This window comes from Niallia sp. 01092 (assembly GCF_052318935.1).
GTDB lineage: Bacteria > Bacillota > Bacilli > Bacillales > Cytobacillaceae > Niallia.
Genome location: NZ_JBQRKO010000011.1, coordinates 1 through 115343, shown reverse-complemented (window position 1 = coordinate 115343; position 115343 = coordinate 1). Strand labels below are relative to the sequence as shown.

The 115343-nt window shown below is 34.8% G+C and carries 112 protein-coding genes, 4 pseudogenes and 1 riboswitch (1 of these 117 running past the window's edge); of the genes and pseudogenes, 44 read left to right on the top strand and 72 right to left on the bottom strand.

What is annotated here, in order from left to right; genetic code table 11:
* Nucleotides 1-991, bottom strand: the 5' portion of a protein-coding gene (gene asnB, locus ACTXGU_RS12420; RefSeq protein WP_443481836.1) for an asparagine synthase (glutamine-hydrolyzing). It extends 857 nt beyond the left edge of the window; the window shows 991 of its 1848 coding nt (coding positions 1-991); its start codon is at nucleotides 989-991; its stop codon lies beyond the left edge, outside the window.
* Between the two features lie 548 nt (nucleotides 992-1539).
* Here asnB and ACTXGU_RS12415 point away from each other — a divergent pair.
* Together ACTXGU_RS12415 and ACTXGU_RS12410 are read left to right on the top strand one after the other, a co-directional pair.
* Nucleotides 1540-2103 carry a DUF2777 domain-containing protein gene (locus tag ACTXGU_RS12415; protein WP_443481878.1) on the top strand — a complete coding sequence of 188 codons (564 nt, stop codon included), beginning with the start codon at nucleotides 1540-1542 and terminating at the stop codon, nucleotides 2101-2103.
* 162 nt (nucleotides 2104-2265) lie between these two features.
* Nucleotides 2266-2775, top strand: a complete 510-nt coding sequence (locus tag ACTXGU_RS12410; RefSeq protein ID WP_443481835.1) for a hypothetical protein — start codon at nucleotides 2266-2268, stop codon at nucleotides 2773-2775.
* A gap of 116 nt (nucleotides 2776-2891) precedes the next feature.
* Here ACTXGU_RS12410 and ACTXGU_RS12405 read toward each other — a convergent pair whose 3' ends face one another.
* Entirely contained in the window at nucleotides 2892-3863 is a 972-nt protein-coding gene (locus ACTXGU_RS12405; protein WP_443481834.1) for an alpha/beta hydrolase, read from the bottom strand.
* A 473-nt stretch (nucleotides 3864-4336) separates the two neighbouring features.
* Between ACTXGU_RS12405 and treP the strand changes: the two genes are divergently transcribed.
* The 3 genes from treP to treR are packed head-to-tail and all read left to right on the top strand — an operon-like array spanning nucleotide 4337 to nucleotide 8244.
* Nucleotides 4337-5782: a PTS system trehalose-specific EIIBC component gene (gene treP / locus ACTXGU_RS12400; protein WP_443481833.1), complete on the top strand. Its 1446-nt coding sequence runs from the start codon at nucleotides 4337-4339 to the stop codon at nucleotides 5780-5782.
* Nucleotides 5783-5833: 51 nt separating this feature from the next.
* Nucleotides 5834-7504 (top strand): alpha,alpha-phosphotrehalase, encoded by a 1671-nt coding sequence (treC, locus tag ACTXGU_RS12395; RefSeq protein ID WP_443481832.1) that lies wholly within the window; start codon nucleotides 5834-5836, stop codon nucleotides 7502-7504.
* Nucleotides 7505-7524: 20 nt separating this feature from the next.
* Nucleotides 7525-8244, top strand: a complete 720-nt coding sequence (treR, locus tag ACTXGU_RS12390) for a trehalose operon repressor (protein ID WP_443481831.1) — start codon at nucleotides 7525-7527, stop codon at nucleotides 8242-8244.
* A gap of 607 nt (nucleotides 8245-8851) precedes the next feature.
* On the opposite strand, the gene ACTXGU_RS12385 is transcribed toward treR, so the two are convergent.
* A complete protein-coding gene (locus tag ACTXGU_RS12385) occupies nucleotides 8852-9619 on the bottom strand; it encodes a LamB/YcsF family protein (RefSeq protein WP_443481830.1) in 768 nt (255 codons plus the stop codon).
* A gap of 1038 nt (nucleotides 9620-10657) precedes the next feature.
* On the opposite strand from ACTXGU_RS12385, the gene ACTXGU_RS12380 reads away from it, so the two are divergent.
* The 5 genes from ACTXGU_RS12380 to ACTXGU_RS12360 are packed head-to-tail and all read left to right on the top strand — an operon-like array spanning nucleotide 10658 to nucleotide 14509.
* The gene (locus ACTXGU_RS12380; RefSeq protein ID WP_443481829.1) at nucleotides 10658-11218 is read left to right on the top strand and encodes a biotin transporter BioY; all 561 of its coding nucleotides are present in this window, start codon (nucleotides 10658-10660) and stop codon (nucleotides 11216-11218) included.
* Nucleotides 11219-12667 carry an AMP-binding protein gene (locus tag ACTXGU_RS12375; RefSeq protein WP_443481828.1) on the top strand — a complete coding sequence of 483 codons (1449 nt, stop codon included), beginning with the start codon at nucleotides 11219-11221 and terminating at the stop codon, nucleotides 12665-12667.
* Nucleotides 12664-13758: an acetyl-CoA C-acyltransferase gene (locus tag ACTXGU_RS12370; protein ID WP_443481827.1), complete on the top strand. Its 1095-nt coding sequence runs from the start codon at nucleotides 12664-12666 to the stop codon at nucleotides 13756-13758. The genes ACTXGU_RS12375 and ACTXGU_RS12370 overlap by 4 nt, the downstream gene beginning before the upstream one ends.
* Nucleotides 13755-14096 (top strand): hypothetical protein, encoded by a 342-nt coding sequence (locus tag ACTXGU_RS12365; protein ID WP_443481826.1) that lies wholly within the window; start codon nucleotides 13755-13757, stop codon nucleotides 14094-14096. The genes ACTXGU_RS12370 and ACTXGU_RS12365 overlap by 4 nt, the downstream gene beginning before the upstream one ends.
* The gene (locus ACTXGU_RS12360; RefSeq protein WP_443481877.1) at nucleotides 14063-14509 is read left to right on the top strand and encodes a MaoC family dehydratase; all 447 of its coding nucleotides are present in this window, start codon (nucleotides 14063-14065) and stop codon (nucleotides 14507-14509) included. Before ACTXGU_RS12365 ends, ACTXGU_RS12360 begins: the two co-directional genes overlap by 34 nt.
* A gap of 122 nt (nucleotides 14510-14631) precedes the next feature.
* On the opposite strand, the gene ACTXGU_RS12355 is transcribed toward ACTXGU_RS12360, so the two are convergent.
* Complete coding sequence (locus ACTXGU_RS12355) at nucleotides 14632-15513, bottom strand: R2-like ligand-binding oxidase (protein ID WP_443481825.1); 882 nt, start codon at nucleotides 15511-15513, stop codon at nucleotides 14632-14634.
* A 205-nt stretch (nucleotides 15514-15718) separates the two neighbouring features.
* Here ACTXGU_RS12355 and ACTXGU_RS12350 point away from each other — a divergent pair, with 205 nt between their 5' ends.
* Nucleotides 15719-15937: a hypothetical protein gene (locus ACTXGU_RS12350; RefSeq protein ID WP_443481824.1), complete on the top strand. Its 219-nt coding sequence runs from the start codon at nucleotides 15719-15721 to the stop codon at nucleotides 15935-15937.
* Between the two features lie 282 nt (nucleotides 15938-16219).
* On the opposite strand, the gene ACTXGU_RS12345 is transcribed toward ACTXGU_RS12350, so the two are convergent.
* From ACTXGU_RS12345 to ACTXGU_RS12335, 3 genes are all read right to left on the bottom strand, one after another.
* Entirely contained in the window at nucleotides 16220-17221 is a 1002-nt protein-coding gene (locus ACTXGU_RS12345; protein ID WP_443481823.1) for an NAD(P)-dependent oxidoreductase, read from the bottom strand.
* Nucleotides 17222-17359: 138 nt separating this feature from the next.
* Nucleotides 17360-19045, bottom strand: a complete 1686-nt coding sequence (locus tag ACTXGU_RS12340; protein WP_443481822.1) for a hydantoinase B/oxoprolinase family protein — start codon at nucleotides 19043-19045, stop codon at nucleotides 17360-17362.
* On the bottom strand, nucleotides 19017-21143 hold the full coding sequence (locus tag ACTXGU_RS12335; protein WP_443481821.1) for a hydantoinase/oxoprolinase family protein: 2127 nt from the start codon (nucleotides 21141-21143) through the stop codon (nucleotides 19017-19019). Before ACTXGU_RS12335 ends, ACTXGU_RS12340 begins: the two co-directional genes overlap by 29 nt.
* Nucleotides 21144-21405: 262 nt before the next feature.
* Here ACTXGU_RS12335 and ACTXGU_RS12330 point away from each other — a divergent pair, with 262 nt between their 5' ends.
* Nucleotides 21406-22161, top strand: coding sequence for an IclR family transcriptional regulator (locus tag ACTXGU_RS12330; protein ID WP_443481820.1), 756 nt, complete (start codon nucleotides 21406-21408; stop codon nucleotides 22159-22161).
* Nucleotides 22162-22331: 170 nt separating this feature from the next.
* Here the strand turns inward: ACTXGU_RS12330 and ACTXGU_RS12325 are convergent, their stop codons facing one another.
* The 3 genes from ACTXGU_RS12325 to ACTXGU_RS12315 form a co-directional block, all read right to left on the bottom strand.
* Nucleotides 22332-23306, bottom strand: a complete 975-nt coding sequence (locus tag ACTXGU_RS12325; protein ID WP_443481819.1) for a bile acid:sodium symporter family protein — start codon at nucleotides 23304-23306, stop codon at nucleotides 22332-22334.
* Between the two features lie 357 nt (nucleotides 23307-23663).
* The gene (locus ACTXGU_RS12320; RefSeq protein WP_443481818.1) at nucleotides 23664-24689 is read right to left on the bottom strand and encodes a branched-chain amino acid aminotransferase; all 1026 of its coding nucleotides are present in this window, start codon (nucleotides 24687-24689) and stop codon (nucleotides 23664-23666) included.
* Between the two features lie 87 nt (nucleotides 24690-24776).
* Nucleotides 24777-25802 (bottom strand): Mrp/NBP35 family ATP-binding protein, encoded by a 1026-nt coding sequence (locus ACTXGU_RS12315; RefSeq protein WP_443481817.1) that lies wholly within the window; start codon nucleotides 25800-25802, stop codon nucleotides 24777-24779.
* Between the two features lie 197 nt (nucleotides 25803-25999).
* Between ACTXGU_RS12315 and ACTXGU_RS12310 the strand changes: the two are divergent.
* Nucleotides 26000-26778, top strand: a pseudogene (locus tag ACTXGU_RS12310) (ATP-binding protein); the annotation flags it as partial.
* 159 nt (nucleotides 26779-26937) lie between these two features.
* Nucleotides 26938-27116: riboswitch (Lysine riboswitch) on the top strand.
* A gap of 126 nt (nucleotides 27117-27242) precedes the next feature.
* Nucleotides 27243-28130, top strand: a complete 888-nt coding sequence (dapA, locus tag ACTXGU_RS12305; RefSeq protein WP_443481816.1) for a 4-hydroxy-tetrahydrodipicolinate synthase — start codon at nucleotides 27243-27245, stop codon at nucleotides 28128-28130.
* 252 nt (nucleotides 28131-28382) lie between these two features.
* On the opposite strand, the gene ACTXGU_RS12300 is transcribed toward dapA, so the two are convergent.
* From ACTXGU_RS12300 to ACTXGU_RS12290, 3 genes are all read right to left on the bottom strand, one after another.
* Nucleotides 28383-28751 carry an iron chaperone gene (locus ACTXGU_RS12300; RefSeq protein ID WP_443481815.1) on the bottom strand — a complete coding sequence of 123 codons (369 nt, stop codon included), beginning with the start codon at nucleotides 28749-28751 and terminating at the stop codon, nucleotides 28383-28385.
* Nucleotides 28752-29171: 420 nt separating this feature from the next.
* Entirely contained in the window at nucleotides 29172-29405 is a 234-nt protein-coding gene (locus tag ACTXGU_RS12295; RefSeq protein WP_443481814.1) for a cold shock domain-containing protein, read from the bottom strand.
* A 134-nt stretch (nucleotides 29406-29539) separates the two neighbouring features.
* Nucleotides 29540-30025: a GNAT family N-acetyltransferase gene (locus ACTXGU_RS12290; protein ID WP_443481813.1), complete on the bottom strand. Its 486-nt coding sequence runs from the start codon at nucleotides 30023-30025 to the stop codon at nucleotides 29540-29542.
* An 87-nt stretch (nucleotides 30026-30112) separates the two neighbouring features.
* On the opposite strand from ACTXGU_RS12290, the gene ACTXGU_RS12285 reads away from it, so the two are divergent.
* Nucleotides 30113-30319: a hypothetical protein gene (locus ACTXGU_RS12285; protein WP_443481812.1), complete on the top strand. Its 207-nt coding sequence runs from the start codon at nucleotides 30113-30115 to the stop codon at nucleotides 30317-30319.
* A 128-nt stretch (nucleotides 30320-30447) separates the two neighbouring features.
* Here ACTXGU_RS12285 and ACTXGU_RS12280 read toward each other — a convergent pair.
* The 8 genes and pseudogenes from ACTXGU_RS12280 to ACTXGU_RS12245 form a co-directional block, all read right to left on the bottom strand.
* Nucleotides 30448-30704, bottom strand: a pseudogene (locus ACTXGU_RS12280) (hypothetical protein); the annotation flags it as partial.
* A gap of 16 nt (nucleotides 30705-30720) precedes the next feature.
* Nucleotides 30721-31197 (bottom strand): GNAT family N-acetyltransferase, encoded by a 477-nt coding sequence (locus ACTXGU_RS12275; RefSeq protein ID WP_443481811.1) that lies wholly within the window; start codon nucleotides 31195-31197, stop codon nucleotides 30721-30723.
* A gap of 16 nt (nucleotides 31198-31213) precedes the next feature.
* A complete protein-coding gene (gene fosM / locus ACTXGU_RS12270; RefSeq protein ID WP_443481810.1) occupies nucleotides 31214-31636 on the bottom strand; it encodes a FosM family fosfomycin resistance protein in 423 nt (140 codons plus the stop codon).
* Nucleotides 31637-31696: 60 nt separating this feature from the next.
* Nucleotides 31697-32416, bottom strand: a complete 720-nt coding sequence (locus tag ACTXGU_RS12265) for a nucleotidyltransferase domain-containing protein (protein ID WP_443481809.1) — start codon at nucleotides 32414-32416, stop codon at nucleotides 31697-31699.
* Nucleotides 32417-32668: 252 nt separating this feature from the next.
* Nucleotides 32669-33085 carry a GNAT family N-acetyltransferase gene (locus ACTXGU_RS12260; RefSeq protein ID WP_443481876.1) on the bottom strand — a complete coding sequence of 139 codons (417 nt, stop codon included), beginning with the start codon at nucleotides 33083-33085 and terminating at the stop codon, nucleotides 32669-32671.
* A 398-nt stretch (nucleotides 33086-33483) separates the two neighbouring features.
* Nucleotides 33484-33909 carry an SRPBCC family protein gene (locus ACTXGU_RS12255; RefSeq protein WP_443481808.1) on the bottom strand — a complete coding sequence of 142 codons (426 nt, stop codon included), beginning with the start codon at nucleotides 33907-33909 and terminating at the stop codon, nucleotides 33484-33486.
* A 182-nt stretch (nucleotides 33910-34091) separates the two neighbouring features.
* Entirely contained in the window at nucleotides 34092-36146 is a 2055-nt protein-coding gene (locus tag ACTXGU_RS12250; RefSeq protein ID WP_443481807.1) for a (Fe-S)-binding protein, read from the bottom strand.
* A 635-nt stretch (nucleotides 36147-36781) separates the two neighbouring features.
* Nucleotides 36782-38131 (bottom strand): amino acid permease, encoded by a 1350-nt coding sequence (locus ACTXGU_RS12245; RefSeq protein ID WP_443481806.1) that lies wholly within the window; start codon nucleotides 38129-38131, stop codon nucleotides 36782-36784.
* A gap of 510 nt (nucleotides 38132-38641) precedes the next feature.
* On the opposite strand from ACTXGU_RS12245, the gene ACTXGU_RS12240 reads away from it, so the two are divergent.
* Nucleotides 38642-38875, top strand: coding sequence for a transposase (locus ACTXGU_RS12240; RefSeq protein WP_443481805.1), 234 nt, complete (start codon nucleotides 38642-38644; stop codon nucleotides 38873-38875).
* 47 nt (nucleotides 38876-38922) lie between these two features.
* Complete coding sequence (locus tag ACTXGU_RS12235) at nucleotides 38923-39231, top strand: IS3 family transposase (protein WP_443481875.1); 309 nt, start codon at nucleotides 38923-38925, stop codon at nucleotides 39229-39231.
* Nucleotides 39232-39605: 374 nt separating this feature from the next.
* Here ACTXGU_RS12235 and ACTXGU_RS12230 read toward each other — a convergent pair whose 3' ends face one another.
* The 4 genes from ACTXGU_RS12230 to ACTXGU_RS12215 form a co-directional block, all read right to left on the bottom strand.
* The gene (locus tag ACTXGU_RS12230; protein WP_443481804.1) at nucleotides 39606-40799 is read right to left on the bottom strand and encodes a pyridoxal phosphate-dependent aminotransferase; all 1194 of its coding nucleotides are present in this window, start codon (nucleotides 40797-40799) and stop codon (nucleotides 39606-39608) included.
* Between the two features lie 173 nt (nucleotides 40800-40972).
* Entirely contained in the window at nucleotides 40973-42139 is a 1167-nt protein-coding gene (locus ACTXGU_RS12225) for an NAD(P)/FAD-dependent oxidoreductase (RefSeq protein WP_443481803.1), read from the bottom strand.
* Nucleotides 42140-42169: 30 nt separating this feature from the next.
* The gene (locus ACTXGU_RS12220) at nucleotides 42170-43150 is read right to left on the bottom strand and encodes an electron transfer flavoprotein subunit alpha/FixB family protein (RefSeq protein ID WP_443481802.1); all 981 of its coding nucleotides are present in this window, start codon (nucleotides 43148-43150) and stop codon (nucleotides 42170-42172) included.
* A 12-nt stretch (nucleotides 43151-43162) separates the two neighbouring features.
* A complete protein-coding gene (locus ACTXGU_RS12215; protein WP_443481801.1) occupies nucleotides 43163-43924 on the bottom strand; it encodes an electron transfer flavoprotein subunit beta/FixA family protein in 762 nt (253 codons plus the stop codon).
* 433 nt (nucleotides 43925-44357) lie between these two features.
* On the opposite strand from ACTXGU_RS12215, the gene ACTXGU_RS12210 reads away from it, so the two are divergent.
* Nucleotides 44358-45584 carry a sugar diacid recognition domain-containing protein gene (locus ACTXGU_RS12210; protein ID WP_443481800.1) on the top strand — a complete coding sequence of 409 codons (1227 nt, stop codon included), beginning with the start codon at nucleotides 44358-44360 and terminating at the stop codon, nucleotides 45582-45584.
* 136 nt (nucleotides 45585-45720) lie between these two features.
* On the opposite strand, the gene ppnP is transcribed toward ACTXGU_RS12210, so the two are convergent.
* From ppnP to ACTXGU_RS12170, 8 genes are all read right to left on the bottom strand, one after another.
* The gene (ppnP, locus tag ACTXGU_RS12205) at nucleotides 45721-46035 is read right to left on the bottom strand and encodes a pyrimidine/purine nucleoside phosphorylase (protein ID WP_443481799.1); all 315 of its coding nucleotides are present in this window, start codon (nucleotides 46033-46035) and stop codon (nucleotides 45721-45723) included.
* Nucleotides 46036-46276: 241 nt separating this feature from the next.
* Complete coding sequence (locus ACTXGU_RS12200; protein ID WP_443481798.1) at nucleotides 46277-47065, bottom strand: SDR family NAD(P)-dependent oxidoreductase; 789 nt, start codon at nucleotides 47063-47065, stop codon at nucleotides 46277-46279.
* A gap of 310 nt (nucleotides 47066-47375) precedes the next feature.
* Entirely contained in the window at nucleotides 47376-47891 is a 516-nt protein-coding gene (locus ACTXGU_RS12195; protein WP_443481797.1) for a GNAT family N-acetyltransferase, read from the bottom strand.
* A gap of 301 nt (nucleotides 47892-48192) precedes the next feature.
* Nucleotides 48193-48780, bottom strand: coding sequence for a hypothetical protein (locus tag ACTXGU_RS12190; RefSeq protein WP_443481796.1), 588 nt, complete (start codon nucleotides 48778-48780; stop codon nucleotides 48193-48195).
* The gene (locus tag ACTXGU_RS12185; protein WP_443481795.1) at nucleotides 48777-49382 is read right to left on the bottom strand and encodes a hypothetical protein; all 606 of its coding nucleotides are present in this window, start codon (nucleotides 49380-49382) and stop codon (nucleotides 48777-48779) included. Before ACTXGU_RS12185 ends, ACTXGU_RS12190 begins: the two co-directional genes overlap by 4 nt.
* A 255-nt stretch (nucleotides 49383-49637) precedes the next feature.
* Nucleotides 49638-50735 (bottom strand): ABC transporter permease, encoded by a 1098-nt coding sequence (locus tag ACTXGU_RS12180; protein ID WP_443481794.1) that lies wholly within the window; start codon nucleotides 50733-50735, stop codon nucleotides 49638-49640.
* Nucleotides 50732-51991: an ABC transporter permease gene (locus tag ACTXGU_RS12175; protein WP_443481793.1), complete on the bottom strand. Its 1260-nt coding sequence runs from the start codon at nucleotides 51989-51991 to the stop codon at nucleotides 50732-50734. The genes ACTXGU_RS12180 and ACTXGU_RS12175 overlap by 4 nt, the downstream gene beginning before the upstream one ends.
* Before the next feature lie 10 nt (nucleotides 51992-52001).
* Complete coding sequence (locus ACTXGU_RS12170; RefSeq protein ID WP_443481792.1) at nucleotides 52002-52934, bottom strand: ABC transporter ATP-binding protein; 933 nt, start codon at nucleotides 52932-52934, stop codon at nucleotides 52002-52004.
* Nucleotides 52935-53139: 205 nt separating this feature from the next.
* On the opposite strand from ACTXGU_RS12170, the gene ACTXGU_RS12165 reads away from it, so the two are divergent.
* From ACTXGU_RS12165 to ACTXGU_RS12145, 5 genes are all read left to right on the top strand, one after another.
* Nucleotides 53140-53343 carry a helix-turn-helix transcriptional regulator gene (locus ACTXGU_RS12165; protein ID WP_443481791.1) on the top strand — a complete coding sequence of 68 codons (204 nt, stop codon included), beginning with the start codon at nucleotides 53140-53142 and terminating at the stop codon, nucleotides 53341-53343.
* On the top strand, nucleotides 53343-53786 hold the full coding sequence (locus tag ACTXGU_RS12160) for a hypothetical protein (RefSeq protein ID WP_443481790.1): 444 nt from the start codon (nucleotides 53343-53345) through the stop codon (nucleotides 53784-53786). The genes ACTXGU_RS12165 and ACTXGU_RS12160 overlap by 1 nt, the downstream gene beginning before the upstream one ends.
* Before the next feature lie 87 nt (nucleotides 53787-53873).
* Nucleotides 53874-54089 carry a hypothetical protein gene (locus ACTXGU_RS12155; protein WP_443481789.1) on the top strand — a complete coding sequence of 72 codons (216 nt, stop codon included), beginning with the start codon at nucleotides 53874-53876 and terminating at the stop codon, nucleotides 54087-54089.
* A gap of 83 nt (nucleotides 54090-54172) precedes the next feature.
* Entirely contained in the window at nucleotides 54173-54697 is a 525-nt protein-coding gene (locus tag ACTXGU_RS12150) for a GrpB family protein (protein ID WP_443481788.1), read from the top strand.
* A gap of 112 nt (nucleotides 54698-54809) precedes the next feature.
* Complete coding sequence (locus tag ACTXGU_RS12145; RefSeq protein ID WP_443481787.1) at nucleotides 54810-55445, top strand: class I SAM-dependent methyltransferase; 636 nt, start codon at nucleotides 54810-54812, stop codon at nucleotides 55443-55445.
* A 233-nt stretch (nucleotides 55446-55678) separates the two neighbouring features.
* Here the strand turns inward: ACTXGU_RS12145 and ACTXGU_RS12140 are convergent, their stop codons facing one another.
* From ACTXGU_RS12140 to ACTXGU_RS12120, 5 genes are all read right to left on the bottom strand, one after another.
* Entirely contained in the window at nucleotides 55679-55897 is a 219-nt protein-coding gene (locus ACTXGU_RS12140) for a hypothetical protein (RefSeq protein WP_443481786.1), read from the bottom strand.
* Between the two features lie 196 nt (nucleotides 55898-56093).
* Complete coding sequence (locus ACTXGU_RS12135) at nucleotides 56094-56735, bottom strand: response regulator transcription factor (RefSeq protein WP_443481785.1); 642 nt, start codon at nucleotides 56733-56735, stop codon at nucleotides 56094-56096.
* On the bottom strand, nucleotides 56732-57838 hold the full coding sequence (locus ACTXGU_RS12130; protein ID WP_443481784.1) for a sensor histidine kinase: 1107 nt from the start codon (nucleotides 57836-57838) through the stop codon (nucleotides 56732-56734). The genes ACTXGU_RS12135 and ACTXGU_RS12130 overlap by 4 nt, the downstream gene beginning before the upstream one ends.
* A 253-nt stretch (nucleotides 57839-58091) precedes the next feature.
* On the bottom strand, nucleotides 58092-58448 hold the full coding sequence (locus ACTXGU_RS12125; RefSeq protein WP_443481783.1) for a YisL family protein: 357 nt from the start codon (nucleotides 58446-58448) through the stop codon (nucleotides 58092-58094).
* Nucleotides 58449-58666: 218 nt separating this feature from the next.
* Entirely contained in the window at nucleotides 58667-58981 is a 315-nt protein-coding gene (locus ACTXGU_RS12120; RefSeq protein WP_443481782.1) for a hypothetical protein, read from the bottom strand.
* A 341-nt stretch (nucleotides 58982-59322) separates the two neighbouring features.
* Between ACTXGU_RS12120 and ACTXGU_RS12115 the strand changes: the two genes are divergently transcribed.
* Entirely contained in the window at nucleotides 59323-60027 is a 705-nt protein-coding gene (locus tag ACTXGU_RS12115) for a YoaK family protein (RefSeq protein WP_443481781.1), read from the top strand.
* A gap of 14 nt (nucleotides 60028-60041) precedes the next feature.
* Here the strand turns inward: ACTXGU_RS12115 and ACTXGU_RS12110 are convergent, their stop codons facing one another.
* Nucleotides 60042-60914, bottom strand: coding sequence for a LysR family transcriptional regulator (locus tag ACTXGU_RS12110; RefSeq protein WP_443481780.1), 873 nt, complete (start codon nucleotides 60912-60914; stop codon nucleotides 60042-60044).
* 90 nt (nucleotides 60915-61004) lie between these two features.
* Between ACTXGU_RS12110 and ACTXGU_RS12105 the strand changes: the two genes are divergently transcribed.
* A complete protein-coding gene (locus tag ACTXGU_RS12105) occupies nucleotides 61005-61916 on the top strand; it encodes a DMT family transporter (protein ID WP_443481779.1) in 912 nt (303 codons plus the stop codon).
* Between the two features lie 94 nt (nucleotides 61917-62010).
* On the opposite strand, the gene ACTXGU_RS12100 is transcribed toward ACTXGU_RS12105, so the two are convergent.
* Together ACTXGU_RS12100 and ACTXGU_RS12095 are read right to left on the bottom strand one after the other, a co-directional pair.
* Complete coding sequence (locus ACTXGU_RS12100) at nucleotides 62011-63381, bottom strand: DUF4179 domain-containing protein (protein ID WP_443481778.1); 1371 nt, start codon at nucleotides 63379-63381, stop codon at nucleotides 62011-62013.
* A complete protein-coding gene (locus tag ACTXGU_RS12095) occupies nucleotides 63350-63895 on the bottom strand; it encodes a sigma-70 family RNA polymerase sigma factor (RefSeq protein WP_443481777.1) in 546 nt (181 codons plus the stop codon). Before ACTXGU_RS12095 ends, ACTXGU_RS12100 begins: the two co-directional genes overlap by 32 nt.
* Before the next feature lie 270 nt (nucleotides 63896-64165).
* Between ACTXGU_RS12095 and ACTXGU_RS12090 the strand changes: the two genes are divergently transcribed.
* Nucleotides 64166-65038: an AraC family transcriptional regulator gene (locus ACTXGU_RS12090; protein ID WP_443481776.1), complete on the top strand. Its 873-nt coding sequence runs from the start codon at nucleotides 64166-64168 to the stop codon at nucleotides 65036-65038.
* Between the two features lie 491 nt (nucleotides 65039-65529).
* On the opposite strand, the gene ACTXGU_RS12085 is transcribed toward ACTXGU_RS12090, so the two are convergent.
* Genes ACTXGU_RS12085 through ACTXGU_RS12075 form a run of 3 tightly spaced genes read right to left on the bottom strand, consistent with a single transcriptional unit; the run spans nucleotide 65530 to nucleotide 67108 of the window.
* Nucleotides 65530-65781, bottom strand: a complete 252-nt coding sequence (locus ACTXGU_RS12085; protein ID WP_443481775.1) for a hypothetical protein — start codon at nucleotides 65779-65781, stop codon at nucleotides 65530-65532.
* The gene (locus tag ACTXGU_RS12080; RefSeq protein ID WP_443481774.1) at nucleotides 65775-66518 is read right to left on the bottom strand and encodes a TPM domain-containing protein; all 744 of its coding nucleotides are present in this window, start codon (nucleotides 66516-66518) and stop codon (nucleotides 65775-65777) included. The genes ACTXGU_RS12085 and ACTXGU_RS12080 overlap by 7 nt, the downstream gene beginning before the upstream one ends.
* Entirely contained in the window at nucleotides 66518-67108 is a 591-nt protein-coding gene (locus ACTXGU_RS12075) for a LemA family protein (RefSeq protein ID WP_443481773.1), read from the bottom strand. The genes ACTXGU_RS12080 and ACTXGU_RS12075 overlap by 1 nt, the downstream gene beginning before the upstream one ends.
* Before the next feature lie 521 nt (nucleotides 67109-67629).
* Here ACTXGU_RS12075 and ACTXGU_RS12070 point away from each other — a divergent pair.
* From ACTXGU_RS12070 to ACTXGU_RS12045, 6 genes are all read left to right on the top strand, one after another.
* Entirely contained in the window at nucleotides 67630-67851 is a 222-nt protein-coding gene (locus ACTXGU_RS12070; protein ID WP_443481772.1) for a spore germination protein, read from the top strand.
* Nucleotides 67852-67963: 112 nt separating this feature from the next.
* Nucleotides 67964-68191: a spore germination protein GerPB gene (locus ACTXGU_RS12065; RefSeq protein WP_443481771.1), complete on the top strand. Its 228-nt coding sequence runs from the start codon at nucleotides 67964-67966 to the stop codon at nucleotides 68189-68191.
* 17 nt (nucleotides 68192-68208) lie between these two features.
* A complete protein-coding gene (gene gerPC, locus ACTXGU_RS12060; protein ID WP_443481770.1) occupies nucleotides 68209-68814 on the top strand; it encodes a spore germination protein GerPC in 606 nt (201 codons plus the stop codon).
* A 5-nt stretch (nucleotides 68815-68819) separates the two neighbouring features.
* The gene (locus ACTXGU_RS12055) at nucleotides 68820-68999 is read left to right on the top strand and encodes a spore gernimation protein GerPD (RefSeq protein WP_443481769.1); all 180 of its coding nucleotides are present in this window, start codon (nucleotides 68820-68822) and stop codon (nucleotides 68997-68999) included.
* A 2-nt stretch (nucleotides 69000-69001) separates the two neighbouring features.
* A complete protein-coding gene (locus ACTXGU_RS12050) occupies nucleotides 69002-69430 on the top strand; it encodes a spore germination protein GerPE (RefSeq protein ID WP_443481768.1) in 429 nt (142 codons plus the stop codon).
* 23 nt (nucleotides 69431-69453) lie between these two features.
* Complete coding sequence (locus ACTXGU_RS12045) at nucleotides 69454-69672, top strand: spore germination protein (protein WP_443481767.1); 219 nt, start codon at nucleotides 69454-69456, stop codon at nucleotides 69670-69672.
* A gap of 301 nt (nucleotides 69673-69973) precedes the next feature.
* On the opposite strand, the gene ACTXGU_RS12040 is transcribed toward ACTXGU_RS12045, so the two are convergent.
* Nucleotides 69974-70441, bottom strand: a complete 468-nt coding sequence (locus tag ACTXGU_RS12040; protein WP_443481766.1) for a hypothetical protein — start codon at nucleotides 70439-70441, stop codon at nucleotides 69974-69976.
* 116 nt (nucleotides 70442-70557) lie between these two features.
* Between ACTXGU_RS12040 and ACTXGU_RS12035 the strand changes: the two genes are divergently transcribed.
* The gene (locus ACTXGU_RS12035; protein WP_443481765.1) at nucleotides 70558-71187 is read left to right on the top strand and encodes a hypothetical protein; all 630 of its coding nucleotides are present in this window, start codon (nucleotides 70558-70560) and stop codon (nucleotides 71185-71187) included.
* A gap of 383 nt (nucleotides 71188-71570) precedes the next feature.
* Nucleotides 71571-72407, top strand: a complete 837-nt coding sequence (locus tag ACTXGU_RS12030) for a S8 family peptidase (protein ID WP_443481764.1) — start codon at nucleotides 71571-71573, stop codon at nucleotides 72405-72407.
* A 127-nt stretch (nucleotides 72408-72534) separates the two neighbouring features.
* Here ACTXGU_RS12030 and addA read toward each other — a convergent pair whose 3' ends face one another.
* From addA to ACTXGU_RS12000, 6 genes are all read right to left on the bottom strand, one after another.
* Complete coding sequence (gene addA / locus ACTXGU_RS12025; protein ID WP_443481763.1) at nucleotides 72535-76281, bottom strand: helicase-exonuclease AddAB subunit AddA; 3747 nt, start codon at nucleotides 76279-76281, stop codon at nucleotides 72535-72537.
* Nucleotides 76268-79765 (bottom strand): helicase-exonuclease AddAB subunit AddB, encoded by a 3498-nt coding sequence (gene addB / locus ACTXGU_RS12020; protein WP_443481762.1) that lies wholly within the window; start codon nucleotides 79763-79765, stop codon nucleotides 76268-76270. The genes addA and addB overlap by 14 nt, the downstream gene beginning before the upstream one ends.
* A 351-nt stretch (nucleotides 79766-80116) precedes the next feature.
* A complete protein-coding gene (lepB, locus tag ACTXGU_RS12015) occupies nucleotides 80117-80671 on the bottom strand; it encodes a signal peptidase I (protein WP_443481761.1) in 555 nt (184 codons plus the stop codon).
* Nucleotides 80672-80928: 257 nt separating this feature from the next.
* The gene (locus ACTXGU_RS12010) at nucleotides 80929-81555 is read right to left on the bottom strand and encodes a TVP38/TMEM64 family protein (RefSeq protein WP_443481760.1); all 627 of its coding nucleotides are present in this window, start codon (nucleotides 81553-81555) and stop codon (nucleotides 80929-80931) included.
* A gap of 64 nt (nucleotides 81556-81619) precedes the next feature.
* Nucleotides 81620-82564 (bottom strand): LCP family protein, encoded by a 945-nt coding sequence (locus tag ACTXGU_RS12005; protein ID WP_443481759.1) that lies wholly within the window; start codon nucleotides 82562-82564, stop codon nucleotides 81620-81622.
* A gap of 345 nt (nucleotides 82565-82909) precedes the next feature.
* Nucleotides 82910-84895 (bottom strand): S9 family peptidase, encoded by a 1986-nt coding sequence (locus ACTXGU_RS12000; protein WP_443481758.1) that lies wholly within the window; start codon nucleotides 84893-84895, stop codon nucleotides 82910-82912.
* A 527-nt stretch (nucleotides 84896-85422) separates the two neighbouring features.
* Here ACTXGU_RS12000 and ACTXGU_RS11995 point away from each other — a divergent pair.
* The gene (locus ACTXGU_RS11995) at nucleotides 85423-85809 is read left to right on the top strand and encodes a hypothetical protein (protein ID WP_443481757.1); all 387 of its coding nucleotides are present in this window, start codon (nucleotides 85423-85425) and stop codon (nucleotides 85807-85809) included.
* Here ACTXGU_RS11995 and ACTXGU_RS11990 read toward each other — a convergent pair.
* The gene (locus ACTXGU_RS11990) at nucleotides 85806-86360 is read right to left on the bottom strand and encodes a competence protein ComK (protein WP_443481756.1); all 555 of its coding nucleotides are present in this window, start codon (nucleotides 86358-86360) and stop codon (nucleotides 85806-85808) included. The two genes, ACTXGU_RS11995 and ACTXGU_RS11990, sit on opposite strands and share 4 nt — an antisense overlap.
* Before the next feature lie 186 nt (nucleotides 86361-86546).
* Between ACTXGU_RS11990 and ACTXGU_RS11985 the strand changes: the two genes are divergently transcribed.
* Nucleotides 86547-86780: an IDEAL domain-containing protein gene (locus tag ACTXGU_RS11985; RefSeq protein WP_443481755.1), complete on the top strand. Its 234-nt coding sequence runs from the start codon at nucleotides 86547-86549 to the stop codon at nucleotides 86778-86780.
* Between the two features lie 600 nt (nucleotides 86781-87380).
* Here the strand turns inward: ACTXGU_RS11985 and ACTXGU_RS11980 are convergent.
* From ACTXGU_RS11980 to hemE, 6 genes are all read right to left on the bottom strand, one after another.
* Nucleotides 87381-88658 carry a M48 family metallopeptidase gene (locus tag ACTXGU_RS11980; protein ID WP_443481754.1) on the bottom strand — a complete coding sequence of 426 codons (1278 nt, stop codon included), beginning with the start codon at nucleotides 88656-88658 and terminating at the stop codon, nucleotides 87381-87383.
* Nucleotides 88659-88896: 238 nt separating this feature from the next.
* Nucleotides 88897-89886: a lipoate--protein ligase gene (locus ACTXGU_RS11975; RefSeq protein WP_443481753.1), complete on the bottom strand. Its 990-nt coding sequence runs from the start codon at nucleotides 89884-89886 to the stop codon at nucleotides 88897-88899.
* 788 nt (nucleotides 89887-90674) lie between these two features.
* The gene (locus tag ACTXGU_RS11970) at nucleotides 90675-92882 is read right to left on the bottom strand and encodes a YhgE/Pip family protein (RefSeq protein WP_443481752.1); all 2208 of its coding nucleotides are present in this window, start codon (nucleotides 92880-92882) and stop codon (nucleotides 90675-90677) included.
* 70 nt (nucleotides 92883-92952) lie between these two features.
* Nucleotides 92953-93525: a TetR/AcrR family transcriptional regulator gene (locus tag ACTXGU_RS11965; protein ID WP_443481751.1), complete on the bottom strand. Its 573-nt coding sequence runs from the start codon at nucleotides 93523-93525 to the stop codon at nucleotides 92953-92955.
* 293 nt (nucleotides 93526-93818) lie between these two features.
* On the bottom strand, nucleotides 93819-94760 hold the full coding sequence (hemH, locus tag ACTXGU_RS11960) for a ferrochelatase (protein WP_443481750.1): 942 nt from the start codon (nucleotides 94758-94760) through the stop codon (nucleotides 93819-93821).
* A gap of 30 nt (nucleotides 94761-94790) precedes the next feature.
* Nucleotides 94791-95840 carry a uroporphyrinogen decarboxylase gene (gene hemE, locus ACTXGU_RS11955; RefSeq protein WP_443481749.1) on the bottom strand — a complete coding sequence of 350 codons (1050 nt, stop codon included), beginning with the start codon at nucleotides 95838-95840 and terminating at the stop codon, nucleotides 94791-94793.
* A gap of 373 nt (nucleotides 95841-96213) precedes the next feature.
* Here hemE and ACTXGU_RS11950 point away from each other — a divergent pair, with 373 nt between their 5' ends.
* Nucleotides 96214-96732, top strand: a complete 519-nt coding sequence (locus ACTXGU_RS11950) for an antibiotic biosynthesis monooxygenase family protein (RefSeq protein WP_443481748.1) — start codon at nucleotides 96214-96216, stop codon at nucleotides 96730-96732.
* A 305-nt stretch (nucleotides 96733-97037) separates the two neighbouring features.
* Here the strand turns inward: ACTXGU_RS11950 and ACTXGU_RS11945 are convergent, their stop codons facing one another.
* Genes ACTXGU_RS11945 through liaF form a run of 3 tightly spaced genes read right to left on the bottom strand, consistent with a single transcriptional unit; the run spans nucleotide 97038 to nucleotide 99454 of the window.
* Nucleotides 97038-97685: a response regulator gene (locus ACTXGU_RS11945; protein WP_443481747.1), complete on the bottom strand. Its 648-nt coding sequence runs from the start codon at nucleotides 97683-97685 to the stop codon at nucleotides 97038-97040.
* Nucleotides 97686-97690: 5 nt separating this feature from the next.
* Nucleotides 97691-98725, bottom strand: a complete 1035-nt coding sequence (locus tag ACTXGU_RS11940) for a sensor histidine kinase (RefSeq protein WP_443481746.1) — start codon at nucleotides 98723-98725, stop codon at nucleotides 97691-97693.
* Nucleotides 98726-98734: 9 nt separating this feature from the next.
* Nucleotides 98735-99454, bottom strand: a complete 720-nt coding sequence (liaF, locus tag ACTXGU_RS11935) for a cell wall-active antibiotics response protein LiaF (RefSeq protein WP_443481745.1) — start codon at nucleotides 99452-99454, stop codon at nucleotides 98735-98737.
* A 282-nt stretch (nucleotides 99455-99736) separates the two neighbouring features.
* On the opposite strand from liaF, the pseudogene ACTXGU_RS11930 reads away from it, so the two are divergent.
* Nucleotides 99737-100189: pseudogene (locus tag ACTXGU_RS11930) on the top strand (hypothetical protein); the annotation flags it as partial.
* 412 nt (nucleotides 100190-100601) lie between these two features.
* Here the strand turns inward: ACTXGU_RS11930 and ACTXGU_RS11925 are convergent.
* The 6 genes from ACTXGU_RS11925 to ACTXGU_RS11900 all read right to left on the bottom strand — a co-directional run bounded on the left by ACTXGU_RS11925 (nucleotide 100602) and on the right by ACTXGU_RS11900 (nucleotide 104421).
* The gene (locus ACTXGU_RS11925) at nucleotides 100602-100862 is read right to left on the bottom strand and encodes a hypothetical protein (RefSeq protein WP_443481744.1); all 261 of its coding nucleotides are present in this window, start codon (nucleotides 100860-100862) and stop codon (nucleotides 100602-100604) included.
* 23 nt (nucleotides 100863-100885) lie between these two features.
* Nucleotides 100886-101623, bottom strand: coding sequence for a hypothetical protein (locus ACTXGU_RS11920; protein ID WP_443481743.1), 738 nt, complete (start codon nucleotides 101621-101623; stop codon nucleotides 100886-100888).
* 65 nt (nucleotides 101624-101688) lie between these two features.
* Complete coding sequence (locus ACTXGU_RS11915; protein WP_443481742.1) at nucleotides 101689-102420, bottom strand: UvrD-helicase domain-containing protein; 732 nt, start codon at nucleotides 102418-102420, stop codon at nucleotides 101689-101691.
* On the bottom strand, nucleotides 102383-102838 hold the full coding sequence (locus ACTXGU_RS11910; protein ID WP_443481741.1) for a UvrD-helicase domain-containing protein: 456 nt from the start codon (nucleotides 102836-102838) through the stop codon (nucleotides 102383-102385). The genes ACTXGU_RS11915 and ACTXGU_RS11910 overlap by 38 nt, the downstream gene beginning before the upstream one ends.
* Before the next feature lie 132 nt (nucleotides 102839-102970).
* Nucleotides 102971-104074, bottom strand: a complete 1104-nt coding sequence (locus ACTXGU_RS11905) for an ATP-dependent nuclease (RefSeq protein WP_443481740.1) — start codon at nucleotides 104072-104074, stop codon at nucleotides 102971-102973.
* A 29-nt stretch (nucleotides 104075-104103) separates the two neighbouring features.
* Nucleotides 104104-104421, bottom strand: a complete 318-nt coding sequence (locus tag ACTXGU_RS11900) for an AAA family ATPase (protein WP_443481739.1) — start codon at nucleotides 104419-104421, stop codon at nucleotides 104104-104106.
* Between the two features lie 372 nt (nucleotides 104422-104793).
* On the opposite strand from ACTXGU_RS11900, the gene ACTXGU_RS11895 reads away from it, so the two are divergent.
* From ACTXGU_RS11895 to ACTXGU_RS11870, 6 genes are all read left to right on the top strand, one after another.
* Complete coding sequence (locus ACTXGU_RS11895) at nucleotides 104794-105240, top strand: DUF2712 domain-containing protein (RefSeq protein ID WP_443481738.1); 447 nt, start codon at nucleotides 104794-104796, stop codon at nucleotides 105238-105240.
* Nucleotides 105241-105366: 126 nt separating this feature from the next.
* A complete protein-coding gene (locus ACTXGU_RS11890) occupies nucleotides 105367-106131 on the top strand; it encodes a DUF2705 family protein (RefSeq protein WP_443481737.1) in 765 nt (254 codons plus the stop codon).
* Entirely contained in the window at nucleotides 106121-106831 is a 711-nt protein-coding gene (locus ACTXGU_RS11885) for a WxPxxD family membrane protein (protein WP_443481736.1), read from the top strand. The genes ACTXGU_RS11890 and ACTXGU_RS11885 overlap by 11 nt, the downstream gene beginning before the upstream one ends.
* Nucleotides 106821-107552, top strand: coding sequence for a DUF2705 family protein (locus tag ACTXGU_RS11880; RefSeq protein WP_443481735.1), 732 nt, complete (start codon nucleotides 106821-106823; stop codon nucleotides 107550-107552). The genes ACTXGU_RS11885 and ACTXGU_RS11880 overlap by 11 nt, the downstream gene beginning before the upstream one ends.
* A gap of 10 nt (nucleotides 107553-107562) precedes the next feature.
* The gene (locus ACTXGU_RS11875) at nucleotides 107563-108198 is read left to right on the top strand and encodes an ATP-binding cassette domain-containing protein (protein WP_443481734.1); all 636 of its coding nucleotides are present in this window, start codon (nucleotides 107563-107565) and stop codon (nucleotides 108196-108198) included.
* Between the two features lie 469 nt (nucleotides 108199-108667).
* A complete protein-coding gene (locus ACTXGU_RS11870; protein WP_443481733.1) occupies nucleotides 108668-109873 on the top strand; it encodes a M20 family metallopeptidase in 1206 nt (401 codons plus the stop codon).
* 22 nt (nucleotides 109874-109895) lie between these two features.
* Here the strand turns inward: ACTXGU_RS11870 and ACTXGU_RS11865 are convergent, their stop codons facing one another.
* The 5 genes and pseudogenes from ACTXGU_RS11865 to ACTXGU_RS11845 form a co-directional block, all read right to left on the bottom strand.
* On the bottom strand, nucleotides 109896-110627 hold the full coding sequence (locus ACTXGU_RS11865) for an EcsC family protein (protein ID WP_443481732.1): 732 nt from the start codon (nucleotides 110625-110627) through the stop codon (nucleotides 109896-109898).
* Between the two features lie 172 nt (nucleotides 110628-110799).
* On the bottom strand, nucleotides 110800-111906 hold the full coding sequence (locus ACTXGU_RS11860; RefSeq protein WP_443481731.1) for an RNA-guided endonuclease InsQ/TnpB family protein: 1107 nt from the start codon (nucleotides 111904-111906) through the stop codon (nucleotides 110800-110802).
* 17 nt (nucleotides 111907-111923) lie between these two features.
* Nucleotides 111924-112031: pseudogene (locus tag ACTXGU_RS11855) on the bottom strand (IS607 family transposase); the annotation flags it as partial.
* Nucleotides 112032-112271: 240 nt separating this feature from the next.
* Nucleotides 112272-113489: an ABC transporter permease gene (locus tag ACTXGU_RS11850; protein ID WP_443481730.1), complete on the bottom strand. Its 1218-nt coding sequence runs from the start codon at nucleotides 113487-113489 to the stop codon at nucleotides 112272-112274.
* On the bottom strand, nucleotides 113482-114222 hold the full coding sequence (locus ACTXGU_RS11845; RefSeq protein ID WP_443481729.1) for an ABC transporter ATP-binding protein: 741 nt from the start codon (nucleotides 114220-114222) through the stop codon (nucleotides 113482-113484). The genes ACTXGU_RS11850 and ACTXGU_RS11845 overlap by 8 nt, the downstream gene beginning before the upstream one ends.
* Nucleotides 114223-115343: the final 1121 nt, after the last annotated feature.

The following is a 115343-nucleotide window of genomic DNA, read 5'->3' as shown; positions in this document are numbered from 1 at the left end:
AATTATGGTGAATCGTTCCAAATGTATCGGTCATTTTTTTGATATAGACACCATCTGAATTCGGCTGAAATTCATTTGCTTTAAAAAATTTATCGTTGCCCTCATAATCAATGGAATAGGTGTGAAGGGGACCTTTACCTGTTTTTTCATATTCATTTGATGCAATTGCCGTAATCGCACTGGAGTCTACACCACCAGATAAAAAAGTGCTAAGCGGCACATCGGAAACAAGCTGTCTTGTAACGGCATCTTTAAATAAAAACCGTACTTTTTCGACTGTTTCTTCAAATGAATCTTCATGTTTTTCACTTTTTACATTCCAGTAGCGCCAGATTTTTAAGCCATCTTGCGAAAACTTCAGCGCGTGGCCTGGTCTTAATTCTTTTATACCTTTAAAGATGCCAGAACCTGGTGTATGAGAAGGTCCTAAAGCAAATACTTCTGCCAATCCTTCACGATCTAACTCTGCTTTTACATTAGGGTGTGCAAGTAATGCTTTGATTTCTGAACCAAAAATAAATCCTGTTCCTACTTCGGCAATAAATACTGGCTTCACACCTAAACGGTCTCTGCCAATAAATAATCTATTTCTTTTTTCATCCCAAACTGCAAAAGCAAAAATTCCATTTAAGTATTGTAAACAATCTTCTCCCCATTCCATATAGGAAGCTAATAAAACTTCTGTATCAGAATGACCGTTAAATGAATATCCTTTTATTAGTAATTCTTTTCTTAAGTCTTCTGTGTTGTACAACTCACCGTTATAACAAATTGTATAATGAAAACCTTGTTTTTCTTTCGTCATTGGTTGAACGCCACAAAGAGGATCTACTACTACTAAACGTTTATGACCAAACCCTGCATGAAGTGCAGTCCATACATTTGTGTCATCGGGACCTCTTTTTGCCAATGTTTCTGCCATTGCTGATAATGTATCCGTTTCTTTTCTTAAATCTCTTTTATAATCAACCCAACCTGTTATTCCACACATCGTTATCATCCTTTCTTCGTGGAATTTTTGACTAGATGCCAATCAATATGGAGTATTCTATTCCGGAAAGAAGAAAATGGTTATTTGTCCATAGAAACTAATTCATTCTCTTGATTTTTTGAAGGGTATAACATCGTAGCCATCAACTTAAACATTTATCCATTTCGCGGAATTATTGAAATTAACGCGGGATTCACTAGCCTTTTCACGAAAGAATCTATTTTTTGTTAGCTTGATGGATATGGCTTATTACACCGTTTTTCTATACAAAAGCTTTATAAGTTTAGGCTGTTTTCTCAAAATTTGTTGTTTTTTATGTAAAAAAACGGGAGAAGAAGTACTCAGCAGCCTGAATACACGAAGACTCCTGTGGGAATGCGAGAAAGACGAGACCCCACAGGAGCGTATGCGACGAGGAGGCTCGACGCTCGCCCATGGAAAGCGAAGTGTATTCAGGCTGCGAGTTTAAAAGCAACAATCTATACGAAAACAGCCTAAGTTTAAAAACAATAAATTATGTCAAAAAAAGAAATTAACGGAGGAGGTTTATAATGAAACAGCAGCGTGCAAAACTGATTGAGTATCAAACCCGTGCGTTTACTACGGGAACTGTTGAATACATGAACGATCATTGGATTTTTTTTGATGATGAAACAGAGGAAGCCTCTACTTTAGAGGAATATATTCATCAAGAAATTGAAGTTTTATTATTAAATAATTGGCGGAAAGGCATCCTGTTAGAGGATGGAAGAGTCAACACTTCTGGTTCCACCCTTTCCCTTAAAAATCAGGATACAATCCGCATTCGCAAACACCTCGTTTTCGCCTTAGAAAGACTATTAGACGAAATTAGCGATGATAGCTTTTATCATTTTGTGACGACACTTAATACAATGAATTTTTCGATTTATGATTGTATTTACTGTTACAACCAATTAACTTTTCTAAAAGACGAAAAACGTAAAAGCGGCGTCAATATGATGATATTTGATAATCAAGAAGGATTATGCAGCGTCAATCACCATTTTTATTACAACGAAAAAATTTCCGATCGATTTGAATTTACCTTAAATACAGGCAAACGGATGATTATTGAGAAATTATCTTCTTAAGAGCTGAAAATATGTTTCAAAAAGGCTGACTTTTGTTAGTCTTTTTTTGTTGTTTGCATGTTTAGATGAAAATTTTTCCTGTTAATACGAAACTAATTAAGCATTAATACGTAAATAAATAATAACAAGTGCTGAAATTCTTCACTAGAAAGAAGGGATATTATGACACGGGAGACATTATATTTTACTGATAATTTTTTTTCAGCAGGAAAAACGACTATTTTCAATGAATTAAAGAAAGAAGTAGGCGTGCTTGATCTAAAGAGTGCTTTTACCTCTGGAGTAAGTGTTCTTGATACAGATGGTAATGCCGTCATTAGTGGAAAGTTCCCGTTAATGGGGAGTAGATGGAGAATCTATGATAATCAGGGCACAGAAATTGGAAACTTAAGAAATAAATTTTCTCTTTTATCTAAAAAATACGAATATAATGCATATGGTCGCGGGATATTTCTAATAAAATCAGAGGCTTTTTCTAAACAATATCAGCTGGTGAAAGAAGGAACGGAAGAAGTAGTTGCTGAATTTAATCGAATAACCGGTTTCTTTTCATCGCCTGCTTATCAGCTAATAAAATTTGATGACGTCCTCTTCATGGAGGAGTTAATAGTAGTTGTTATGGGCGTAAATGCAATTGAAAAAAGCATTAATAGTGCAGCAAGTTCATCTTGAGTGCCTGTCTAAGAAGTAAGAGGTTAATGCATATTTTATTTAACTATGTATTAACCTCTATGTTTTTGATTTAGGGTTTAAAAACTTCAAAGGGTATCACTTTTTTTAAACAGTCATTACCCTTTGATTTTATTTTGGAGAAAAGAAATGGTATCTGTTGCGATCTTTTTACGATGTAGGACGATTCCAGCATGTCCACAATGATAGATAAACCTTTTTGGTTTTCTCCATGACTCCCACAAGTAATTAGTATCTTCACTATGTACATATTGGTCATATTTTGCAGAGATTAGCAAAATATTATCTTTCTTCATAATAGGCATAGCTTGGCAAGGTTCTGTAATACGCCAATAATTGATTAAATCATGATAATTTACACCATGATGTTCTAAATCTTCCCTAATTAACTTCCCCGGTATGGTATTCCATATGGAATAAGAAAGACGATTAGCATAGAAAACAGAAACTAACGCATCAATTTGTGATTCAATCGTTGCAGCTAAATTTGTAATAAATCCGCCTAAGCTGACACCTATTAAGATGACAGGTCCTTTTTTATTTGCTTTAATCCATTGAATCAATGCTCTTAAATCAACCACTGCTTGTCTAGTAGATTGAACCGTCCGCTGGATATTGGCGCTTATCATATATTCTCCGCTGTAAAGTGAATGTTCTGGCTTCCTCTTAAGATGGTAGGGAAGAGGAAAATAATATAGATTCCACCCCATTTTCATAAAACGATTGTGAAATATTTTCTTCACGCGATCAAAAGAGTTCATACGCCATCCATGAACAAAGATAACATTAGGCGCACCTTCATTTTTATTTAAAAAAACATCTCCCACTAAGTGATCATTAGAGTGATCACCAGATGGAAGCAAGCTTTGGAATTTAAAGGTTCCTGCCTTGTATTTTCCGTCTTCATTATGTATGTCACAATGAATATCTATCGGATGTGTTTGATAAAATTCCATTCTGTCTCTTACTTCACTTATATCCGTGGAAAGTGAGGAATATTGAAACTCTTTGCTTCGATTTTTATGTAGCTGATTTAAGGCATATAAATCTATGATCTTTGAAAATATCAAAGTAAAAGCTCTCCCAACTGTTTAAAAATAATGGCATAATGCCATCTTACAAAAAAACTAATTATTTTGTAAGTTTAATCATACAAATTTTCGAGTTCTTTTGTTTTGTTTATTCTAATCCATCTGAAAATTTTTATTGTTTCTTCTATTTATAATTCTTTAGTCAAAAAACAGCCCTTCATTGTTATACCTTCTATCCTCATTAGGAAAAAGTTTTAACATAAACTTCCCTTTTAATTATCCTGCGACTATTGTAAACGCTATCATTTCATAATTTTCTAAAAATTCATTGACATCCCTGTACGTACAAGATAAAATGAAAGCGTAAACAAACCCTATACGTACAGGAAAGAAATCAACATAGTTTTTACAACTTAATGAAAACGCTTTTTTTGTTGAAAGGTATTATCGTTTTTATTTTTTTATCTTTTGTGAAAGCGTTACCTAAACATTAACTGAAGGGAAGAAAATCGATGAGTAAATTTACTGATCCAGCAAAAGAATTGCTGCAGTATATTGGAGGAAAAGATAATATTTCAACCGTAACCCATTGTGCGACAAGAATGAGATTTGTTTTAAATGAGCCAAGCAAAGCAGATGTCAACAAAATAGAAGCTATTAAACTTGTAAAAGGGACTTTTACTCAAGCTGGTCAATTCCAGGTTATAATTGGAAATGAAGTATCCTCGTTTTATAATGAATTTATAAAAGTTTCTGGTGTAAGTGAAGCTTCTAAGGATCAAGTAAAAGATGCAGCAAAGCAGAATATGAACTGGATACAACGGATGATTGCCCATCTTGCAGAAATATTTTCGCCATTAATTCCAGCTATCGTTGTCGGCGGGCTTATCCTTGGCTTCCGCAATATTATAGGGGATATTAAACTAGCGGCAGATGGTACGAAAACACTTGTTGAAGTTTCACAATTCTGGGGAGGCGTTCACTCTTTCTTATGGTTAATTGGTGAAGCGATATTCCACTTCCTTCCTGTTGGGATTACATGGGCAATTGCCAAGAAAATGGGCACAACCCAAATACTCGGAATTGTCCTTGGACTTACGCTAGTATCGCCGCAATTGCTTAATGCATATGCAGTTGCTACAGCAAAAGACATCCCTGTATGGGATTTTGGATTCGCACAGGTAGAAATGATTGGATATCAGGCACAAGTTATTCCGGCTATTTTAGCAGGACTGCTGTTGACTTTCCTTGAACGCAAGCTTCGTGCTATTACACCAAACTCTATTTCTATGATTGTAGTACCATTTTTGTCCTTATTGCCGACTGTTATTATTGCGCACACTGTCCTTGGTCCTATCGGCTGGAAAATAGGTGCTGTTATTTCTGCTGGTATATATGCTGGCCTTACTTCTTCTTTAGGCTGGTTGTTTGGAGCTGTATTCGGATTTTTCTACGCTCCGCTTGTTATTACTGGACTTCATCATATGTCCAATGCAATTGACCTTCAGTTAATGGGACAATTTGGCGGAACGAACCTTTGGCCGATGATTGCACTGTCCAATATCGCTCAAGGTTCAGCCGTGCTCGCTATGGTTTACTTAAATAGAAAAAATGAAGAAGAAAAACAAGTTTCCATCCCTGCTACTATTTCCTGTTATCTTGGAGTAACAGAACCAGCAATTTTTGGAATTAACTTAAAATATGGCTTCCCTTTCATTGCCGGTATGATCGGTTCTTTAATCGCTGGTGTAGTGTCTGTAGCATCCGGTGTAATGGCAAACTCTATTGGTGTTGGAGGAATTCCTGGAATCCTTTCTATCCAGCCGCAGCACATGATTATGTTTGCTGTCGCTATGCTGATAGCAATCACTGTTCCGTTCCTGCTTACGATTGTGCTTTCTAAAAAACCACAGTTTAATATAAAAACAGGATCTAAGCTTTTAAAAGTAAAAGGTTAAATGATAGATGGGAGAGCAATCTCCCTTTTATTTTAGCAAGGAGGACTATCAATGAAAGACTTTAAAAAAAGCATTGTTTATCAAATTTATCCTAAATCATTTAATGATTCAAACGGAGATGGACTTGGCGATTTAAATGGAATTATCGAAAAGCTTGATTATTTAAAAAAGCTCGGGGTGGATTATCTTTGGATTACCCCTGTTTATATTTCCCCCCAGAAGGACAATGGCTATGATGTAGCAGATTATACGTCTATTGATTCTCGTTTTGGAACAATGGAGGATTTTGAACGTTTAGTGTTCGAAGCAAAAAAACGAAATATCGATATTATGATGGATATGGTATTTAATCATACATCGACAGAGCACGAATGGTTTCAAAAAGCGATAAAAGGAGCTCCAAACTATAAAGATTATTATATTTTTAAAGAGCCAAAAATAGATGGCGGCCCACCTACCAATTGGATTTCTAAATTTGGCGGTTCTGCCTGGGAATACTCCGAAAAATATGGAGAATATTATCTTCATTTATTCGATGTTACACAGGCAGACTTAAACTGGGAAAATCCCATGCTTAAGCGGGAAATTTTTGATATAGTCGAATTTTGGCTGGAAAAAGGGGTAAAGGGATTTCGCCTGGATGTGATAAACCTTATATCTAAACCAGAAGTTTTCGCGGATGATGATTCGAGAGATGGACGGCGTTTTTATACAGATGGTCCAAAAATCCATGAGTATTTGAAAGAACTTAATAAAGAAACCTTTGGGAAATATGAAAATATTATCACCGTCGGAGAAATGTCCTCCACATCGATTGACCATTGTGTAAAATATTCTCGCCCTGAAGAAAAGGAATTATCGATGGTATTCAGCTTCCATCATTTAAAGGTTGATTACGAGAATGGCGAAAAATGGACGACAGCAGACTTTGATTTTCAAAAATTAAAAGAGATTCTCAGTTCCTGGCAGTATGGGATGCAGGAGGGAGATGGATGGAATGCCCTTTTTTGGTGCAATCATGACCAGCCGCGGATTGTGTCCCGTTTTGGTGATGATCAAAAGTATCATAAGGAATCAGCAAAAATGCTTGCTGCTGCCATTCATATGCTAAGAGGAACTCCTTATATTTATCAAGGAGAAGAGCTTGGAATGACAAATCCTTATTTTTCAAGCATTGATCAATATAAGGATGTCGAATCCATTAATTACTATAATATACTGAAATCTTCTGGAAGAATCGAGAAGGAAATAATGTCTATTCTCCAGGCGAAGTCCAGAGATAATTCAAGAACACCAATGCAATGGGACAGTTCACCTCATGCCGGTTTTACATCAGGTGAACCTTGGATTCAAACAGCGGAAAATTACAGAGGCATTAATGCAGAAAATGCCCTTGAAGATCAGGATTCTATTTTTTATCATTATCAAAAATTAATTGCTTTAAGAAAAAAATATGATGTGGTTGCATACGGAGAATATAACGAGATTTTACCAGGGCATGAGAACATCTATGCCTATACACGAAGCTACAAGGATGAGATATTATTAGTTATTAATAACTTCTATGGGCAAGAAAGCAAATTTGAATTGCCTAAGCAAAACCTTGTTGGCTATGAAAGTAAGATATTGTTGTCGAATTATCAAGATTCTAGTGATTCATATGCAAAAATGGTTCTTCGTCCGTATGAATCTGTTATTTACCTTTTAAAAGAATCAAAATAATAATATGTCTGGTGATGGAAATGAGCAGTAAATATGTAGCGCTTTACAGCGATATTGTTTCTAAAATTGAAAATGGCTCCTATACTACCAACTCTAAGCTTCCTTCAGAAAGCAGTTTAATGGAGCAATATGAAATATCCAGAGATACTGTCCGGAAAGCTTTGCATGCATTGGAGCAAAATGGATACATCCATAAAATCAAAGGAAAAGGCTCCTTTGTCATGGATTTCAGTAAATTTGATTTTCCAGTGACGGGATTAGTCAGCTTTAAAGAGCTTGCAGAAAAATTACATTTACAGACGAAGACGATTGTACATACACTGGAGCTTATACCCTCAGATTCTTTTTTGCAAAATCAGCTCGACCTGACAGGCAATGAAAAAGTATGGAAAGTTTTTAGAGCAAGAGAAATAGGCGGGAAAAAGATTATATTAGATAAGGATTATTTTCATCACACCTATATTCCATGTTTAACAAAAGAAATTTGCCAATACTCCATTTACAAGTACATTGAAGAAGAAATTGGACTACAGATAGGATTTGCCAATAAAGAAATTACAGTGGAGCCCTGCACTGAAGAAGATCGAAGTATTCTAGACTTAGAAAATTATCATATGGTCGTCGTCGTAAAAAGCACGGTTCACCTGCAGGATGGCAGCTTATTTCAGTACAGTGAATCAAGGCACAGACCTGATAAATTTAAATTTACCGATTTTGCAAGACGGATACAATTAAACTAATCTGGGTTGATGTTATCCCCTCTTTGTATAGCAATGAACTATTTATACTCTAGAGGGGATCAAGGCGACGAGTGTGAGTTTGTTATAGCGAAATCTAAAACTAAAGATAAAAGTACTTAAAAGGATTTAAAAGAACCATTAAAGTTAAAAAAACACACGTATTGAATTACAGATTAGTAGTTCAACGTGTGTTTTTTTTGACTATAGATTAAGTTATTTTTTTACTTATTCTACTAGGACAATATATTCCTTTATGAAACCTGAAGATACATATTAAAATTTAGAGGTCTTGGAAGAAAACCGCTGTAAAGTATCCCAACAAGAGAAACAATATTTGGATAAGAATCTTTTTAATAAGGCTGTTTTCTAAAAGTTTGTTGTTTTTGAATAAAACAATAGACTTGGTTGAAGCACTGAGCAGCCTGAATACACGTAGACTCCTGCGGGAAAAGCGAGAAAGACGAGACCCCACAGGAGCATAGCGACGAGGAGGCTCGGCACTCGTCCGCGGAAAGCGAAGTGTATTCAGGCTGCGGGGTACATAACAACAATCTATACGAAAAGAGTCATAAAAATAAAGACGAAACTTAATTTGATTTAATTTCTACTAAAACCAATCACCCAATCTACGAATTTCTACTCCTGCTTCTATTAAAGCACTCTTTATTTGTTGTGCAAGCTTTAATGATCCACTTGTGTCTCCATGAAGCAGCAATGATTGGCCGTCAACTTCTATTTCTTTACCAGTTATTGAAGTCACTTTCCCTTCAACAACCATCTTGACACATCGTTTTACAACTGTTTCAGGATCATGAATTACAGCGTTGGGATTATCTCTAGAAACCAATGTTCCATCGTCATTATATGCACGGTCCGCAAATATTACATATGCAACCTTTAGCCCTCTTTGTTCTGCTATGTTAGCCATTTCCCCAGGAGTAGTAACTACCATAAGAGATGGATCAAATCTCACTATGCCTTCAACAATTGCTTCAGCATATTTGCGATTCTCAACAGAGAGATTTCCTAATCGTCCATGAGGAGTTACGTGCTGCAATGTACCTCCATATGCTTTAACAAATGCGTTCAGTGCACCTAATTGATAGAGAATATCTGTTGTAATTTCCCATGATGATAACTCTATATGTCTTCGGCCAAACCCGACCAAATCAGGAAAACCTGGATGCGCACCAATCCCCACATTATTTTTTACTGATTTTTCTACAGCATCTGCCATCGTCCGAGGATCCCCTGCATGAAAACCACAAGCAATATTAGCGGAACTTACCAATTCAAGCAAACTAGAATCATCTGCCATCGTATAAGATCCAAAACCTTCTCCTAGATCTGAGATTATGTCAATTACTTTTCTCATAAAATGCCTCCGTCACCCGTCTTTATTAAACATGTATTATGAATTTCTCATCATTATTATAACGGTATTTACTTCTATATACCTATATTTTTTCTATATTGCTATTCCCCCCAGTATGGCATATCTATTAGATATGCCATATGAGCTTGGTATGCAAGCAACCGTTGTTAACCTTGTTTATTATACTTTCTTCATTTTAGTCCAATGATACTGTAAGTTTTGACGCGATGTTAACAATGTTCGCGTGATTCTCATTCCTATATTCCATCGCCTTTTTCTTGAAGTAATTTGCATCTTGTTTCAACAATTATCCCCTTATTGCTGAAGTAGACCTTGCTTTAACTTATTGGCCTGTTTTTTGCTTGCTGAAACGAGATCAAATAAATTCTTATTGGTTTCTTTGCGACGCGGCTTCAAACGGTTCAACCTGGTCTTGTGTTGTAGAAAATACCTCTTTGCTGATATCTTCAATTGATTGTTGTCTTGTTTCAATGCCTATAACAAGGATAACTAAAGCAACTGTTAGAAGTAATGCTCCTATTGCAATAAAAACAGCAACAGTACCATAATTAGTTAAGATCCAAGCAACTCCATAAGGTGTAAAGATGGATACAGCTCGTCCACAAGCATTACAAAATCCGGAACCTCTTAGGCGAATTTCAGTTGGCCATAATATCGAAGAATTGAATATTTATAATTTACTAAATATTTAAAATTAACAAAAGTCGCACTTAAATAGACCCGCCAATTAAATAATTTATATTAATTAGTAAGAAAATCTTCCATACTCGATTCACATAACCACATTTACCTATTTAAATAGTCTCTTGTTCGACTTAGAAATCAGCGTTTCAAATCCTTCCATTTCAAAGAGGCACTGACACTCTTGCAAGGTTTCAATTAATTCACATTTTCCTTTACATTTACTCCTATTTAGACAGCATCCTTTTCCTGAATTTACAATAAAAATTAACCTTTACAATTAAGCAGGAAGGGTTTTATAATTTTGTTAACTAAAATTGAAAGTAGGTTAACAAAATGAAGTTAAAAAAAATAATGTATGTTTCTATGTTTGCTGCAATTATGGCAGCACTGGGAATTGTTCCGCCAATTTTTTTAGGAATTACTCCTGTTCCAATAACGTTGCAAACATTAGGGGTCATGTTATCAGGAAGTGTGTTGGGAGCGCGTTTAGGTCCTAAATATGCAGCTCTTAGTCAAGCTTTATTTTTATTATTAGTAATGACAGGATTGCCTTTATTATCTGGAGGGCGCGGGGGAATTGGTGTTTTCTTTGGTCCATCAGGAGGCTATTTCATCGGCTGGATCATTGGTGCTTACGTAATTGGATATTTATGTTATCATATGAAAAACGTATCATTTGTGAAGATTTTGCTTACTACTATTCTTGGAGGTATTTTGGTTGTTTATCTATTCGGGATTCCGATTCAGGCAGCTATGATGAATATTTCTATTGCTAAAGCTATTACTCTTAGTCTAGTATATCTTCCAGGTGATTTTATAAAAGTAATTATTTCTTCATTTCTTGCGATTAAATTGCAAAAAGCTATTCCGATTTCAGAAAGGTTGAAGGCCTAAGTGAAAATTACGAGTACATATAGGATATATGCTCAAAAAGATAATAATCGACCTGCCATCGTAACAGATGACGAAAACGTTACATATGGTGAATGGTTCAATTTAGTGCAGCGTACAGCTGCCTCTTTTTTTAATGAAAAGGCAATTTATAAAAGAGTTGCCTTATTCTTGCCAAACGGCCGCTTGTTTTTACAACTATTCGCTGGAGCGAGTGAAGCAGGCTGGGCTAGTGTGGTAGGAGATATAAGGTGGAAAGAGCGAGAGCTAGCGGATCGACTTCAACAAATAACGCCTGATCTTATTATTGCTGATGAAAAGATGAAAGGATATTTTAAACAATATTCAACAAAAACGATTTTTTCAGACGAGATCGAAGAATGGCTATCTTCAAACAGCAATTTTCATAAAAGTGACGAAAATGTCCCTTTCTACATTGGTTTTACCTCTGGTTCAACTGGAAAACCAAAAGTCTTCATACGTTCCCATGCTTCATGGATTGAAAGTTTTCGCTGTAATCAAATAGATATAGGAATGACAGCGAAAGACCATGTGTTAATCCCCGGTTCCTTTATAAATTCTACCTTTTTATATGGTGCTTTAAGCACTTTATATTTAGGAGGCACGATCTACGTGCTGACAAAGTTTTCGCCTGCTCGTTTGATGAATTTTTTACATGACTATCCGATTTCTACTGTATATGTAGTACCTACCATGATTCAAGGACTATTAAAGGAAGGATATTCTTATAAACACCCCGTCTCCTTTCTATCTACAGGAGCGAAGTGGCTGCCAAGCGTAAAGACGAAAATGCGCCGTCAGTTTCCAACCGCTACTTTTTATGAGTTTTACGGGTCTTCCGAGCTTAGTTTTATCTCCGTTTTAAAAAATAACGAACAAATTCAATATGCAGATTCAGTTGGAAGAGCATTTCATAATGTTGAAATTAGTATTCGTAATGAAAAAGGACAGGAATTAGGTGTTGGAGAAGAAGGAATTTTATATGTGAAAAGCAACATGCTTTTTGATGGATATTTAAATAATAAGGAAGAAACAAAAAAAGTATTACACGGAGATTGGGCGACAGTTTATGATATTGCCAAAATTGATGCAGAAGGTTATGTATACATTCTTGGCAGGCAAAATGATATGATTCTTTATGGTGGAATGAATATTTACCCCCAAGAAATAGAACAAGTATTACTTAAATACGATGGAGTCGAGGAAGCAATTGTTTTAGGAGTCAAAGATGAGTATTGGGGGCAAAAAGTGACTGCTTTCATTAAAGGGAATGTATCTTTGCCTTCTTTAAAAAATTATTGTCTTCAGACGCTGTCCTCTTATAAAATTCCACGAATTTGGAGAAAAGTAGAAACTTTCCCCTACACAACGGGAGGGAAGGTTTCACGCCAAGAAGTAAGAAAATCGTTTGAAAAGGGGGAGTTAGGATGACGAGAGCGGTGATCGTCAAAGCAAAGAGAACCGTAATAGGAAAAAAAGGCGGCATCTTAAAACAGTATCCCCCTGAACAATTAGCAGCATTTGTTATTAGAGACCTCATTCAAGACCTGCCTGAACAGGTAGATGAAATTATTTTCGGCAATGCGGTGGGTCCTGGTGGAAATATTGCGAGATTGTCAGGCTTGGAAAGCGGTTTATCTGTTGCTATACCAGGTATGACAATCGACCGGCAGTGCGGCTCTGGATTAGAGGCAATTCGCCTTGCTTGTTTTCTTATCCAAGGCGGTGCAGGGCAAATATATATTGCGGGCGGTGTCGAAAGTACAAGTCAATCTCCTTATGAAAAACGGGCGCGTTTCTCACCTGAACAGATCGGTGACCCTGATATGGGCGTTGCAGCTGAATATGTAGCTGAAAAATATGGGATCACAAGGGAGATGCAAGATGAGTATGCTCTGCTTAGTTATCAACGAGCGATTCACTCATTAAAAAAAGGCTATTATGCTGAGGAACTCGTAAAAATCGCTGATTTTCCCTTGCAAGATGAAGGATTAAATCCGAAACTTAATTATGAAAGAATGCTTCGTCGATTGTCTCCTTGTTTTAAGGAAAATGGTACGGTAACGTTGGGAAACTGTTGTGGAGTCAATGATGGGGCATCAGCGGTCCTTGTCATGTCTGAAGAAAAAGCGAAGGAACTAGGATACGAGTCAATCATGCGTTTTGTGGATAGTGTTGTAACAGGAGTGAACCCAAATTATCCAGCTAGTGGTCCGATTCCTGCCGTTTCGCAATTATTATCTAAGCATTCTTTATCGATTCAGGATATCGACCTATTTGAATTGAATGAAGCCTTTGCTTCAAAAGTAGTCGCATGTGCAAGGGAACTTTCGATTCCTTATGAAAAATTAAACGTAGAAGGTGGCGCCATTGCATTAGGTCATCCTTATGGAGCATCGGGAGCAATTTTGGTAACAAGATTATTTTATGAAGTACAGCGATACAAAACGAACTACAGCATTTCTGCGTTAGGGATTGGCGGCGGAATTGGAATAGCCGTTTTATGGGAGAGTATGTTGTGAAAACAGAGGCGACTTACGTGACAATAACAGAAGAAATGGTCCATAACTATGAAGCTATTTTTGGTAAACAAAAGAAATTGCCGCCAACCTTTCCGATGATCTTTTATCGTTATATCAAGGTTCAATGGAACTACAAGGGAGCTCCCATTCATCGAAAACAGACCTGTGTTTGTTCCAAAGAACTTTCCATCGGAGAAACTTATCAGTGTGTCATTTCACTTGATCAAGAAAAGAAAAAAGGAAACTATACGTTTTACACCCAATCTCTCGTAGGGTATAACTCGGAAGGAAGCGAGTGTTTTCGATGTGTGTCCGAATTAGTCGTACATTTACCATAACGGAAGAAAAAGTGAAGCAATATGCGTTCCTCTCCGGGGACTTCAATCGGATTCATCTGGATCAAAAGGAAGCAGAATGTTTTGGATTTAAAGCGCCGATTGCCCACGGAATGTTGACAATGGCCCTTACATCAAATATCGCTTCTTTTTTTATTGAAAAAGGAATGAGAATCTCCTCGTATGAGATGCAATTCCTAAAACCAATATACATGAATGATACGATTCATATATTAGCAGAAACGAAGCAGGAAAATGATTTAACCATTCTTGTCATTGAAGGCAGGAATGAAAATGAAATTGTAGTAAGAGGGCAATTAACTTTGAAGGAGTCTCTGTTAAACAATGATGTTGTTTCTGGGAAGGAAATCTGCGAGACTCCTGCGGAAAAACGGACTTGCAAGACCCCCGAGTAGAGGTACGAGAAGGCTTGCCAGTTCGTCCGAAGAAAGGGCTGTCCAAAAAGTCAGTGTAACTAACTTTCTGAACAGCCCCTAGATATTTTAGTTTCAATAAGGTAAGAGTTCATTCTGTAATTCTATGGGTTTGAGTTTCCTCCAACAGATCGATAAATTTCTTCAATCGTCTGCCCCTTCGCCCTTGCAAGGATCTCGATTCTTAACATAAGCTGTTTTTCCGAGTATTTCTTAATTTCAGAACTGTATTCCTTTCCTTTTTCACCCTCAATAATACCCTCTGCATTTAAGGAGGTAGCAAGAGGTGCCAATTCCTCAAGCTTCTTAACCACCCTGTCAAAAAGATGAGGATGTTCACAAATTAAGCGCTGTAGAAGAAACGTTCCATATGCAATATGCCTTGATTCATCTTTCTTTAAGTGGCCAATGCCCTCTAGAAGTCCAGGCATCTTACCGAACATTTGCAGTCCATCATAAAACGATTTATATCCAGTTTCTGCTAATACCCCTTCTACAAACATATTGTATACAGTTGCTGCATCAGCTATTACCTCTGGGGTTTGTTCATGCCATAGACGTTCCATTGTTTCGGGGAGAATTTCATAAAATAACTTTCGATAGGATTCAGAATGCAAGTGGGTAAGATCGCCTTTTGCACCAATAGCATTTAACACCAGCCGAAAGAATTCAGTATGTTTAGCTTCATCGCATAAAAATGTAGTGAGGAACATCTCCTCTTCTAACCTACCTTCTTTAGCAATCACCCTAAGCAATGGGAGTAAATCAAGAGTAACCGCTTCTTCCCCACCCTGAAATTGAGCGAGAAGTTTCAGAATCCACTCTTTTTGTTTAACAGATAGTGTATTCCAATCTTCTTGATCCTGTGAAAAATTGATAAGCTGAGGGTTCCATCCTCCAAACTTTTTTGCCTTTTGATACAACTGGTACGGATATGAATCTTCCATTAAACCTTCGGAGCCTGTTGTTAATAGTTTCTTTCTCAAAAATATTCCTCCTTAGAGTTACTATACATGCTATTTTATGCAAGGAGAAAATGATATGTTTGGACATATATTCGGGTCTGTTGAAAAAATAAAACAAGAGAATAAAGCGCATATATTAGTTCTAACTTCATCCCGTATAGTTTTAGTAGTCTACATAATTAACATGCTATGTGGAAACATAAAAGAAAAAAAGGAGGTGCTGATCATGTCAGAAGAAAGAAAAGATAGTAAGGCGTATTCAATGTTCCAAGCTAAACTAGTTGAAAAGAATATTTTTAATATCTACAAAGAAGATGTACTTGTAGCGGAAGTGAGAGGAACGAATCCTGAAACACAACAAGTGATTCCGATGCGTGAGCTAAATAATTACGAAGAAAATAAATTGCACGAATATATCGGTCATTTAGGGGAAAGGAACGATTAATTTACTCTTTCAATTATCCCCTATTATATTGTACTATATATCATTTTAGTGAAAAAATCTCTAGAAAAGTGGCCTCTAGAGATTTTTTCAAATCGTAATACTGGTAGCAAGAATCTGCACTTCTTTACCCGCTTAGGAGGTAAGCGTATATAAAATTGTTGAATCTGGTAAAATATTCTTCTATACCATTGCTCCCATCGAATACAGGTTATTTTTTGATAAGTTTCTTCTATAAATTCATTTCATAACAAAGGACATAATGTTAACATGATTATTCTTAAGTTATGATGGTTGAGATCTCTTTTTTCTTTCAACCTCTGGGTTGGCCAAATATTTTGTTTTTTCCCCTCGAAGAATGGCGATAATATTTTTCGAAATTGTAGTGGATGCTATGTAATTACACTCATCTGTTGTTCCACCGACATGTGGAGTTACTATAACATTAGGCAGCGATAACAGAGGTAATTCCTTCGGCGGAGGTTCTGGATCAAAAACATCTATTCCAGCTCCCGCTATTTTTCTATTTTTTAGGCAGTGATAGAGATCATCCTGGTTCACAACAGCTCCACGTGCCGTATTGATTAAATAAGAAGAAGGTTTCATATATGATAGCAAGCGTTTGTCTACAAAGTTTTTCGTGTGTTCATTCAGTGGTATATGCAAAGACACAAAGTCCGACTGAGAAAAAACTGCTTCAAGGTTCGTTGTGACTGTAACATTTAATTCTCTAGCAACTCCATGCTTTTTTTCATCATATTCCCTAACCCCTGCAGTGACATCCATTTCAAAACCAAACGATAATCTTTTCGCTACTTCTTGTGCAATACTGCCAAATCCAATTAGTCCTACTTTTTTTCCTTTTAATTCATATGTTGGAATTAGTGTTCGAGAATGATAGTTGCCTTTCTTCATTTCATGATGAAAAGAAAGAATATTCTTGCTCAAAGCTGTAAGCAGCGTAACAGCGTGCTCAGCTGTTGAAACTTTATTAACCGAGGGTGCATGGACTACTAGTATTCCTTTTTCAGTTGCATATTTTACATCAATGTTATCCACACCTACGCCAGCTCCGGAAATCACTTTTAAGTTCGGACTTGCATCGATGATTTCTTTTGTAATTTTTGCAGGAGCCCGCAAGACGATAGCCTCAACATCTTCAACTAAACGACATATATTTTTCACCCTATAATCGTCCGTTCGAATGACATCCGCGTTTTCTTGTAAATACACTTCCCCATCTTTATGATACATAGATAGAATTTGCAACACCTTTGGTTTTATCATTTACTCCTGCTCCAATCTTCCTAATCATTAATATTATCATTAGCAGTAAATCTAGCACTAGATTTGTTGTATCTAAGTGAACACCTTCACCTATCACAAGTGACAGACTTGTGATAGGTGAAAGTAAAGTATCGACAATTATTTAGAACTTTCCATTTCCACTACATACCAGCCGTCCTTACCAAACTTAACTTGTATACCATATTCAGTCCATGCTTGTTCTTTCGATACATATCCATTGATAACATCCTGCAGCACCGCTTGGGGTGCTCTATCACTCGGATTTCCATATCCTCCCCCTCCTGGAAGCTTCAACGTAACGATATCGTCTGGGTTTAGTTTGTATACTATTTTTGATTTATTAGATTTTTCTTCATTTATATAGACTTCTGCTTTTGCACCTGATTTTCCGCCATCTAACCCCTTTGCTCCTTGATTAATGCGATCAAACATACTAGGAAATTTCCAAGGCTTATTTGTACGTACACTGAATCGAATAGTTTGACCTAAACCGCCGCGATAACGGCCGCATCCGCCAGAATCTGCTCTCAATTGTTTTTCATGGAAAATAATAGGCGCACTTGTTTCCATAATCTCAACAGGAACCCCTCGTACACCTGACGGAAAAGCAGTTGCAGACAAACCATCTTTATTTGGTCTTGCTCCCATTCCTCCCGCTGTAAAGGCAACATATGAAAAATCTTCCCCGTTAATTGGCAAGCTCCAAATGGAGGAAGCTCCCTCTGCAATGGTACGGTTTGGCACTGCATGATACAAAGCACCGAGTACACATTCCGGAGCAAAGTGGCCAATAACATGTCGCGCTGCCGTAGACATTGGAGGAGCTGCATTTACAACGCTTCCCTCAGGAGCTGTGACTGAAACAGGACGGAAGCTTCCTTCATTATTTGGGATATCTGGTGCAATAGTTGCTTTCAAAATATACGTTGTGTAAGCTGTTATATAATATAGGCAAACATTAATTCCTTTCGTGCTTGCTGGCGATGAACCATCATAATCCACGACAATTTCATCACCTTTGACTAGTACTTTACACTTTAACGTAATTGGTTCGTCAAAACCGTCTGTAATTATTTCATTCTCATATATACCATCCGGAACCTCCGAGATTGCTTTTCGCATTCCTGCTTCTGATCGCACCATAATTTCTTCGCCTAATGTATCAATCTCTTCTAATTGAAATTCTTCAAGCATTTCCACTAAACGTTTAATTCCTACTTCATTTCCCAGCACCTGTGCTTTTAGATCCCCTAATACTTCATATGGAGCGCGAACATTAGCAGAGATAATAGTCTGCAGACTTTCATTTAGTTTTCCTTCCATATAATATTTCATATAAGGAATTTGAAGCCCCTCTTCAAATATGCTTTCGCCTTCCGGAGTATATCCCCTTCCCCCAATATCAGCTACATGGCAAGTGGAGGCAAAATATCCTATTAACTTGTCTTTATAAAAAGCAGGTGTAACGATGGTGACATCAAGAAGGTGACCAGAGATTTCATATGCGTTATTGCCAATAAGGACATCGCCCGGATGAAGCGATTCCGGTGGAAATTTATCTAAAAAGTGCTTCACACCTAATGCCATAGAATTAATGTGTCCCGGTGTCCCGGTATTAGCTTGGGCAATCATATTTCCCCTACTGTCAAATAGGCCTGCTGATAAATCCTCTGAATCTGCTAAAATACTAGTAAATGAAGTGCGTATTAAAGTTTTAGCTTGTTCTTCTAAAATCGTGATTAAACGATTCCACATAATTTCAACTTGAACTGGATTAAATGTGCTGTTTTGCAAATTTGCCATTAACTTCATCTCCCTCTATGTGTTTCTCTTTTTGTAAAATTAAATTTAAAAATGGATCCACTGATATAGAGAATCCTGGTGTTACGACCATTGTAGATTCCCTTTCTTCAATAATGGCAGGACCTTTTATAGAGATTCCAGAATGTAAATTTTTCCGATCATATACAGGTGTTAATCGATAATCCGCATATTCTCCAAAATAAACGTTTCGATAATTCTTAGGCTCCACTTTTTGATCATTTTTCGCTTGCAGGTTTAGGTTTATTTCCGGTATCGGCCCTTGGACAATGACACGCCAATTCAACGTTTCAATCGCCATGTCATTTAAAGCTTCCGCGTATAACTCTTCATATTGGATCTCAAAGTTTCGTTTAATTGTATGAAATGATTGTTCTGTTAATGTTTCATTTGGAATTGGCACTCTGATTTCATAACTTTGGCCAGTGTACCTCATTTCACAACTTCTAAATATTTGAATGTCATTGGATGAAATATTGGACTTAGCAAGAAGACGCTCTCCTTCTTGTTCCATTTCCTTCAGTAATTTCATTACCTCTGACCAGTTCATTTGATCAAGGCGGCCTTGATAGCTTCTTACAAAATCAAAAGCTATTGGCGAGGATAGAAAACCAAATGCTGAGCCGACTCCTGCTCCTACTGGTGAAATAACTGTTGAGATATCCAAGATAGAAGCTACATTGCATACATGCACGGGTCCTGCTCCTCCTGTTGCAAACAATGGATAATCTGTAATATCCTTTCCTTTTTCCACCGTATGAATGCGAGCAGCACTTGCCATATTTTCGTTTACTACTTGATGTATTCCCCAAGCGGCTTCTACAACACTTAAACCAAGCGGCTTTGCAACTTTTTCTTCAATTGCCTTGTAAGATGCATCTGCGTCTAATGCCATCTCTCCCCCTAAAAAGAAATCTGGGTTTAAGTAGCCTAATACTACGTCTGCATCCGTTACCGTAGGATTTAATCCACCTCGTCCATAGCATGCTGGTCCCGGTTCTGAACTAGCACTTTCCGGTCCAACCTTTAACAATCCAAGTCGATCAACATGGGCAATGCTTCCACCACCCGCACCAATCTCAATCATTTCAATTACTGGAACCTTCACTGGTATGCCGCTGCCTTTCATAAATCGATGGGCACGTCCTACTTCAAACTCGTTGGTCACTAACGGAACTCCATCATCTACAACGCTTGCTTTTGCTGTTGTCCCGCCCATATCAAAAACGAGGAGATTGTTTAAATCACAAAGCTTACTATAAAAGGATGCAGCCATAGCTCCTCCAACTGGACCTGATTCTAATATGCGAATCGGAAATTGAATTGCTGTTGGAATCGTACAAGTGCCGCCACCAGATAGCATCATATGAAATTGCCCTACAAAACCTCTGTTGTCCAGTTCTTCCTCTAAGCGATTTAAATATTTTTCTACAATCGGCTGCACATATACATTTGCTATTGTCGTGGTAGTCCTTTGGTATTCCCGAATTTCCGGTGATACTTCTGAAGAAATGGATATACGAATTTGCGGAGCCTCTTCTTTGCCAATTTCCATAATTCTCTTTTCATGTACAGGATTTTTATAGCTATGCAATAAACATACTGCGACAGCTTCTACATTCTGTTTTACTAATTCCTTAAATACTTCTTTTACATTTTCTTCATCCAATGCAACAAAAATTTCACCCGATGCAAGCATTCTTTCCTTTACGGGAAATCTTAGGGATCGTGGGACAAGCATCTCAGGTTTTTCCAAAAACAAATCATATAGATCATATCGGTTCTCTGTCCCAATTTCGATTTGATCACGAAATCCTTCTGTTGTTATTAATGCCGTTTTTACCCCTTTTCTTTCTATTAAGGCATTAACAACTAATGTTGTGCCATGGATGATGGATTGAATGTCTCCATATGAAAACCCATACTTCTCTAAATTTTCATCCAGTCCCTTTAAAAATCCTACAGATGGATCCGGGTATGTAGTAAGCGTTTTTCCATAAAATCGATTCCCTTCTTCATCAAGAAAGACTAAATCTGTAAATGTACCACCAATATCAATACCAATATTTACTTTTGTCATATTCTACCTCCAATATAATTTTTTGTAATGAAGATCAATCTGAATTCATTTTTCGGTTTTCAAAAACCGAATTTCGGTTTAAATGAACTATACTATGTCCCATATCCTCTTTCAACTAACTTGTAAGATTTATTAACATAAAATTTTATGTTATTATCAACACTTTCTTTTATATGGACTAATAAGAAATTATTCGGAAGCTCTTGTAACATAAAAATTTGTATGTCATGATTAGTTTATATGTGGAAAAGGAGAAATATTTATGAATGTAACAATTGTGAAATCAATGGACGTTCTGTATCTTTTTATTAAGCACCCTAAACTAAATCTAAATGAAATCGTTCAACTTTCAGGAAAGCCCAAAACATCTGTTCAGAGAATTGTAAATGCATTTGAAGAGATTGGTTTCCTTGAAAAAGATGAGAATGGAAGGTATTCACTCGGATTATTCTTTCTGCAATTCGGAGACTTAGTCCATAAAAGATTAGATATTAATACAATTGCTTCTCCTATTATGCATAAATTAAAGGAAGAGGTAGAGGAAACGATCATTCTTACATACCTTCAAGAAAGTGAAACCGTCAATATTGCCTCTGTAGAATCTGAACAACCAATACGGCTTTACTCTCAAATAGGTCAAAAATCTCCCTTATATGCAGGAGCAGGCTCGCGAATTATTTTGGCTTTCTTAGAAAAAGAACAGTTAGAAACCTACCTTTCTAATACAAAACTCATCAAACTCGCCTCAAATACAATAACCAATCCTAACGAACTTCGCCGAGTATTAAAGAAATCGAAAGAGGATGGATATGCAGTCAGCTACTCTGAAATAACGGATCTAGGAGCAGGTATTGCAGCACCTATTTTTAATCATCGAGGCGTCCCAATAGCAGGGCTTACCATTTCAGGAATTGATACGATTTTTACAAAAGAAAAAGAGCCCCTATTTATTGAAAAAGTGAAAGAAGCAGCTAAAGAAATTTCTATAAAGCTAGGATATACGGAAACCCTAACATAAATTTAGAAGCATAAACTGAAAAAAAGAAACGCTAGCCACAACGTTTCTTTTTTTGTTTACGATTATAAATTAAGCCGTGAATTCTACTAAGAAGAAGAATTGACAGTGATCGTAAGTATCTATATACGTAAGAGTTATTAAAAAACTCTATTAGCTTTTTAAAGATCTATTTAATATTTCGATTCGTTTACTTCAGCTTTAACCTGAGTTGACTTTGAATAAAAAATTTTAATTAACTGTCCATAAAACGCAGCTAGTATTTGTTGAAATAACATGCCGATTACTACGGGCATTGCAACTGCGGGTGGGAAGAAGCTTACTGCTAAAACAGCACCGGCACTTATATTCCTCATGCCGCCCGTATAAATCATGCCAATGATTTCTTCTTTGCTTCTTTTGGTTAAAACACCAAGAATCCAAGCGAAAAAATACCCAGATAAAGCAATCAAAAAAATCGTCAACGCAATTTGAATAAATTTTTTATCAATATGGCGTAAGTAAGGTGCAACAACAGAGCTATTGATGCTGACAACAGCTGCTAATTCTACTTTAGAAAAAGGAGCTAATGTTTTATTCCATTTTTCTGCAACAGACTTGGAATATTGGTTAATCGCCATGCCAGCTATAGAAGGTAATACAATCATACCCAATAACCCCTTCATCATCCCCCATATTTCCAAGTGAACACTTTCTCCCACAAAAAACGACATGCTGAGTGGAACAAGAAAAGGAGAAAGCAATGTATCTAATAAGATGATAGCCAATGTCAGCGGCACATTTCCTTTATACATCGAAACCCAAATTACGCTTGTAATCCCCGTAGGAATAACAACTGCCAATGTTAATCCGGTAATAGTAAAAGGATCATTTTGAAAAAATAAATGCCCAATCGCAAATGCCCATAATGGGGTAATGATATGTAAAACAGCTAACGTTAAAATTAATGATAATGGATGAGTAATAGTGTGTTTTACTGATTTGAAATTAGATGTGAGGCTGCCAGTAAAGGTCATAGCAGCAAATATCCAAGGAACTAAAAAAGAAAGGTGATGTAGAAAATTGGCTAAAAGTACACCAATAATGACACTAATAGGTGTAAGAAGAGCCATCCATTTTCCGAGAAAAGCATTTAATCTTTGTAACATTTTCTGAACTCCAATCTAATTACTAAAAACATACTAATTACATAGGAGAAAATTTCCAACTATTTTTTTCTATGTAGATTTATAGGTTTTCTTATGCGAATCCCAAAACTTTTATAAGTAAATCAATTCTTGCAACTTAATTTTACTTATAAAAGCCTAAATAAAGCATTAGATAATACATACAATAAGAATGAATTTTCAGATAACAATCTTTAGTTAGTTTTTATAATGAAAATTTTCATATTCTAATTATTTTGTATCAAAATATTTTTTATCTTGTATTTTTGGTAAAAAAAACGAATGACAGACTCCTTTGTCCGTCATCCAATGTTTAAACGCTACTAAAAATAATATTGATTATTCAATCACTTTTATCCAACCTTCAGGAGCTTCTATGCTTCCTAACTGGATTCCAGTAAGTGTATCATATAATTTTTTCAAAATAGGTCCCATTTCTGACATGCCACTTGGGAAGCATATTTCGTTCCCATGATCGTTTATTTTACCGACTGGTGAAATAACCGCTGCTGTTCCACACAAACCACATTCTGCAAAATCTTTCACTTCCTTAAAGTATACTTCTCTTTCCTCTACTTCAAGGCCAAGATATTCCTTAGCAATTACCATCAGTGACCGGCGGGTAATGGATGGTAGAATGGTTTCTGACTTAGGTGTAACCACTTTGTTGTCCTTTGTAACAAATATGAAATTGGCGCCGCCTGTTTCTTCTACTTTTGTTCTAGTTGCAGAATCCAAATACATATTTTCATCAAATCCATTTTCATGTGCCGTTATAAGAGCATGAAGACTCATAGCATAGTTAAGTCCTAACTTGGCATTTCCGGTTCCATGAGGGGCAGCACGGTCATAATCACTGACACATAGGGTAATTGGCTTTGCTCCTCCTTTAAAATAAGGACCAACTGGTGTAGTAAATATTCTAAACTGGAATTCTTCAGCTGGTTTAACACCAATAGTTGGGTTGGTTCCGAACAGATAAGGACGTACATATAAGGAAGCACCAGAGCCATAAGGCGGTACATATGCAGCGTTCGCTTTTACTGTCTGTACAACGGCATCAATAAACCGATTTTTTGGAAATGGAGCCATATGTATTCTCTTCGCAGAATCTTCCAAACGCTGTGCATTTAGCTCCGGTCGAAAAATAACAATTTTTCCGTCTTGCGTGGTATATGCTTTCATCCCTTCAAAACATGTCTGGGCATACTGAAGAACACCGGCACATTCATTGATTACAATATTGCTATCCTCTGTTAAAATGCCTTCATCCCATTTTCCGTCTTTAAAATTAGAAACATATCGCTGATTTGTTTTTCTATAAGCAAATCCAAGGTTTTCCCAATCAACACTTGTCTTTTCCATTTGCCAAAACTCCCTTCTTCCTTTTGGTTAATTTTAACATAATTCACCTGATTAATTATTGCAATTTTAAGATAATTCTTTATTTAATCATTCTAATTTTATTATTTGTTCTGCTATTTCCTTATATTTAATACCTGTTACGTGATCTTCTTGATAAATAGAAGGAGCGAAATTTTCTTCATCCCAATAAGGTTGAACTATAGGCAATTGGCCTAATAGAGGAATATTCATTTCCTCTGCCAGCCTGCTGCCTCCTCCTTGGCCAAATACATATTCTTTTTCTCCAGTTGTTTTGCTTTCTAAATAGGACATATTTTCAATAATACCAATTACTTCATGTTTTGCTTTTAAAGCCATTCCTCCTGCTCTTGCTGCAACAAATGCGGCAGTTGGATGTGGGGTGGTTACAATAATTTCTTTGCTTGAAGGTAGCAAGGAATGCACGTCCAAAGCAACATCTCCTGTACCTGGAGGCAAATCAAGGATAAGATAATCTAAATCTCCCCACTCTACTTCATGAAGAAATCTAGCAATCATTTTTCCTAGCATTGGGCCTCTCCAAAGAATAGGGGAATTATCATCCACGAAAAAACCCATTGACATTACTTTTACACCGAAACGTTTCACAGGAATTATTTTTTCATTTTCAACAGTAGGGCGTGTCGTTATTCCCATCATATCTGGAACGCTAAAGCCATAAATATCCGCATCTATTATTCCAACTTTTTTCCCTAACCTTGCAAGTGATACTGCAATATTAACTGAAACGGTAGATTTCCCTACGCCCCCTTTTCCACTAGCAATTGCAATATAAACAGGGGATCCTTTTGGTTTTTGTGCTTCTTTTATTGCATTCGTCCTCTCTCTTGGCAGTTGGGTAAATCTAAGTCCAACCGTCTCTACTCCATTTTCTTTTAATACAGATACAATATTCCCCTGCAATTTCAACTGTTCTGAAGAATTCAACTTAGCTATAGCCACTTTTATACTTACATGATTTTTGTTTTCATCCCATTTTATTTCTTTAATAGAATCTATTTCTGATAAAGATTTTTGAAAATAAGGATCTATTATATGCTTCACTAAATTTTCTATTCTTTCTTTTGTCGCCATAAGCTATTCCTCCTCTTTCACTATCGATATGAATCTCCTATTATTCAACTTAAGAGCATTGATCCTATAAAGGATTATCCATGTATAGTCTGTGACTATATATTCACTGAAAAATAGGCCTTTGTCTATTGTAAAAAGTAAACTATAAAAATATTTTAAATATTAATATTTTTATATAAATTATCCATATCTCTTTAACAGCGTTTGGCAATTCAGGCGTTTATATTGAAAAATTTATAGAAGATTTTAGGCTGTAGAAATTCAAATTTTAGCCGATAACTTTGGAAATACCATTCATTTAGATGCGCGGGATTGCAGTATGCAGAGACGTTTACAAAAATTAATCGAAGAAACACCATCCCCTGCTATAACAGAAGAAAAAAGAAATGAAATAGGTGAGGCAGCTGTTCGTGCAGCAAAAGCTGTTCATTATTCAGGCGCAGGTACAATAGAGTTTATTTATGATTATAATGAGAATAAATTTTATTTTATGGAAATGAACACACGTATTCAAGTGGAACACCTAGTTACAGAAATGGTTACAGATGTTGATTTAATAAAAGAACAAATCTATATTGCATCAGGGGAACCTTTAAAAATATCACAAGACATGATATCCCTAAATGGCTGGTCCATTGAGTGCAGGATTAACGCTGAGAATCCAAAGAAAAACTTTATGCCATCAGCTGGAAAAATTGAAAAATACCTTCCATCAGGCGGATATGGAGTAAGAGTAGATTCCGCTGCTTATCAGGGGTATACAATTCCTCCCTATTATGACTCAATGATTGCAAAAGTAATCACTTATGGGAAAACAAGAAATGAAGCGATAGACCGTATGAAAAGAGCACTTAGTGAATTTATTATCGAAGGCATTCATACAACCATTCCATTCCATCTTCAAGTTCTTAACGATGAGACATACGTGAGCGGAGATTTTAATACTAAATTTTTAGAGCATTTTAAAATGGTATAAGATCATAATTAAAAGCCTTTGAATGACTTATCATTAAGTTTCTATTAATACAGGATTTAATCAAACTTTTTATAAAAAAAATATATAATCCTTGCATGTGAACCAATTTCCTGCTATATTACAGTCAATTAAATATTTTCTTATTTCAATACTTTTTGAAGTGAGGATAGAGGTGCAAAGATCATGAGTACACAATCTGAGGAGAATGAGATCCAATGACAATTGTGGAAAGGGGTATTTGCCGAAGCAGAAAGAATCTCATGTTCTTGAAGCTGGTTCTGCTGTTGAATAAATACAGAACTGTCATATGGGAAACTATATGGAGGGCTATCTTGCGCACTGGAACGATTTTTATTTATTTTGTTTCTACTGCAGCAGCCATTCCCTCGCTGCTGCTTTTTTCGTTCCTAAAAAATGGCCCTATCACCTCTAATTAAAAAATTTTAAAAAGGGTGTGTAGGTTTATGAATTTTGGCCAAGTATTAACAGCAATGGTTACTCCGTTTGATCATAATGATGAAATTGATTTTCAAGCAACGAAAAAATTGGTTGAATATTTAATTGCAAATGGAACAGATGCTTTAGTTGTCGCTGGAACAACTGGAGAGTCTCCAACATTAACCACCGAAGAGAAGATCGAATTATTTAAATTTGTAGTAAAGGCTGTTGACGGAAGAGTTCCAGTCATCGCTGGAACTGGCTCAAACAACACGAAAGCTTCGATTAGCTTAACGAAAATTGCTGAGGAAACAGGAGTCGATGGCATCTTGCTCGTTGCTCCATACTATAATAAACCGTCTCAAGAAGGATTGTACCAACACTTTAAAACGATTGCTGAATCAACTTCTTTGCCAGTCATGCTTTATAATATCCCAGGACGAAGCGTAGTTAATATTTCTGTCGAAACAATCGTTCGTCTTTCAGAGATTCCTAATATTGTTTCAATTAAGGAAGCAAGCGGCAACTTGGATGCGATGGCAGAGATCATCAGCAAAACACCTAGTGATTTTACGCTCTATAGTGGCGATGATGGATTAACAATGCCAGTATTAGCGATCGGTGGAGTAGGAGTTGTTTCCGTTGCTTCTCACATCATTGGCAATGAGATGCAAGAAATGATTGATTCCTTTAAAAATGGCGATGTCCAAAATGCTGCTTCTTTACATCGCAAACTGCTCCCAATGATAAGAGCATTATTTACAGCACCAAGCCCTTCACCGGTAAAAGCTGCATTAAATCTAAATGGAATACATGTTGGTAGGGTTCGCTTGCCGCTGGTTCCTTTAAGCAATGAAGAGCAAAGTGAACTTGAAAAAGCTTTGCAAACAAGTAACATTAACGTTACTTGTTGAAACAAATAGATTAAGAGAGAGACTTTCCTCTCTCTTAGTTAAAACCGCTCATTCACTTGATACAACAAGATCGATATCTGCCAAAAGCACAATCCGTACCCTTATTTGAAATGATTTTTTAAAACATCTCTTTCAATCCTAGTACTAGAATGAGTATCACATTCTATTTTATTTAATGTTGACGTCATAATTGAGTTGCAAAAACGCATGACATTTTTCGTGTCATGCGTTTTGATAAGGCGTGATGTATTATTACCGCCAAAAATTCGTATATTCTGCTTTATCCTGAATATTAAATTCAATCATTTTCTCAAGTAATTCGTAATTTACCGGCTTATTCCACGGAATTCGAAACAAGCCTTTAGTAGAGCTGTATCCAGCTTGGGCAATTTCATCAGCAAAGTACGTAATGCCTACTTCTTCGGGTGAAACGCTCAAATGATGCTTCGCTGTGGAAAAGCCGATAATAAATGTGCCATGATCGGTAAACATTGGCGTATTCCACTTGATTTGCGGTTCCAAATTGGGGAATTTATTAACAACCCACGCCAAAATTTCTTCTGTTCGATCGCGGTGATCGGGGTTATCAATATCCGCTAAATATTTCGCAAAAACTTCCATATTTTTCTCCTTTACTCATTATTATCGCATGCAATTTATTTATCTCCGTTTCAATCTATTTAACCTAAAATACTACTAAGAAACCAATTGTAACATGATCCCCTTTACCTTTTTAAATACCCTCCGTTAATTTAATAAAAATAGCTGCCTAATTTGACACTTGTTCTTAATAAAGTTCTGGTTATTGGGAAATCAGTGATAATACAAAAAAATGAACTTACTCCGAAATTGAATTAGTTTACGAGTCAGAATTAACCAAAATGCAATATTAATGTATATCCTATACAATTCTAGAATTGCTGGTATCCGTATTATCTTTGTAAAAAGGATAATTTTCTCCTTATTTTATTAAAACGCCCTATAATGGAACAACAGAGTTGCTAAGCCGGTATAGCTCAACAATGCCGATTCTATCTCACATCATTCATTTTCCATTGTTAATCTCACATTTGAAGCTCGACGTGACTGTTCATTTAAATTCGGTATCTCCTCAAGGTTAAACAGTACGTGTTGTCCAGATGAAAGTGATTTAAAACCATCTATTTGAATAGAACTGAAGTGTACCCAAACGTCATCTTCACCTTCAACAGAAATCCATCCCCAACCTTCTTCTTCATAAAAAACTTTACAGACTCCTATTAAATCATACCTCATTTAGGATCCCCCTTTGTACACAAATTCCATACAATTACTATTCTAATTTAACTAAGCTGCAACCTTTAGTTTATTAAAATAAAGTTACTGGCAACCATTGTTAAACTATTGCGCCAGTTTGTTCAGTAACTTTATTATTCTTTGATTATTTCATATTCGCATAAAAATCTCTCAACACCAGGATATTTCTCACCAAGATTTGTTATCTTAAAACCAAATTTCCGATAAATTTCCACAGCATCTTCATCCGTTTCAGCAAAAAGCTTTCGAGGAGAATATTTGTAACAAATGAACTCAATCATTCTGCTTCCAATACGATTTCCTCTAACATTAGGTACAACGGCAATATGTGTTATTTCGAATTCATCCCGCCCTAAAATCTTTATTCCGATACAACCAACAATCTTTCTTTTATAGACAAATCCATACAATGTATGGTCTGAAAATCCAACGTATTTCTCATATGATTGGAAAATTCTCTCTTTGGAAGTGGCATAGGATAAAAGTTCACTTACCTCTGAAGTAATTGTTTTAGATATTATCCTGAGCACTATGAGTTCACCTTTTTCATAGTTTAGACAGTATTTAACTCCCCTTTTATTGAACTGAACTGCATTCACTTTTATTCAAATCCTTCTAACACCATAGTATAAATGATGCTTTTTATGTACAAAACATAAAAGAATAAAATCCATAGGAGGATTAGAATGAACCACGAACTGGATTATGACCGTGACTTTGACAACGAAGACGAATTATCTAAGAAATCACTAAAACATATCTTACAAATGTCACTAGAAAGAGAAAATGAAATGATGAAAACATACTTGATCACCGCTGAACGTATACATGACAATGAAGAACTACAAAACCGATTGCGAAATTTTGCTGAAGGCAATGCTAAACGTTCTTGACAATTGATGGATGAATTAAAAGATAATGTATAGGTTATTCACTTCAAGAAGCCAGGTTGCTGAATAAAAAAGTGGGATTTTATACAATCCTACTAACACCACCATTAGTTGAAAATTAGAATAGCTATTTATTTAATTTTGGGTAATATCATTTTCAACTCAATTAAGTCATTTATTACCATATCAGCCTGAGAAAGTTCATCTTCTTGTGCAAAATCAAAATTACATCCTATTAAAACTAAACCATTACCTCTAGCTGCAATAATATCAGATAGACGGTCTTCAACTACTGCTGCATTGGTAATATCATATTTTTTATAATACTCTGAACTAAGTCTGATTTATTCAACGATTCAATTTGTTGAATACTAAATGTTTCAGTAACCTAATTTTCGAATAATTTAAAACTGTTTAACAATTTTTTTATAAAATATAAGGGTTGTATTTTCGTTCAATTTCTTATTAACACCTGTTTTGATGTAGCCCATTTTTTCATACAGATAACAATTACGTTCTTCTTCTAAAATTGTAGCTAATTCCCAACTAGTAGCTTTAATAAACATTTTCTCAACTGAAATGATAGCTTTCTGCGCTATACCATTACCTTGGTATTCAGGAAGAATAAACATTGGACTTATCCAATGTACGCTCTCTTTCCAGACTACACAAATAGCACCTACAAGGATATTATCAGCTAATATTTTGTAAAACCCACCATTAAGGTTATTAATTCTTGTAAAAACTCTATCAATGGTTTCATTTGCTGGATTTGTATCATAATCCTTATATTTTTCTAACAGTGGCATAAAAACCTTAACTTGCATATCAAAAATAGATTGTGCATCATCATTTGTAGCTTTCTCTAAAATAACGTCCATAAGGTGCACCACCACATCATGTGTAAAATTTCATATGGTTTTTATCCTGTCTATAATAATCTAATCTATCTTGTAATGTACCTGTATGAAATTCGAACTTATGGCCATCTGGATCAGTGAAGTAAATAGATTTTTTATCCTTTTTATCTCTTGGGCGACCTGAAAGAATGTTCACATTTAGCTCCTTCAGTTTTTCGTACATTTTTACAAAGTCTGCTTCTTCTATTGAAAAGGCTATATGTGTGTATGAATGGCTTATCTCATTACGAGGAATGTCTTTTTCTTCATTAAGAGCAAGCCACATGCCATTTAGGTCAAAATAGGCAGTGCTTTTCCCTTTAACTAATAGCTTTGCATCAAAAACATTTTGATAAAACTCAATTGAATTTTCTAAATTAGAAACTGAAAACAAAAAATGATTCAGACCTTTAACAGTCACTACATCACCTCATTCCTGCAGAAATGCCCCCGTTAATTGAAAAAAATTCGATAATTTTGCTTAGCTTTTTCCCAAAGAAAAACCGTCAAATAGCCGTCCTCCATAAGGTTCCAATACATTATGAACTAAGTTTATAATTTTATTTTTGTTACCTGTCTTATAAAAAATATCGAAAGCCTCAACAAACTGTTCGGCAAACTCCTCATCATAGTGTTTTAGTGAACGTGCAATCCATTTAGAAGTACCAATCCATTTTCGGTTTATTCTCAAAACAAATTCGCTTACCAATTCAGCAAGGGTATTAGCTATAAATATTTCTTCTGCTCTATTAGAACATCCTATTAAATCGTCTAGTGCATCCGTAATAAAGTATCTCCTTATTTTTATAGTTTCTGCTGACCATTCTTTTGGACCCTTATCTAATAATTCTCTCGCCTCTTTTTTAATAGGCTCAATTATACCATCATCCTTTAAGATAATTCCCTCTGAAACCATTCTGGGCATAGAAGGTTTTGCTGCTTTGCAATCACTTTCAAAAAAAAACTTGTAAGACGTTAAGTTATGTAAAAAAAGTTCTATTGCCCAACCCAAATCAATAAGTGACTCTCGATAAGATGAACTAAGGTTTTTATCAAAAACTACAATATCAAGGTCCGAAGTTTCTGTTGCTTCATCACGGACTACACTTCCAGCTAAAATAGCGCCCTGACAATCTGGAAAGTTTTTAAAAACAAACTGTTTTGCAGCATCAATAGGTTTTAATTTCTTAATTTCCCCCATTACTTCACCTCTTATTTAGCAATATACTCCTTTAGTAATTAAGATGCATCCATGGAAATTCCTGCATTTTAATTGCTGATTTATTCAGCAATCTGACCCAATTCATACAGAAAAATATACTACAATAGCTATGAGCAATGCTTCACTGATATTACTGAATAGCGCCCGATTGTTGAAGATCAAAGGCTGTTGAAGCTGGCTCGTACTTAATGAACTCTAGCACCCGTTCGTTCAACAAGAATCATTGAAGTTCTATTCAATTGGTGTAAGTCTAAACATCCCATTCATATCAGGTGGTTCTTTAAATCCAAACTTTTCATATAAACCAGCACCTTCTTTAGTAGCAAATAACCCAATAAAAGCTGGTATCGGTGCATTTTCTTTTAAATAAATAAAAAGTTGGTTCATAAGTTTTTTTCCTACGCCTTTTTTCTGATGTTCTGGTGATACAACAATGTCTTGAAAATAAAAATACATTTTCCCATCACCAACAATTCGTGCCATCCCAACTACTTCCTCTTTGTAAACTACAATCACTGCAAAAACAGAATTTTCAATAGCCTCTTTTGCAATTTCAAAGTTCATATAATCCCAACCAACAGAGACGCACAATTTTCTATATTCTTCGTATGTAGGTAGACGGCTTATAACTTTATAGTCTTCAAGCATAATATCATCCTCACTTAAATTGTTTACTATTTTTTCTTCAATTGCTGTTGCAATTCCTTCTTCCACCAACCCGCACCGTTAGCACAAGAAGAAACTGCCCTTGAGTAATCGTGCCCGTTTGTGGAATAAAAAATAATGTCTAAACCTGGATTTTATCGTTAAATTCAAAAAATCCATTTTGAAAAAAGGTCGATCAAAATGGATTTTTATTTATTAAATTTAAGTTTTGTACTTATTTCATTTTCTACCTATAACCTTCCACAATTGCAACTTTTAATTGAATATCAATTGGTTTTGTTCAAACTTGCTTTACCAGCTTCGGCTTTTTTCCTCTTGTCGACTGCTTAAAAAACCCCTTTAACAAAGATATTATAATTTGACGCTTACCTATTTATTAATTACTGCTGCTCTGCATATTTTTTAAAATTATCTAAAATCGCTTGCCATCCTTGTTGTTGTAACTCAATTGAATTAATGGTTTCCGCATCAAAAGTTTCATTGATCTTGGTTTCGTTTTCCTGATCAATAAAGGTAATTTTAACTTTTCTTCCATCACTAATAGTATAAGAAATTACCTCATTTAATTTCACTTCATCATAAATCCCACTAAAATCAAAACCAAAACTTCCATCTTTAGCTTCCATTCTTGAAAGAAATTTCCCGCCAACCCTTAAATCATTTTCAGCAAATGGTGTATGCCATTCATCTGAAGCATTGTTCCATTTTGTTATATGTACTGGTTCTGTCCAATATTTCCATACTTTTTCCACTGGTGCTTTGACTGTTGTTTCTACTGTTATTTTCACATTATTACTCGATTCCATATTTACCTCCCCTTAGAACATTTGTTCTTATTTAAATTTTACCACTTTTAAATAAAAAGTGGTAGTTTAAAGAAAAAATTTTGCTTTTAATATATTCTAAAATTCTTTCCTAAAAAATATTTAAATAAACCGAAGAAAAACAGAATTGGTCTTATAAAAATATTATTTTAGATTAGACAAAGTTACAAAGATTTCTCCAAAATTTCAACAATATCCAGCGTTTTAACTTGTTCATCCACTTCTTTACTTTTTACTCCATCATTCATCATCGTTAAGCAGTATGGACAATTGCTTCCAATCGTTGTTGGATTTAATACAAGTGCTTGTTCGGTTCGCTCAATATTTACGCGCTTTCCTTGCGTTTCTTCCAGCCACATCATTCCACCGCCAGCTCCACAACACATAGCATCTTGCTTATTTCGCGCAATTTCTAATATATTGACACCTGGCACAGAATTTAGAATTTTTCTTGGTAGATCATAAATATCATTGTATCGGCCAATGTAGCAAGAATCATGATAAGCAACTGCTTCTTTTACTTCTTTTGTAGGATTGATTTTACCCTCTTCTAATAGTTTCCAAATAAATTCAGTGTGATGGTATACTTCTGCTTCTAAACCAAACTCTGGATATTCATGTTTAAATGTATTGTACGTATGTGGACAAATCGTTACGATTTTATTAACGTTATATGCCTGGAAGGTAGCAATATTTTCTTGGCACAATTGTTGAAACAAGAATTCGTTCCCCATACGGCGGGCAGTTTCTCCAGAGCTGCGTTCTTCATTTCCTAAAATGGCAAACTTAATGCCAGCGATATTCATAATTTTAGCAAAAGACTGAGCTATTTTTTGGCTGCGTTTATCGAAAGAACCCATTGATCCTACAAAGAAAAGATAATCAAAGTCTTCTACTTCGTCTACTGTAGGCACAGCAATATCCTCTCTGCCTTCTCTCCAATTAATGCGCTCCTTGCGGTTTAATCCCCAAGGATTACTTTGGCGTTCAAGATTTTGAAAGTAGCGAGAAGAGTCTTGCGGCACCTTTCCTTCCGTTAACACTAGAAAACGCCTCATATCAATAATCTTCTCTACATGTTCGTTTGCTACTGGACATGCGTCCTCACAGTTTCGGCAAGTTGTACATGCCCAAAGTTCTTCCTCTGTAATGACATCACCTACTAAATTAGGCATTTCTAATGAGGCTGCTGATTCCATGGATGTAGATTGTGTTGCTAATTGGTTAGCAGTTGAGTTGCCGAAAATAAAATTTGGCAGCCATGGCTGCTTGGAAGTAACAGCTGCTCCTTGATCTGTTAAATGATCACGCATTTTTACGATTAAATCCATTGGAGATAAAGTTTTTCCAGTCCCTGAAGCTGGACACATATTGGTACATCGTCCACATTCAACACATGCATATAAATCAATTAATTGGTTTTGCCTAAAATCTTCTATCTTGCCAACTCCATATGTTTCCAAAGACTCATCTTCAAAATCAATCGATGTTATCTGTCCAACCGGTTTTGTATCTCTTAAAAACACATTAACCGGTGCAAATAATAAATGAGCATGTTTAGATTGTGGAACATACACTAAAAATGACAGCAAGGTAAGTGTGTGTATCCACCAGAATAAATAGAATAAGACTCCTGCCGTTCCTTGGCCAATATTTTGAAAAACAAACGCGATGGCTGTTGAAATCGGAGCATAAACACCACCCATTTCCCCTAGCCATAAATGTTCAAATGCTAACGACCCGAAAACGGAAACCATTAGAACGGATAGAAAAATAAGAACTAGTCCAGATTTTAATCCTCTTTTTAGCCGTACTAACTTCTCAATATATCTTCTATAATAAGCATATAAAACAGCCAATAAAATAAGGAATACCGTAATTTCTTGGGTTATACTAAAAAATTTATGCGCTGCTCCTAAAGGAAGCTCAAATCCTTGTATAAAGCCTTTAATTATAAGTTCTAAAGCACCAAGCTGAAGGATAATAAAGCCATAAAACATCACAACATGCATTATCCCGCTCTTTTTATCCTTCAATAGCTTTTTTTGTCCAAAGACATTGACAATAAACTCATTTACACGGATTTTCGTATCTTTTTTTAGATTGCTTTTTTTCCCTAGTTTAATGAAAGTAATTCTACTATATACAATAGAAGCAAAAAGATAGAAGGCATATCCTGCAACGAGTAAGAATAGCAAAAAATTAATAAACGAAACCATGATTTTCCCCCTTTATGTTAATCTAAGCTTGCAAGAGGCGCTAAAGATCCACCAGCTTTTATTGGACTGTTTTCATGTTCCATAGCATCATTGGTTTTTCCCTTACCATATTACATCCAGTAAAGAAAAACCTATTAAGCATTCAATTGGAAACTAGCCTCCCTCCCTCTAGTTTTGAATTTTCTAAATTTATCAACTTTATACAAAGTTTATATTTTTTCACTATCCATAACTATGTGGAAAATGTACAAAAATTTGAACGGAACTACCTAGTAGTTCCGTGTATTTTCTACATATTAAACCTTTTGGAATTCCCACTTCCTTTATGTAGGAAAGAAAAGCATAAAACAAAGTTGCGTCATTGTAGTAGCTGATGAAGGTTCAATTATTTGCTTTATACGTACCAAAACTAAATCTAGTTGAATTTCTTCTTTACTTACGAGTACTAAATCGTCCAAATATTTTAATAAAATAGGAAATGCAAGCCCTTCCGATTGAATATTCTGCCTATTCTGATTAAAATAATAATTAACAAATACAAAGGTAAGACTTTTTTTATTTTTTCTTCCCTTTCTTCAGTGATTGATAACTATCCCTTGGGTGTTAGAAGAATCAACATAGTTTACCCATTCAGTTTATTGTGCTTGATATGGCTTTTCATTATTCTCTGTTTGTTTGGAGCCTTGTTTCTTACTAGTAAGAACATAAGAAATAAGAATTATTGCTGTAGTAGTTAATGTTGCTATTAACTGTATACGAGTTGTTTCCATAAATGCCATTGCTATAAGAAGACATACCATAGCAGCTATTGTAAAATACGTTAAATAAGGAAAGAACCACATTTTCACAATTAAAGCTTCAGGATTATTTCTTTCTAATCTTTTTCTCATACGAACATGTGAAATAGCAACAAATAAATAGACGATCAAAGCAATACAAGAAGTAGCGTTAATAAGTAATACATAAAGTTTATCAGGAGAAATCGTACTGGATAGCAGTGTTATAAGTGAAAATACAGTACTGCCAAGCACGGCCCAGATAGGTGCACCTTTTTTCGTTACACGTAGTAATGCTTTAGGAGCATCTCCTTTTTCAGCTAGTGAGAATAACATTCTAGAAGTAGTATAGATACCAGTATTTAATACAGAAAGAACAGAAACTAAAATAATAATATTCATGATTAACGAGGCACCTGGAATTTCTAGCATGTCCAATACGGAAACGAAAGGACTTTTAAGAATAGAGGAAGAATTCCAAGGAAGAAGTGTCACTAGGATTGTTACCGAACCAATATAAAATACAAGGATCCTCCATATAACACTATTAATCGCAGCCATAACAGCTTTTTTAGGATTTTGTGATTCTCCTGCAGCAATTGTTGCTATCTCAATACCTGGATAAGCAAAAATAACAACCGAAATAGCAATTAAAAGAGAATTAATACCTTTAGGCATTATACCGCCTCTATCAAGAAGGTTTGATACACCCGGCTTCTCGACTTGAGGGAAAAGTCCAAAAATCATCGCAACACCAATAATTAAAAATGAAACTATAGCTACAACTTTGATAATAGAAAACCAGTATTCGAATTCTCCAAATAATCTAGCAGAAAAAAAGTTGGTCAGTGTTAATAAAATAATGCAGAGTAAACTTAGTATTCCAACAGAAATGAATGGAACCCACTCGTGAATAATGATTGCGGCCATCATAGCTTCAATTGCAATGACTACAACCCAGTAAAACCAGTATAACCACCCAATTGTATATCCTGCCCATGGACCAATCTCATTATAAGCATAAGTAGAAAAAGAACCACTATTTGGATGTGCAGTAGACATTTCCCCTAACATGCGCATAATAAAAACCATAAACATTCCTACCAATGCATAAGTGAAAACAGCTCCGGGACCTGCAGAGTTAATGACTGTTCCACTGCCTAAAAACAAGCCTCCTCCTACTACACCTCCTATTGCCATCATAGTCATGTGTCTTTGCTTCAGATTTTTTTGCAACTCATTATTAGTATAGATAATAATCCACTCCTTATCTTTTATATTGTTCCTAAGAAATTATTATTCTATTGACCGCAGGCTATCAATTCCTTTCTTGATAGTTTCTAATTTTACTGTAGATATAGTATTTTTTTCGTCAATAGAAAGTATAATACTCATTCTACCTATAAATCAGTGAGTTTGTTAATAATTGTAATATCATCTAACATAGGAATAACCTTCAACTAACATTAGATTCTTTTATATATCCTTAAAATGCAATTAATAACCACCTCACTCCCTACAAACAATTTATTATCAAGTACTTTTGTTTAATCTTTTTATCCTTTCTTATTTCACAAACTAATATTCACCTCTATTCAATTGATATATCTGAATATTTAAATTTTATTATTAATAACTTATTAAAGTGCATAATGCTAGACTCAAAAGTAGACACAGATTGTTATAATAGAAATCCAAACTATAATGAGGTGTGTCTAAATGGCTAAAGGAAATGGAAAACGTTATGGTGAAACATTTAAAAGAGAAACAGGCGTAAATGCAAATAATTTGCATGGTTGGATCAAGAAATATAGTCATCAGCCGGAAATTAAAGCAGCACAAACATTTTCTAGTCCTGATACTGAAATAAGAGCTTTACAAAAACAGTTATGTGATCTTGAAGAGGAAAATGAAATCTTAAAAAAGGCGATGCACTACTTCGCAACTCGGTAAATTTTGAATTTATCTATGAAAATCGCTCCCTATACTGAGTTGAGAAGATATCCCTAGTTCTGGGAGTATCAAAAAGTGGCTACTTTAATTGGCTAAACCGGCCAAAAAGTGAACAACGAAAAAAGCAGGAAAAGCTATCCCAAGCCATACTACAAACGCGCCTAGAATTTAAGCAACGATATGGTTGTGTTAAAATTACCAAAACCTTGAATAAACGTGGTGTGAAGGTGAGTGAACGAACCGTTTCTCGTATCATGACAAATAAAATAATTGGAAGTGTTGTACCGCCAAAAAATTACAAAGCTATTACAAACTCTAGACATAAGCATCCAGTCAGTGAAAATGTATTAAAGTAAGTAAACCCAATCAGTCATGGGTAACAGATAGCACCTACATTCCAACAAATGAAGGCTGGTTGTATGTAGCGAGCGTAATAGATTTGTATTAACGTAAAATCGCCGGCTGGTCCAATGCTTACTGGATTTATTATTGAGTATACTAGTAGCTATAATAGTTATATAGGTTCGTGTTCCTTAGGTCGGAAGTTTGCCGCCGACTTCCTTCAGATTCCGCGTCGCCACGGACAGCCTTGGCTTAAGCTATCCCCTACTACTGCCTTCGAGGTTCGGGACTTACACCCTAGAGATTACACCCATGCCGTGCACACTAGATAAACAAATCTATTACCTATTAACTAGCTCTTCCTTTCTAAATATTACAAATTAAATTCTTAATGCACACTTTCTTTTTTGTTTATATTATTTAAATAGTTTACAATTTTCTCTCCTGCTTCTTGTAGAATATCTACTGAGGCTGCAAAGGAAAGTCTTACATATCCTTCTCCAAAATTTCCAAATGCATTTCCAGGGGCAAGAGCTACACCTGTTTTTTCTAATAACTCCAATGCAATTTCATTAGAGGTTTTTCCAGTATGTGAAATATTTATAAAAAGATAGAATGCTCCTTCCGGCTTTTCGATCTCTATATTTTCTGATTTAGAAAGAATATCCACAATCAAGTCTCTGCGACGATTAAATTCCTCACGCATTTTTACCACATCAGGCTCTGCTTCTTGAAGCGCTGTCAGTGCTGCCTTCTGTGTAAAGGATGGCAGGCAAGTAACATTATATTGATGAACCCTGACAAGTCCATTCAAAAGATTGGAAGGTGCGTGAAGATAGCCTATTCTCCAGCCAGTCATCGCATATGCTTTCGAGAAGCCATTAACTGTTATTGTTCGTTCTTTCATTCCAGGTAGTGACGCAATACTGCAATGTAGTTGATTATCATAAATAATTTTTTCATAAATTTCATCAGACACAACGATTAAATCATGCTTAATCGCAATTTCAGAAATAGCTAGCAGTGTCTCTTTATCTATAATCATTCCAGTTGGATTGCCAGGTGAATTAATAACCAGCATACGCGTTCTTTCCGTAATGGCTTTTTCTATATCTTCTGCTCTTAAAGAAAAGGCCCCTTTATCATATACAAGTGGAACTTCTACAGGAGTTGCGCCCGCTAATTTGGGGCATGATTCGTAATATCCCCAAGTTGGAGAAGGAATGATCACTTCATCTCCTGGATTCAAGATTCCCATCATAATGATAGAAATTGCTTCTGTAGCCCCTATAGTTAACAACACTTCATCACTAGTTGCTGGAATATGATTTACCTTTGTTAATTTTTCAGCAATTGCCGTTCTTAATTCAGGTACCCCATAATTGGATGTGTAATGAGTCTCTTCATTTAAAATTGCTTCTATTCCTTTGTCAGAAACAATTTTAGGTGTTGGAAAATCAGGTTCTCCTAATATCAAGTTATATACTTTTTTACCTGATGCACTTAACGTAGTCGCTTTTTCATAAATTTTTCGAACATTGGAAAATCCTACAGAGTCTAATCGATTAGCAACTGTTAACAATGTAAACACCTCAAATTGATTATTAGTTATCACATTTCCTTTTATCTCTATCTGTTTATTTTTACTCGCCTGACAAGTTAGGGAGCTCTATGAAGAGCCAGCCCTAGCAGATTCATTTAATCATATATATAGAAAAAGTTCCTTGCCTCTGAAAAATGATGAACAATATCTTTTTATAGAACGGCAGTTTCAAGGATTAATTGCTTTTTAGCAAAACGTTCAATGGATAGGGATGATAGATCAATTGTTTCGTATTTTCCTAATCGTATCAACTCAGCCAACCCTTTTCCTGCTGCTGGCGCTTGCTGGAATCCATGACCACTAAATCCTGTTATCATATAATATCCTTTCATATCAGGATGGCCCCCGATTATAGCATTATGGTCAATATGATTGAAATCATAAAGCCCTACCCAGCCGCGTTCTAACTTTAACTGTTCAAAAATTTGGCTTCTTTCTGCCAATACTGGCCAAATCTGCTCCTCGAAACCAGATTTTTCTGAAGTAAATTCAAAACCATCTGGATTACGATGAGGCATTCCTGACGAAATTTTCGCTCCTTCTTTTCGGAAATAGACTCCAGAAGGATCAAATGTTATGGATGGAAGTGTTTTCTCAAATTGTGTAGCAAGGTCAAAACTGTATATCTGATAACGAAGCGGGCGAACTGGGATTTCAATTCCAATTGTACTACTTATTACTCCTGCCCATGCACCGCAAGCATTTACAACGACTGGAGCTTGATACTCTTCACCAGACTCTACTTTAACACCCGTCACTTTCCCATTTTCCGACAGAATAGATTGTACAGGTTCATAAATACACTCTACCCCTAAACTTTTTGCTTGCTTCACATAGAATTGAAGGACAGTGTACGGATCCATAGTCCCTGCATCCCTATCTATCGCTCCTCCTGCCAAGTCATCTACATTTAACTCTGGGATAATCTTTTTAATGTCATTTACAGAAAGCACTTCTATATTTGCACCTAATTTATTTTGAAACTTGGCATTATCAATATATTTAGGCAACGTTTCATTCGTAGCTAAATATAAATAACCATCTTGCTTAAAATCTAATAAAGGTGTTTCTCCGTCAATTTCCATTTCTTTCTCAAACTTTTTATAAAATTCAAGACTGGTATGGGACAATTGAATGTTTACTTCTGTCGTAAAAGAAAGGCGGATTCCTCCTTCACTTCGAGGAGTGGATGAAAATTCATACATTTGATCTTTCTCAAAAATAGCAATACTACCGGTAAACCCATCTTTCCGAAGATTATAAGCTACACTAGAAGCCATAATTCCTCCACCAACGATAATCACATCATACTTTTTCATTCTATCAACGCCTTTCTCTATTTTTATTTGTTATTCCGCAGTAACTGATAGGGTATTTTTAAATGCTTCCGTTAATTTTGGCACTACTTCAAATAAATCTCCTACAATTCCATAATCAGCAACACTAAAAATAGGAGCTTCTGAATCCTTGTTTATAGCAATAATTACTTTTGAGTTAGACATTCCAGCAACGTGCTGAATTGCTCCAGAAATGCCGCATGCAATATATAAATCAGGTGTAACTATTTTTCCAGTTTGTCCTATTTGCATAGAGTAGTCACAATAGTCCGCATCACATGCTCCTCGTGTTGCACCTACTGCACCACCAAGTACACCCGCCAATTCATTTAAAATTTGAAAGCCATCAGCACTTTTAACACCGCGACCACCTGCAATAACTACCTTTGCTTCTGATAAATCAATTCCACCAGATGTCTTGCGAACAATCTCTTTAATCGTCATACTCGGTTCATTTAATTCAACCGAAAACGGGATAAACTCTGTACTGTTTCCTTCTGGTTTAGGCAGCTCAAAATTGTTAGGGCGAATCGTAGCAAATACAGTACCTTCTACAATAGCTTTCTTTTGAAAAGCCTTTCCACTGAATATTGGCCTTGTAAATACAATTTGATTATCTTCTACCGCAACATCTGTTGCATCAGAAATTAAGCCAAGTCCCATTCTTGCTGCTACCCGTGGAGCTAAATCTTTCCCTAATGCTGTATGTCCTAGAAAAATAACATCAGGCTCTGTTGCTTTAATTACTTGAATAAATGCTCGGAAATATGTATCCGACGTATATTCTTCTAACTTCTCATCAGCAACACCGTATACTTTATGTACTCCATATTCTTCTAATATAGGAGTATACTGTTCTACTGATTTTCCAAAAACAGCTACTACTATTTCTCCATCCTCTAAAACTTTTTTCGCTGCGGAAACAGCTTCTAATGTTACATTTCTTAATTGTCCATCACGGATTTCTGCCAATATTAATGTTTTTTTTGTCATTTCGGTAGCCTCCTAAACTATTTTATGGTCTTTATTTATAAGTTGAACGATTTCTAATACTTGCGAATCAATTGCCCCTTCAAGAATTCGGCCTTTTTCCTTTACAGCAGGAAGAAATTGATCAACGATCTTTGTTTTTGCTTTTACATCTGAAATGCCTAAATCACTAATTTGGATACGCTCAATAGGTTTCTTTTTTGCTTTCATAATACTTGGAAAAGATGGATAGCGCGGTTCATTAAGCCCTTGTTGGGCTGTGATTAATAATGGCATGGAAAACTCTAAAACAGCTGTATCACCTTCCACATCCCGATTCACTACGACGCTGTCGCCTTCAATTACCACCTTTGTTACTGCTGTTGTATAAGGTATTTCGAGTTCTTCTGCCAATCTTGGACCAATTTGACCAGTTCCGTTATCAATAGACATATTTCCAGCAAAGATAATGTCGAAAGAATTATCTTTAATAAATGATGCCAATAGCTTTGAAGTAATAAATTCATCTTTTTCCTCTAAGTCATCTTCAATAAGCACAGCTCGATCAGCGCCAAAGGCATAAGCAGTTCGAAGGATTTTCTCTGAATGGTCTGATCCAACTGTTACAACCGTCACTTCTCCTCCAGCTTCTTCTTTTAATCGAATCGCTTCTTCTAAAGCATATTCATCGTATGGATTTATAATAAATTCAATGCCATCTTCTACAATTTGGCCCTTTTCAATTACAACTTTCTCTTCCACATCAAACGTTGCTTTAACGATTACAATAATATTCATCGATTAAGCCTCCTCCTTAAGAAAAGTTACAAAAAAGCTATTGCAAACTTCTTTGGTTCATTTTATTTGAGTTAACTATAATTCATCTGCCTGATAAACTACTATGTGTAATTTACACAAAAAAAAGAATATTTCTTCAATTCTTATAGTTTAATTTTTACAATAGGCATTGTAATTTTGTTATAAATATTGGGATTCCCACCTATATTTTCAAGTTTCATGTAAGCTTTCCTATCAAAAACACTTTTAAACATGTTATGTTTTCTAACATATTTGTTGAGATATTGAAAAAAATAAAATACACTGTAAACAATATGACCAAAGTAAGAATAGGAATATACTTCTGTAGAATTTGAATAAAATTAGTAGATTGTCAGTTAATTCTTTATTAGCACAGTATGTAGAAAAATAGATTTTTATTGGAGGGTAATGTATGATTCTTGAAAAAATTGCACAGACAGTGGCTCAAGAAACAAGTAATATAATAGGCTATCCAGTCAGTATTTCTGATGACAAAGGATATCTTATAGGAACAAACGATCCTAGTCGGGTAGGGATTTTTGATAAGCTATTTTTTGAAGTAGTAAAGCAAAAGAAGATGATTCAGTGGGAAGCTATACATGTAAAGAATTTACTAAATATTTTTCCTGGATCAAGCGCACCTATCATTGTAAATAATAAAGCTATTGGCGCTATAGGTATTATTGGTAAAGCAGATGAAACAGAAAAATATATACAGTTAGTAAAAAACCATATCGAAATGCTTTGCTATCAACATTTAAAATCGGAAATAGCTGATTTAGAAACAAAAGCATTAGATACTTTAATGCAATATATCTTTCATTTTGACAGCAAAAATGACAATATAGAACGAATAACTGATTATGGAAAAATGATAGGATATAATTTAGAAATAGAAAGAGCCTGTATTATTATTGATATTGCTGCTTTATCAACTAACATACTAAATACCACTACCAATAAAATATCCTTACATCAACTTCATCAAGAATTACTAGAAAGTATCAAGTTTCACTTTGTTGAACATAATGAAGATCTCATTGGACAAGCAAACCTAGAGCAATTCTCTATATTTCTTGCAACAGGTTCCAAAGGAATGGATAAATCATTTATAAATAGAATTGACTACAAAATTAACAAAGTGAATCAATTTTTAGAAAAAAAATACGGTTTATCAGCAGTCGTTGCAATCGGAAACACTGCTAAGGGTACACAGGGGATGAAAGAATCCTATGATAACGCAATAAGAACATTGCAGGCTGGAAAGAAGACAGAAATACACCCAAAAATATACTATTATAATAGCTGGAATATCACTTTAGAAATTTTAACAAATGAACTGCCTCCCACATTATTAACACAGCTCAATAAAAATGTAGATCCTTTTATTAACCACTATAACTTTGAAACGTTAGCCTCCACTTTTATGGTTTATTGCAAAAGCAATATGAATTTAAGTGAAACTGCTCGAAATTTATTTATTCACCGCAACTCTTTAATCTATCGCCTTGAAAAAATAAAGGAATTGACTTCATTAAATATATCGAATTTTGAACACTGTATTCTTCTTTATATAGCGATTAAAAACAAAATACAAGAGAACCAGAATCTTCAGTCTGTTAGTTCCAACGCTAAATAATTATTTTACCAAATTCCCCTCTTATCATTCTATGGTTCTAAGAGGGGAATTTGGTATTTAAAAAAATCGCCAGTTGAGTATACACTTTGATACTCAATTGGCGATTTTTTATTATTCATTTAATTCTTTAAAGAATCTATTCCTCAAGATAAGAACAGCAATAATCTACAACTTCATGAACAATTAATTGGAAACTTTCATTGCTAGGTACATAGAAAACGCCGCTTCCGTTAATTTCTTTCCAATCTTCACCTTGCAGCTTGTAAGATAATTTCCCTGAAACAATGTCCATTTCTTCTTTACTAGAAGTAGAAAATTCATACTCGCCTGGCATCATAATGCCAAGTGTTTTCTTTGTTTGATCAGGGAAAATAATCGTTCTGCTTGTCACTTTTCCCTCAAAGTAGATATTTGCTTTTTTTACAAGTGTAACATTTTCAAATTGATTCAACTTAAAACACTTCCCTTGTTTAACTTATATTTAAAATACGTGTTCAAAAAGGTGACAAATTAGAAGCAAGAAGATCGAGGTGGCGTAGCTTTGAGCAACGGAACGTATGCAATTAGATACGTGAGTAGCGGAAAAGCAAGCCAACGAAGAGATTCGACGCTTATCATTTGGTGCCTTTTTGAACATCCTCTTAAAGAACTAGGTGAAGATTTCATCTCCACCTGCTCCCTCTTGTTATATATTAATCGAACATTAATGGACGAGCAATTTTATTAATTGCTGCTCCGTCAACCATCAATGTTTGACCGCTGACATATGTAGCTTCATCAGAACACATAAATAAACATGCATTCGCGATATCATCGACAGTACCAATTCGGCCAAATGGTTGGAATTCAAGTGTTTGTTTAAATGCTTCTTCTGGATCAGGAAGACTTGCAAAAGTCAGATCAAGTAAAGGAGTCTTAACTGTACTTGGGCAAACCGCATTTACACGAATGTTCTTAGGACCACAATCCAATGCCATTTGTCTTGTTAATGCAGTCATTCCTCCTTTTGATGCAGCATAAGCAGCTAAACGTGTAATTGTTTTTTCCGCATGCCATGAAGCAATATTGACTATTGCACCACCACCTCGTTTTTCCATTTCAGGAATAGAATATTTGGAGCATAGGAATGCACCAGTTAAATTCACACCAATAACTTTCTGCCACTCTTCTAGTGAAGTATCTACAGCTGATTTACGCACATTAATTGCCGCATTATTAATTAAAAGATCAATTCCTCCAAAACGTTCCACACCAGCTTTAACCACTGCAATTACATCTTCTTCGCTGCTAACATCTGTTTTCACAAAGATAGATTCAATTCCCTCTGAAGCCAGCTGGTCTACTAGCTTAGCACCTAATTCTTCATTTACATCTGCAAGGACAATTTTTGCACCATTTTTTCCAAATGTACGTGCAATTCCTTCCCCAATTCCTTGGCTGCCACCAGTTACAATTGCTACTTTGTCTTTTAATCTCATCATGTACTCCTCCTACTAGTCGTTTATATTTCTTATTAGAAAGGTCATTAAAAATAAAAAAAAGATGTGTTTTATTTCTTGATATCACTATACCTAGTATGATTGGTCCAAACTATATGTAAATTGTACAAAAATACGAATATTCTAATAATAATTTTTGTGTTATTTTTATCATGCCTTTTAATTGAGGTGCTCTCCATGAAGAGGTAATAGTAATTGTAACAGGGGTTCATGTAATTTAAAAAGAAGCAATGTCCAGTAAATTCATCTGCCATACTTTATTTTAAGTAACATTTAATTAATATAAGTTCTTCTATTTACTCCCTATTTCTCCAATGTCATTCCAGCCATAAACCAGCTCGTTTATTCTTTTACCGCTAATATTAATTACTTCACTTCCTACTTTTTTGCCGCCTAATGCTTCATAAAAATAGCAAGCGCTGTTTTCTTCTAAAACTTGTACGATCATACTGGTAATTCCGATCCCTTGTAAATATACTGCAACTGTTTCTACTAGTGATTTACCAAGCCCCATTCCTTGATAGCTTTTCAAAAGATAGATTGCATACAGTTCTCCATCAAAGTTTTTGTAGCTTCCACTTCTTTCTTTTCCCCCACAAGCAAAGCCAACTATTTGACCATCTTCTTTTTCCGCTACAAAAACATGTCCATTCGGTATTTCACTTACCCAAATTTTTTCACGTTCCTCGTAAGTCAACCCTTGCAAAAAAGCAGCTGGCACTATATTTTCATAGGTAGTCCTCCAGCTATCTACATGTACTTTGGCAATGCTTTTTGCGTCTTTTAACACAGCTTTTCTTATTTTCATAGAATCACCTCTTTATCATTCAGGCTGTTTTCGTATAGATTGTTGCGTTTAAATTCGCAGCCTGAATACACTTCGCTTTCCGTGGGCGAGTGTCGAGCCTTCCTCGTCACATACGCTCCTGCGGGGTCTCGTCTTTCTCGCATTCCCACAGGAGTCTACGTGTATTCAGTCTGCTGAGTACTTCTTCTCCCATTTTTTTACGTAAAAACAACAAACTTTGAGAAAACAGCCATCATTTAATACACCAATTAACAGGAATGTATGTAAAAAAGTCGTTTACATTAATACGTCCAAACATAAATTAATCTATACAAATATCAAATTCCGTTCTATTCTCTTGATCTTCTTTATCAACATCTTGATAAAAATAAAATGACAACCCAGAAATATCATCAGGTAATGGTGGAGAAATAATAAAATCTTGGGTGGTATGTCCTTGCGTCCCTCCTCCTCCTGATTTCCTGCAACGAAACTCCTCTCCTATATATAATTTTAAATGTGGAGGGTATTCATGATCGCTCTGATCACTTGTCGAATCCCAATCTATTGTCATATGTAAAACACTGGCGTTCGCATACTGCCGTATGAAGATAACCGTATAAATATATTTATTTATCTCCACCGACTTTAAGACAGGAATGTTTTTTCTAAACTTTTCTGGTTCTACTGAAGGTTTATAACGATCGACTTCAAAATCAGAAAATATTGTCTGCAGCATTTCCTCTGAAAGCTCGTATTTTTCTGCCCAGTCTACAATATTTTTTGGAGGCGGTACCAAATAACTTTTTTCTGTATAATCTATTCTTTGCTTTATTAATGCACATAATTGTTCATCCATTGCTGCCATTTTATCGTCGTATTGCTTTTTTGGCCCATTAAAAACGTTCATGATAATCTCCTCCTATTTTGTAGTTTAAAAATAACTTCTGATCCTGTTTCCTTTTCTTTTAAGTGATCACTATACTCTTTAAAAACGAATGTTAGACCTGATAAATCTTCTGGCAGAGGCGGTGTTATGTTGAAGATATAGCAGCGATGTCCATCTGAGCCACTGCCACGTACCATTTGGCAATCATATTTTTCATTAATAAACAATTCGAAGTTCATAAATGGAGCGAGTCCATCTGTACCTTTACTCGCATCGTCCAAATCTTGATTAAAATATAAAACACTTACATTTTTATATTGGAAAACATGGGTAATAAAATACATTACCTCTTCCATTTCAACTAATTTTAAAATAGGGATATGCTTTACAAACCCTTTTGGTTCAACAGGTTGCCTAATATGTTCCTCACTACTAATTGTTCCAAAAAATGCATTCAAAAAACATTCGTCCTTATCATACTTTTCCGCCCATTTTGCAATATAGGATGAAGATGGCACTCTTGATTTCTTATTGCAAATTTCCTTTCTTTTTTTTAAAAGAACACATAATTCTTCATCAATTTCAACGAGCCTTTCATCATCATAATTGCTTTTATGTCTCATTGGTTTCTCCTCCTTCTATATGGCAAGTACCTTCATATCCAAATATTTCTATAAATACTTACTTTCCCCTGCAAAAATGTTCTATAAAATGCAAAAGGGGTGCCTCAAGTGAGACAGCCCCTTCCTTTCGTCATCTATTGTTGCAATTTTTACTATGATTGTTGCAGTTTTTCTCTATATTGTTGCAGTTTCACGCAATTTTGTTGCAGTTTTTCCGAAATAGCTACTTTTCGACAAAATCCGCATCACTTTACATTAAACATGCCTTCTCTCAATCAACCGAATGCCTACGCCTAACATCAACGTTCCCATTAACAGCAATACTGCTGCTGGCAGGAGAATTTCTTGCATTGGAGCATCTTGTATAATTGCTTTTTTCAGCATCTCCATTCCATACGTAATGGGAATAAATTTGGATAAAAGCAATAGGAATTTGGAAGTTACTATTTCTAATGGCCAATAGGCGCCGCCAAGCATCGCAAAGCTTACAGTTATAAGCGGGATAAGCGAATTAAATTGACTCGCTGTTTTTACTAAACCGGTAAGTAAAATTGCCAATGCAACGATGGCAAACAAATAAGGGATGATCAGGAGAAAGACCCAATAGTACTTCCCATAGAAATCTACCCCAACACCGTATTTAAAAATGGTGAATATCAACATTATTTGAATATAGCCAACTGCAAAGCTAAACAGTAAATGACCTAAATAAAGCTGTGTTTTCGACGTAGAAGATAAAATAAACCGATCCCAAATACCATTTTGCTTATCTCGTAAAATTTCCACCACCGTATAAGCAATTGTATAGATGCTAAAAAATAGTGTAAATCCAAATAAAGATTGAAGCGCCTGATTATAAGTGGATTTTTTCTTCGACACATTACTGTCAAATGATACTGGCAAAATTGGATTTGCTTCATTATCTGCTAAAATTTTTTCTGCGTCTTGATGATTTTGTGCCAATTGTATCATTGCTGCCTTTTGCTGTTTATTTTGATAATATTTTTCTAAAAAGCGATTGATCACAATTACATTAGAACTTTCTGCAACACGATAAAGTGTATAATTATTTTCTCCCAACGCTATACCAGCTTCAGATGTACCTTCTTCTACTTTCTTTTTTGTTTCTTCTTCCGAAAACACCTTAAATGTGTAGCTTTCGCTTTTGTTTAAGTCCTTTACAATGCTGTGAATATCCTCTGTCCCGTTTGCACTATAAACAGGAACTTCTATTTTTGTAAAAGAAGATTTCCCCAGCAAAAAGGCAAACGCCATACACATAATGGTAGTTACAATAAGAGCACCAGGCTTGCGGATAAACTGTCTATATTTTCCCCAAAGTATCGCCTTCATGATGCAATCCCTCTTTTCCTAATAAAAGCAAGTGTTAATACGATTAATATTCCGGTAAATAATAATATTGCTTGAATTTGACTCCAAATATCACTAAAAGAGTAATCCTGAACTACTTTTAAATAAGCGGTTATTGCCGCACCACCTGGCGAGTATTGTGCCAATGTCTCCATAAAACCGCCAATAGCGCTAACATCAAAAAAGCTTCCGCCAATAAATGCGAGAATAGGAATAAATAAACTAGAGAAAATGTTGGCGATGTTTCTTGAATTTAATTTATAAGCAATGCTTGTTATAAATACAGCAAAGCTTGCAGTCATTGCATTTAAGGCTAATGTTATACATAAATAATTAATAATATTAGGAAAGTTCACCCCATAAATGAGTGCTGTTAAACCAAACAATACATTGAGCTGAACAAAAGATAGCAAAAATGTCGCTGCGAATATTCCAGCAAAATATGAAAAACGTGATACATTTGCGAGTAATGTCCGCTGATACATATACTCTTCTTTTTGTTGATAAGCAAATCCAGCTACAGTTGTAGCGACATAAAAAACAAACATGACACACATGCCAACTGCATAATAAGAAATGGCGTCTACCTCTTTTTTCTTTGTGATATTTTCAATAGTGCCTACCTTTGTCTGGGCTGCAGACAGCTGTGTGTAATCAACTTTTAATTGCTGTGCTGTTTGCGAATAGGTTAGCTCTTTCTGAAAACTTGATACAACATCTTGAATAACCGTCGCTTCTAAGGAAGTGTTGTCGCTTACTGCTAATTTCCACTTTTCAACTTCTCCATCTCCCTGCACGAGCTTTTGATAAAATTGTTCAGAAAACGTAGAAGGAATTTCTAAAACACCACTATATTTTTTTTGTTCTTTTGCTGTTAGTTTGCCTTCCTTTATGACTGTAACTTTTAACACTTTTTTTAATTCTTTATTTTCAGTTAGTTCCTTTAAAAAAATATCAACTGGATTAAAAGAATAAATAATAGCTGTTTTTTCCGCTTTTTCTTTTTCTGATAAAGATGATGTTTGAATTTCGTTTATCGCTTTTTCCTGTGCTTTTTTCGGATTATCTTGCAACAACACAGCAAGTTTTGCATTTATTGTTACTTCTTTATCATCTAATGCTCCTAATGCACTTCCTAAAATCGTAATAAGAATAAAAGGCATTAACAGCAGCACAATTAGTTCTCTTGGTCTTCTCCACATAATCAGCAATTCTTTTTTTATCAGCTGCCAAAACATAGTACCCCTCCTAATCCCTTAACTGCCGACCAGTAAGATGCAAAAATACATCCTCAAGGGTTGGTGTTTCAATATTTACGGAAAGCACGTTTGTTGCATTTTCTTCTGCTAGTTTAAAAATATCTTTCAGCAAGTTGATTTGCTTTGGAACAATGACTGTAATAATAGATTGCTGGATAGAGAGATTTTTTACATTGGCATGATTTTTTAATGCCTCTACAAATTCATGCTTCACCATTTCTACTTTAATATTTATCGCCGTTTCAGCAGACAGAATATTTTTTAATTCTTCTTTTGTTCCAGAGGCAATAATTTGACCATGATCCATAATATAAATGCGGTCACAAAGGAACTCTACCTCTTCCATATAATGACTTGTATAAAGGACAGTCATGTTTTGCTCTTTATTCAGCCTTTTTACCGTTTCTAAAATATAATTGCGAGACTGCGGGTCAATACCAACGGTCGGTTCATCCATGATGATAATCTTCGGCTCATGAATGAGGGCTACGCCAATATTTAATCTTCTTTTCATCCCGCCGGAAAAAGTTTTCACCAAGTCCTTTTCCCTATCCTTTAAACCGATAATGTCAAGGACTTCATCTACTCTTTGCTGCAGGCGGCTGTTTGGAATTCTGTGCATTTTTCCAAAAAAGATTAAATTTTCTCTTGCCGATAATTCCATATAAAGGGCAATTTCCTGGGGAACTACTCCTAAAATCTCCCGCAACTGTTGTGGAGATTTTAAAATACTTTTATTGTGCAATCGAATATCGCCGTTATTTGGTGCAACCAAAGAAGAAATCACCGATATCGTCGTCGATTTACCCGCACCATTTGGCCCTAATAATCCAACCGTTTCTCCGCTTTCTAAATATAAATTAATCGAGTCTACTACCTTTTTCTGTTTATATGCTTTGGACAACTCTATAATCTCTAACATTTTTATCATCCTTTCTACAACCTATCATAAAGATTTTTCTTTTTATCTCCTATACCTAAAGGTCATTTCTTTTGGGAAAATAATGACTTAGGTCATGGGGTAAGGTCATTTTTTATAAAAGGTGTTTTTCCTCCCCAAAAAACGTAACATATATATTGCATTACGTAATATATATGTTACACTATTGGTAGGAGGCGGTAATATTATGAAGAATATGGTGAAAATCGCACGTCTTCAAATGAATTTAACACAGCTGCAATTAGCTGAATTAACTGGTGTAACTAGACAGACGATCAGCTTAATTGAAAAAGGGAAATATAATCCCACCTTAAAACTATGTCTAGACATCTGTTACGCAGTCAACAAATCTTTAGATGAATTATTTTGGATCGATAAGGAGGAATTATAATGCAAATAATGAAAGACGAGCGCCTAAAATTAAAAAACTTACGGAATTTTCGAACTGCCTTTCTGTTTCAAACGATCTGTATCATAGGGATTTTAATTTATAATGGAGTGAAGCATGGGTTATATGCAGTAATGGATAATCCACTATACTTAGTGATTTTAAGTACATCGATTTTGCTTGGCTACTTAAATATTACGATATCTGTTGATGTATATGGCGATCATGTAAAAAAGCCGGGCCCTTATTACAAAACGATTTTCTACTCTTTAGCAATTGGCATTGTTTTTTACCTCATTACTGTACTAACACCAGATGGAACGAATAAAGCTGGCATGATTGTAGGCTCTGTATTGTTTGTATGTTTTTTATGCACCTTTACTTTTGCCTATTTTCTAAGGAAAAAACGCTATAATGAATTTAAGGATGAAGATGAGGAAATATGATAGGTACGAGACTCCCATTTTCTTGAAATAAAACAGGACAACACCTTTTAGTAAATGGTATAATTTTCAAAAAAGGGAGTGTTTAATATGGATGCAAATTTGATGGAATACGTAAATAAACGTATTGAAGAACTCACAGCATACAAGTCTGAAACCCTCCAATCATTAAAAAAAGTAACAAAAACAGTAGAGGAATTAAATGCAACAGAGGAAAAAGAGATATCTGAGAAGAAAATGACGTATTATTTCGCAACTGGTGCATTGGCAGAGTTACAAGAGCTAAAGAGAGTATTAAACAGTTAGAAGAGATGGCATACTTCAAGTATGCTTTTTTAAAGTAAAGGAGTAAATATACATTTAATAGAGTAGATTTTGGAGGAATGCTAGTGACAAACCCTGATGTTGTTCTTAAGCAATATAATCCCGATTGGGTTCGACAATTTGAATGGGAGAAAAAAAGAATTATAGAAGCAATCGGTGATAGAACTATTAAAATAGAGCATATCGGCAGCACTTCCATACAAGGATTAGGAGCAAAACCAATTATTGATATAATGGTAGCTGTTAAAAATTTAGAGGAAGTATCCAATCTAATTATTCCTTTAAAAAACATTGAATTTGAGTATGTTCCAAAACCTGAGTTTAAAGATAGAATGTTTTTTAGAAAAGGGTTATGGGGAAAGGGAACTTGCCATCTACATATATGTGAATTTAACAGCAGTGAATGGAATGACAAGCTATTATTTCGTGATTATTTAAGGCTGTATCCTGAAGCAGCAAAAGAATATTACCTATTAAAAAAACAACTAGCTTCTGAATATTCATTTGATAGACTGACATACACTCTGAAAAAAGAACCCTTTATTAAGCATATTATTGAAAAAGCTAAAAGAGAAAATGCTGATATATAAACACCTTTTTAGAATGACTGATAATAAAATTATTTAATATAGTGACTACGCATAGGTTATCATGTGTTTGTGTGCTTTGTTGCAATAAGAAATCAATAAGGAGTTTATAACAATGGATAATCAGAATAAATATTGGGATAAAGTCGCTAATGAAAAAGAATTTACTACCCCTTTTCAACCCGAACTATTTTTAAAATATGTGGATCAAAATGCTTCCATATTAGATTATGGGTGTGGCTATGGACGAACATTACTTGAATTAAGAGATTCAAACTTTAATCATTTACACGGTGTAGATTTTTCAGAGGAAATGATTAAAAGAGCTAAATCCAATGATTCAGAAATTGATTTTCAGGTTGTTCAAAGTGGAAAGCTTCCTTTTCCTGATCATACTTTTGATTCTGTTTTACTTTTTGCAGTTTTAACATGCGTCTATAAAGACGAAGAACAAAATGCTATTTTAGATGAAATTAAACGGGTATTAAAACCAGGGGGCATTATTTATATTAATGATTTTTTACTAAATGATGATGAAAGAAACAAAGCTCGTTACGAAAAAGGCTATGCTAAGTATCATACTTACGGAGTATTCGAATTAACGGATGGAGCCATTTTACGTCATCATGATAAAGAGCGTATAAAAGAATGGACGATCCCATTTGAAGAATTAGAATACAGGGAAGTAGAATATGTAACGATGAATGGTAATCGTTCTAATGGGTTGGTTTATATAGGTAGAGCAAAATAAATGTAATATCTAAAAGGAAAACCTTTGAATCTCAAGGATTTTCTTTTTTGAATCGCTAGGTATAATTACAAAAAAAGTTCAAAAAAAATAAATGAAAAGGGACGGGTGGTTAGGTTAAGTTTATCTCTTCAATACAAAAACAGTTCCGTTAGAGCTAATAACGAAACTGTTTTTAGAATTATCTATATTTTCTTATTGAACTAACCTGCCCCGTTAATAAAATGAATAAAGAGTTACTTTTTCTGATCAATGAGTGAATGTCTTTTATCAGCCGCACTTGCTATAAATAAGAAAGCAATACCAATAACAACAGCTTCTGTAATTATCGTAATCCAAATACCAATAGGGAACAAAAGTGACAATAAGAATAACAATAATCCAGTAAATAATATTAAAGTTAAGCCTATAGAAAATGCCACCTTTTCAGGTAATACTTTAATTTTATCTAACATTATTTACACCCTCTTTAAGTTCTTTAAATGACAAAAGTAATTTTCATCAATTCATAACTTTTATACCAGAATTACTATGAGATTCTTATTAAAGATACCTGCCTCGTTAGTTGAAGAACATCCTTAACTATATTTTAACATAAAACACAATAGATCCTTTGTTTAATCAATACCAAAATATTAAAAAAACAGGCTATTATATAAAATCATTCTTCACCGCAAATATTGCAAGCTGTGTCCGGTCTCTTAGTTCCAGCTTCGTTAATATTTGGGTAATATGATTTTTTACCGTTCCGACGGATAAAAACAGTTCGCTGGCAATTTCTTTATTTGTTTTGCCTAAGCCGATATTTTTGACAATGTCCCGCTCTCTTTCAGTTAGGGGAAATAGTTTTGCTGACTGCTTTTCTGTTTTATTTTCTTTTAAAAGCTTTGGCATTACTTTTGCTGCCACTTGTTCATCTATCGATATTCCGCCTGCTAAACAGCTTTTTATACTATGCAATAAATATTTGCTGTCTGTTGTTTTTAATAAAAAGCCATTTGCTCCTTCTTTAAATGCTTGAATAGCATATTCTTCGTCATTAAAAGTGGTAAGGATAAGGATTTTCACATGTGGAAACCTCTTTTTTATGTGCTGTGTTGCCTCCACCCCGTCCATAACAGGCATGCGAATATCCATTAAGATGATATCTACAGCATGCTGCTCTAACAGATTTAGTACTTCCTTTCCATTTTCCGCTTCTGCTACAACCTTTATTTCTTCATCTTGTTCAATGATCATTTTTAAGCCGTTTCTTACAATCTGTTGATCTTCCGCGATTAAGACCCTTATCATTCTTCTATCTCCTCTACCGGCATATTTCCTTGTAGAATAAATTGGTTGTCTGCTTGATAAACATCTAACTTACCACCAATTTCTTCTAATCTTTTTTTCATATTTTTTAAGCCAAATCCTTCATATATAGGATATTTATGTACGTATGTATTTTTTATCTCTATTGTTATATGACCAATTGGCGACACACCTAATGTAATAAAAACTTTTTTGGAACTGCTATATTTCATCGCATTCGTTAAGCCTTCTTGAATAACCCGATAAAGGATCGCATTTTGCCTATTGCTGATGCGCATGCCTAATACACCTTGTTTTGTTGTTAAGTGAACATGGACTGCATTTTCACTTTCCAGCTTTTTCACTAAATGAATAACAGATGAAATTCCTTGTATTTCTTCTGCTTGCAAGATGCGGACAGCTTTTCTTGTTTCTTCTAACGATTCAGAAGCCATATTTCGCAGCAGCGCAAAAGACTCGTTTTTTTCTTGAATGGATAATAGTTCAATTTGCATCAAAAGGGCGGTTAATTTATGTCCAACTGAGTCATGCATTTCTCTTACAATCATGTTTCGTTCTTCTATTCTCGCAGTATGTTCATTTTTAAATGCTTGGCGTTTCTGGATACGATATTCATTTAATAAAGATTCATATGTTTCTCTAATAGATGCATATTCATGACTATTTTCATTTAAACGAACAAACAGAATGATTACCATGGTCGCTGCACATACATATAAACTAATGGAAAAATGAAACAAAACAACACTGATAACAAAATGTATAATAACGGTACTTAAAAGGAGGATACGAAATGTTTTTACGGATAACATTTGACTGCTTTCCATTAAGATAAACAGCATGATCACGACTAAATAAAAAAACACTGCTCGATCAGTTACTAAAGATATAGTTTGAATCAGTATAAGGATAAGTATATAAATAAGTGTTTTTTTCTGTACAATCGGAATAAGAAAATACAGGCCAAGAATACAAGTGAAAAAGAATAGAAGTGTGATAAATGAAACGGTATGTATATAAGAAGCATACAGTGCTCCGGTCATGAAAAGTAATAATAATAGTAATTTTATATAGTAGGACTGCAATGTACGTTCTCTCCATTTCTATATATAAACTGATTTTAACGTATCAAATTGGATATAATTGGTCAATGATATTTTTCTAATAAGGGGTGAGGTGAATATTGTCGATTTTTGCAAAAAAATAGCTATATCTGAAAAATTGCAACAATATTCGGGAAAACTGCAACAATACCAGCAAAAAATGCAACAAAATCAAGAAAAACTGCAACCATTCTTTTAAACAAAGAAAAAGAGAAGGATTTTCTCCCCCTCCTTCTTAAAAACTCCACATTCCCATCGGAAGTGTCATACCTAAATACAGAACAAGCACCAAAGCGATAACAAATTGCGTCCATAATATCGTTGTTTTTCTGCCTTTTTTCGTTCGAACTAAAATCATTTCCAACGCAGCAATTACCCATAATCCAGCCAATGTTTTTAAAATATACATTGGTGGGAAGCTGCCTAAACGATACAGCCACCATATCCCCGTTCCAATGACGAATAAATAGATTAAACGAAGTATCATATGTACTATTTTACTGCCCTTTTCTTTTCCACTTTTATGTAATGCAAATGCAATCACAAACAGTATAAGAGCAAGCAGCCATGAAGTGATGTGAGCATGTGACAAAATTTTCTGCCTCCTTTCCTTTACATATCTTATTATAATGCAAAACACGTGATATTGCTTTTAATATTCCGCTGCCGTAAAATCACGATGGATTAAAGCCGCTTGTCTCCCTTATGTATATTATAAACTTTTAGATATTTTATTGAAAATGTTTCGTATTTCCTTCAAACAAAAGCAGACTAACCAATTAACCTTTAATCGGTTAGTCAAAAGATGGATTATCTGCCTTCCAATGCATCTAGCCGCTGAATTACTCTTTGGAGTCTGCGTTGAAGTTGGTTAATTTCTCTATCTTGCTGATCATTTTGCCGTTCTAACTGATCTACTCTGCGTTCAAGCTGAGTTGTTCTACGTTCCAGCTGATTTATTCTTCTTTCAAGCTGATTTACCCTGCGTTCAAGCTGCTGCCATTGGGGCTGTTGAAACAACTGCGATAGTTGTATTTGTCTGTTGGGATCGTATTGAGCATGCTGTACATATGAATTATAGTCGAACTGAACTTGTGGAATTTGATAATTTCCATAAGGATACATCTGGGCATCTCTCCTTTTAATACGTGTTCAAAAAGGTAACAAATTAGAAGCAAGAAGGTCGAGGCGGCGTAGCTTTGAGCAACGGAACGTATGCATTTAGATACGTGAGTAGCGGAAAAGCAAGCCAACGAAGAGATTCGCCGCTTATCATTTGATGCCTTTTTGAACATCCTCTTTTAGGTTAATCCCCTATAGATTATGTAGGCATTTGCAATGTGAAACGGCGCATACCCAGTGACTTCGATGTTTTAAATATAAAATTAGCCTCTTAAAATCAATTAGAAAAGATGTATAATATATTTGTAGCTTAAATTTAATCATTGTTACAAGGAGATTATCGTATGACAGTGAAACAAAAAACGCTCCCCTCATTATCTTCAAATTCAGTTCGTTTAGGGATTTTATTAGCAATAGTTGGAGGGTTTTTAGATGCCTACACATTCATCAGCAGAGACGGAGTGTTTGCCAATGCACAAACAGGAAATATCGTCCTATTCGCTGTAGAAGCAGCTAATGGGGAATGGAAAGATGCTATGCTTTATATCCCACCCATTATAGCTTTTATATTAGGTGTTTTAGTATCAGAAATAGTTAAGATTCCCCATATTAGACATTTATTGCACAGCTATAGACGGTCTATTCTTATATTAGAATGCATAGTTTTAATTATTGTCGGAATCTTGCCAACAAGTGTACCTAACTTAGTAGTAACAGTATGTATATCATTTGTATCCTCTTTACAGATTTCTACTTTTAATAAATTAGATAAGTGGGCCTATAATTCAACAATGACAACAGGAAATCTGCGAACTGCAGCCCAAGCTGCCTATTGTGCATTTATAGAACATAATCAGGAAGCGAAAAAACAATTTAATGAATTTTTTGGCATCATTGCTTCTTTTTTATTTGGTGCGTTGATGGGGACGTTTTCCACCACTTATATAGGGAATTCCTCTGTATGGATCGCTTCCGGATTTTTAGTTATTGCACTTATCTTGTATCATCGGGACAAAGGGTTTTTGAGAAGATCGATCATGTTGAAATAATCGGCTTCGTTTAGCTAAGACTTATGGGATTGAACCATGACGTTGATAAATTCCTTCGTTGCAGGTGTTGCTTCATTAAAAGAATGTGCAATGATGCCAATTTGACGAGTTATCCGTGGACTAATATCTTTTATGATTAAATGATGAGACACAGAAGAGAGTGTAAATTTTGAAATAATCCCTATACCTAAGTTATTTTGAACCATGCTAATTAAGGTTTCAGCGTTTTGAACCGTTAAGCTTTCTTTAAAATTAATATTATTTGTTTGGAATGTTTTTGAAATGGCAATTTCGTGCCCTCCTTTACAAAAAATAATATCATCCTGCTGTTCTTCCAAATTCACAATTTTTTCTTGATTTAATCTATGGTTAGAAGGAATTATCGCAACCATATAATCATCGTTGAGTATTTTATATTCATATGGCTCAAAAGGAGATGCAACGATACCTATATCAACCGTTCGATCCTCTACCCATTTCTTAATTTGATTCGAAGTCGCCTCTATTAATTCTATATTTACTAGCGGATATTTTTCTCTAAATAATGCAATGGCTTTAGGTAAAATATTTGTCGATGTAGCTGGAAAAGAACCAACCTTCACTTTGCCACTGAGAAGTTTATTTTCCCGATTTGCAACTTGATATATTTTGTTCTCGACGCCTTTCATTTGCCTAGCTAATATTAGAATTTCCTTTCCTACTTCAGTAAGCATTAATCCATTCTTTTTATCCCTAATAAACAATTTAATTTCCAGATAGTTTTCTAAACTTTTTACCGCTTTGCTAACTGCCGGCTGTGATATAAATAAATCATTGGCAGCTTCCGTAATGCTCATATTATCTGCGACTTTCATAAATATTTCTAAGTTGTTCATATTCATAACCATTTAGTTATCACCTCAATAAAAATTATGTATTTGAGTTATATTAAATAGTACCATACTATTTAATTACATTAAAAGAAGGGAGATTATATTATGTTTAAAGTTTTCATGGGTATCATTTCTGTTACGCTTATTTGGGGATATACATGGGTTACAATGAAAATTGCAATTAGCGACATTCCCCCTTTTTTATTTTCATCTTTACGTTTATTTATTGGGGCAGTTCCTTTATTTATCATTCTCATATTTCAACGGAAAAGACTTTTTATAGGGAAAGAAAATGTGAATAACTACCTTATCATGAGTCTATTCATGTCATTTGGATATATGGCAATATTGACATATGGAATGCAATTTGTAGATTCAGGAAAAACGTCTGTTTTAGTTTACACAATGCCTATATTTGTCACCATTATCAGCCACTTTAAATTAAATGAAAAGATGAACATATATAAAATGGTTGGATTAATAATTGGTCTATTAGGTCTTTTATTTATTTTAGGATTAGAAATAATTAATTTTGATTTAAAAGTAGTATTCGGAGAATGTTTAATATTAATTTCAGCCATTAGTTGGGGATTGGCGAATATTTTTAGCAAAATAAAATTTAAACATATAGATGTTATTCATATGAACGCCTGGCAGCTTATTATAGGAGCATTATTATTATTTATTTTCTCTTCCCTCTTAGAACCAAACCATTCAACAAATTGGTCCAGTCCATCACTTTTATCCTTACTGTTTAATGGTTTGTTTTCAACCTCCTTCACATTTGTCGTTTGGTTTTGGGTGCTAAAAAAAATAAATGCTTCAAAAGCATCCATGGCATTAATGTTTGTTCCCATACTAGGCATTATATTTGGATGGCTGCAGCTTGGGGAGAAGATAACCGTTAGTATTATGATTGGATCATTTTTGATATGCATTGGGATCTTTATGAATACGTACAATTTTACAAGTATTAGAAGAACAGGAGAACAGAAGAAGCAGCAGCTGAATCGCTAAATACAAAATGGAATTTAGTATTTACATGGGGAAGAGAAAGTACTACTCTCTCTTCCCTAGCTAATGACTGGTACGGTGGATTCAGTTAATTTGTTTAGTTTAAGTCAACCTTCACGTTCTCTAATTCAACAATACTCGAATTTAAGCTTATAGGCACTCTTAATATATAGTTATCCTTATTAAAATCATCCAAGTTGCTAATATCAAAAGTGCTTCTAAAGCGTAGATTATCTTTATCAATAGTTTTTACAGTGTGTTTTATATATCTCATTCCATATATATCTTTTTCTGATTCTTTGACTAGATTCACACTACCATGAACAAAATTAGATTTAATATTTGTAAAGCCCCAACCCTTTTCATCACCATTGTTCACTTGAATGTCAACAATACACCGGTTATCTTCCACGAGTATTTTTTCGATTTTTACAACGAAATTCTGCCGTTTAGCCTTCAGTTCCACGGGCATTTTCTTATTCAATTTAACAAATTGAGCTTCTTCACTTATTGCTACTTTTGGATGGATATCTAAATAGCTCGCTGCCCCAATTAACCCTTGAGGAATGATATCTCTCATTTTTTTAATGAATTGACCATTTATTTCAGAACTATCTAGATCACCACTTATGGAAGTATATAGCTTTTCTCCCTGATCGTTATATACATCTAACGTTACATCATCATAATTTTTTCTTTCAATAGGAAAAGCAGTTGTATAGTTAATCGCAGTCGATGCTTTTCCAAAAATAATGGAATTCAAATGAACTTTTCCCTCTCCATCTCCTTTTTGCAAAGCAGTTTCTTTATTTATTTGGACTGTTTCATATGGCAGCTGATTAATAGGTACATCAAATTTCCAGCTTCCTTCCTTCCCTCCAATACTTGTGAATTCAAGTGGAAAAGTAGTATTTGAAGGTAAAACTGCATAAGGATAGTTTAATTGAATATGTCCCATGTATCCGTGATCTGAAGGCTCCATATGAACCCATTCTTTACTGTCTGAAATCCAATCTTGCCCGCCAAATATTTCATAAAACCCTGGAACTGTACCATTTTCAGTCGGCTTTACATCTCCTTTTACTTCAAAAGTAACACCTACAACTACTCCATCATAATAAGACTCTTTCATGACAACATCAATGCCTTTACTGCTAGCTGTTTCGTTTAATGATGTGATTAATTTTTGCGAATGCAAACTTCGACCAATCGCGTCATTAAAAGCGGTATAAACATTCCCCAATAAAGGCACTTCCGCCATTACATGGGATATGGAAGGAGAAATAAAGCTGGATGCAGCAAAAATAATGGCTGCTGCAGCTGTTGACCACATAATTGTTTTTATCTTTTTGCTGCTTTTTGGCATAACAGCATCAGCTCGTTTAGTCCCTGCCTTAATAGCATATAAAACATCCTCTTTCGGTACTTCAATTTCCTCATATGCTTTTTGAAGTAATTTCTTTTCCATTATAATTCCTCCCTCCTAATAACTTTTTTAACCGTTCTTTTCCTCGACTCAAATATGTTTTCACTGTATTTTCTGGGATGTTCATAACTTTAGCGACTTCATTAATTGGGAGATCCTGAAAATAAAAAAGAATAATAGCATTTTTATAGTTTTCATTTAACTGATTGATTGCCTCCAATAAATCTAAACGCTCCTCGCCTTTTTCCTTTCCCTCCGAAGCCAACTCCATCATTTTGTCGATGGGAATTTCTTGTTTTTTCTTTTTTAACACATCATAGGAACAATGAATTAGAATTTTTGTTAACCAGGTTAAAAAGTAATGTTCATTTTTTAATTGAGCAATTGCTAACATTGCTTTAAAAGCTGTCTCTTGCACCACATCTAAAGCATCTTCACGATTTCCAACATATAAGTACGCCGATCGATACAATTGATCACTATGTATAACAAGAAGTTTTTCAAAAGCCTTTTTATTTCCCTTCATTGCCTTTTTAATAAGCTTTATTTCATTCATGTTTTAACCTCCTTTCGCTTATTAGAGCGAATGCCTGGTGAAAAAGTTTCAAATTTTTTTAATTTCATTATTTCTGATTAGTTTACTACATAAGTCTTCTAATGAGACTCTCATATAAATTGAATATTAGCGATGATGCTTCATTTTTTTGAAATACTGTAAGTTAGTGCATTAAAATAATTAATAACCATCCAACCTACATAATTTGGCATGAAATGTCGGATGGAACTACTCTATAGCTGCTATTCTATTGATGAAGGAGGTCATATGATGGATTTGCTTAAGAACATGAATGGGGCAATACAATATATAGAAGAAAACCTGACGAACGATATTAACTTTAAAGAAGTGGCAAGGATCGCTGTCTGCTCTGAATATCATTTTAAAAGGATGTTTTCCTTCCTTGCAGGCATTTCACTATCCGAATATATCCGCCGCAGACGACTTACGCTTGCTGCATTTGAGCTTAAAGATAGGAACATAAAAGTGATTGATATTGCGATAAAATATGGATACAACTCAGCAGATTCTTTCGCAAGAGCTTTTCAACATTTGCATGGCTTAACACCTTCAGAAGCAAGAAATAACAGCCATTCACTCAAAGCATACCCACGAATGACGTTCCAGTTATCGATTAAAGGAGGCAGTGAAATGAACTATCGAATAGAAGAAAAAGAGGCGTTTCGTATCATTGGAATAAAGCAAAGAGTACCGATTATTTTCAATGGGGTTAATCCAGAGATTGCTTCAATGTGGAAAAGCTTAGATGATGAAACAATCCATCACCTGAAACAACTTTCTAATGTTGAGCCTATCGGACTGCTTAGTGCATCCACGAACTTTTCTGAAGGCCGAATGGAAGAAAAAGGAGAACTTGATCACTATATTGGTGTTGCAACAACAAAGGAATGTCCGGAACACCTTACACTGCTTGAAGTTCCTGCCTCTACATGGGCAGTATTCGAGGCGGTTGGGCCATTTCCTGATACGCTGCAAAATGTTTGGGGACGCATTTATTCGGAGTGGTTTCCATCTTCCAATTATGAACAAAGTGAAGGTCCTGAAATCTTGTGGAATCAAGATAAAGACGTAACTTCATCGACTTTTAAAAGTGAAATATGGATACCGATTGTAAAAAGATAAGAGTGAAAAATGAGAAAAGATCCATGGAGATGTTTCTGTGCCTCCATGGATCTTTCTTTATCATTAAAAAACTCTCCCTTTGACATTTCATTTAACGCTTAACAAAAAGAACGATAATAATCACAAACACAATCCCAATCATTATAAAAGGACCAACACCAGAACTATACACAATATAGATTTTAATGTGGCGTATCGCATTCACAATAAGAAATATTAATAAGAAAATACAAGACAACATGATTAGAGGCATATTTTTATTTCGATTCAAGTTGACCAGCCCCTTCATAGAATCTTATGTACAGATAACCATTACAGGAACCAACTATACAATTAATGTAATAATTTGCAGGATAACAGCTACTATCGTTTTTTGTCCACGCAATATAACACTATGTTCATCCTATCTTGTATTATTCATCTATCTTCATAAGCTTTCTCAAAGACAAAAACTGGTTCTTTTTCCTTTGTTTTGTCCTTCATAAGTCGTCTCAAAGACAAAACTTGACTCTTTTTCCCTTGTTTTGTCCTTCATAAGCTTTCTCAAGGACAAAACTGGTTCTTTTTCCTTTATTTTGTCCTTCATAAGCTTTCTCAAGGACAAAACTGGTTCTTTTTCCTTTATTTTGTCCTTCATTAGCTATCTCAAAGACAAAACTTAGTTCTTTTCCTTTATTTTGTCCACGATTAGAAAAGACCAAATCAAATTGATTTGGTCCGCTAATAAATAAAAATGTCACCAACCCCTACTCGCACCGCCGCCTCCTGAAGATCCACCTCCACCACCTTGTGGACCTCCGCCACCCCCGCCTCTTCCGCCACCGCGGGAAAGGATGGAAAGAATCATGTAAGAGAATGCTCCTCCAAAAAATTTAATATCGATAAACAACACAATTATCACGATTATAATAATGAGCCACATTGGAAAATCATTCGTTTCAGCTGGCTTTTCCGCTTTCAATTGCTGATCATCTATGCCGTATTCGGCGTATACTTCCTTCACGAGCACTTTATATGTTTCTGTTATTGCTTTATTTGGCTCCTGATTTTTTAAATAAGGCAATGTATATTCATCTAAAATTCTTCCGGCTTTTCCATCGGGAATTCTTCCTTCCAACCCATAGCCTACTTCTATTCTTACCTTCTTATCTTCCGTTGCCAGTACAAGCAAAACACCATTGTTTTTTTGTTTATTGCCAATTCCATATTGGCGAAAAGCTTCATTTGCAAATTCTTCTATTGTTTTTTCTTCTGTTGTTTGTACGGTTAAAATAGCTACTTGTGCCGTTGTTTGTTCTTCCAGCGATCGCCCGATATGGTTTAATTCCTGCTTTTCTGCCTTGCTTAATAGATTCGCAAAATCTTGAACATATATGTCGCCTATTGGTTTTGGAATTTCGTTGCTTGCTGCTAATACATTTCCACTAATGCAGCAAAAAAAGACGATGGAAAGAAAAGCGGAAAATAACTTAGAAGTCATTATCCATTGCCTCCAAAATCGACTTTTGGTGTTTTTTCTGCTTCTGGATTCGCCTTAAAGTATTCCTTTTCATCAAAGCCAGTTATTCTTGCCATAATGACACCTGGGAATCTTTTCACTTTTTTATTATAAGATGCAACTTGTTCATTATAATCTTTTCTCGCAACAGCAATTCTGTTTTCTGTTCCTGATAATTCATCCATTAACTGCGTAAACTGTTGATCTGCTTTCAAATTCGGATAGTTTTCAACAACAACTAATAACCGGCTTAAGGCGTTCGATAAGTCAGCATTTGCCGTTGCTTCTTCTTGAGGAGAATCTGCTCCAGCCAATCTTGCACGGGCATCCGAAATAGAGGCAATGACTTCTTTTTCATGGGAAGCATACCCTTTCACCGTACTCACAAGATTCGGAATTAAATCTAGTCTTCTTTGAAGCTGGTTTTCGATTTGGGCATACGACTGATCTACATTCTCTTCTGCATTTACAAACCCGTTATAACTCGACATAATGATAATTACTAACACAACAAGTATTACGAGAGCAATGACCATTCCACTAAATTTTTTCTTCAAGTTGAACACTCCCATTCCTTTCTCTATTTGCTTTATATGTAATGAGATAAAAATATAGACTACCTTTTTCTGCTTATTAAATATTTATCATTATTCCCCTTTTTTACTATTCCCACACAACTGTCTTTTTCTTTCTTCTATTTCATCGTGCAAATTTTCTATTAAACCTCTTTCATAAACGCTCTTTTCGTATAGATTGTTGTTATTTACCCCGCAGCCTGAATACACTTCGCTTTCCGCGGACGAGTGCCGATCCTCCTCGTCGCTATGCTCCTGTGGGGTCTCGTCTTTCTCGCTTTTCCTGCAGGAGTCTACGTGTATTCAGACTGCTCAGTGCTTCAGTCATGTTTATTATTTTATTCAAAAACAACAAACTTTTAGAAAACAACTTTCATAAAATACCTTCTTTTTGTAATAGTCCAAGCTTTTCATTGAATAAGCTTAACTTGAGAACATAATTTGATTTAGGCGAATGTATCACCACTCTAGATGCTCAACATAGTATGTAGAAGAATCTTATGTAAAGGATGTTGATCATGCCAGCTATTGTTGGAGTGGCTCAAGTAATTTCCGTTGGGAGCAGTTCTATTTTTAATATTGGAGACGTCTATAAAATGATGCCCATCTCTAACGCCAAAACGTTTTCCGGATCTGGTTCTTTTAATACGGGAGATGGATTAAATATAACCAATTATCAAAGCTCAACCAATACATTTGATAATGATGGAGTCGATCAAGGCAACTATTTGAACGCTTAATAAGGATGTTTAAATAGTCACCAAATAATAAGCGGCGAATCTCTTCGTTGGCTTGCTTCTAATTTGTTCCCTTTTTGAACACATATTAATAAAAGAATTAAAGGTGATGTGGATGAATTATTTTATACAACAGTCAATTACGATCAATACGATTAAAATTGGCGGGATAACGAACTCTTCTGTTTTTCAAGTAGGCAGTGCAGGGATTATTAAGCCAGCTTCTTATTTATATAATACAGGAGGTTTTACCGAGGCAGCTCCTGAATATCCTGGAGAAGTTGAACCCGGGGCCGAACAAGGTTTAATGTATGCACCTTCTGTTCCTTTACAAGCACCGTAACAAAGGAGGTCTCCTTTATGTCCCAAGATTTTTACCAATACAGTGAAAAGATGCGTTCCTACTTACAATACCTTGAAGGAAGGATAAAGAAGTTAGAACAAACCGTTGCTGCATTAACGAATGAGCTAACATTGATAAAAGAAAAACCTTCTGTTCATATTGATCGGATTGATTATAGCTTTGATCAGTTAAAAGTTGAAACGTTAGAAGGAACATTAAACATTGGCCTCAACCCTGCAGATTTAGAGAAAATTGAAGAGTTAACTGTTAATCAAAAAGGTTCCTATTATCCATCACCTGATCCGAAACAAGTACTGACCCGTTCCATGGAAATAGAAGAAGCCATGCATCAATTTATTCAATTGGAATTGCCTGAAATTATTATCAATAAACAGAAAGAACTTGGGCTGGAAGCGGATGAAGCGTATATCACTTTTATTCAAGAAGATATTACAAAACAATTGCAAACGAGAATAACCTATTATCTTCAACAGCAGCAACGATCAAATGAAGAAGATCCAAAGATATTTTCTGAAAAAATTATTGCCTCATTAAAGGAAGAGATGATCAATGGGGTTCATTTATTTTTAAGTAATATTCCAGAAAACATGAAGGGGAGATAAGACGAATGAACTTTCAAGTTTATAATCGAGATTTACAAGTTGGAGAGATTCGAATTGTCGGGGTTTCCAGTTCGTCCATCTGTTTAATTGGCGATACACAAACGATTCAACTTGCTTCCACTTTTGATACTCCTGCTGAATCGTTAATTATCGGTCCATTTGTTCCGTTGTTCCCGAAAGGATAATTATGTTAGAAAGAACTTCTGTTGTCGATCATATAAACTTAAACATTCTTTCTTTTTCTTCTTTTTTTGAGATCGGGGATGCCTCCTACTTTCAGGCATCTTCTCGGGCATTAGCAGTACAAAGGCAAAAAAAACTATTTTACGGGATAGAAGGCTCGTTTAATGACTACCCCGTTTTTTTTGAACCAATCCCACTTCCACCTATACAGGAAGATATTCAATGTCAATTTGAAAATAAGAAGCCTATTATTAAAGTAAAACATATTAATATTATTGCTGTATCTGCTTCTTCTTTATTGCAAATTGGCAATTGTGCGAATATATATGCAGAAACAAGAATCAAACATATTAGGCAGCTATCAAATCCACAAGCAGAGCCAGATGGGGATTCCCTAATAAAACTGCAAGCTGCTAATGGGCAGCTTAATTAACTTTTTTACAAGGAGGAATTATTTTGCCAGCTATAGTAGGTCCGGTACAAATTGTGAATGTTACAGATGGAGTAGTACAGTTTGGAGACTCCCTATTTATTTCACCAAAAGGAAATTCGAAAGCTACATTAGGGTCTGGAACATCTAACACAGGAGCATTCATCATTACAAATAATGGTATAAGTGCAAGCAATTATATTGATACTAGTCTTCTTGATCAGCCGAATGTTGCCAATAACTAATTGGAAAAAGGGGCAGAGCTACACCTGCCATATAATGTGCGGATAAAATTTACCTGCTATGTAACTTGCTTTTTATCCTTATATTAAGAAGAAATAACTTCGTTTACACCTCCGTTACGTATTTAGGGCTTACTTCTCAACTAAGAGAAGTAAGCCCTATTTGGCGTGGATTAGTAGACTTCAGTATTTGATTTAAGCAAGATAGAATTATATATTTATCGTACTAAATTATTAAGAATCTCCATCTAGTTATCTAGTTTGGTCAACTTTTGTTATGAATAAGAGCCAACAGTACTTTTAATTATTTCTTCACCATAATGGTATGAAGTTTTTTAGATAATATATACACAACATGAATTAACAAATATAAAACCAATAAAAAAGCTGAAACATACAAGTAACCTTTGCCTTTGATTATGATGTCATTAAATACAAGAGTATAAACAATAACATATAGATAAAAAAATGCAAACATTAAAAGTGTTTCAGATATATATCCCCAAAATCCTTTTTTTAAATTTAATATTTTAGAAAATATAGTATCTACTATTCCAGTTACTACCACTGTAACAGCGAAGAATTGAAAGATGATTTTTATAGTTGAAAATGTACTTAATGCATCTATATATACATCTGACGTTAATGACACTGTATATATTACTAAGTAAAAAAACAAAAAAGGTACCAAAATGATAGCTAAACACATTAAAGACACAGTTGTGATTGCAAAAATATGATCTGTAAGAGAATGTTTTTTCTTTTTACTCATAATTACAAACGAACTCCTTTTAACCTTTTTTTTACAATATCTTCACTTACAAAAAAAGAATATTTGGTAATATGTTACTTGTGTTTAACATACTATAATATTTAGGAGGTTTCAAGATGACTAGACAAAATTTAATAAAGGGAGTTGTTTTAACGACTTCTCTAGCAGTTCTAGGCAGTAGTTTTGCACCAGTTTCATCTGCTTTTGCAGCTGAAACTAATCAACCTATTACTAGTACAAGTACTGAAGTTCAAACAGGTATTGAAACACCAGAATCTTTAATTGAGTACATAGAAGAGGAAAAAGCTATACAGGAAGAAATTTTAGAAGAAGACCTTTCAACTGAAGAGTTTTTAAGTGCAGAAGTACCTTCTGATGTTCAAGATACAAAAGATTTTATTCAATATGCTACGACTACAGATGAATTTCAAGTTTATATAGGTGAAGAAGTTGATCCGAATCAAGGTGAAACTGCTGAAGCGTCAGGTGTAATTGGTGGTACTTTAAAAGGTATTAAAGCCTTTGGATGGATTTGTAGAGTAGGTGGGAAAACATTAAAATATGCTATTAAACCTCTCTCTCCTTCAAAAGCCAAGTTAGTAGATCATTATGCTAGAAAAATAGCTTATGCAACTGAAAGACTTGAAAGTGGTACGAAAGGAGCTTTAATAAAAGCTTTAGAAAAAGCTGGAGTTCCTGGAAAATCCGCTCAATCATTGGCGGAAATTATTTTATGGTTAATATAAAAATAGGTAAAGATGCTATCTTTTTAAAGTCATCTTTTTTACAATGGCTCTTTTCGTATAGTATAGGTTGTTGTTAATTAAACCGCAGCCTGAATACACTTCGCTTTCCGCGGACGAGTGCCGAGCCTCCTCGTCGCTATGCTCCTGTGGGGCCCGAGTCTTTCTCGTTTTCCCGCAGGAGTCTACGTGTATTCAGGCTGCTCCGTTTCTTTTTTTACTCACAAACAACAAACTTTTAGAAAACAGCCTTTACAATAAAGAGGTGAAACACTATAAAAACAAGAATTTTCAACATAATACTGCCTATCGTTCTAATATTATCTTTAATTGTTATCCTTTATATAATTGTAAAAGACACTTCAAAAAACGAATCTGTAGTTCATTTGCAAGGAAAGTCTAATAAAATAGAAGAAAGCCAAAAAGAAACTTGGGGATTTAAAGATACGGTGATTAATTCTAATGCAACAAATAATAGAGTCAAAATAGCGATATTGGACAGTGGGATTAATAAACAACACCCTGATTTAAAAGGACAAATTTATAAAGAGTTTAATGCTGTAAATTCTCAAGAACCAGCTGCAGATCATTTTAATCATGGAACATCTATAGCTGGTATTATCGCTGCAAAAGATAATGTAATTGGTATTAAAGGTATTTCTCCTAAATCAGAAATATATTCTGTTAAAGTTTTAGATGATAATGGAAAGGGATCTATTGACACTATTATTAAAGGAATTGAATGGTCTATTAATGAAAAAGTTGACATTATAAATATAAGTTTTGGGATGAAAAATAATAATCAAACATTACATAATGTTATTAATAAAGCCGTTAACAATGGAATAATAGTTGTAGCATCTAGTGGAAATAACTACATTGGCGATATTGATTATCCAGCTAAATACAGTAATGTCATTTCAGTTGGTTCTGTAGATCGAAACCATAAGCGAGTCAAATTCTCACCTAAAGGCAAAATTGATATTGTAGCCCCGGGAAGAGAAATTCTTTCTACCAATAACTTCAATGGTTATTCAACATTTGAAGGCACATCCTATTCAACTGCTTATGTAACAGGTTTAATCTCATTATACATTTCCCAGAGTCCTAATAAAAATTTAAAACCAGAAGCTGTATTTAAGCTGTTGAAAAATAAATCTTTAGATCTAGGAACTAAAGGGAAAGATGACGTATACGGATATGGTCTGCTGCAATACAAGTAACTTATGAAGTTAAGGTACTAAAAATCTATTAAACTTGTACATATGGATACTACTAGGAGTACTGCCACATCACCGTCCCTCTAAAAAAATGCTGCCCAACATTTTCGATTGTTGTAGCAGCATTTTCTTATTTTCCTTCCATTTTTAATATATGGGCTCCATCAAAGAGAAATAAATATTTTTCTGTGATTTTTCGTTTCAGCATTTTTTCTAACGCTTCTGTATATAGTTGTATTTGCTTTTGATATCTTGCTTCTAATACTGGTTTTGCTTCTTCATATCCACCTTTAAATTTTCCGGTAATCGTATCTGTTTTATAATCAAGCAGAACGGAACCTTCGTCATCCTCAAAGTAAACATCGATGATGCCTTGAACAAGGATAGGCTCATCTTCTTCGGTCCAATCTGGATATACTTCGCTTGCCCGGTAGGAAATATTAAACGGAATCTCTCGCACTAGTTTCGTTGCACGAAGCATTCTTTGGCCAATTGTTGATGCAAAAAACGATACAATCGCCGTCGGATCGATTGCTTCTGCCTGCTCTACTGTTAATAATTCCTTTTTTGTCATCTCTCCCAACAGCTCGGCAATCGATTGTTCCGTGATTTCTGTTTGCAGCGGAATATGCTGCATCACCATATGCATCGCTGTTCCTTTTTCAGCAGGACTTAATTTTTTTTCTTGCATAAACCTCGGTCTGTTCCATATCGGTTTGCTCCATTTTTTAACAATCTCTGTTCCACTTTCTTCCTCTTGTCGTTCCCTCTGTCTTTTCAACTCCGAAACAGATTGTTTGGCACGATACACCGTGCTGTCTATATGGGCATACTTCCATGCAAAGGTTTGCTCAAGCTGATCCTTATAAGGCGATGTGCTCGCTACTTTTTGACCGCTCGTTACTTTTTCCAACCAGTTTTCTTGCTCTTCCTCTTGATTTATGGTAAAACTGAGCACCTCTTCTTTTGAAACAATCTTTACTTCCCAAGAAGAAGAATGTCCTGCTATTTGGTCATACTCCCTCCAGTTGTCTAAGTGCAGCAGGCTGCATTCTTTATGCCTTACTAATGCTGGACCAATCCAATCTAAATACGAATTGGCAGATGCTCGGTCAAATTCATTTAACAGCCAGTTCCCATGCCCTGTTGCTTGCGCCCATTTTTGCTTCGCTTTTTCCGTATCTTTTACCGTGCCAATTAATAGTAACTTTTCTTTTGCACGAGTTAACGCTACATACAATACGCGCATTTCTTCCGCCAATAGCTCCATTTTCTGCTTTTTCTTAAAAGCAATTTGCGCAAGAGAAGAGTAGGATATACGATTTTTTATATTTATATATTTTGTTGCAAATCCCAACTCTTTGTCCAACAAAAACGATTTTTTTAAATCCATCGTATTAAAATTTCTGCCGATTCCAGCTAAAAATACAACTGGAAATTCCAAGCCTTTACTGCTGTGAATCGTCATAATGCGGATAACATCTTCCTGTTCCGTTAATGCCCTTGCAGCACCTAAATCATTGCCTCTATCTCTCATTCTTTCGATAAAGCGCAAAAATCGAAACAGGCCGCGAAAAGAGGTTTCTTCATATTGTCGTGCCCGGTCATATAGTGCACGCAAATTCGCTTGGCGCTGGTTTCCACCCGGCAATCCTCCAACAAAATCGTAAAAATGCGTGTCGCGATATACTTTCCAAATCAGTTCAGATAGTGCACCTTGCCTTGCCTGCGTGCGCCAATCTCCTAGAAGATCGAAAAATGGTTTTATTTTATCATATAAAGCTTCCTCTTTATTAGCTGGTTGATGAAGATAGCTTTGCGCTGCTTCATAAAAAGAACCTTGTTTTTTCGAAATTCTAATTGTACTTAGTTCTTCCTCATTAAGCCCAACAACGGGTGAGCGTAAAACAGACGCCAATGGAATATCTTGATACGGATTATCGATTACTTTTAAAAGGGACATCATAATCGTTACTTCCGTTGATTCAAAATATCCTGTCGTTAAATTAGCATAGGTCGGAATATTATATTGCTTTAACTCTTCCATTATTTGCGGTGCCCATGTCATCGACCGAAGCAAAATGACCATATCTTTATACATAATCGGCCGGTACGTTTTCGTTTTAGGGTCATATACTCCGTGTTTTTTTTCTAACAGCTCGTTTACCTGCTTAGCAATCACCCTTGCTTCTAACTGCGATTGCTCCAGATCCTGTGCGTCATATTCTTCATTACCTTCTTGATCTTCTGCAACTTCCGCTTTTTGATTAATGAGCAGCACTTCAATTGGATAGGAAGTTTCTTCTGGATAAGCAGCTCCCTTCACAAGCTCGGCGCTTTCATCGTATTCGATTTCGCCGACTTTTTCGCCCATTATTTGTTTAAATAAAAAATTAGTGCCGTGGAGTACCTCTTTCCTGCTTCTGAAGTTTTTCGCTAAATCAATTTTAAAGCCTGCATCATCGCGCTCCTGAAAACGAAGATATTTAGATAAAAATAAATTAGGTTCTGCCAACCGAAATCGATAGATCGACTGCTTAACATCGCCGACCATGAATAGATTACCGGTTGCTTCATCCTCTTTCGTTACTAGCTGAAGAATCGATTCTTGCACTAAATTCACATCTTGGTACTCATCTATTAACACTTCTTTAAACTGCTCCCGATACTCTAGTGCGGCAGGAGATGGCATTAATAAACTTTCTCTTTTTGCAGATGGATCATTTAATATTTCCAGACAATAATGCTCTAAATCTGCAAAATCGACTAAGCTTTTTTCTGCTTTTGCTGTTTGAAAACGATCAGAAAACGCTTGAACAAGTCCAACAAGTGTTTCGACATACTGCTTCATTTCTTTCATATCTTTTAAAAAGCTTTGCGGCATTCTCGAAAATAATTCGCTTTGCATTTCCTGAAGAATTTTTTTTGCCCGCTCTCTTACTCGTTGTCCTTCTTCAATTAAAGAGGGATCATATTCATCCCCTTTACAAGGTTTCGCTCGGGAAAACTTTAATGATTGCATCGCTTCATACAAAGTCTGCCAGCCATCCTGTTTCGCCTGAATCAACACTTCTATCAGTACGAGATCATCAGAAAAATTTACTGCCCTTGGTGCAGGACCACCCGGAAGCTTCGTCAGCTCTAGGCCGTACTGTAACAGCTGCTTTGCTCCTTCTAATTGAAGCTCTATATCCATCAGCAGCTCTTTTGCAAAAGGCAATTCCTCCACTTTGTAGTCTTCTTCGATTTCATACATGTTAATCACTGATGTTAAGTAATGACTCGGTGACGGATTTGCCCGGGAAAAATCATATACTTCCTGAATAATTCTTTGCAAAGCATCATCGCTACGGTCGCTTGTAAATGCATCAACAAGGTCAAAAAAAGCATCATTTCCGCTTTTTCCATATTCTTCTTCAAATAAATTTTCTAAGCATTCATCCCGAAGCAACTGTGCTTCTGTTTCATCCGCAATTCGAAAACCTGGATCAAGATCGATGACATAATAATATTTTCTAATTACTTCTAAACAAAAAGAATGAATCGTAGATATATGTGCTTTATTTAGCAGCGCCAATTGTTTTTTTAAATGCATAGAGCTTGGATTAGCATTAATTTCTTTTTCCAACACTTCTCCAATTCGATGCTTCATCTCCGCTGCTGACGCATTCGTAAAGGTAACGACTAATAATTCATTAACATTTATAGGCGTTTCTGCTACAATTTTCCGAATCATTCTTTCTACTAAAACGGCGGTTTTTCCCGATCCAGCTGCTGCTGCAACTAATATATCCTGTCCGCTTGACATAATGGCATTCCACTGATCATCTGTCCATGTCACATCACTTGGTTTTACAGGAATTTTAGCCCTTTTCATGCCTGTTCGCCTCCTTCTTCATTAATTCAAGCGCTTCTTCTTTTGAGTAGGTTGCCAATTGTCGAAATTGGTTGGACTCCATTGCTTCATCAAACTGGCATACAGGTTTAAATGAACAAAAAGTACAAGGCGTTTTTTCCTTTAATTTATATGGGGAAATGTCGACCGTTCCACCCGTGATTTTGTTGCCAGCTTCTACATACTTATGACGAACAAATTGTTGTAAATAGTGGAATTCTTCTTTCGATGCCACTTTTGAACGTTTTGTTAATGTTCCATCTGTTTTCATTCCAGCTGGGACAATGGCAGAATCTCCTTTTTCTAGGCTTGCATCCATCAAACGAATGACATTTTCTTCTCCGAGCATTAAACCATTCATTTTGAACTTTTTTAATAACTCTTCTTCGATTTCTTCTAATGTTAATATCTTTTTGCTTGTCAGCATCGGATTATGAACATGGAAATAAAGCACTCCAGCCGGATTCGCTTTTTTATCGACAAGCAATTGGCTGTTTGTAACGATTAAATCTAAATACGTAAGCATTTGCAGGGATAGCCCATAATACACTTCATTCATATTTAATTCATGTGCACTTGACTTATAATCGATGACACGCAAAAATACTTCGTTATCGACTTCGCCTTTGTCGACACGGTCAATTCTGCCAACTAAGTCCATTTTATTTCCGTTTTTTAATGGAAAAGAAAGAGAAGGAAGCTTCCCTTTTGGACCAAACTCCAATTCTAAATCAATTGGTGCAAAGCCGCTGAATTTCGCATGCTCACTTAAAATATACGAAGCCTTGCTGATGATTTGTTCGAGCTTTCTTTTAATATAATGATGTCGGTTTGTACTTAATAAAATTTCATTTTGCAGCTTTGGAGCCAGCATATCTACTGCATCCTTCGCCAAGCTTTCACATTGTTCTCTTGTTAAATCAGACCATAATAATTTTTCATGCAGAACGGTTTCGGCAATAAATTTTAAGGCAGCATGAAATAAATCGCCAATGGCCGGCGCCTCTAACCGAAATACTTGCCGCTCCCGAAGTTTTAAACCGTGATTGGCAAAATGAGAAAATGGACAGGACTGAAACAACTCCATTCTTGATACACTTGCCGTTATCGCTTCTCCATATAGCTCTGTACTTGTGTTTTCTGCTAATGTTTTCGTTGTATTTTGATACGTTAAACTAGAAAAAACCTTTGTTGCTGTATCTTTCCATTGGTGATTATCCATGTAGGCATTATAAACATCCCACCAAAAATCATAAATGTGATAATTTCGTTTCTTTAATTGCAGCTGTCCGGTTAAATAAGATAAACTTGTTTTCCATTGGACAGCATAATCCAACTGCCCTGCTTCTGCCAATTCTTTTGGATCTGCCATAAAATACAACGTATCGGCCTGCGGAAAAAGCTCTCTTATTCTTTTTACATAAACAGATGCTAATAATGACTTTCCTTCATCATTTGCTAATGGATACGTTAAATAAAGCCGATCTGATGGTGTTGTAAATGCTTTATAAGCGAGAAATTCTTCATCTAATAATTTTCTTTTACTTGTTGAGGCAATTTTCATGCCACTATTAATCAAACTTTCCCTATCACTATCAGCAAAGATCCCTTCATCAGCAAATTTAGACGGAAATACCCCCTCATTTAAGCCAATCACAAAAGCGACCTTTATATTGTCTAAACGGGATTTCTCCAAATCTGCAATCAACACTTGGTCGATGGCCGGTGGAACTAGTGAAAATCTAAGGGTATCGAGTCCAGCATCCAAAATGGCAGCAAACTGCTTGTTCGTTAATGGATCCTCTCCAAGCATTTCTACAAACTGGTCCAGTAAATCAACCACACTATTCCATGCTTGATCATGCTCACTCGCTTTCACTAACTCTCCCTTTTGCTCTAAATCCACCTTCCATTGCTCTAATTTTGTGGGCACTTCCAGTTCTTCTAAAAATAAATATAATGCTTCACATTTAGACCGACCTGACTTTGCTCGCTTTAATCTATTTCCTAACCGGTTTAATGGCGCAGTTAATAAAAGTCGTGTTTCATTTAACTCATTTTCTATTTTTCTTTCCTGATCTGTCTGTACACCTTGCTCCCAATCCAATCCGTAAAACCTTCTATATTTCCACCGTTCCTTTTTTGTCCACTTATCGCCTTTGATTCCGTAAGCTAAACAATAGTTTTCTAGATGATCGACCTTTTCCCGCAAGGCATCTTTTGCTTCATGCAAAGGAAACAACAATTCTGTTTTCATTGCCCGGAATACTGGCTCATATCTCCAGTTTGTCTCGAAAATCTCTAAAGTGGAACGAATCAATTCTATTAAAGGATGAAAATGCATCGTTCTTTTTTGGTCAATAAAAAAAGGAATTTGATAGTCTGTGAAAATAGTTTCTATTATATTTTGATATTCAGACATATTGCGTGAGAGCAAACTAAAATCCCGATAACGATAACCCTTTTGACGAATCAGCTTTAAGATTTCCCTCGCAATTCCTTCCACTTCCGCCCTCGGATTTACACTTTCTGCAAAATGAACAGCACCTTCCTCTTTATATGCTACGGATGGTCTGCTATCAAAATAAGCCTCTAAATGATGTAAAGATTTCTCGCTGCTTCTTTTTACCTCTTTAAGGACTATTTCTTCTACTTCAATCCCGAATTGTTTTGCCATCATATAAATCGTCTGAAACGTTTCTCCGCACATCCGAAATAAATCCAGTTCATTTGGTATTTCATCTTTATAAGGTTTATCTAAAGTAAATGTAATCGTTACATTTCTGCAAGTAGTCATTAATTGTTGAATAATTAAATATTCTTGTGGTGTAAAGCTGTAAAAACCGTCAATATACACTTCTGCCTTTTGTAAATAATCAGAAGCTGCTATATTTTCTGCGAGCAATCGAAAATAATCTTCACCATCAATATATTTTCCAATCACATGCTGCTCGAATTTTTCATAAATCAGCTCTAAGTCATGAAGCTTGTCCTCAAGCACTTTATGGAAACCTTCCTGATTGGATAACTCTTGCTGTTTAGCTGTTAATTCTTCCGGTGTTACACAATATCTTCTAAATTCTGTTACAAGCTGCTCTACTTGAGCTATAAAGCCATTTTTGTCTGCTACTTTTTTAAATAATGTTAAGTTCTCTTTATTTTCTTCAATAATTTTTCGAATTAGCATGCTGATGCCAACGCTATTTATGTGATAACGGCTAATTCCGCCTGTTTCTTGTAAAATTCTCCATGCCAGCCTTGTAAAACTGTATGTTTGTGCACGGAACATTCCTTCAACTTCAGCACTTGTAACTAAGCGTTGATCCGATAGAAAAGTCATTTGATCTGGCACTAAATAAATAATAGGATTGCCTTCTGGGTTTGCTAACAGCTTCTCACGAATTCCTTCTATACAACGAGTCGTTTTCCCACTACCAGCGCGACCAACTAATAAATGTACGGACATACTAACTCCTCTCCCATAACTTTTATACTTATTTATATTATATCATATCATACAAACGTACGTTCTATATCAATAAAAGACGTCCGTCTTATAGAAGAATGGCTATACAAAAAAAGAACCCGACTGAGTTCTTTCTTTTAGGCTGTTTTCGTATAGATTGTTGCGTTTAAACTCGCAGCCTGAATACACTTCGTCCGTTTAGCGAGCGTCGAGCCTCCTCGTCGTATACGCTCTGCTTAAGTCTCGTCTTTCTCGCTTCCCACAGGAGTCTACGTGTATTCAGTCTGCTGAGTACTTCTTCTCCCATTTTTTATGTAAAAAACAATAAACTTTGAGAAAACAGCTTTTCTTTTAAAAGGAAACTTGAAATTCATCCAACGGCCAATACCTCATGCTTACTTTTCCCACCACTTGATCGATTGGAATAAAGCCAAAATGCCTGCTGTCCCAGCTGCCTAAACGATTGTCCCCTAATACAAACAACATGTCTTTAGGAACCATTTTTTTGCCTGTGATTTCCTTTAGAGTGAAATCACCTGTCAATCTCCCTGCAGACACTTGACTTCGATAAGGATCTAAATAAGTCTCCTTATACATTTTCCCATTTATATATAAATGATCATCTTTGTATTCCATTTTATCTCCTGGAAGACCAATCACTCTTTTTACATAATCTTCTTGCTTATTTGCGTGAAAGACTATGACATCAAAATGCTTAAAATTACCAATTTTATAACCCATTTTATTAACAACTAATTTATTTCCATCCTGTAATGTAGGCATCATAGATTCGCCTTCTACTTCATAGTTGGAGAAGAAAAATGCACGAATAATGATAAAGATGATCCCCCCGATAGCAAGCGCCTTCAGCCATTCTATGCTTTCCTTCTTAAATGTTTCTTTCAAAAACGATCTCCTCCAAACCAATAAACTAATCCTGAATTTAAGTATGTGTTCAAAAGGCAACAAATTAGAAGCAAGAAGGTCGAGGCGGCGTAGCTTTGAGCAACAGCCTTCCACAGGATGTGGTGACTTCAACGTTGCTTACAGGACGTGAGCGTTTTTAGTTGAAGTTCCTTTCTAATTAGATACGTGAGTAGCGGAAAAGCAAGCCAACGAAGAGATTCGCCGCTTATCATTTGGTGCCTTTTTGAACTTCCTCTTTAAGCCTTTTCTCGTTCCTTTTCTTTTTCCTCACTAGCATGATTCATTTTTAGTTCCACTCGTTTTCCCACATACCAAAGTATAAATATCCCAATTGCTACCGGGATTGTACGCAATGGCTGTGCAATCATCGATTGTAAATCATATCCAATAAAACTAATGGTAAAAATCATCACTAGTTTTCCCGCAATGATTGCAAGAACATATTGACCGATTCCAATTCTAGATAATCCTGCGACAATATTGACAAGTGCAGATGGTGTAAAAGGAAAACATAAAAGAATAAACAATGGACCAAAACCATGCTTTTCAATCCAAACCATTAGCTTTTGCACCTTCTGATGATTTCGAATAAAACGCAACAGTCGTTTTTGACCATATTTTCTTACTAATAAGAATACTAATAATGCTCCTCCACATGTACCAATCCAAGAATAAAGAAAACCGAGCCAAAAACCAAATGCATTAACATTCGCCATAATAAATAAAAACAGTGGCAGAAACGGAATAAACGCTTCAAGCATTGGCAATAAAATTCCCGGAAATGGTCCAAAAGAACGATAGCTGTCAATTAACTGCATAATATTTTCAAGTGTAAACCATTGCTTAATTGTTTCTATATCCATAAATAAAAACTCCTTGCCACTCTTTACATAATCATTTGTGTATACTGGAATGCAAAAAATGCGTTCACTCTGCTAGAAATGCTTCTATCGCTTGTCTGTTTTGCTCTAAATCAACACTTAATACAGCCGCACCATTTACTGTTGTATTTTGAAATGTGCCATCTACAGGTATTCTTAACGATTCAACCTCTACATCCCTTTTTGTAATTAACTTATTTCCTACAACTATTAAATCTTTCGTATCCATGTCTGTGTTAATATAAGGCATCATAACACCTACAAGCTTTGGAAATTTGGCAACAGTTTGTACACTTGAAACCTGTGATGCTAGTGCTTTTAATGTTTTTTGCTGTCTTTCTACCCTTCCGAAGTCTGAGATGGCGTCATGGCGGAAGCGAACATATCCAAGCAATTGCTTTCCATTCAAGTTTTGCAAACCTGGTTCTAACGTAACACCTATATTTTTCGACATTTTCTTTTCTACATCTATCTCTACTCCATCTGGAAAAGCTTCATTAATCAATTCTTCAAATCCCTTAAAATTAACAATGGCATAATACTGCAAATCAATATTTAAATTTTCTTTTATCGTCTTTCTTAACAATTCGGGACCTTCTATACTAAATGCAGAGTTAATGCGACCTTGTCCATGTCCAGGAATATTTACATACATATCCCTCATTAAAGAAATAATTTTATATGTACCTTTGTCTGGATGATATTGTGCAATCATGATTGTGTCTGTTCGCGAATGTTTGTCTCCTTCACGTGCATCACTTCCTAACAAAAGGATATTCGTTCCACCATACTGGTCTTTTTCCCCATTAAATTCATAGTTGACCTTTTTACCGGCTCCATTCGCCATCGATTGCTTAACACCTTGTTTATATTGAAAATAACTATATGCTGCTGTCACCATTAAGAAGAAAATAACAAGTACAAAGAACACTCTCCCTTTTCTCAGCCTTCTTTTTTTACGCTTGCTTTTCTTATATTCTACTCTCTCCATCCCCATTTTTTTCCTTTCTTAATTCTTATTCTATTTATATAAGATCATTTATTGACCGAGTATATTTTTCATCCTGTTATAAACAATTCTTACCTTTACTTAACGTAAATACACTTTTTTTCTTCTCGAAAACCAAATTTATTTCTATTCGCATAAAAATAAATTGAATAGTTCTTTTTACTATCATATCAGAAAATACTCTTGACATCATTTTTTCTTCCTTTCCTTTAATAAAAAGGGCTGTCTAAAAGCCCTTAAAAATTGAAAAATCCACAGGAAAATAATTTTCCACGTGGATTTTTTTGTTTATATATTTGCATCCTTGTCACTTAAGGAAAGGGAGTGTCAGAAATACTCTTTAAACCAATTATTAATATAGTTTAACCTACTGATGCGCAGTGTTGGTTTTCCGCTTCTTGACAACTCATGGTTTGACTCAGGAAAACGAATAAATTTAGTTATTTTCTTTTGCCTTTTTAGCGCAATAAATAATTGTTCTGCCTGCTCAATTGGACAACGATAATCTTTTTCTCCATGCAAAATTAATAGCGGTGTTTCCATTTGATCGATATAGGCAAGGGGTGAATGTTTCCATAATGTTTCAATATCATTTAAATCTGCTTTTATTTGCCATTCGGAAAAATAATAGCCAATATCACTTACCCCATAAAAACTAATCCAATTTGAAATAGAACGTTGTGTGACAGCTGCTTTGAAACGATTCGTTTTCCCTATAATCCAATTTGTCATAAAGCCGCCATAACTTCCACCCGTCACTCCTAAACGTGTTTCGTCAATAAAATCATAGTTTGCTACTACATAATCTACTGCAGCCATCACATCTTCATAATCTTTTCCGCCATAATCACCTCTAACGGCATCAACAAACTGCTGACCATATCCATGACTTCCTCGTGGATTCATATATAAAACAGCATAGCCATTAGCAGTCAATGTTTGAAACTCATGAAAATAAGTGTTTGCATACATTGCATGGGGGCCACCATGAATTTCAAGGACAAGAGGATACTTTTCTCCCTCTTTAAAACCAACTGGCTTCATGAGCCATCCATTTAATTGCCAACCATCATTTGCATGGAACTGGATAGGTTCTGTATCAGCAAGGCTATATTCTTCTAAAAATTCACTATTAACATCTGTTAATTGTGTTAGTTCACCAGTTTCTAAGTTTAATAAAAATAAGTCTCCCGGATAGGTTGGTTTGCTGATTGCAACAACTGCTTGCTTTAAGCTTCCGCCTGTCGAAAGTCCATATACATGCTGGTTATCCATTAAAGACGGATAAACAGCGCCTGACACATTTCCAAAATAGACGATTGTATTTCCATGATCGCTGGCTATAAATGTAAAGCTCTCATTATCCGCCCCCCATAATATACCTGGCGTCACACTTCCTTGTTGGAAATCACCAACTACCGAATCTCCAACCTGTACATCCCATTCAGCTGTTAAGCATTGTAACTCGTCTATTTCTACATCGTATAGCCATAATTTAGACAATGTTGCATTCTCATACTCTCTTTCGTTGCCAATCAACCCGATTTTTTGACTATTTGGCGACCATGTTGCATCTTTAAAATACCCTGTACCACTCGTTATTTTTTTCCACACTTTTGTTTCCACTTCGTATAAATACACATCAGAAACAAAACTGAAGTCTTTTTCTTTACTTAAATTCGCAGAAACCGCTAAATATTTCCCATTCGGTGACCAGCTTTGTAACAAATAATCATTTTCTCCAGATGTAATTTCCTTTACCTCACCTGAATGAATATCTACAACAGCTATATGCTGAAAGCTTCCATCCCAAAATCCTGTACCGTCTGATTTGTATTTCATTTTGTCCACTTCTAAAGGAACGAATTTTTTTTCTGCTTCTTTTTTACTTTCTTTATCTTGTATACTATCATTTTTGCCAATTGTTGTTTGGAAGGCAATCTCCCTGCCGTTTGGTGACCAAACAGGATTTGTTGCACCATTCTTCACAAAAGTGAGTTGTTTCGCTTCCCCACCATTGCGGTTTAATATATACAGCTGGTTTTTTCCTGTCCGATTGGAAACAAAAACAATTTGTTTCCCGTCTGGCGACCATTTTGGTGAGTGGTTTCGAGCTTCACCAAATGTCCACTGAACTGCTTCTTCTTTTTTTTCTATATTTTTATAATAAATATTTGAATAATATGCATCCTTTTCTTCCGAGATAGATGTCACAACAAACAAACATTCTTTCCCATCAGCAGTTACTTGTGGATCAACAACTGATTTTAGATGATATAAATTCTCTGCAGCAATTTTCTTTTTTTCGCTCATCCCATTCTTCCTTCCATATGTATGTTACCTATTATTTCGACAATTGAAATAATATCCCTTCACATCTCTTGAATTTTCTTTTAAAAATAGGCTGTTTTCGTATAAATTGTTGCTTTTAAACGCGCAGCCTGCATACACTTCGCTTTCCGTGGGCGAGCGTCGAGCCTCCTCGTCGCATACGCTCCTGTGGGGTCTCGTCTTTCTCGCATTCCCACAGGAGTCTACGTGTATTCAGTCTGCTGAGTACTTCTGCTCCCATTTTACGTATAAAACAACAAACTTTGAGAAAACAGCCTAAAAATATCACTATACTAATGTTGCATACAAAACTCCCATGAAGACTCGTGCCTTGTCTCCACCATCTAACAAGAAAAAGGCAGATTCTAACCTAATAAAGGCGGCGTGAGAGGAAACTGGATGCCGGTTCCAATTACCACATATTGCCTACTTGAAAGAGAAAAAGAATTCATGTATCATATAAACAGAACATTTGTTCTGAATGTGATAAAAAGGAGTTGATTGATGTTATGACTCGCATCCCTGAAAAAGAAAGACATATTATGGAACAAGCAATTTATCTGCCAATGCTTTTAACTATACTTAATCGCGATCTTCTTGTTATAGAAAACAGCAGCTTTAAATTAAAACAGCCCTATATTGAACTTGTAGAAATCACGATGAAGACGATACAAACGGAGTTAAAAAAAACGAAGGCTTATATGAAAAATCACAATATGAAGATTCAAGAAACGAAACGGGATGATGCTTTTACGATGTTTTTATTCTTATACAATGGATATGAAGAATACCATAATTATTTTAATCCCCGCCTACGAAATAAGGTACAAGAATTATTGCAATTCTATTTATATAAACGATATACCATGGATACGATGCCAGAGATTATTACTTAATAAAGCTTATCTTTCTCAGATTTTTTGTAGTCATTTTCATTATTTTCGTAAAGAAATAATGTCTTTTGTATTTTATTCTGATTATAATTGATTACATTTTGCAAAGAGTTTGCTCTCATCATTTGATTATTAAGTGAATGCATCGAGATGCTAACGGATATTTGTTGTTGATTTCTAAAGATGACAAGAGTTTTTAATGGCGCAATTTTCTTCTTAGCTAAAATGTTATGTAAGGAAATCCAAACACAAGAAGAATTTGATGGCGAATGTGTAGGAAAAAAATAAATCGAATGGAGGGAGTCAATAACAATTGGTAGTTTATAATTATAGTTCATTAAGGCCCGAGTAGCATCCCTTCTTCCATCGTATGAAGAACCTAAAAACATACAACTTCTTTTTACAATGGTAGTAGGACATAAGATACAAAAAAATATATTCGGTCCTTCATATATTTTTGAATAAATTTTACCTTCCTGTGTAATAAAAGGCTCAATGGCAAGCGTATGAAAGTTGATTTCATACATTATTAAAATGTCTTTTAAATCCTCCATATTAAAGTCAACTCCTTTTTTTAATATGCAAACATAATAGCACTAAACTCCCAATAAATGTGTAATAGCACTAAATTTTCTCAATTTATTCATACTTTATTATTATTTTCTAAATATTTTTAAAATTAAATTGATATTTTTTTCATTCTTCCATATAATATTAAAAAGGTATCAGGGGTGAGTTTTATGAATGAAAAGTCGTACACTGAGTTAACGAAGTTAAGTACTATGAAAAAAAGCAAAGCAAAAGAAACTTATGTGATGGACCTCTACATTGATATGCTGCTTTCAGAAATCCAATTAAACATGGAAAAAGCAAGTTTAATGACCCTCATTGATAAAGCCATCGACGAACGCAACAAAGAAAAATTTAGTGAATTAAGCTTCCAGTTCAATCAATTATGTAAGCGCTTTGGATAATAAGAAAAACGGAAGCGCCCTGCTTAAACCTCTTGTCTCAAAAAGTGCTCTTTACTTTTAGAGACAAGAGGTTATCTTCACAGGAGCTAGACAGTTATCTAACTTTCAAAATTTTATGCTTTCTTATCTTCTAAAAAAGAAGGTGCCCTTTTACCAAGTGATTGATAACTTGATAAAAGGACACCTTCTTTTTTATAGGCTACCCTGAAAATAAGCTTTGTTAAAAGGGGTTTTCCGAAGCTTATCGCTCGCTTTCCGCGGGGCGAGCGCCGAGCCTCCTCGTCACTTTGCTCCTGCGGGGTCTCGCCTGTCTCGCTAATCCCGCAGGAGTCGAGCGAACGCTTCTCCAAACCAACATCATTCTTAGCTCTAACTCCTTCTATCTTCACGCTGAATGAACACTACTTATTTTCATCCCACATGGTGCGAATTTTGGGTGTCTCTGTTAAACGATAATGTTTTTTATAGGAAGGGAATCTACTAGACTCCTGCGGAAAAACGGGCTGGCAAGACCCCGCCGGAAAGGGAGTGGATTCCCTACCTTTTGAAAATCAACCATGGAATTTAACAGAGCCTTTTTATAAGCAAAATAACCAAATATTATTTGCTGCTGTTTTTTTGTAAAATACTCGCTTCTTCTAAAGTAGTAATTCTTTCTAGCATGGTTGGGTGATTATAACGAAATACTTTTACTAAAAACGGAGGATTCACTTCACTTAATCCAGACTTCGTTAACTTTTGAAAAGTTGATATACCTGCATCCGTATCTTTTGTTAAAGAAATAGCATATTGATCTGCTCTTTTTTCCTCGTATCTTGATATAGTGTTGGTGACAGGGCTTACTAAAAAAAAGAGCAGCGAAATTAATGCCAGCATTAATGGCAAAGAATGTATCTGTTCTACTTTCCTTATTTTTAAAGCTTTTCCCCATTTTTCTACAATGATGTGCATGAGTTTATAAATAACATATAAACCAATAAAAGATAAGCTTAAGGAAAGAGCAATTCCTATATAAATATGTTTTTCCACATAATGCGCCATTTCATGTGCCATCACAAACAGGATTTCTTTATCTTTTAATTTCGTTAATGTTGTATCCCAGAGAACAATTCTAGCATTGCTGCCAATCCCTGTAACATAAGCATTTAATGCATTTGTTTTATCAGACATATTTACTTCAAAAACATGTTCTGCCGGTATATTAGACTGTTTTGCCAAAGCTAGTATTTTTGTTTCGAGCTCCTTATTTTTTAAAGGCGTAAAATCATTATATAGCGGATCAATTACCACCGGCTGAATAAACATAATAAATAAAGTAAATGGAACAGAAAGCAGCCAGGCATATAACCACCAGCGTTTCGTACTTTTATTCATCAGCCAATAAAGAACCAATACAATAATAAATAAAAACCCAAAGTTCACCCAAAAATCAATCAACTCATCTTTTATCCAGGAGGTAAAGCTTTGCGTCGAAATGTTATATGTCTTTGCTAATGTATAACTACAGTAACTTAACGGAAAGCTTACAATAAATGCCGTTACACTCAGCCAAAATAAATAAATTCCCTTTTGCAGAAATGGAAATTTAACTGAAGCCTCTCCCCATTTTTGAAAAGATTTGGACAATCCAAACAATAAAATAAATATATAAAGAACCCAATCAAACGGAGTAGATATAAAGAATAGAAAGTTGCGTATTTTCGAGTACTCTTCACTAAGCGTGAGTTCTCTGCTATTTAAAAAAGTCGCTGGATCTGCTGCTGATCCCTGATATTCAAATGGCAGCGTGATGTGAGAATGGTAAAAAAGGTACCAATAAAAAAATAAACCGTACACCACATAAAATAAAGCGGTATAAAACCCAATTTTTCTAGCCATTCTTTCCCTCCTAACCTGAACAACCTCTATTAATTATTAGTCCAAAATTTTCTGTTTAGAACTAGAAATTGTCAAAATGCCAAGAAAGAACATCAGAACAAAAGCGCAAGCGTGTTGAACAGCTCTGAAGCTAGACAATTGTCAGACTTCAGAATTACATTAAGCTGATCACAACTCGTAACAATATCTAAAGCACTCCTTCTAGCTAGTAATCCAACCAATGGACAAAAAAAATTACTTAATAAATAAGATGCAAAAAGTCTTCTCTCGATACATTACCAAAATAATGTTTGATAGGTGTTTCCTCTAATGCCTTTTCTAACTCTGTCCGATCATAACGAATTCCAACTAACCTATTTTCTATATCTGCAACATTCCCGGCACCAAAGAAATCCCCATAAATTTTACAGTTTTTTATTACTCCTCGTGTTACCTCAAAACGTACATCAATTTGTCCAATAGGAAAACGATGAGAGTGCTGCAAATTAAATTTAGGAGATTTCCCATAGTTCCAATCCCAAATTTGGTAGCGTTCTTTAGAAAGGGCATAGATTTTTTCCCAATCCTCATCTGTCAATATATATTCTTGAATATTTTCTTCTCCTTCAAAAATATGAATTAAGATTAACTTACGAAATTCTTCAATAGTAATTTTTCTAGTAAGAAATTCCGTAATATTAGCCACACGGCCTCTTACTGATTTAATACCTTTTGATTCAATTTTGTCTTTTTTTACTTTCAGCGCAGAAACAATATGATCCATCTTTGAGTCAAAAAGCAGTGTGCCATGACTAAACATTCTCCCTCTTGTTGCAAATTGAGCGTTCCCTGATATTTTTTTTCCTTCAACAAGCAAATCATTACGGCCGCTTAATTCTGCATTGACCCCCATGCTTTGTAAAGCGTTTACTACAGGTTCTGTAAACTTTCTAAAGTTATGAAAACTGTCGCCATCATCTTTTGTAATAAAACTAAAATTTAAATTACCTAAATCATGATAAACCGCTCCACCGCCTGATAACCTTCTTACTACATGGATTCCATTGGCTTCCACATATTCTGTATTAATTTCTTCAATCGTATTTTGATTTTTTCCGATGATAATAGACGGTTCATTAATATAAAATAGTAGATAACTCTCATTAATATCTAAATTTTTTACTGCATATTCTTCTATCGCTAAATTAATACGTGGATCCGTGATTCCTTTATTATCTATAAAAAGCATTTTGGCACCCCTCTTATCCATGTTTCAAGTCTCTTAGCTCTAATAGTAACATAACTCTATTAATAGAGGTTGTTCAAAAAGTACGGGAACCATTTCTGTCGAATCTCTTCGTTACGTCGTTCCTTCAGTTCTCATGTAATAAACTGCCTATGTTCCGGGCTCCGCCCCAATGTCATCAAGCTAAATTTCAAAAAACAGGAAAATAAGCATCTAATTAGGAAGTAAGGGTTTCCGTTCTGTTCTCCAAGGCTTTCCACGGGGCGAGCGCCGAGCCTCCTCGTCGCTTTGCTCCTGTGGGGTCTCGTCTGTCTCGCTAATCCCGTAGGAGTCGAGCGGACGCCTCTCCAAACAAATTGGGTATTTCTTTTACATAAAGGGTATCTAATTCCATGATATTTCATAGTTTGAAGTTTATGGAATCTTAAGTTGATGACATCGGGCTCCGATCTTCTCCGCTCTGATTAACTCCTATTCAAATACACTTATCGGAATATTCTTACTTTTTTTACTATAACGGATTTTATAATGCTGCTTCACTTTATTACGATTATTTCATAAAATCGACAATATTTATAAGAAAAGCGGAAGCGCCTTGAACAGCTCTGAAGAAAAATGTTCACATGACTCAAAAAGTGCTTTTTACTTTTAGAGGCATGGGGTTATTTTTCACAAGGGCTAGGCGCTGAAGCTAGACACCCGTCAGATTTCAGTAAATTTATGCTTTCTTATTTCGTCAAAAAGAGCCAGACCTGTATAAAAAAGTCTGACCCTTTAACAAATAGTTTATTCTAGTCCACAGCAAGCTCCCCATATTTACGTCTAAAAGATACGACAAAGTAAGAAATAGTGCCAATAATAAATACAATTGGATAAATGGCAAGAATAGAAGCATTATGCCACATAAACGTGAAATCTCCGCTTGAAATAACCGCTTTTAAGCCTGCAACTGAATAAGACATTGGCAATATGGCATGCACATGCTGCAAGGTATTAGGAATTAATTCAAGTGGGAATGTACCAGCACTTGTTGTTAATTGAAAAATTAATAAAAGTATAACAAGAAACCGGCCTGGATTTCCGAGTAATGTCACACAAAATTGAATAATCGAGAAAAACACCATACTAACAATAATTGTAAATAAAATAAACAGCGGAACACTTTGCACTTCTATTCCCAATACTTCTAGTAAAACAAAGGAGGCAACAAGCGCCTGTAAAGTTCCAACTACTATCAATATTACGGTTTTACTTAAAAACCAGTTTATTCCGTTTTTTGGTATTCCTTCTGGTTCGTTAAAGGAGAATACAATCGATAGCATTAAAGCACCGACAAATAATCCTAAAGAGATAAAATATGGAGCTAATCCAGTACCATAGTTTGGCACATCCGTTAACTTTTCATCACTGACTTTTACTGGTTCTGCCATCATATTATACGTTTTATCATCAGAATGAATAGAACTTGCATCATTCGCTCCATCGGTAAGTTTGCCAGAAAGTTCTTTACTGCCATCCAACAAAGAACTCGTGCCTTGTGATAATTCTTTTGAACCATTTTTTAATTGGTTAGTTCCATTTGATAAAGCATTAGATCCCGTTTCCAAGGTATTCATGCCTGTTAATAGAGACTGCATCCCACCCACAAGATCTTTTGAACCTACCGTTGCTTTTGAAAATTCTGATGTGTACTTGTTCATGCCAGCAACAAATTGTTTCTGTCCTGCCACTTGCTGCTGTGAGCCGTCTTTCAGCTGAGCGCTGCCATCTGCCAATTGGTTAACACCAGTCTGCAGTTTTTCATGTCCTTGATTCAGCTCTGTTAGTCCGGAAGATAGGCTTTCCCCACCAGCAGCCAACTGATTGGCACCTTGAGCAAGCTCCTCTGTATTATTTGAAATAGATGCACTTCCATCAACAAGCCCTTGAATAGCTGCCATTAATTCATTTTGTTTATCTTCTGGCAATCCTTGCAATAAAGGCAGCATCGATTGAATCGTTTCCTGCAGCTGTTTTGTACCAGCATTTAACTGTTTTGCTCCTTCTGCTAACTCCGCTGATTTACTGCTCCAATTTTTCAAGTTTTCTGAAAGAGAATCCGAGCCTTGTTTTAATGAATTTGTTCCACCTATTAGCGACGGAATACTGCCTTTTAATGTATTTATCCCCTCATTTGTTTGAGAAATGCCATTTAAAATAGCTTGATCTCCATCTTGTAATTTTGTGGAAGCATTAGCAAGGTTCTGTTGACCATTTTGCAGCTGGCCTAAGCCTCCTGCTAAGTTTTCAGCACCATTTAAGAGTTTTTTTGCACCTGAATTTGCAGAAGAAACCCCTTGGTTAAACTCAATAGATTTTTCAGCAAGTGTGGCAAGATTATCATAAACCTCTTTAGAACCAGCATTTACTTTTGATGTTCCTTGTTCTAATTCTTTGGCACCTGTACTTGCATTTTTAAGTCCATCTGCCATTTCACCAATATGATCAAAAACGGACTTAGCGTATGTCTTTGTTATTTCTTTACTTACACTCTCCTTTATTCTTTCCATCGCTGAATTTCCAATTTGTGAGGAAATAAAATTATATCCTGGATTAGAAACATAAACTAAATCTAATTTTTTCGGATCATCATCTAAAAGTGTTGTCGCGTTTTTAGAAAAATCTTTTGGAATTTCAATAAGCATGTAGTACTTTTGATTTTTTAAATTTTGATAGCCTTCTTTTTTATTCACAAATGTAAAGGCAAATTCATCATTCTCTTTTAAATTTTCCACTAAATCCTTCCCAAGCTCCAGCTTCTCGTTATTCATTTCTGCGCCGCTGTCTTCATTTACTACAGCAACTGGAAGCTTTTCTAAATTACCGTATGGATCCCAAAATGCCCATAAATAAACGCCTGAATAAAGAATTGGAATAAAAATAATAGCCATAATAGAGATAAGCTTCATTCTATTTTTAAGAATCGAAGATAGTTCTGCTTTTAATAAACTTTGTTTCATTTCCTTCCACTCCGTTTCTATTGACCGAATTGGTCGAATAGTCATTTTTATTTATTAAAAGAGGATTATCTTAAACGGACAATCCTTTCAATAACGTATTTTCAAATAGCACTGCAATTTCTTCTGCATCAAGAGGGGAATGATTCCTCTCCCAATCAAAAATAAGCGCCACATATAATTTAAAGATCATAAAAGCGATTACCTCAGTATCACACTGTTTTAATTCTCCTTTATCAATCGCTTCCTGAACACGCATTTTAATATACTGAATAACAGCATTTCCCAGTCGCTCTAATACTTCTTTTACTTCCAATGTCCCCATCTCATTTTGCTCCTGAAAAAGCTTGATAGTCAGCTGATGTTGTCTGCGAAACTCCAGCATTTTTATTACGGCAGTATGCATATTTTCTATAAAACGATGCTCTGGATGAAAAGATTCATCTGCCGCTTCTTTCATTTCTTGTATCAATCCTGTAATAATTTCGGAAAAAAGCTCTTCCTTATTTTTAAAAAAAGTATAAATGGTACCCTTACCAACATTTGCGATTTTAGCAACTTGATCCATCGTTGTCGCTTTATAGCCAAACATCGTAAAAGATTTAGCTGCTGCATCAATAATTTGCTTCCTGCGATCCACCGCCAAAAAAATCACCTCCGAAAATAGAAAAGTGGAAAATACCTATTGTCTCATTCCTATTATGCTTAATAAATGTATTTTTAAAAAATGACCAAAATACCATTTCAGTCATTTAGTACAAATAAAAATATACTATATCCTTTTCTCTCTTGCAAGAAGAAAAGGCGGCATTCAATAAATTTAGAAAATGTTAGATACAAACATCATAAATCCAACAATAAAATGCCCAAAAGATTTCTATATAAAATCCCTTGGGCATTGTTCATTGCTTTATTGTTCGCACTTCTAAAGTAAAGCTGTTAATTAGCATGTACTGTTAATTTATTGAAAACAACGGTAGAAAGCACCTTAATAAATTCCGGCTGGGCATTTGGCATTGCTGGTCTGTAATATTTAGCACCAACCTCTTTTGCTGCCGCCAAGCATTCATAGTCATTATCATAAAGAACCTCTAAATGGTCGGATACAAATCCAGCAGGTACATATACAAAAGCTTTATATCCGTGTTTTTTATGCAAATCTTTTGTTAAATCCTGAACATCAGGTCCAAGCCATGGATCTGGTGTATTCCCTGCACTTTGCCAGCCAATATAATAAGCAGATACACCAGCTTCTTTTGCAATAAGATCTGCCGTTTCTTTTAACTGATTTGGATAAGGATCCCCAGATTGAAGAATTTTCTCTGGCAAACTATGTGCCGACACAATTAAAGCAGCGTTTTCTCTTTCCTCCATTGGCATGTTGCGATAAACTTCTTTTACTTTTTCCGCCCAGTAATGAATAAATTTCGGCTCCTTATACCAGCTTTCAATACTATGAATCGTAAGTCCACCTAATTTATCTGCCATTTCTTTCGCACGGCCGTTGTAAGATTTAATGCTGAATGTCGAGAAATGAGGAGCAAGCACAATGCTGACTGCTTCTGTAATACCGTCTTCATGCATACTTGTAACAGCGTCCTCCACAAAAGGCTCTATATGTTTTAACCCTAAATACATTTTAAATTCGATTTCATCTTGCATCTCATTTAAATAGGATTCTAAGCTTTTGGCTTGTTCCAACGTAATTTTAGCTAAAGGAGAAATACCACCGATTGCTTCATAACGGCTTTTCAAATCATTTAGCATCTCATCGGTAGGTCTTCTGCCGTGGCGAATATGTGTATAATATCTTTCTATATCTTCCTCCTTATACGGAGTACCATATGCCATCACTAAAAGCCCAACTTGTTTTTTGCTCATATTATCACTCTTTCAGTAGTCAGTTTATACTTATTTCTTCTTTATAGCTTCTGCTGAATATTCATGTACAAATGCAGTTAATCTTTTTAAAACTGCAGGATTCACATCAGGGAATACACCATGTCCTAAATTAAAAATAAATCCTTTTTGTTGTATCCCTTGATCTATAATATCCTTGGCTCTTTCTTCAATTACTTCCCAAGGTGCCAAAAGAACAGCAGGATCTAAATTCCCTTGTACCGCTTTTGTTATTCCTTTTTCCTTTGCTTCTTTAATGGATAAACGCCAATCTAACCCAACAACGTCTAAAGGCAAGTCATTCCATTCCAGCGCTAAGTGACTTGCACCTACTCCATGCATGATTAAAGGAACTTGCTCTTCTTTTAATGCTGAAAAAATCTTTGCCATAATTGGTTTAATAAAAATGCGGTAATCTTCGACATTTAATGCACCAACCCATGAATCAAAAATTTGAATAGCATTCGCTCCGGCTTTAATTTGTGCTTTTGCATAAGTGACTACCATATCGCCCAGTTTTTCCATAAGAGCAAACCATGCTTCTGGTTCAGCATACATAAATGCTTTTGTTTTATGATAGTTTTTCGACGGACCTCCCTCAATCATATAACTCGCAAGTGTAAATGGAGCTCCCGAAAAACCTATCAAAGGTACCGTAAGCTGTTCTGTTGTTAATAGTTTTATTGTATCCAATACGTAAGCAATATCCTTCTCTGGCTGCAGCACCCCTAATTTCTCTACATCTTGAAAAGATTTTATCGGGTTCGCAATAACAGGTCCGATTCCTGATTGTATTTCGACATCGACGCCAATTGCAGGCAGTGGTGTCATAATATCTTTATACAAGACGGCTGCGTCCACATCATATTGATCAACAGGAAGCTTTGTAACGTAGGCGCAAAGCTCTGGCTGATGGGTAATTTCAAAAAGGGAGTATTTTTCCTTAATTGCTCGATATTCTGGCTGAGACCGTCCAGCTTGACGCATATACCAAACAGGAACAAATTCAGTTTCTTCTCCCTTGGCTGCTTTTAAAAATGTATGTTGAAATTTTTTGCTCATATTTAATATGTCCACCTTTCCGATGCATATAGTGATATTGTATTATATAAAATCTGAAATAAAAAACAAGAACATTGTAATCATTACTAAATTATAATATTTATAAATAAAATTGCAAATAAAAAAGAATGTCTTATGGATGAGACACCCTGTAAAAACGTTTACTATTATACAAAATTGTATAGTTAAAAGATATATCAACTATATATCCTTTCTACTATCGTTGTATAGATAACCTTCAATTTTGTCACAAAATAGACGCATTTATCTGTTGAAACTTTATGAAAAAAGGATAAATATACATTTATAGCAAGATAAGACACTTTTTTCACAAAAACTACTTATACTACTAATAATAAAGGAGGTATATTTTATGCAAATTTTTATTGCAAATGGAACGTACGATTTTTTAGAAAAAAAATATGAAAAATACTTCTCTGCAGAAAACATGCTGCTTATGCAAAGCACAAATCAAGATCAAGCAACATTAGTACATGAATCTGATGGCAAAAGCTTTTTCAAGACGCCAAGAAAATTCGATATTTTATATTCATTTGGACAATTAGAAAATAAGGGATATGTAGTAATCAATCATTTTTCTTTAGAAGATATATCAAAACCGATTTTTGAACATAAAACAGTCCAAAAGTTAGAAATAAGCAGCAAACCGTATGCAGCCGTCCGTTTTCTGCGTTCAGTAAAAGGAGATGCTTATCTAGTATTATCATTATGGAGAGACCCGGATTCCTTCAAACAATGGGAAAGTTTCGCTTCTCCCCAAACATTCCCAATTGCAGGTCCGATTCCAGATGAGTGGAAAATTCAACAAAACAATATGTTCTATAGCAAATCATATGTAACCTACCATATCATCCCAGAAGAGAAAAAATAATAACAAAATTAAGGCTAATCAAAAGTCGCCTTCGATTAGCCTTAAAGTTTTGAACTATTTTTCTTTAAGGCTGTTTTCTCAAAGTTAGTTGTTTTTTACATAATACATTTGGAAAAGTGTTTCTTAGCAGCCTGCATACACGTAGACTCCTGTGGGAATGCGAGAAAGACGAGACCCCGCAGGAGCGTATGCGACGAGGAGGCTCGACGCTCGCCCACGGAAAGAGAAGTGTATTCAGGCTGCGAGTTTAAAAACAACAATCTATACGAAAACAACCTTTTTTAAAAAGAATGTTCCGAAGCAGATTAATTCTCTTTCTTGAAAGATTTTACCACTCCGTTCCTATTGGCATACACCGCTGCCTGTGTACGATCTGATACGTCCAACTTCGCAAGAATATTGCTTACATGCGTTTTCACTGTTTTAACCCCGATATATAATTCTTCACTAATTGTTTGATTGGTCATGCCTTCCCCGATGCACATAAGCACTTCTAGTTCTCTTTCAGTTAGATCATCATGAGGTTTTTTTTCTGAAGGACGAAGCTTTTTTAACATTACATTGGCTACTTTCGGCTCAATCACCGTTTCACCGGCAAACGCTTTATGAATAGCATCTACTACTTCCCGAGCGGTTGCTGTTTTCAGCAAATAACTAAATGCACCCGCTTCAATTGCTGGTATTACTTGTGTTTCATCATAAAAGCTTGTAATAATAATGACCTTACATTGGGGGAAATTTTTTAAAATCGCCTTCGTTGCCTCGATGCCATTTCCTTTTTCCATTAATAAGTCCATTAATACTACATCAGGCTTTTCCTCTGCTACAACCTCTATTGCATGATAGCCACCATTTGCCTCTCCTACCGCTTTTATAGTAGGTTCGGTTGCTAAATACGAAACAATTCCCTTTCTTACCATTTCATGATCATCTACGACAACCACTTTAATCATTCTTATCACCCCTTTATCGGTATACGGATGTCTATATACGTTCCCTCTCCGACTTTTGATCGAATTTCTATCATCCCACCAATTTCTTCACAGCGTTCCCGCATTGTTTTTAATCCATAGGAAGCTTTTCTTTCAACCGTTGGGTCAAACCCCATTCCATCATCATTTATATGTAAATAAGCATATGCATCTTTCTCCTCTAATGTCATCTTCACTTTTTTTGCATGTGAATGACGGAGAACATTGGATAATGCTTCTTGAACAATCCGAAACAAGTGCTCCTGTACTGCAGATGATAAAGACTCAATTTCATCAATACTTGCAGTAAAATGTAAATGTGTTTTTTCTTTTAGTTCTTGGATCAATTTGATTATTCCGTCGCATAAACTGTCATTGCTTAATTCAATTGGGCGCAAATGCAGCAATAATGCACGCATTTCTCCTTGTGCTTTTCCTGCAATCTCTACAATTTCCTTTAATTGTATTTTTGCCTGCTCTGGATTGGTGTCAAAAATTCTATAGGCAGCCGATGACATCATATTTAATGCAAAAAGCTGTTGACTGACAACATCATGCAAATCTCTTGCCAAACGCTGTCTTTCTTCCATGACAGCTGCTGTATGCGCTGTTTTTGCGAGTGTTGTTTTTTCATTCGCAAGCCTTTGCAATGATTGGACTAATTCTTGTAAATAAGTAGCAAGCTGGTTCAATTCTTCACTTATATGTCCAATCATTTCTTTATTGGACACATCCATTCTTTCTGCAAATTTGCCTCTTCTTAATGTAGATACAAACAATAATACATCTCCTAACTGGTTGCTTAAAACTCCACTTTCCTTCAAAGCAAAATACAAACCAACTAGCAACGTAACAAGCAGACTGTTGATAAAAAGCCAAAATGACGTTTTTGTCGTAAAAACTGGATTATTATAAAAATACAAATAGACTTGCGTCCCAATAAATAGAAGCAATGAACTAATGATGCTTGTCATAAAAAAACTTTGAAAATACCAATAGCGAATTCCTTTTGTTTTCTTCACAACACACCTCTATACTCTTTCAATTCGAATATCACCAATTTTTAAATAGATTTGCAGATTGATTTTTTTCACTGCTTGATCATAATCAGGAGATTTATAGGCTAATCTGTTCTTTATCCCATCTTTAGAGGAATGGAAAATTCGCAGATCCCCTATTTTCACTTCACCTTCAATATTTACAGGCAAGTCATCTGGAATTAATATTTTTATATCGCCGATCCAACCATTTATTTCAATCGTTGTTTCTTTTTCCGGAATATAGGCTTTGCTGAAATCAATAAAATAATCACCGATGCTATTATATAATTCCATCGGTTCCACTGCCCAATTATCATGATTCAGCTTAACATCTCCAATGGAAAAATCCTTTGATAATCTGACTTCTTTTTTTGTATATCCAAATAGAAATCTTATTGCACTAAATATAATAATAAGAGGCCATAGTTTCCAAAACTCAACAAATTGAAAGCTAATCACATGCAATCGATCAAGCACTAAAAAGCTCGAAAAGATAATAATGAATAAAGAAAAGAAATAATTACTTGTTCTATTTATTATATTGCCGGCAAAAGAAATCAATCCGTACACTAATAACAGAAATGGATAAGATACGACAAAAAGCTGTTTTATTTCCAAGGAAATGACACCAATATTTACGAGCAATATAGCTACTCCAACTGCTAATAAGCAGATGGCAAACATAATTTGATATAATGATTTGCTACGCAAATTCTTTCTCCTTTCCTCTTCCTCACCTTTTTTATTCAACATAAAAATTCAACTATTTTCTTATTTTAGTTTACTATTTTTTCAGCTCTGTTTGTTCATTCCATAGATGATTTTTTATCCATCTTGAGAAGGAGTTATCCGCTATTCATACTATCTTCATTTTTTAAAGAGAAATTGTTTTTCCCTATCACCAAATACAACTCCATTCATACGCTGTATTAATCCGAATCGTGGCAAATGCCTATACGTTTTCTTAAGCGGATTAGAAGGGAGTAATATAATATGGGTATAGAATTAACAGCACTTCACTGGATATATGTTTTATTTATACTTTTTATTATCGGATTTATGGTGATGAAGCGTGATACTACTTTCATTTGTATAGTTGGAATATTTTTATTGGCAATTACAGCTACTGGATCATTAAGCAGTTCGATAAGCAGTATTTTCACCAGCTTTATCTTTGCTATTACCGAATTGCTGCCTACTATATTAGTTATTTCCATTATTGTTGCAATGAGCAAAATATTAACACAAACAGGAATTAATGATGTCATGATATCCCCTTTTGCGAAATTAATCCGGTCACCAGGATTAGCTTATTGGATTATCGGCATCCTGATGATGCTTATTTCCTTCTTTTTCTGGCCATCACCAGCTGTTGCCTTAATCGGAGCTGTTCTGCTGCCCGTTGCCGTAAGAGTTGGATTGCCAGCAATTGGAGTAGGGAAAGCCAGCAAAAGAATCTTTAGAATTATTTTTTACATATTTCTTATTATAAAAATTCTAAAAAACATCAGTTCTATACGCACCTTAGCCCCAAAAAATTGTACTGGGGATATAACCACGGACTTTTAAATCATACCGCCCATGAGGTTGAAAAGTGAAACATCTTTAACAACATTTAATAAAATGGCGTTAAATCAACGTTTTAAGACTTTTATAATGTAACATCTTGAACGAAAAATTACGCCCATTTCTTAGATGGCGTTAGCAAAATGTTAGCATTTCGTTAACTGATAACTATTTATGATAAGGTTCACCGTAATTATTTAAGAGGAAAAAAGCATGGAGAAAATGATTTTCTCCATGCTTTTTTCTAGATACTAAGTTTTATCAAACAGATTGAATCTTAGTATACAATCCATTACTTGCTTTTCATTTCTGTATGGATGGAATTAAGTTTTTGGTTAGTTTCTTTTTTTATCTTTTCCCTTTTCTCTAATTCACTATTTTCTTTAAGAATTAATACTATTGATTCTTTTAAAGAATCATAATTTGCTAAACACTCTTTTTCTGTAAGTTGGTGTAAACCTTTACTAAGTATTCCATAAATAAATGTCTTATTTTCATTTAAATAATCTGGAATTAACCCTAGTTCATGCAATTGTTGTACCTTCTCTTGCATTTTTTTCTTTTCAAATTCTTCTTTTATAAGTAACCCTTCGGATTAGCTGTTTCAGCTTTATTAAAAATTAACCTTTCAAAGATTCTTCTTAAATAAAGGTAACCCGCCACTCCGTAATTGTGAGTTTTTAATATTGTAGCAGTTCTAAAATCTTTCTTGGATTTGATGTCTTTACCAAAAATGTCATCTAAACCGTTAAATTTTTCAAAGTCCATTATAGAAGGATATTGCCCTGTTTTGATTAAGTAACCATCTTCTGTTATTTGAAAAATAACATACATTTTATGTTGATGTTTAGATGTACAATGGAAAGTTATTTGAGCAGTATTAGTTTCACCAAATACTTTTTCAAAAAAAACTTTCGCACGACTCTTTAATTTTTCATTTACGTACTGCTCATGTGCCTCATTTTCGTCCGCAGACCTAATATTTGTTCCTACTGTTAATATATCATCATCTGGATCAATGTCGTAAAGCTTCTCATGTTTAGAGCTTACAATATAGGTATCTCTTTTACACATAGGACAATAATGATAAATATTATGTTCCTTTAAGAAGATGGTCTTTAAAAATTTAAAATCCTTTCCTTCAACAAATTCCGTGTGATTAAGGATTGTGGGGCCGAATTCTTCATTATAGTCTAAAACTTCAAGTTCTTCCCTTGTTTCAACTGCTAAATCATACTTAATATTTGTATACATAGGAAAATTAAAAAGTAATGAGGCTCCCTTGCCAACAAAATCAGTAATTTTCACTTCCAAGTCAAAACCTTCTTTCTAAAAAAGTTTATGTAATCACATCATAGACTTAATGTATGCATAGGCTATTATGAAATAATGAAAATAGTAATATCATATTTTAACACTTCCTCTTGACTGATTATTTCCCATTTATTCAAAAAGTCAAAGTAAGAAGGTTTTTCTGTTAAAATCGCAACATTATTTTTGCTTCTTGTAATGGCTACATAAAACTGAGCTATTACTGAATTCGACATTTTGTGTCTACCATTTATAATGTGATATTCCATTTCTTTTGTGGGAAGTATTAAAACATTATCAAAGCTTAACCCCTTTGATTTGCCAAAAGTTATTGATTCAAAGTTACATTCTTCATCGAGGAAGGATCTGAACTTTCTAAGCGCTCTTATATCATAGTAGGAGTACTGTTGGCTTATAATGTTTAAAAACAAGGATATATTATCCATACTGACCAGAAATGTTCCCGCATCTTCCTTCTCAACTTTCTTTGCTGATTGCATATTAAGGTCACTATACAAGATGTTTGCTAAATCACAAACTATCTGTGGACAACGGTGGCATACTTCTAAGGTTTCTAGATTATCGTGCTTTAACACTTCCGTAAAGAAATTAAAGATATTAACCCCTCTATATTTGCTAAGAAAAGGTCCAAAGTTTGTTGAATATGTTGCTTGTCTGTGGTCTCCTACAACTACAAGATTTAGGCTAGACCGGTAAATAGCCTCGATTATTTTTAAATCGTATCCTCCCATGTCTTGAATCTCATCTATAAGAATCGTGGAATTTTTCGAGTCTATCAATGATTGCTCCAACAGAAGCTTCTAATATTACATAGCAAAATTGAGCCAGCCTTTCATAATATAGTCTTCCTTGGAAGTCGTAATAATACCTCCAATTAGTAGCTGTTACACCTTTTAACCGTGGTATCTCCCCTAACGAACAAAAATTAATCCCTTCTATTTCCGGTCCTCCCATAACCTTTCGATATGGCCTAGCACCCTCATTAAGCAAAAACTCTGTCCATGTCTTACATTTTATGTTCGAGGGTATAACTCCTACTGAGTCCATAAGATCATACTTCATAGAGTTTAAATTTGCATTCGTATATGTAAGGTACAGTACTTTTCCTTCGTTATAGTTTCTTACTGCTTCTCCTATTAATAACGTAGTCTTTCCTGTTCCAGCAGCAGCCTTAATGATTCTCTTATTGGATGGCATAACTTATGTACTCCGGAAAATTTAAATGTATTTCGTTGTTCAAAAATACTTTTAATGCCCAATCAGTTTTGTTTTTAAGCATAAATTCTAGCAACTCTTCTTCAGACTTATCATGTTTTCCTAGTATTGTTTTTAATTGCCACTATCACACTTTAAGACCTGTGGTTCTAATGTATTCAGCTCATTATTTATGCTAAAACACACTTTAATGGCACCTTCCATGTAGTCCTTATATTTATTAATTATATTCTTTTCAAAATCATGATCGTTATCTGTAACTACTACAGTATTTATATTTAGCAACTTTGCTATGTCTAGAAATCTTTTAAAAGAAAGCCCGTTAACTGATATGACATCTATCCCATCATCTAACGGAAGTTTATTATATTTTTGATAATAGGCTTTTTGAATAATTAAATCGTCTGCTGGTCCCTCTACCAATATTACCCTTTTAGATAAAATAAATCTTAAAGGGTCATAGTTCGGTAGTTTTTGGAAATAATCCCTTGTGTCCTTTGGCAACTGATTTAACTTCCCACTTCTATTATCACCAAAAAGGATAACAGTTTCCATTGCCATTTTATTTAATACATACGAACTATGGGTAGTAATAAGTAATTGTTGATCAGAATATTCGGATGTGATTTTATCTAATAAAATTCTCATGTTTGAAAATGAAAGATGACTCTTCGGTTCCTCTATTAATATTAAACTTCTTTCAGGCTTTCTGTTTCCAATAGAAAGTGTTATCTTTATAACATTTTGTTCACCTTTACCAATATAATCGAAAGGGATATCGTCTAAGAAAGCAGCAATTGCTGATTCCCAAGTAGCCTTTTGAGTCACATCTAGAGATATTGATAAGTTCCTTGTGTCGTCTAACATGAGATTTTTCTTCTCATTCATTATAGAGGATATATTTGGATTCCCACCGAATTTTTCTTTATAGCTTCGGTAGAGTACCGCTAAATTAGCTTTTTGTTTTTCATCTAGGACATCTGAGATTATCTTCATAATATACTTTTGAGAACTAGCAGCTAGGCTTGTAGTCGTAGAGTCAATTAAATGGGATTTTATTGGAATCGATCTTGTAGTTATCGTCGCTCCCGCGAAACTTTTCCATTCTACTGTATAGTACTCAGTAGGGATATGTATAAAATTTTCATTTTCAATATATTGCTGATATTCTTCCCGATAATGCTCATTAAATTTAATAGAAAATACGAATCCCGGCACATTAATATTTTCGCTATTCTCTATACCTATTAATTTTCATTAAGGTCAGAATCTTCCGACTCGGAGAAGTATAATTCTATTTTTGTTTCTGGAAGAGTTTTCTTATTATCAACTTTTACTTCTTCTATGAAATGGTTTACTATTTTCCTGTTAAATATATAGGGTGATAATTCATAAAAGATTGGTTTACCATTGATTGTTCTTGTTAAGGCCAAGTGGATAGCTTCCAATAGCGTTGATTTTCCAACCCCATTATTTCCTATCATTACAGAAAAGTTATTATTAAACTCTAAGGTAAAGTCTTCAAATTTTTTGTAATTATAAATTTTTAACTTCTTTAATAACATTTACTTTTACCCCCATTTATCGAGTTATTAAGCGGCAATTATCAGTTTAACTTCATGTGTTTCTAACTTTTTTTGCCAATATCCATTGAAAGAAATATTCTTCGCTTTGAACTTCAGGCAATGTATACCGTAGTGCCTTGTTACCTAAAGGTAGGTACTTCTCAAGGGAGTAAAGTCCCTGTCTTTTTAGAATTGAAAAACCAGCACCTTCAATTATTTTTACCAAATCAGTCTGGGGATAAAACTTGCAAGTTTCTTGAAATTCCGACAACTTTTTGAACATCTAGAATAACAACGTGGAAACTATTGTAAGTAATTTAGAAGAATAATACAATTAAACATGAGAGCAAATAAAATTTTTAGGAGGTTAATATGAAAAAGTCAACAAAACGTAAGTTGGGGCAATTAGGATTAGCATTAGGTATCGGAGTGGGTGTTTTGGGTTCACCTCTAGTTTCTCATGCAACAGATAATTTTGATAATGATTATTTATTCCATATTCTTTCATACCAGTTGAATACAAGAGAATATGAAGAAAGTGCATATAGGCAAACTACTAGTATTGATAATCCATGGAAAGTACAAATGACTTGGTCTGAGGAATCAGATTCGTCAAATACAATTACTCGTTTTTGGTTAGAAAAAGAAAACGAGACTAATGTATCTGCGCCGGTAGACAAATTGGAGGGAGATCCTGCCTCATATGTAAAACCATACTCTACAGCAAATCAGACAACTGTTTACTTAACAGCAGAAAATAATAATTACAATCTGGATCAGTATCTAGTAGAAGGAATTTGGGATGAGGAAACATGGTAAATAGAAAGTGAGTGAGAAAAAGGTTGGCTCTCGCTCTGTTCTTACTTCTTTTATTCCATAAGTTGTGAATGATTCATTATTTCATTCTTACTTATAATTTTATTGTGCTTGATTAGGAGGATATATGTGAAAAGTTCTTTTTTACGAATTTATAAAAACAGAAAAAGTATGATTTTCTTTTGGATCATTATTTTTGTACCGTTAATTGAAGTGTGTTTTTTGTATATAAATAAGATAAAATGGGGAACAGATTATCATCCGGCCATTGCTTTTTTTCTTTCTGGATCGGGAGGGCATATAACTCAAATTTTACTTTTTTGGTTTCTGCCAATATATTTTTTAATAATATGCTCAGATGATTATATTCAAGATGTAAAGTATGGATATAATGCGATTATAATTTCAAAAGTGGGGAAAAAAATTTACATAAGGAATAAGTTTATTATGTCTTTTTTAGTTCCATTTATTACAATGCTTACAGCTTTAGTTTTAAATTTAATTCTTTCTTATATTCTTTTTGCTGGGGGAACGTTTTCGTTTGGATTATTTGAAATGAGTTTTGGTGATGATTTATTACATGAATTTAGCTTAAATAATCCTTTTTTAACTGCTCTTTCTTTTTTATTAAATGTAAGTATTTTTTCTGGATTAGCTGGAGCATTGGGAGCAAGTGTCAGTATGATTTTTAAAAACAGTAAATACTCTTACCCTGCTGCATTTTTTATATGGTTTACCTTAATTATTCTTAATAATTCACTCATGAATTTATTTCAGCCTTTTACAGAATACGGGTTTGATGATATTATTCCTGCTGAAATACAGTATTTACTTTTATTAGTCTTGTTACCAATTTTCACATTTTTATATAGGGTAAAAACGGATGAAATATAAATTAAAAAAATACGTTATTTCAGTTTTGATTGTACTGCTGTTTTTCTCTATTATATGGTATATGCAAAACGATACATTTATTTCCAGTTCAAATGACAATATACTGTTAATTATGAATGGAAGTTTACAAGGCTATAGTTCACTAAGGGTATTAACCATCTTATCCTTAGTATTTTTACTATTTATGAATATTCTTGCAATAAAAGAGGAAACTTCCTATCTTACTCGAAAATCAGATAGAGTAAAATTATTTCACGGCCATATAGCCAATATCTTCTTTTCCTCCTTACTTTTTGTTGGATCATTTTTAATAGTAAATGTAGTATTTACTTTTATTTTTATTGGAAATGATATAATGTTAGATCATAATTTTTACATAATCACCTTCTTAAATGGTGTTGCCATGGTATTTTTATATTGGTGGATAGGAATATTAGATAAAATCCTTGAGGACTGGTTTCATTCAAAAAATATTGCTATTGTCATAACATTTATTTTAGTTGCTTTAAGTTATTTTATTGAAACTCCGTTTTGGGTCCCTATCGAGGATATACGTATATATGAAATGTTATTAAGTGACGTGTGGGACTTCACTATTTTAAGTTTTATCTATATTCGCCAGCTAGGATTAGCTATTATTTTATATATTGTAGGTAAAATAATATTTAATGAAAAGGACTTCATATTTTATGAAAGGTAGAAGCCTATTTTTTATCATTTTAATTGCTTTTACATTGCAATGTTGGATGTATGGGCCAATTATAGCTAAATGGTATCCTGAGATTCCTGATGGTTTAAACTTTTTCATGGGGATACCTCTATTAGCTGATTACAGGTTGTTAATGTTTTGGTATCTCTCATTTGTAAGTATCAGTTTTTATTTTTCAGGAAATGTAAAAGAAGTACTTAATGGGTACGGACAATATTTAATGGTACGGAATTACAATAGGGTAAAGTGGATAATATTGCGTTATTTTTGGGTTGCTATTAAATTGATGGCATTAATCTTCATACAAAGTGTTGTTTCATACTATATTACCTTTTTTTTCTATAGTAATTCAGAGTTTATAGTTAATATATTAATATTAAAAGCTATTCTGATGTATTATATTACTTTCCTTTTTCTATTAATCTTACAGTTATATTTAGAATTATATTTTAGTCCCCAGATAGCATTTTTAAGCATTAACACATACGTTGTAGGAGCCATTATTGGAGCTGATCTAATGTTTAAATACAATATAAAGGGATTTTTTATATATTTATTAATTCCAAACTATGCAATGGGGTCTCGTCTGAATATTTTTTCTAACAGTTTAGTTATTATTCACTATATCCCTGCACTAATAACAATAATCACTTTAATAGGAATAGTTTTGATATTTTCAGTAAAAAGAATAAAATCAATTGATTTTTTATAGGGGGCAAATGATGACAAATATAAGTGTTCAGAATTTATTTAAAGTAATTAAAAGGCGACAAGTACTGACTAATATTAATTATAACTTTAGAGACGGACAGATTTATGGTATATATGGTAGGAATGGATCTGGTAAAACAATGTTGCTAAGAGCGCTTTCAGGATTGATTCATCCAACAAACGGTTCAATTTACATTGGTGATAAAAAATTACATGAGGATATTTCCTTTCCTTCTAGCATAGGAGTAATTATTGAAAATACTGATTTATTACCTCAGTTTGATGCTTATACCAATTTAAAAATACTAAGTAAAATTAAAAAAGTGGCTACAGATGAGGATATAAAAGCCGCAATAAATAGAGTAGGGCTTGATAGTAACAGTAAGTTAAAAGTAAAAAAATTTTCGTTAGGGATGAAACAAAGATTAAGTATTGCACAAGCTATCTTTGAAAAACCAAGTATTATTTTATTAGATGAACCCACTAATGCACTTGATGAAAACGGAATAGAACTTGTACGTAAAATGTTATTAGAAGAAAGAGAAAGGGGAGCACTTATAATTATTGCTAGTCACAACAAAGAAGATTTAGAAATTCTCGCTGACCATAGAATTCAGATGGTAGAAGGAACAATCATTACTGACTAAATTTATTAACTTTTCTCTTTTTAGTTTTAATGGGAGTCTACGTGTATTCAGTCTGCTGAGTACTTCTACTCTCATTTTTTTGTATGAAAAAGGCTATTTTGTAAGCAAGGCAAATTATCTATTTTATCCAATAATAATTTGCACTATACAAAAATGGAACAATTATTCCTTTTTCATGTTAGATGGTGGAGACGAGGGACGAGTCTCCATGGGAGTTTTACGTGAAAAACAACAAACTTTGAGAAAACAGCCTATTAAAAAAAACAGATAAAATCCTTCCTATCATGAAATCCATACATCAAAATAATACTTTTTGGTGTATATTTCCTATTACTTTGCATAATAAGCATCGTTTATTATAATTGTCAATTTAGACTTCTCCCCACTAAACAAAATTATTCCCTATCATTTAATTTATCGTGATATAATATAAAAATAAATATTCTGAACTTTCTACGGGGTGAATTGGATGATCGAAACTCTTTTTCAAGATTTAGAAAGCGGTTATGAGGAGATGGTATCCATTAGAAGATACCTCCATCAATATCCAGAGCTTTCTTACGCGGAACATAAAACAGCGCAATACATCATTTCTTATTATGAAAAATTAGGGATAGAAGTAAAAGGGAATATAGGAGGAAACGGAGTAATCGCAAAAGTATATGGCGGCAAACCAGGAAAAACTGTTGCGCTCCGAGCCGATTTTGATGCATTACCAATCCAAGATGAAAAAGATGTCCCTTATCAATCAAAAGTCGCTGGTGTTATGCATGCATGCGGACATGATGGACATACTGCGACTTTATTAATGTTAGCTAAAGTATTAGAAAAAAATAAAGAGTCTTTATCTGGAACGTTTGTATTTATTCATCAACATGCAGAAGAGATGTCGCCCGGCGGTGCTAAACCAATGATTGAAGCAGGCTGCTTAGAAGGAGTCGATGTTATATTCGGCACACATTTATGGGCAACGATTCCAACTGGTACAGTTGCTTACCGCAGCGGTCCAATGATGGCGGCGGCAGACGGTTTTAAAATAACGATCCAAGGCCAAGGCGGACATGGTGCCCAGCCTCATAAAACAAAAGATTCGATTGTTACGGCCTCGCAATTAGTTGTAAATCTTCAACAAATAGTCAGCAGAAAAGTTAATCCAATTGATTCTGCGGTATTAACGATTGGCACCTTTCAATCTGGTACAGCCAATAATGTCATTGCAGATACTGCTGTTTTAACTGGTACCGTTCGTACATATAAGGAAGAAGCTCAAAACCTTATTGTAGAGGAAATGGAACGAGTAATTAAAGGTACATGCTACACAGCAAACAGTACGTATACTTTTCAATATGAAAAAGGCTATCCTGCTGTCGTGAATCATCCTAGCGAAACACAGTATCTTGCTGAATGTGCTGCAGCCATTTCTGGTGTCGATGCATTGGAATGCGATCCTGATTTAACTGGTGAAGATTTTTCTTATTATCTGAACCATATAAAAGGGACCTTCTTCTTTACAGGTGCCAAACCAGATACAGATGGTCCAACGTATCCACATCATCATCCAAAATTTGATATAAATGAAAAATCGATGTTAATTGCTGCCAAAACACTATGTTCTGCAGCCGTACAATATCACAGTGCATTTTCTGAGGATGCAGCGTTATCTGCCATCAAATAATTGGTACTTCCATCTATTGAGGTTATTCCCCCTCAACAGATGGAAGTTTTTTTAAATCTCTTATCCGATACACATTTTTTGCTACTTCCCCTAATTGATCAATTAAATTATAATTGGCATACGCTCCAACAGCCGCCCCAATTCCTGGAACAAGCTGAAGCATTTTAACAAAATCGATATAATCTCGATACTCTTGCTGCAATTCTTTCCAATCAAGCTGCAGCACTTCTGACTTCCGCTCCTCCCAATTTTCAACAATATCAAAAATCACTTTTCTTTTCTCTTCACTTGAAAAAGCTAGCTGAAAAATATAAAGCAAAAATACTCGTTCTTCATATTGATCTGTATCATATCCATATAAAGAAGCTGCCTCCATTAGGAACTTCATCTTAATAGACAATAACAAAGGAAAATCCGCTAATCCTAAAAGGATGCCTCCTGCACCAGTGCCGGCACCTTCTACACTTGCAGTTTTTTTGTAAATATCGATTTTTTTATCCATTAATTCATCTTTTTCTATTAAAGTAAGATTCAGATGCTGATTTTTTTTCGTTAATTTATTTGATCCCGCTAAAGTGGTGTTTATCATTTGCTTTATGGCTTCTGTAATCACTTCATGTATTTTAGCAGGAATAATCGCATTCATTTTATTTTGGGCTTTTTTTGACATTCGATTGAACATAGATGATCGTTTTAACACCTTTCGTTTCCATTCAGAAACTTCTATGTAAACTTTTTTTTCATATGCATTCATGCTTATTCCGTTGCCAATACCTTATAAAAATCTATAAAATATGTTTATTTCCCTGTTCTTCGTGTCCGATTTTGCCAAAGCTACTCTCGTTTGATATGACACTCCTAGGGCGTAAATTCGGATACAACGAATCCTACATATTAGCAATAACGTTTAGGTGTTAATTTGCTAATTAATAATGTGATAAGTTGATAGACGCGTTCAAATCCCTATCTACCATAAGACCACAATCACATTGATATATTCGGTCAGATAGCTTTAGGTCTTCTTTAATAGCCCCACAACATGAACACATTTTAGAAGATGGATACCATTTATCAGCTTCAACAAATTCAATGCCATGTTTCTCACATTTATACTGGATTTGTCGTTTGAATTCATATAGCTTTTGTTTTGCGATGGCTTTTGACAAATGTTTGTTCTTCATCATTCCTTTGATGCTTAAGGTTTCTATTACAATTCGATATGGTTTGGTTCTCACGATATCGTTTGTAGTTTGATGAAGATGATTGGCTCTAATATTTGTCAATCTTCTATATAGTCGTTGAATCTGTTTCTCGATTTTTATAATATTGCTTGTTTTGACGAAACGGACTCCCTCCTTGTTCATTTGATATTTTCGAGAAACTTGACGCTGCAACCGACGAAGGCGTTTCTCTGCCTTTTTTACTACTTTTGTCTTGTTAATGTTTTTAAACTTTCTACCATCTGAACATATCGCTAGTTCTTTCACACCAACATCAATTCCTAGCGAAACATCTGATAATTCCGTTGATTGCATTTCTTCTTCAATCCCAACAGACAGGTACCAGTACTTACCATCAAAGCTTATTCTTGGATTAGAGTACTTTACGCCCATCAGCAAATGTTCAGACGTTTTAATCCAACCAACTTTTTCAATTAACACCTTATTCTTTTTGATTTTTAGCTTGATAGGGTCATTGTAAAAAGACGGTTTTGATTTCTTTCTGCTTTTGAAACGTGGTTTGTTTGCTTGTTTCTTAAAGAATTTCTTATACGCATCACAAGCATCTTTGATAGCTTGCTTTGTGATATTATTCGATACCTTATACAACCAAGCATATTCTTTCGTTTGTTTCAAAGCAGTCAATTCTTTACGAAGATCATTATTAGAAATAAATTTGCCACCGTTTTTGTAGTTTCCTTCTTGCTTTCCCAATGTCCAGTTATATGCCCAGCGAGCTGTTCCTGCTGATTTCCAAAGCTGATGTTCCTGTTCTTTCGTTGGTTTTATCCTTATTTTCTTTGCAAGGATCACTTTCCATCAACTTCTTCATCTGTCACATGTTGTAGTTTAAAAGTATTTTGTTTATTCCAATTTCTTAATGTTTGTGTTGTTTTTCCTATCCATTCAGCAAATGCACTTATTGAATAATATCTCATTAATATCACCTCTTAGTTTTATTATAAAAATAAAGATAATAATAAAATAAGAAGTTTTTATGAACCTTTATAAACTACTTTTACTTTAAATTGTCCTTTCCCTCACTTATTATTGTATACATACGCAAAACAAACCATTATGTTCCCGAATTTTTTACTGTGAAAGTATCTGAATGAATAGAATACGTTTTTTTTATTTAAAGCGAGTGTTGTCGACAGCCTAAAAACGCCTTTCCTATACTAGGAAAGACGCTTCTTATTCAAATAAAAATTAACAAATAAATACGTAAAAACAAAGCTTGCGGATATAGAATATACAGCAATTAATACCTCACCTTTAAAAAATAGAGCTAGCGATAACAACATTCCCTGCAGCAATAAAACAGTAGAAATAAGGTTTTTAAACGATTTAATCTTTAACGTAGTTGGCAGCGGATATAAATCTATCCAAATTTTGTCTTGATACGCATTCCATAACGGAATAAGCTGCAAACCAGTTAAAAACAAAAATAATATCACAAGCAGCACCTGTCCTAGCCCAAATGATAAGAAAAATAACGTCAATGCCCCTATTACAGTTAATCTTATTGTTAATCCTAAATAGTCGCCAGATCGAAAATATGTTCTCCAAAATAAATGTGTAAACGTTTTATTTCCATCAAACTTAATCAGGCGGACAAATAAATCCAATAACTTCCTTCTTTTTATACGATTCTTTAACTTAGGAACATCTGTAAACATATTGGCAAATAGGTAAAAGGATGCTAATCGTTTTTCATCTTGGGCAATTAAATACTCCCACTTTACCCCTTTCATTTTTGTTGCATATTGAAAATAAATCCATAAAAATACAAGCAGTAAGAACGGGATAATAATAAAAATGGGATTCGAATTTATAAATAAAAAATATAATAAAACTGCATTCACACAAAATCGAATGATACTGTCTATGTAATGATAAGTTGTATTAATAAAATATTGAATGTGCCAGCGAATGACCAAATTTAATCCTTTGCTTCCAAATAAAACAACAAGAAAATACCAAAATGAATGGAATTTTTGATTGTTCATTTGTGCATACATTGGCATTAAAATGCCTAGTCCAATAATTAATAAATAAGCTTGAATGATAAAACTAACCATCATGCATTTCTTAAAATAACTCGTCATTTTTGTTTCAATAGGAATTAAAAATATTTTATCTGCCTCTTTTAAATAAGTATAAGTAGGACTTTTTGTGACAAGCAGCGCTAATAGGATGCTCATAATCATTCCAGCTGGAAAATTTTCAGGCAAATGCTGCAGCCAGGCTTGATAATAATAAGCGGCTGTCCCTAATAAAAACACGAAAACGAGGACAAGATGTCCATTAAATATATATTTTAAGTACTGTATATATTCTTTTGCTGTTTGACCAATTCGATCTTTCCATAGCTGCTTTTCATTAAACTCAAACATAATCTTCTTCCTTTGTTAATTGAATATATAGATCATCAAGGGTCGCATTCGGCATATTAAATTCTTTGCGCAGCTCATCCATTGTACCGGCACATTTTATGTTTCCTTCATGAAGAATGATAATTCGGTCACAATATCTTTCTGCCGTTGCTAAAATATGTGTAGACATTAAAATCCCTGCACCATCCTCTTTCATCTTTTTCATCAAATCTAACAAGGACTGAATGCCTAATGGATCTAATCCAACAAATGGTTCATCCACAATATAAAGGGAAGGCTGTACTAAAAAAGCGCACATAATCATTACTTTTTGCTTCATTCCTTTAGAAAAATGTGCTGGAAACCATTTTAGCCTTTTTTCCATCCGAAATTCTTTTAACAATATATTCAATCGTTCTTTATACTGTTGTTCCGTTAAGCCGTAAGCCATTGCTGTTATTTTCAAATGCTCTTCTAACGTTAATTCATCATAAAGAATAGGTGTTTCAGGTACAAAGGTAAATTTTTTCCGATAAGCTTCCTTATTTTTTTCAAAAGAAAGTCCATCTATCGTGATTTCGCCTTTTTGCGGTTCCATTAATCCAATAATATGACGGATAGTTGTACTTTTCCCTGCACCATTTAAACCAATTAATCCGACTATTTCATTTGCATTGATCGAAAAGGATATATCCTTTAATACAGGATTTCTTGTATATCCTCCCGTAACATTTTTTATTTCTAATAGCGTCATTAGACGTAACCTCCAGATAATAAGTAGTTATAGTGTAACAACAATCTTAATGAAATAAAAATAATTCCTCATCTTTTTTATTTATTTTGTATATATTCTTTTCACTTGGACATTCTATTTATTGAAGGGGAGCACCATTAAATATTATTGAAACAAAAACTTCAATAATGAGGTGTTTGCTAAAGATTATTCTAATAATCCTATTAGTGTATTATTCAAAAAGAAGGACAAAAAAAGCCCAGAAGTTCAAGAAAGTTTAGTTTAAGCCACCAAAGCGTATGCTATTCATACGTGAAGAGCTAAAAACTATGCTGACAAGAAAATCTACAGCTATTTTTCCCAGACTTTTTAAAAAAACACTATATATGTAAACTTCATTCGTTCCTGTAAGAAAAGCGAAAGCGCCCTTGCTTATCGACGGAAAAAGCTGAGTTCCACAGGATGTGGATCACACAATCGTTGCCACACGACGTGGCGCTTTTAGATTGTGTACCTTACACAGATAAAGGAAACACGAAGAGCGCAAGCGTCGATGTTGACTTATCGTAGACGAGGTGAGGGAAGCATTGAAGTCGATAGGGCGCTGGAGCTAGACAGTTATCTAACTTCAGATGTAAATTCTGGATTAGATAAATAAGGGGATGGTTACCTTGCACAGAGTGATAAGTGTAACATAAAGATCAGTAACACCATATGTTGCTTAACGCAATAATGTCATTTCCACTTTGAAATGAGGTGTTTGTCGCAGACTATCATCCAATCTTTATACGTTAAACTAACATATAAAGCAATAAGGGGATGGTTCGCTTGAACAATGATCACGATTTCTCATCGAAAACAAATCATTATTAAATGAGGTGTTTGTCAAAGAGAATAACCTTAGAACGTTTTGATAGAAGTTCCCCTTCAATTAGGCAGGATTCCATTTGGATCCTGCCTTCTTTGGTGTAAGAAAAGTGTTTTTTACATCAAAAATGGGAGAAGAGTACTTAGCAGCCTGCATACACGTAGACTCCTGTGGGAATGCGAGAAAGACGAGACCCCGCAGGAGCGAATGCGACGAGTTATCATGAACAAAACTAGCTCCTTACTCGTAAATTCGTAGATTAATTTGGTAATAC

What these genes read in the sequence shown, in the direction of transcription:
- ACTXGU_RS12275 (WP_443481811.1), bottom strand. Translation starts at nt 31,197, where the DNA reads ATGGACGTTATTTTAGAGAAAGCTACAAATGATGATGCACAATCTATT.
- ACTXGU_RS12360 (WP_443481877.1), top strand. Translation starts at nt 14,063, where the DNA reads ATGTGTGTCCGAATTAGTCGTACATTTACCATAACGGAAGAAAAAGTG.
- ACTXGU_RS12245 (WP_443481806.1), bottom strand. Translation starts at nt 38,131, where the DNA reads ATGACTATGATGGCAATAGGAGGTGTAGTAGGAGGAGGCTTGTTTTTA.
- ACTXGU_RS12170 (WP_443481792.1), bottom strand. Translation starts at nt 52,934, where the DNA reads ATGTTAGAGATTATAGAGTTGTCCAAAGCATATAAACAGAAAAAGGTA.
- ACTXGU_RS12300 (WP_443481815.1), bottom strand. Translation starts at nt 28,751, where the DNA reads ATGGAAGTTTTTGCGAAATATTTAGCGGATATTGATAACCCCGATCAC.
- ACTXGU_RS12330 (WP_443481820.1), top strand. Translation starts at nt 21,406, where the DNA reads ATGAATGTAACAATTGTGAAATCAATGGACGTTCTGTATCTTTTTATT.
- ACTXGU_RS12265 (WP_443481809.1), bottom strand. Translation starts at nt 32,416, where the DNA reads ATGGGGGAAATTAAGAAATTAAAACCTATTGATGCTGCAAAACAGTTT.
- ACTXGU_RS12190 (WP_443481796.1), bottom strand. Translation starts at nt 48,780, where the DNA reads ATGAACGTTTTTAATGGGCCAAAAAAGCAATACGACGATAAAATGGCA.
- hemH (WP_443481750.1), bottom strand. Translation starts at nt 94,760, where the DNA reads ATGAGCAAAAAACAAGTTGGGCTTTTAGTGATGGCATATGGTACTCCG.
- ACTXGU_RS12140 (WP_443481786.1), bottom strand. Translation starts at nt 55,897, where the DNA reads ATGTTAGATAAAATTAAAGTATTACCTGAAAAGGTGGCATTTTCTATA.
- ACTXGU_RS11970 (WP_443481752.1), bottom strand. Translation starts at nt 92,882, where the DNA reads ATGAAACAAAGTTTATTAAAAGCAGAACTATCTTCGATTCTTAAAAAT.
- ACTXGU_RS12040 (WP_443481766.1), bottom strand. Translation starts at nt 70,441, where the DNA reads ATGAGTAAAAAGAAAAAACATTCTCTTACAGATCATATTTTTGCAATC.
- ACTXGU_RS11945 (WP_443481747.1), bottom strand. Translation starts at nt 97,685, where the DNA reads ATGATTAAAGTGGTTGTCGTAGATGATCATGAAATGGTAAGAAAGGGA.
- ACTXGU_RS12195 (WP_443481797.1), bottom strand. Translation starts at nt 47,891, where the DNA reads ATGAAAATAAGAAAAGCTGTGTTAAAAGACGCAAAAAGCATTGCCAAA.
- ACTXGU_RS12260 (WP_443481876.1), bottom strand. Translation starts at nt 33,085, where the DNA reads ATGCTTGAAGACTATAAAGTTATAAGCCGTCTACCTACATACGAAGAA.
- ACTXGU_RS12055 (WP_443481769.1), top strand. Translation starts at nt 68,820, where the DNA reads ATGAACTTTCAAGTTTATAATCGAGATTTACAAGTTGGAGAGATTCGA.
- ACTXGU_RS12050 (WP_443481768.1), top strand. Translation starts at nt 69,002, where the DNA reads ATGTTAGAAAGAACTTCTGTTGTCGATCATATAAACTTAAACATTCTT.
- ACTXGU_RS12095 (WP_443481777.1), bottom strand. Translation starts at nt 63,895, where the DNA reads ATGAATGAAATAAAGCTTATTAAAAAGGCAATGAAGGGAAATAAAAAG.
- ACTXGU_RS12035 (WP_443481765.1), top strand. Translation starts at nt 70,558, where the DNA reads ATGACTAGACAAAATTTAATAAAGGGAGTTGTTTTAACGACTTCTCTA.
- ACTXGU_RS12285 (WP_443481812.1), top strand. Translation starts at nt 30,113, where the DNA reads ATGAACCACGAACTGGATTATGACCGTGACTTTGACAACGAAGACGAA.
- ACTXGU_RS12335 (WP_443481821.1), bottom strand. Translation starts at nt 21,143, where the DNA reads ATGACAAAAGTAAATATTGGTATTGATATTGGTGGTACATTTACAGAT.
- ACTXGU_RS12345 (WP_443481823.1), bottom strand. Translation starts at nt 17,221, where the DNA reads ATGATAAAACCAAAGGTGTTGCAAATTCTATCTATGTATCATAAAGAT.
- ACTXGU_RS12380 (WP_443481829.1), top strand. Translation starts at nt 10,658, where the DNA reads ATGAAGTTAAAAAAAATAATGTATGTTTCTATGTTTGCTGCAATTATG.
- ACTXGU_RS12105 (WP_443481779.1), top strand. Translation starts at nt 61,005, where the DNA reads ATGTTTAAAGTTTTCATGGGTATCATTTCTGTTACGCTTATTTGGGGA.
- ACTXGU_RS11925 (WP_443481744.1), bottom strand. Translation starts at nt 100,862, where the DNA reads ATGCAAGAGAAGGTACAACAATTGCATGAACTAGGGTTAATTCCAGAT.
- ACTXGU_RS11845 (WP_443481729.1), bottom strand. Translation starts at nt 114,222, where the DNA reads ATGACGCTATTAGAAATAAAAAATGTTACGGGAGGATATACAAGAAAT.
- ACTXGU_RS12090 (WP_443481776.1), top strand. Translation starts at nt 64,166, where the DNA reads ATGGATTTGCTTAAGAACATGAATGGGGCAATACAATATATAGAAGAA.
- ACTXGU_RS12080 (WP_443481774.1), bottom strand. Translation starts at nt 66,518, where the DNA reads ATGACTTCTAAGTTATTTTCCGCTTTTCTTTCCATCGTCTTTTTTTGC.
- treC (WP_443481832.1), top strand. Translation starts at nt 5,834, where the DNA reads ATGAAAGACTTTAAAAAAAGCATTGTTTATCAAATTTATCCTAAATCA.
- ACTXGU_RS12210 (WP_443481800.1), top strand. Translation starts at nt 44,358, where the DNA reads ATGATTCTTGAAAAAATTGCACAGACAGTGGCTCAAGAAACAAGTAAT.
- ACTXGU_RS11865 (WP_443481732.1), bottom strand. Translation starts at nt 110,627, where the DNA reads ATGAATGCATATGAAAAAAAAGTTTACATAGAAGTTTCTGAATGGAAA.
- hemE (WP_443481749.1), bottom strand. Translation starts at nt 95,840, where the DNA reads ATGAGCAAAAAATTTCAACATACATTTTTAAAAGCAGCCAAGGGAGAA.
- ACTXGU_RS11995 (WP_443481757.1), top strand. Translation starts at nt 85,423, where the DNA reads ATGACTCGCATCCCTGAAAAAGAAAGACATATTATGGAACAAGCAATT.
- ACTXGU_RS12005 (WP_443481759.1), bottom strand. Translation starts at nt 82,564, where the DNA reads ATGGAGAGAGTAGAATATAAGAAAAGCAAGCGTAAAAAAAGAAGGCTG.
- gerPC (WP_443481770.1), top strand. Translation starts at nt 68,209, where the DNA reads ATGTCCCAAGATTTTTACCAATACAGTGAAAAGATGCGTTCCTACTTA.
- ACTXGU_RS12000 (WP_443481758.1), bottom strand. Translation starts at nt 84,895, where the DNA reads ATGAGCGAAAAAAAGAAAATTGCTGCAGAGAATTTATATCATCTAAAA.
- ACTXGU_RS11975 (WP_443481753.1), bottom strand. Translation starts at nt 89,886, where the DNA reads ATGCTTTTTATAGATAATAAAGGAATCACGGATCCACGTATTAATTTA.
- ACTXGU_RS12410 (WP_443481835.1), top strand. Translation starts at nt 2,266, where the DNA reads ATGACACGGGAGACATTATATTTTACTGATAATTTTTTTTCAGCAGGA.
- ACTXGU_RS11870 (WP_443481733.1), top strand. Translation starts at nt 108,668, where the DNA reads ATGATCGAAACTCTTTTTCAAGATTTAGAAAGCGGTTATGAGGAGATG.
- ACTXGU_RS12370 (WP_443481827.1), top strand. Translation starts at nt 12,664, where the DNA reads ATGACGAGAGCGGTGATCGTCAAAGCAAAGAGAACCGTAATAGGAAAA.
- ACTXGU_RS12225 (WP_443481803.1), bottom strand. Translation starts at nt 42,139, where the DNA reads ATGAAAAAGTATGATGTGATTATCGTTGGTGGAGGAATTATGGCTTCT.
- ACTXGU_RS12215 (WP_443481801.1), bottom strand. Translation starts at nt 43,924, where the DNA reads ATGAATATTATTGTAATCGTTAAAGCAACGTTTGATGTGGAAGAGAAA.
- ACTXGU_RS11850 (WP_443481730.1), bottom strand. Translation starts at nt 113,489, where the DNA reads ATGTTTGAGTTTAATGAAAAGCAGCTATGGAAAGATCGAATTGGTCAA.
- ACTXGU_RS11985 (WP_443481755.1), top strand. Translation starts at nt 86,547, where the DNA reads ATGAATGAAAAGTCGTACACTGAGTTAACGAAGTTAAGTACTATGAAA.
- ACTXGU_RS12120 (WP_443481782.1), bottom strand. Translation starts at nt 58,981, where the DNA reads ATGTATCCTTATGGAAATTATCAAATTCCACAAGTTCAGTTCGACTAT.
- ACTXGU_RS12065 (WP_443481771.1), top strand. Translation starts at nt 67,964, where the DNA reads ATGAATTATTTTATACAACAGTCAATTACGATCAATACGATTAAAATT.
- ACTXGU_RS12385 (WP_443481830.1), bottom strand. Translation starts at nt 9,619, where the DNA reads ATGAGAAAAGTAATTGACATAATCTCAGATCTAGGAGAAGGTTTTGGA.
- ACTXGU_RS12295 (WP_443481814.1), bottom strand. Translation starts at nt 29,405, where the DNA reads ATGAGGTATGATTTAATAGGAGTCTGTAAAGTTTTTTATGAAGAAGAA.
- ACTXGU_RS11875 (WP_443481734.1), top strand. Translation starts at nt 107,563, where the DNA reads ATGACAAATATAAGTGTTCAGAATTTATTTAAAGTAATTAAAAGGCGA.
- dapA (WP_443481816.1), top strand. Translation starts at nt 27,243, where the DNA reads ATGAATTTTGGCCAAGTATTAACAGCAATGGTTACTCCGTTTGATCAT.
- treP (WP_443481833.1), top strand. Translation starts at nt 4,337, where the DNA reads ATGAGTAAATTTACTGATCCAGCAAAAGAATTGCTGCAGTATATTGGA.
- ACTXGU_RS11900 (WP_443481739.1), bottom strand. Translation starts at nt 104,421, where the DNA reads ATGTTATTAAAGAAGTTAAAAATTTATAATTACAAAAAATTTGAAGAC.
- ACTXGU_RS11950 (WP_443481748.1), top strand. Translation starts at nt 96,214, where the DNA reads ATGCAAATTTTTATTGCAAATGGAACGTACGATTTTTTAGAAAAAAAA.
- ACTXGU_RS11910 (WP_443481741.1), bottom strand. Translation starts at nt 102,838, where the DNA reads ATGCCATCCAATAAGAGAATCATTAAGGCTGCTGCTGGAACAGGAAAG.
- ACTXGU_RS11980 (WP_443481754.1), bottom strand. Translation starts at nt 88,658, where the DNA reads ATGGCTAGAAAAATTGGGTTTTATACCGCTTTATTTTATGTGGTGTAC.
- ACTXGU_RS12340 (WP_443481822.1), bottom strand. Translation starts at nt 19,045, where the DNA reads ATGGCAAATTTGCAAAACAGCACATTTAATCCAGTTCAAGTTGAAATT.
- ACTXGU_RS11895 (WP_443481738.1), top strand. Translation starts at nt 104,794, where the DNA reads ATGAAAAAGTCAACAAAACGTAAGTTGGGGCAATTAGGATTAGCATTA.
- ACTXGU_RS12185 (WP_443481795.1), bottom strand. Translation starts at nt 49,382, where the DNA reads ATGAGACATAAAAGCAATTATGATGATGAAAGGCTCGTTGAAATTGAT.
- ACTXGU_RS12070 (WP_443481772.1), top strand. Translation starts at nt 67,630, where the DNA reads ATGCCAGCTATTGTTGGAGTGGCTCAAGTAATTTCCGTTGGGAGCAGT.
- ACTXGU_RS12160 (WP_443481790.1), top strand. Translation starts at nt 53,343, where the DNA reads ATGCAAATAATGAAAGACGAGCGCCTAAAATTAAAAAACTTACGGAAT.
- ACTXGU_RS12350 (WP_443481824.1), top strand. Translation starts at nt 15,719, where the DNA reads ATGTCAGAAGAAAGAAAAGATAGTAAGGCGTATTCAATGTTCCAAGCT.
- addA (WP_443481763.1), bottom strand. Translation starts at nt 76,281, where the DNA reads ATGAAAAGGGCTAAAATTCCTGTAAAACCAAGTGATGTGACATGGACA.
- ACTXGU_RS12115 (WP_443481781.1), top strand. Translation starts at nt 59,323, where the DNA reads ATGACAGTGAAACAAAAAACGCTCCCCTCATTATCTTCAAATTCAGTT.
- ACTXGU_RS12145 (WP_443481787.1), top strand. Translation starts at nt 54,810, where the DNA reads ATGGATAATCAGAATAAATATTGGGATAAAGTCGCTAATGAAAAAGAA.
- ACTXGU_RS12240 (WP_443481805.1), top strand. Translation starts at nt 38,642, where the DNA reads ATGGCTAAAGGAAATGGAAAACGTTATGGTGAAACATTTAAAAGAGAA.
- ACTXGU_RS12320 (WP_443481818.1), bottom strand. Translation starts at nt 24,689, where the DNA reads ATGGAAAAGACAAGTGTTGATTGGGAAAACCTTGGATTTGCTTATAGA.
- ACTXGU_RS12155 (WP_443481789.1), top strand. Translation starts at nt 53,874, where the DNA reads ATGGATGCAAATTTGATGGAATACGTAAATAAACGTATTGAAGAACTC.
- ACTXGU_RS12250 (WP_443481807.1), bottom strand. Translation starts at nt 36,146, where the DNA reads ATGGTTTCGTTTATTAATTTTTTGCTATTCTTACTCGTTGCAGGATAT.
- ACTXGU_RS12110 (WP_443481780.1), bottom strand. Translation starts at nt 60,914, where the DNA reads ATGGTTATGAATATGAACAACTTAGAAATATTTATGAAAGTCGCAGAT.
- ACTXGU_RS12315 (WP_443481817.1), bottom strand. Translation starts at nt 25,802, where the DNA reads ATGGCGACAAAAGAAAGAATAGAAAATTTAGTGAAGCATATAATAGAT.
- ACTXGU_RS12135 (WP_443481785.1), bottom strand. Translation starts at nt 56,735, where the DNA reads ATGATAAGGGTCTTAATCGCGGAAGATCAACAGATTGTAAGAAACGGC.
- treR (WP_443481831.1), top strand. Translation starts at nt 7,525, where the DNA reads ATGAGCAGTAAATATGTAGCGCTTTACAGCGATATTGTTTCTAAAATT.
- ACTXGU_RS11880 (WP_443481735.1), top strand. Translation starts at nt 106,821, where the DNA reads ATGAAAGGTAGAAGCCTATTTTTTATCATTTTAATTGCTTTTACATTG.
- ACTXGU_RS12175 (WP_443481793.1), bottom strand. Translation starts at nt 51,991, where the DNA reads ATGTTTTGGCAGCTGATAAAAAAAGAATTGCTGATTATGTGGAGAAGA.
- ACTXGU_RS12220 (WP_443481802.1), bottom strand. Translation starts at nt 43,150, where the DNA reads ATGACAAAAAAAACATTAATATTGGCAGAAATCCGTGATGGACAATTA.
- addB (WP_443481762.1), bottom strand. Translation starts at nt 79,765, where the DNA reads ATGTCCGTACATTTATTAGTTGGTCGCGCTGGTAGTGGGAAAACGACT.
- ACTXGU_RS12010 (WP_443481760.1), bottom strand. Translation starts at nt 81,555, where the DNA reads ATGGATATAGAAACAATTAAGCAATGGTTTACACTTGAAAATATTATG.
- ACTXGU_RS12180 (WP_443481794.1), bottom strand. Translation starts at nt 50,735, where the DNA reads ATGAAGGCGATACTTTGGGGAAAATATAGACAGTTTATCCGCAAGCCT.
- ACTXGU_RS12075 (WP_443481773.1), bottom strand. Translation starts at nt 67,108, where the DNA reads ATGGGAGTGTTCAACTTGAAGAAAAAATTTAGTGGAATGGTCATTGCT.
- ACTXGU_RS12325 (WP_443481819.1), bottom strand. Translation starts at nt 23,306, where the DNA reads ATGTTACAAAGATTAAATGCTTTTCTCGGAAAATGGATGGCTCTTCTT.
- ACTXGU_RS11885 (WP_443481736.1), top strand. Translation starts at nt 106,121, where the DNA reads ATGAAATATAAATTAAAAAAATACGTTATTTCAGTTTTGATTGTACTG.
- ACTXGU_RS11990 (WP_443481756.1), bottom strand. Translation starts at nt 86,360, where the DNA reads ATGGAGGATTTAAAAGACATTTTAATAATGTATGAAATCAACTTTCAT.
- ACTXGU_RS12255 (WP_443481808.1), bottom strand. Translation starts at nt 33,909, where the DNA reads ATGGAATCGAGTAATAATGTGAAAATAACAGTAGAAACAACAGTCAAA.
- ACTXGU_RS12165 (WP_443481791.1), top strand. Translation starts at nt 53,140, where the DNA reads ATGAAGAATATGGTGAAAATCGCACGTCTTCAAATGAATTTAACACAG.
- ACTXGU_RS12100 (WP_443481778.1), bottom strand. Translation starts at nt 63,381, where the DNA reads ATGGAAAAGAAATTACTTCAAAAAGCATATGAGGAAATTGAAGTACCG.
- ACTXGU_RS12200 (WP_443481798.1), bottom strand. Translation starts at nt 47,065, where the DNA reads ATGATGAGATTAAAAGACAAAGTAGCAATTGTAACTGGTGGCAGCCAA.